The 115,343-nt window shown below is 35.8% G+C and carries 106 protein-coding genes and 3 pseudogenes (1 of these 109 running past the window's edge); 71 read left to right on the top strand and 38 right to left on the bottom strand.

Annotated features, from left to right (window positions below; all coding sequences use genetic code 11):
- The first annotated feature begins 56 nt into the window (after positions 1 to 56).
- Complete coding sequence (gene rplM / locus AC1PU0_RS15900) at positions 57 to 503, top strand: 50S ribosomal protein L13 (protein ID WP_303393681.1); 447 nt, start codon at positions 57 to 59, stop codon at positions 501 to 503.
- Between the two features lie 13 nt (positions 504 to 516).
- Positions 517 to 909, top strand: a complete 393-nt coding sequence (gene rpsI / locus AC1PU0_RS15895) for a 30S ribosomal protein S9 (protein ID WP_010762225.1) — start codon at positions 517 to 519, stop codon at positions 907 to 909.
- Here rpsI and AC1PU0_RS15890 read toward each other — a convergent pair.
- The 9 genes and pseudogenes from AC1PU0_RS15890 to AC1PU0_RS15850 all read right to left on the bottom strand — a co-directional run bounded on the left by AC1PU0_RS15890 (position 889) and on the right by AC1PU0_RS15850 (position 8,324).
- Positions 889 to 2,227: pseudogene (locus AC1PU0_RS15890) on the bottom strand (site-specific integrase). The gene rpsI and the pseudogene AC1PU0_RS15890 sit on opposite strands and share 21 nt — an antisense overlap.
- A 58-nt stretch (positions 2,228 to 2,285) precedes the next feature.
- Positions 2,286 to 2,567 (bottom strand): helix-turn-helix domain-containing protein, encoded by a 282-nt coding sequence (locus tag AC1PU0_RS15885; protein WP_206848865.1) that lies wholly within the window; start codon positions 2,565 to 2,567, stop codon positions 2,286 to 2,288.
- Positions 2,568 to 2,660: 93 nt separating this feature from the next.
- A complete protein-coding gene (locus tag AC1PU0_RS15880; RefSeq protein WP_206848867.1) occupies positions 2,661 to 3,839 on the bottom strand; it encodes a Rep family protein in 1,179 nt (392 codons plus the stop codon).
- A gap of 275 nt (positions 3,840 to 4,114) precedes the next feature.
- Positions 4,115 to 4,633, bottom strand: a complete 519-nt coding sequence (locus tag AC1PU0_RS15875) for a hypothetical protein (protein WP_206848869.1) — start codon at positions 4,631 to 4,633, stop codon at positions 4,115 to 4,117.
- Between the two features lie 92 nt (positions 4,634 to 4,725).
- On the bottom strand, positions 4,726 to 5,796 hold the full coding sequence (locus AC1PU0_RS15870) for an AAA family ATPase (protein WP_206848871.1): 1,071 nt from the start codon (positions 5,794 to 5,796) through the stop codon (positions 4,726 to 4,728).
- Complete coding sequence (locus AC1PU0_RS15865) at positions 5,796 to 6,113, bottom strand: hypothetical protein (protein ID WP_206848872.1); 318 nt, start codon at positions 6,111 to 6,113, stop codon at positions 5,796 to 5,798. The genes AC1PU0_RS15870 and AC1PU0_RS15865 overlap by 1 nt, the downstream gene beginning before the upstream one ends.
- A gap of 280 nt (positions 6,114 to 6,393) precedes the next feature.
- Complete coding sequence (locus AC1PU0_RS15860) at positions 6,394 to 7,626, bottom strand: hypothetical protein (RefSeq protein ID WP_206848873.1); 1,233 nt, start codon at positions 7,624 to 7,626, stop codon at positions 6,394 to 6,396.
- A 174-nt stretch (positions 7,627 to 7,800) separates the two neighbouring features.
- Positions 7,801 to 8,022 (bottom strand): helix-turn-helix domain-containing protein, encoded by a 222-nt coding sequence (locus AC1PU0_RS15855; protein WP_206848874.1) that lies wholly within the window; start codon positions 8,020 to 8,022, stop codon positions 7,801 to 7,803.
- Positions 8,023 to 8,111: 89 nt separating this feature from the next.
- Positions 8,112 to 8,324 carry a helix-turn-helix domain-containing protein gene (locus tag AC1PU0_RS15850; RefSeq protein ID WP_206848875.1) on the bottom strand — a complete coding sequence of 71 codons (213 nt, stop codon included), beginning with the start codon at positions 8,322 to 8,324 and terminating at the stop codon, positions 8,112 to 8,114.
- A gap of 94 nt (positions 8,325 to 8,418) precedes the next feature.
- On the opposite strand from AC1PU0_RS15850, the gene AC1PU0_RS15845 reads away from it, so the two are divergent.
- From AC1PU0_RS15845 to AC1PU0_RS15825, 5 genes are all read left to right on the top strand, one after another.
- A complete protein-coding gene (locus AC1PU0_RS15845) occupies positions 8,419 to 8,733 on the top strand; it encodes a hypothetical protein (RefSeq protein WP_206848876.1) in 315 nt (104 codons plus the stop codon).
- Between the two features lie 400 nt (positions 8,734 to 9,133).
- Positions 9,134 to 10,483 carry a hypothetical protein gene (locus AC1PU0_RS15840; protein ID WP_479998575.1) on the top strand — a complete coding sequence of 450 codons (1,350 nt, stop codon included), beginning with the start codon at positions 9,134 to 9,136 and terminating at the stop codon, positions 10,481 to 10,483.
- The gene (locus AC1PU0_RS15835) at positions 10,471 to 12,720 is read left to right on the top strand and encodes a hypothetical protein (RefSeq protein WP_479998574.1); all 2,250 of its coding nucleotides are present in this window, start codon (positions 10,471 to 10,473) and stop codon (positions 12,718 to 12,720) included. The genes AC1PU0_RS15840 and AC1PU0_RS15835 overlap by 13 nt, the downstream gene beginning before the upstream one ends.
- Positions 12,708 to 13,739: a DUF4238 domain-containing protein gene (locus AC1PU0_RS15830; RefSeq protein WP_206848879.1), complete on the top strand. Its 1,032-nt coding sequence runs from the start codon at positions 12,708 to 12,710 to the stop codon at positions 13,737 to 13,739. The genes AC1PU0_RS15835 and AC1PU0_RS15830 overlap by 13 nt, the downstream gene beginning before the upstream one ends.
- 84 nt (positions 13,740 to 13,823) lie before the next feature.
- Positions 13,824 to 15,419 (top strand): hypothetical protein, encoded by a 1,596-nt coding sequence (locus tag AC1PU0_RS15825; RefSeq protein ID WP_206848881.1) that lies wholly within the window; start codon positions 13,824 to 13,826, stop codon positions 15,417 to 15,419.
- Between the two features lie 867 nt (positions 15,420 to 16,286).
- Here AC1PU0_RS15825 and AC1PU0_RS15820 read toward each other — a convergent pair.
- The 4 genes from AC1PU0_RS15820 to AC1PU0_RS15805 all read right to left on the bottom strand — a co-directional run bounded on the left by AC1PU0_RS15820 (position 16,287) and on the right by AC1PU0_RS15805 (position 20,415).
- Positions 16,287 to 17,120 carry an alpha/beta hydrolase gene (locus AC1PU0_RS15820; protein WP_206848883.1) on the bottom strand — a complete coding sequence of 278 codons (834 nt, stop codon included), beginning with the start codon at positions 17,118 to 17,120 and terminating at the stop codon, positions 16,287 to 16,289.
- Positions 17,120 to 18,340, bottom strand: a complete 1,221-nt coding sequence (locus AC1PU0_RS15815) for an MFS transporter (protein WP_206848886.1) — start codon at positions 18,338 to 18,340, stop codon at positions 17,120 to 17,122. The genes AC1PU0_RS15820 and AC1PU0_RS15815 overlap by 1 nt, the downstream gene beginning before the upstream one ends.
- 93 nt (positions 18,341 to 18,433) lie before the next feature.
- The gene (locus tag AC1PU0_RS15810) at positions 18,434 to 19,303 is read right to left on the bottom strand and encodes an AraC family transcriptional regulator (RefSeq protein ID WP_069640414.1); all 870 of its coding nucleotides are present in this window, start codon (positions 19,301 to 19,303) and stop codon (positions 18,434 to 18,436) included.
- Between the two features lie 11 nt (positions 19,304 to 19,314).
- Positions 19,315 to 20,415 (bottom strand): helix-turn-helix domain-containing protein, encoded by a 1,101-nt coding sequence (locus AC1PU0_RS15805; RefSeq protein WP_069640413.1) that lies wholly within the window; start codon positions 20,413 to 20,415, stop codon positions 19,315 to 19,317.
- 130 nt (positions 20,416 to 20,545) lie between these two features.
- On the opposite strand from AC1PU0_RS15805, the gene AC1PU0_RS15800 reads away from it, so the two are divergent.
- From AC1PU0_RS15800 to AC1PU0_RS15790, 3 genes are all read left to right on the top strand, one after another.
- Entirely contained in the window at positions 20,546 to 21,463 is a 918-nt protein-coding gene (locus tag AC1PU0_RS15800) for an ROK family protein (RefSeq protein WP_206848887.1), read from the top strand.
- A gap of 26 nt (positions 21,464 to 21,489) precedes the next feature.
- Positions 21,490 to 22,599 (top strand): alpha/beta hydrolase, encoded by a 1,110-nt coding sequence (locus tag AC1PU0_RS15795; RefSeq protein WP_206848888.1) that lies wholly within the window; start codon positions 21,490 to 21,492, stop codon positions 22,597 to 22,599.
- A gap of 149 nt (positions 22,600 to 22,748) precedes the next feature.
- Positions 22,749 to 23,477: a DUF6287 domain-containing protein gene (locus AC1PU0_RS15790; RefSeq protein ID WP_206848889.1), complete on the top strand. Its 729-nt coding sequence runs from the start codon at positions 22,749 to 22,751 to the stop codon at positions 23,475 to 23,477.
- Positions 23,478 to 23,639: 162 nt separating this feature from the next.
- Here the strand turns inward: AC1PU0_RS15790 and AC1PU0_RS15785 are convergent, their stop codons facing one another.
- A complete protein-coding gene (locus AC1PU0_RS15785) occupies positions 23,640 to 24,623 on the bottom strand; it encodes a tRNA dihydrouridine synthase (protein ID WP_479998573.1) in 984 nt (327 codons plus the stop codon).
- 223 nt (positions 24,624 to 24,846) lie between these two features.
- On the opposite strand from AC1PU0_RS15785, the gene AC1PU0_RS15780 reads away from it, so the two are divergent.
- The 3 genes from AC1PU0_RS15780 to AC1PU0_RS15770 are packed head-to-tail and all read left to right on the top strand — an operon-like array spanning position 24,847 to position 26,964.
- Positions 24,847 to 25,272, top strand: a complete 426-nt coding sequence (locus AC1PU0_RS15780) for a MarR family winged helix-turn-helix transcriptional regulator (RefSeq protein ID WP_111246815.1) — start codon at positions 24,847 to 24,849, stop codon at positions 25,270 to 25,272.
- Positions 25,273 to 25,306: 34 nt separating this feature from the next.
- Positions 25,307 to 26,386: an LLM class flavin-dependent oxidoreductase gene (locus AC1PU0_RS15775; RefSeq protein WP_479998572.1), complete on the top strand. Its 1,080-nt coding sequence runs from the start codon at positions 25,307 to 25,309 to the stop codon at positions 26,384 to 26,386.
- 11 nt (positions 26,387 to 26,397) lie between these two features.
- On the top strand, positions 26,398 to 26,964 hold the full coding sequence (locus AC1PU0_RS15770) for an NADPH-dependent FMN reductase (protein WP_479998571.1): 567 nt from the start codon (positions 26,398 to 26,400) through the stop codon (positions 26,962 to 26,964).
- A 237-nt stretch (positions 26,965 to 27,201) separates the two neighbouring features.
- Here AC1PU0_RS15770 and AC1PU0_RS15765 read toward each other — a convergent pair whose 3' ends face one another.
- The 5 genes from AC1PU0_RS15765 to AC1PU0_RS15745 form a co-directional block, all read right to left on the bottom strand.
- Positions 27,202 to 27,483 (bottom strand): LPXTG cell wall anchor domain-containing protein, encoded by a 282-nt coding sequence (locus AC1PU0_RS15765; RefSeq protein ID WP_069653447.1) that lies wholly within the window; start codon positions 27,481 to 27,483, stop codon positions 27,202 to 27,204.
- Positions 27,458 to 28,456 carry a WxLIP family cell surface protein gene (locus AC1PU0_RS15760; protein WP_206848893.1) on the bottom strand — a complete coding sequence of 333 codons (999 nt, stop codon included), beginning with the start codon at positions 28,454 to 28,456 and terminating at the stop codon, positions 27,458 to 27,460. Before AC1PU0_RS15760 ends, AC1PU0_RS15765 begins: the two co-directional genes overlap by 26 nt.
- An 84-nt stretch (positions 28,457 to 28,540) precedes the next feature.
- Positions 28,541 to 30,001: a DUF4822 domain-containing protein gene (locus AC1PU0_RS15755; RefSeq protein WP_479998570.1), complete on the bottom strand. Its 1,461-nt coding sequence runs from the start codon at positions 29,999 to 30,001 to the stop codon at positions 28,541 to 28,543.
- A 203-nt stretch (positions 30,002 to 30,204) separates the two neighbouring features.
- Complete coding sequence (locus tag AC1PU0_RS15750) at positions 30,205 to 31,977, bottom strand: oleate hydratase (RefSeq protein WP_069653444.1); 1,773 nt, start codon at positions 31,975 to 31,977, stop codon at positions 30,205 to 30,207.
- Positions 31,978 to 32,167: 190 nt separating this feature from the next.
- Entirely contained in the window at positions 32,168 to 32,974 is an 807-nt protein-coding gene (locus tag AC1PU0_RS15745; RefSeq protein WP_206848898.1) for a hypothetical protein, read from the bottom strand.
- 952 nt (positions 32,975 to 33,926) lie between these two features.
- On the opposite strand from AC1PU0_RS15745, the gene AC1PU0_RS15740 reads away from it, so the two are divergent.
- The 17 genes from AC1PU0_RS15740 (at position 33,927) to AC1PU0_RS15660 (ending at position 51,920) form a co-directional block, all read left to right on the top strand.
- Positions 33,927 to 35,027, top strand: coding sequence for a tyrosine-type recombinase/integrase (locus AC1PU0_RS15740; RefSeq protein WP_479998569.1), 1,101 nt, complete (start codon positions 33,927 to 33,929; stop codon positions 35,025 to 35,027).
- A gap of 321 nt (positions 35,028 to 35,348) precedes the next feature.
- The gene (locus AC1PU0_RS15735; RefSeq protein ID WP_206848901.1) at positions 35,349 to 36,068 is read left to right on the top strand and encodes a response regulator transcription factor; all 720 of its coding nucleotides are present in this window, start codon (positions 35,349 to 35,351) and stop codon (positions 36,066 to 36,068) included.
- A gap of 99 nt (positions 36,069 to 36,167) precedes the next feature.
- A complete protein-coding gene (locus AC1PU0_RS15730) occupies positions 36,168 to 39,974 on the top strand; it encodes a WxL domain-containing protein (protein WP_479998568.1) in 3,807 nt (1,268 codons plus the stop codon).
- Positions 39,975 to 39,992: 18 nt separating this feature from the next.
- Positions 39,993 to 40,346, top strand: a complete 354-nt coding sequence (locus AC1PU0_RS15725; protein ID WP_111246823.1) for an LPXTG cell wall anchor domain-containing protein — start codon at positions 39,993 to 39,995, stop codon at positions 40,344 to 40,346.
- A gap of 4 nt (positions 40,347 to 40,350) precedes the next feature.
- Positions 40,351 to 41,151: a WxL domain-containing protein gene (locus AC1PU0_RS15720; RefSeq protein ID WP_069653439.1), complete on the top strand. Its 801-nt coding sequence runs from the start codon at positions 40,351 to 40,353 to the stop codon at positions 41,149 to 41,151.
- Between the two features lie 29 nt (positions 41,152 to 41,180).
- A complete protein-coding gene (locus tag AC1PU0_RS15715) occupies positions 41,181 to 41,939 on the top strand; it encodes a WxL domain-containing protein (RefSeq protein WP_069653438.1) in 759 nt (252 codons plus the stop codon).
- Between the two features lie 209 nt (positions 41,940 to 42,148).
- Entirely contained in the window at positions 42,149 to 43,252 is a 1,104-nt protein-coding gene (locus AC1PU0_RS15710) for a WxLIP family cell surface protein (RefSeq protein WP_479998567.1), read from the top strand.
- Between the two features lie 25 nt (positions 43,253 to 43,277).
- Positions 43,278 to 43,943 (top strand): hypothetical protein, encoded by a 666-nt coding sequence (locus AC1PU0_RS15705; protein ID WP_479998566.1) that lies wholly within the window; start codon positions 43,278 to 43,280, stop codon positions 43,941 to 43,943.
- 31 nt (positions 43,944 to 43,974) lie between these two features.
- On the top strand, positions 43,975 to 44,673 hold the full coding sequence (lepB, locus tag AC1PU0_RS15700) for a signal peptidase I (RefSeq protein ID WP_111246827.1): 699 nt from the start codon (positions 43,975 to 43,977) through the stop codon (positions 44,671 to 44,673).
- An 18-nt stretch (positions 44,674 to 44,691) separates the two neighbouring features.
- Positions 44,692 to 45,411, top strand: a complete 720-nt coding sequence (gene lepB, locus AC1PU0_RS15695) for a signal peptidase I (protein WP_479998565.1) — start codon at positions 44,692 to 44,694, stop codon at positions 45,409 to 45,411.
- A gap of 19 nt (positions 45,412 to 45,430) precedes the next feature.
- Positions 45,431 to 48,055, top strand: coding sequence for a YfhO family protein (locus AC1PU0_RS15690; RefSeq protein ID WP_479998564.1), 2,625 nt, complete (start codon positions 45,431 to 45,433; stop codon positions 48,053 to 48,055).
- 218 nt (positions 48,056 to 48,273) lie between these two features.
- Positions 48,274 to 48,696 (top strand): Rrf2 family transcriptional regulator, encoded by a 423-nt coding sequence (locus AC1PU0_RS15685; RefSeq protein ID WP_069653433.1) that lies wholly within the window; start codon positions 48,274 to 48,276, stop codon positions 48,694 to 48,696.
- Between the two features lie 67 nt (positions 48,697 to 48,763).
- Complete coding sequence (locus AC1PU0_RS15680; RefSeq protein ID WP_206848910.1) at positions 48,764 to 49,387, top strand: NAD(P)-dependent oxidoreductase; 624 nt, start codon at positions 48,764 to 48,766, stop codon at positions 49,385 to 49,387.
- A 342-nt stretch (positions 49,388 to 49,729) separates the two neighbouring features.
- On the top strand, positions 49,730 to 50,281 hold the full coding sequence (gene amaP, locus AC1PU0_RS15675) for an alkaline shock response membrane anchor protein AmaP (protein ID WP_479998563.1): 552 nt from the start codon (positions 49,730 to 49,732) through the stop codon (positions 50,279 to 50,281).
- 10 nt (positions 50,282 to 50,291) lie between these two features.
- Positions 50,292 to 50,489 (top strand): DUF2273 domain-containing protein, encoded by a 198-nt coding sequence (locus AC1PU0_RS15670; RefSeq protein ID WP_111246830.1) that lies wholly within the window; start codon positions 50,292 to 50,294, stop codon positions 50,487 to 50,489.
- A gap of 39 nt (positions 50,490 to 50,528) precedes the next feature.
- Complete coding sequence (locus AC1PU0_RS15665) at positions 50,529 to 51,065, top strand: Asp23/Gls24 family envelope stress response protein (RefSeq protein WP_069653429.1); 537 nt, start codon at positions 50,529 to 50,531, stop codon at positions 51,063 to 51,065.
- Positions 51,066 to 51,278: 213 nt separating this feature from the next.
- Complete coding sequence (locus AC1PU0_RS15660; RefSeq protein ID WP_206848914.1) at positions 51,279 to 51,920, top strand: DUF421 domain-containing protein; 642 nt, start codon at positions 51,279 to 51,281, stop codon at positions 51,918 to 51,920.
- Positions 51,921 to 52,569: 649 nt separating this feature from the next.
- Here AC1PU0_RS15660 and AC1PU0_RS15655 read toward each other — a convergent pair.
- Positions 52,570 to 53,082, bottom strand: coding sequence for a DUF6933 domain-containing protein (locus tag AC1PU0_RS15655; protein WP_206848916.1), 513 nt, complete (start codon positions 53,080 to 53,082; stop codon positions 52,570 to 52,572).
- Positions 53,083 to 53,438: 356 nt separating this feature from the next.
- Here AC1PU0_RS15655 and AC1PU0_RS15650 point away from each other — a divergent pair, with 356 nt between their 5' ends.
- The 3 genes from AC1PU0_RS15650 to AC1PU0_RS15640 all read left to right on the top strand — a co-directional run bounded on the left by AC1PU0_RS15650 (position 53,439) and on the right by AC1PU0_RS15640 (position 56,008).
- A complete protein-coding gene (locus AC1PU0_RS15650) occupies positions 53,439 to 54,149 on the top strand; it encodes a hypothetical protein (protein WP_111246835.1) in 711 nt (236 codons plus the stop codon).
- 329 nt (positions 54,150 to 54,478) lie between these two features.
- Positions 54,479 to 54,688: a mersacidin family lantibiotic gene (locus AC1PU0_RS15645; RefSeq protein ID WP_206848918.1), complete on the top strand. Its 210-nt coding sequence runs from the start codon at positions 54,479 to 54,481 to the stop codon at positions 54,686 to 54,688.
- Between the two features lie 531 nt (positions 54,689 to 55,219).
- Positions 55,220 to 56,008, top strand: a complete 789-nt coding sequence (locus AC1PU0_RS15640; RefSeq protein ID WP_206848920.1) for a TraX family protein — start codon at positions 55,220 to 55,222, stop codon at positions 56,006 to 56,008.
- A 58-nt stretch (positions 56,009 to 56,066) separates the two neighbouring features.
- Here AC1PU0_RS15640 and AC1PU0_RS15635 read toward each other — a convergent pair whose 3' ends face one another.
- Positions 56,067 to 57,236 carry a hypothetical protein gene (locus AC1PU0_RS15635; protein ID WP_479998562.1) on the bottom strand — a complete coding sequence of 390 codons (1,170 nt, stop codon included), beginning with the start codon at positions 57,234 to 57,236 and terminating at the stop codon, positions 56,067 to 56,069.
- 179 nt (positions 57,237 to 57,415) lie between these two features.
- On the opposite strand from AC1PU0_RS15635, the gene AC1PU0_RS15630 reads away from it, so the two are divergent.
- The 5 genes from AC1PU0_RS15630 to AC1PU0_RS15610 all read left to right on the top strand — a co-directional run bounded on the left by AC1PU0_RS15630 (position 57,416) and on the right by AC1PU0_RS15610 (position 63,758).
- Positions 57,416 to 58,663 (top strand): competence/damage-inducible protein A, encoded by a 1,248-nt coding sequence (locus AC1PU0_RS15630; protein ID WP_479998561.1) that lies wholly within the window; start codon positions 57,416 to 57,418, stop codon positions 58,661 to 58,663.
- Between the two features lie 107 nt (positions 58,664 to 58,770).
- Positions 58,771 to 59,817, top strand: coding sequence for a recombinase RecA (recA, locus tag AC1PU0_RS15625; protein ID WP_069653419.1), 1,047 nt, complete (start codon positions 58,771 to 58,773; stop codon positions 59,815 to 59,817).
- Positions 59,818 to 60,095: 278 nt separating this feature from the next.
- Positions 60,096 to 61,652: a ribonuclease Y gene (gene rny, locus AC1PU0_RS15620; RefSeq protein ID WP_111246840.1), complete on the top strand. Its 1,557-nt coding sequence runs from the start codon at positions 60,096 to 60,098 to the stop codon at positions 61,650 to 61,652.
- A 168-nt stretch (positions 61,653 to 61,820) separates the two neighbouring features.
- Positions 61,821 to 63,473: a peptide ABC transporter substrate-binding protein gene (locus AC1PU0_RS15615; protein WP_206848926.1), complete on the top strand. Its 1,653-nt coding sequence runs from the start codon at positions 61,821 to 61,823 to the stop codon at positions 63,471 to 63,473.
- Between the two features lie 150 nt (positions 63,474 to 63,623).
- Positions 63,624 to 63,758 carry a hypothetical protein gene (locus AC1PU0_RS15610; protein ID WP_479998560.1) on the top strand — a complete coding sequence of 45 codons (135 nt, stop codon included), beginning with the start codon at positions 63,624 to 63,626 and terminating at the stop codon, positions 63,756 to 63,758.
- A 253-nt stretch (positions 63,759 to 64,011) separates the two neighbouring features.
- Here the strand turns inward: AC1PU0_RS15610 and AC1PU0_RS15605 are convergent, their stop codons facing one another.
- On the bottom strand, positions 64,012 to 64,215 hold the full coding sequence (locus tag AC1PU0_RS15605) for a helix-turn-helix transcriptional regulator (protein WP_479998559.1): 204 nt from the start codon (positions 64,213 to 64,215) through the stop codon (positions 64,012 to 64,014).
- Positions 64,216 to 64,772: 557 nt separating this feature from the next.
- Here AC1PU0_RS15605 and AC1PU0_RS15600 point away from each other — a divergent pair.
- From AC1PU0_RS15600 to ruvB, 10 genes are all read left to right on the top strand, one after another.
- Positions 64,773 to 65,570: a TIGR00282 family metallophosphoesterase gene (locus tag AC1PU0_RS15600; protein ID WP_206848928.1), complete on the top strand. Its 798-nt coding sequence runs from the start codon at positions 64,773 to 64,775 to the stop codon at positions 65,568 to 65,570.
- A gap of 272 nt (positions 65,571 to 65,842) precedes the next feature.
- On the top strand, positions 65,843 to 66,211 hold the full coding sequence (locus tag AC1PU0_RS15595) for a YlbF family regulator (RefSeq protein ID WP_206848929.1): 369 nt from the start codon (positions 65,843 to 65,845) through the stop codon (positions 66,209 to 66,211).
- 2 nt (positions 66,212 to 66,213) lie between these two features.
- Positions 66,214 to 68,781, top strand: a complete 2,568-nt coding sequence (gene mutS, locus AC1PU0_RS15590) for a DNA mismatch repair protein MutS (RefSeq protein WP_206848930.1) — start codon at positions 66,214 to 66,216, stop codon at positions 68,779 to 68,781.
- 33 nt (positions 68,782 to 68,814) lie between these two features.
- Positions 68,815 to 70,899, top strand: coding sequence for a DNA mismatch repair endonuclease MutL (gene mutL / locus AC1PU0_RS15585; RefSeq protein WP_206848931.1), 2,085 nt, complete (start codon positions 68,815 to 68,817; stop codon positions 70,897 to 70,899).
- 27 nt (positions 70,900 to 70,926) lie between these two features.
- The gene (locus AC1PU0_RS15580) at positions 70,927 to 71,484 is read left to right on the top strand and encodes a Maf family protein (protein WP_206848933.1); all 558 of its coding nucleotides are present in this window, start codon (positions 70,927 to 70,929) and stop codon (positions 71,482 to 71,484) included.
- Positions 71,485 to 71,511: 27 nt separating this feature from the next.
- On the top strand, positions 71,512 to 72,006 hold the full coding sequence (locus tag AC1PU0_RS15575; protein ID WP_069653410.1) for an acyl-CoA thioesterase: 495 nt from the start codon (positions 71,512 to 71,514) through the stop codon (positions 72,004 to 72,006).
- A 98-nt stretch (positions 72,007 to 72,104) separates the two neighbouring features.
- Positions 72,105 to 72,542: a peptide-methionine (R)-S-oxide reductase MsrB gene (gene msrB / locus AC1PU0_RS15570; protein WP_069653409.1), complete on the top strand. Its 438-nt coding sequence runs from the start codon at positions 72,105 to 72,107 to the stop codon at positions 72,540 to 72,542.
- Between the two features lie 155 nt (positions 72,543 to 72,697).
- Positions 72,698 to 74,365 carry a peptide ABC transporter substrate-binding protein gene (locus tag AC1PU0_RS15565; protein WP_206848935.1) on the top strand — a complete coding sequence of 556 codons (1,668 nt, stop codon included), beginning with the start codon at positions 72,698 to 72,700 and terminating at the stop codon, positions 74,363 to 74,365.
- A gap of 206 nt (positions 74,366 to 74,571) precedes the next feature.
- Entirely contained in the window at positions 74,572 to 75,183 is a 612-nt protein-coding gene (gene ruvA / locus AC1PU0_RS15560) for a Holliday junction branch migration protein RuvA (RefSeq protein WP_206848936.1), read from the top strand.
- A gap of 12 nt (positions 75,184 to 75,195) precedes the next feature.
- Entirely contained in the window at positions 75,196 to 76,206 is a 1,011-nt protein-coding gene (ruvB, locus tag AC1PU0_RS15555) for a Holliday junction branch migration DNA helicase RuvB (RefSeq protein ID WP_111246847.1), read from the top strand.
- 185 nt (positions 76,207 to 76,391) lie between these two features.
- Here ruvB and AC1PU0_RS15550 read toward each other — a convergent pair whose 3' ends face one another.
- Positions 76,392 to 76,745 (bottom strand): Rgg family transcriptional regulator, encoded by a 354-nt coding sequence (locus tag AC1PU0_RS15550; protein WP_242596529.1) that lies wholly within the window; start codon positions 76,743 to 76,745, stop codon positions 76,392 to 76,394.
- Between the two features lie 668 nt (positions 76,746 to 77,413).
- Here AC1PU0_RS15550 and AC1PU0_RS15545 point away from each other — a divergent pair.
- From AC1PU0_RS15545 to lepB (AC1PU0_RS15495), 11 genes are all read left to right on the top strand, one after another.
- Entirely contained in the window at positions 77,414 to 78,091 is a 678-nt protein-coding gene (locus tag AC1PU0_RS15545; RefSeq protein WP_206848937.1) for a CPBP family intramembrane glutamic endopeptidase, read from the top strand.
- A gap of 217 nt (positions 78,092 to 78,308) precedes the next feature.
- Positions 78,309 to 79,367 (top strand): hypothetical protein, encoded by a 1,059-nt coding sequence (locus AC1PU0_RS15540; protein ID WP_206848938.1) that lies wholly within the window; start codon positions 78,309 to 78,311, stop codon positions 79,365 to 79,367.
- A gap of 902 nt (positions 79,368 to 80,269) precedes the next feature.
- Positions 80,270 to 81,379 carry a tyrosine-type recombinase/integrase gene (locus AC1PU0_RS15535; protein ID WP_206850802.1) on the top strand — a complete coding sequence of 370 codons (1,110 nt, stop codon included), beginning with the start codon at positions 80,270 to 80,272 and terminating at the stop codon, positions 81,377 to 81,379.
- 351 nt (positions 81,380 to 81,730) lie between these two features.
- A complete protein-coding gene (locus tag AC1PU0_RS15530) occupies positions 81,731 to 82,402 on the top strand; it encodes a winged helix-turn-helix domain-containing protein (RefSeq protein WP_069640339.1) in 672 nt (223 codons plus the stop codon).
- A 140-nt stretch (positions 82,403 to 82,542) separates the two neighbouring features.
- Positions 82,543 to 86,211, top strand: a complete 3,669-nt coding sequence (locus AC1PU0_RS15525; RefSeq protein WP_479998558.1) for a pectate lyase-like adhesive domain-containing protein — start codon at positions 82,543 to 82,545, stop codon at positions 86,209 to 86,211.
- A 14-nt stretch (positions 86,212 to 86,225) separates the two neighbouring features.
- Positions 86,226 to 86,549 (top strand): LPXTG cell wall anchor domain-containing protein, encoded by a 324-nt coding sequence (locus AC1PU0_RS15520; RefSeq protein ID WP_479998557.1) that lies wholly within the window; start codon positions 86,226 to 86,228, stop codon positions 86,547 to 86,549.
- Positions 86,546 to 87,355 (top strand): WxL domain-containing protein, encoded by an 810-nt coding sequence (locus AC1PU0_RS15515; RefSeq protein ID WP_069640336.1) that lies wholly within the window; start codon positions 86,546 to 86,548, stop codon positions 87,353 to 87,355. The genes AC1PU0_RS15520 and AC1PU0_RS15515 overlap by 4 nt, the downstream gene beginning before the upstream one ends.
- Before the next feature lie 32 nt (positions 87,356 to 87,387).
- Positions 87,388 to 88,197, top strand: a complete 810-nt coding sequence (locus AC1PU0_RS15510) for a WxL domain-containing protein (RefSeq protein ID WP_479998556.1) — start codon at positions 87,388 to 87,390, stop codon at positions 88,195 to 88,197.
- A gap of 88 nt (positions 88,198 to 88,285) precedes the next feature.
- Positions 88,286 to 89,434, top strand: coding sequence for a WxLIP family cell surface protein (locus AC1PU0_RS15505; RefSeq protein ID WP_479998555.1), 1,149 nt, complete (start codon positions 88,286 to 88,288; stop codon positions 89,432 to 89,434).
- 22 nt (positions 89,435 to 89,456) lie between these two features.
- Complete coding sequence (locus tag AC1PU0_RS15500; RefSeq protein ID WP_206850168.1) at positions 89,457 to 90,125, top strand: hypothetical protein; 669 nt, start codon at positions 89,457 to 89,459, stop codon at positions 90,123 to 90,125.
- 15 nt (positions 90,126 to 90,140) lie between these two features.
- The gene (lepB, locus tag AC1PU0_RS15495; protein WP_206850171.1) at positions 90,141 to 90,791 is read left to right on the top strand and encodes a signal peptidase I; all 651 of its coding nucleotides are present in this window, start codon (positions 90,141 to 90,143) and stop codon (positions 90,789 to 90,791) included.
- A 97-nt stretch (positions 90,792 to 90,888) separates the two neighbouring features.
- Here the strand turns inward: lepB (AC1PU0_RS15495) and AC1PU0_RS15490 are convergent, their stop codons facing one another.
- Positions 90,889 to 91,251: a hypothetical protein gene (locus tag AC1PU0_RS15490; RefSeq protein WP_206836921.1), complete on the bottom strand. Its 363-nt coding sequence runs from the start codon at positions 91,249 to 91,251 to the stop codon at positions 90,889 to 90,891.
- Between the two features lie 432 nt (positions 91,252 to 91,683).
- Between AC1PU0_RS15490 and AC1PU0_RS15485 the strand changes: the two genes are divergently transcribed.
- The 3 genes and pseudogenes from AC1PU0_RS15485 (at position 91,684) to AC1PU0_RS15475 (ending at position 94,512) form a co-directional block, all read left to right on the top strand.
- Positions 91,684 to 92,259, top strand: a complete 576-nt coding sequence (locus AC1PU0_RS15485) for a TetR/AcrR family transcriptional regulator (RefSeq protein ID WP_069654936.1) — start codon at positions 91,684 to 91,686, stop codon at positions 92,257 to 92,259.
- A 108-nt stretch (positions 92,260 to 92,367) separates the two neighbouring features.
- A pseudogene (locus tag AC1PU0_RS15480) lies at positions 92,368 to 94,061 on the top strand (oleate hydratase).
- 229 nt (positions 94,062 to 94,290) lie between these two features.
- Entirely contained in the window at positions 94,291 to 94,512 is a 222-nt protein-coding gene (locus AC1PU0_RS15475; RefSeq protein ID WP_069654938.1) for a hypothetical protein, read from the top strand.
- Positions 94,513 to 94,576: 64 nt separating this feature from the next.
- Here the strand turns inward: AC1PU0_RS15475 and AC1PU0_RS15470 are convergent, their stop codons facing one another.
- The gene (locus AC1PU0_RS15470) at positions 94,577 to 95,314 is read right to left on the bottom strand and encodes a class A sortase (protein WP_069654939.1); all 738 of its coding nucleotides are present in this window, start codon (positions 95,312 to 95,314) and stop codon (positions 94,577 to 94,579) included.
- 270 nt (positions 95,315 to 95,584) lie between these two features.
- Between AC1PU0_RS15470 and AC1PU0_RS15465 the strand changes: the two genes are divergently transcribed.
- Positions 95,585 to 96,367 carry a hypothetical protein gene (locus tag AC1PU0_RS15465; RefSeq protein WP_141706577.1) on the top strand — a complete coding sequence of 261 codons (783 nt, stop codon included), beginning with the start codon at positions 95,585 to 95,587 and terminating at the stop codon, positions 96,365 to 96,367.
- 104 nt (positions 96,368 to 96,471) lie between these two features.
- Here AC1PU0_RS15465 and AC1PU0_RS15460 read toward each other — a convergent pair whose 3' ends face one another.
- The 5 genes from AC1PU0_RS15460 to AC1PU0_RS15440 form a co-directional block, all read right to left on the bottom strand.
- Positions 96,472 to 96,870: a DUF1622 domain-containing protein gene (locus tag AC1PU0_RS15460; RefSeq protein WP_069654941.1), complete on the bottom strand. Its 399-nt coding sequence runs from the start codon at positions 96,868 to 96,870 to the stop codon at positions 96,472 to 96,474.
- Positions 96,871 to 96,908: 38 nt separating this feature from the next.
- The gene (locus AC1PU0_RS15455) at positions 96,909 to 97,652 is read right to left on the bottom strand and encodes a class I SAM-dependent methyltransferase (RefSeq protein WP_479998554.1); all 744 of its coding nucleotides are present in this window, start codon (positions 97,650 to 97,652) and stop codon (positions 96,909 to 96,911) included.
- A gap of 128 nt (positions 97,653 to 97,780) precedes the next feature.
- Positions 97,781 to 98,164, bottom strand: a complete 384-nt coding sequence (locus AC1PU0_RS15450) for an ACT domain-containing protein (RefSeq protein WP_479998553.1) — start codon at positions 98,162 to 98,164, stop codon at positions 97,781 to 97,783.
- 27 nt (positions 98,165 to 98,191) lie between these two features.
- Complete coding sequence (locus AC1PU0_RS15445) at positions 98,192 to 98,695, bottom strand: GNAT family N-acetyltransferase (protein WP_479998552.1); 504 nt, start codon at positions 98,693 to 98,695, stop codon at positions 98,192 to 98,194.
- Positions 98,696 to 98,946: 251 nt separating this feature from the next.
- Positions 98,947 to 99,312, bottom strand: a complete 366-nt coding sequence (locus AC1PU0_RS15440) for a hypothetical protein (RefSeq protein ID WP_206850176.1) — start codon at positions 99,310 to 99,312, stop codon at positions 98,947 to 98,949.
- Positions 99,313 to 99,553: 241 nt separating this feature from the next.
- Here AC1PU0_RS15440 and AC1PU0_RS15435 point away from each other — a divergent pair, with 241 nt between their 5' ends.
- The 5 genes from AC1PU0_RS15435 to AC1PU0_RS15415 all read left to right on the top strand — a co-directional run bounded on the left by AC1PU0_RS15435 (position 99,554) and on the right by AC1PU0_RS15415 (position 103,505).
- Positions 99,554 to 100,318, top strand: coding sequence for a C39 family peptidase (locus AC1PU0_RS15435; protein ID WP_479998551.1), 765 nt, complete (start codon positions 99,554 to 99,556; stop codon positions 100,316 to 100,318).
- 198 nt (positions 100,319 to 100,516) lie between these two features.
- On the top strand, positions 100,517 to 101,215 hold the full coding sequence (locus tag AC1PU0_RS15430; protein WP_111248922.1) for a glucosamine-6-phosphate deaminase: 699 nt from the start codon (positions 100,517 to 100,519) through the stop codon (positions 101,213 to 101,215).
- Between the two features lie 112 nt (positions 101,216 to 101,327).
- Entirely contained in the window at positions 101,328 to 101,891 is a 564-nt protein-coding gene (locus tag AC1PU0_RS15425; RefSeq protein WP_069654948.1) for a DNA-3-methyladenine glycosylase I, read from the top strand.
- 476 nt (positions 101,892 to 102,367) lie between these two features.
- On the top strand, positions 102,368 to 102,604 hold the full coding sequence (locus AC1PU0_RS15420; RefSeq protein WP_206836904.1) for a hypothetical protein: 237 nt from the start codon (positions 102,368 to 102,370) through the stop codon (positions 102,602 to 102,604).
- Positions 102,605 to 102,731: 127 nt separating this feature from the next.
- Positions 102,732 to 103,505 carry a MurR/RpiR family transcriptional regulator gene (locus tag AC1PU0_RS15415; protein WP_111248919.1) on the top strand — a complete coding sequence of 258 codons (774 nt, stop codon included), beginning with the start codon at positions 102,732 to 102,734 and terminating at the stop codon, positions 103,503 to 103,505.
- Positions 103,506 to 104,048: 543 nt separating this feature from the next.
- On the opposite strand, the gene AC1PU0_RS15410 is transcribed toward AC1PU0_RS15415, so the two are convergent.
- The 3 genes from AC1PU0_RS15410 to AC1PU0_RS15400 all read right to left on the bottom strand — a co-directional run bounded on the left by AC1PU0_RS15410 (position 104,049) and on the right by AC1PU0_RS15400 (position 108,351).
- Complete coding sequence (locus AC1PU0_RS15410; protein ID WP_479998550.1) at positions 104,049 to 105,212, bottom strand: LTA synthase family protein; 1,164 nt, start codon at positions 105,210 to 105,212, stop codon at positions 104,049 to 104,051.
- Between the two features lie 103 nt (positions 105,213 to 105,315).
- Entirely contained in the window at positions 105,316 to 106,617 is a 1,302-nt protein-coding gene (locus tag AC1PU0_RS15405) for a hypothetical protein (protein WP_479998549.1), read from the bottom strand.
- A gap of 270 nt (positions 106,618 to 106,887) precedes the next feature.
- Positions 106,888 to 108,351: an AcpB/EbpR/MafR family transcriptional regulator gene (locus tag AC1PU0_RS15400; protein WP_069654951.1), complete on the bottom strand. Its 1,464-nt coding sequence runs from the start codon at positions 108,349 to 108,351 to the stop codon at positions 106,888 to 106,890.
- Positions 108,352 to 108,741: 390 nt separating this feature from the next.
- Between AC1PU0_RS15400 and AC1PU0_RS15395 the strand changes: the two genes are divergently transcribed.
- Positions 108,742 to 110,226 (top strand): lytic polysaccharide monooxygenase, encoded by a 1,485-nt coding sequence (locus tag AC1PU0_RS15395; protein ID WP_479998548.1) that lies wholly within the window; start codon positions 108,742 to 108,744, stop codon positions 110,224 to 110,226.
- A 204-nt stretch (positions 110,227 to 110,430) separates the two neighbouring features.
- Here AC1PU0_RS15395 and AC1PU0_RS15390 read toward each other — a convergent pair whose 3' ends face one another.
- From AC1PU0_RS15390 to AC1PU0_RS15370, 5 genes are all read right to left on the bottom strand, one after another.
- Complete coding sequence (locus AC1PU0_RS15390; protein ID WP_479998547.1) at positions 110,431 to 110,700, bottom strand: hypothetical protein; 270 nt, start codon at positions 110,698 to 110,700, stop codon at positions 110,431 to 110,433.
- A gap of 12 nt (positions 110,701 to 110,712) precedes the next feature.
- Positions 110,713 to 111,021: a hypothetical protein gene (locus tag AC1PU0_RS15385; RefSeq protein ID WP_479998546.1), complete on the bottom strand. Its 309-nt coding sequence runs from the start codon at positions 111,019 to 111,021 to the stop codon at positions 110,713 to 110,715.
- Positions 111,022 to 111,035: 14 nt separating this feature from the next.
- Positions 111,036 to 112,250, bottom strand: coding sequence for a hypothetical protein (locus AC1PU0_RS15380; protein ID WP_479998545.1), 1,215 nt, complete (start codon positions 112,248 to 112,250; stop codon positions 111,036 to 111,038).
- Entirely contained in the window at positions 112,250 to 112,639 is a 390-nt protein-coding gene (locus AC1PU0_RS15375) for a hypothetical protein (protein ID WP_479998544.1), read from the bottom strand. Before AC1PU0_RS15375 ends, AC1PU0_RS15380 begins: the two co-directional genes overlap by 1 nt.
- Before the next feature lie 357 nt (positions 112,640 to 112,996).
- Positions 112,997 to 113,632 (bottom strand): NAD-dependent epimerase/dehydratase family protein, encoded by a 636-nt coding sequence (locus AC1PU0_RS15370; RefSeq protein WP_206850753.1) that lies wholly within the window; start codon positions 113,630 to 113,632, stop codon positions 112,997 to 112,999.
- Between the two features lie 281 nt (positions 113,633 to 113,913).
- Between AC1PU0_RS15370 and AC1PU0_RS15365 the strand changes: the two are divergent.
- Positions 113,914 to 114,324 (top strand): annotated as a pseudogene (locus AC1PU0_RS15365) (glycoside hydrolase family 65 protein); the annotation flags it as partial.
- Positions 114,325 to 114,495: 171 nt separating this feature from the next.
- Positions 114,496 to 115,343: the start of a heavy metal translocating P-type ATPase gene (locus AC1PU0_RS15360; RefSeq protein WP_479998543.1), read on the top strand. The gene runs 1,618 nt beyond the window's last position; only the first 848 of its 2,466 coding nucleotides appear in the window; its start codon is at positions 114,496 to 114,498; the stop codon falls past the right edge of the window.

The following is a 115,343-nucleotide window of genomic DNA, read 5'->3' as shown; positions in this document are numbered from 1 at the left end:
TGAGCCCCGGAAACTCAAGTGAATGTCAAACATCGAATAGAAAATTGGAGGAAAGAATCGTGCGTACAACATATATGGCCAAATCTGGCGAAGTAGAACGTAAATGGTATGTAGTCGATGCAACAGATATCCCAATGGGACGTCTTTCAACTGTAGTTGCTTCTATCTTACGTGGAAAAAATAAACCAACATTCACACCACATGTGGATACTGGAGATTTCGTAATTGTAATTAATGCTGATAAAATCAAATTAACTGGTAACAAAGCAAGTGATAAAATTTACTACCGTCACAGCCAATACCCAGGTGGGTTGAAATCTGTTACTGCTGGTGAATTACGCGATAAAAACTCTCGTCGTTTAATCGAAACTTCTGTAAAAGGTATGCTTCCTAAAAACACTTTAGGCCGTAAACAATTTACTAAGTTAAACGTATACGGTGGAGCTGAGCATCCACATGCTGCACAACAACCAGAAGTATTAGATATTACTAACCTAATTTAAGGAGGGAAATTCATTGGCTCAAGTACAATATATCGGCACTGGCCGTCGTAAAAATGCAGTTGCCCGCGTACGTTTAGTACCTGGTACTGGTAAAATTACTGTAAACAAAAAAGATGTTGAAGAATATATTCCACACGCTGACTTGCGTGAAGTTATCAACCAACCATTTGGCGTAACTGAAACTAAAGGCGCTTATGATGTAATGGTAAACGTTAACGGTGGAGGCTACTCTGGTCAATCAGGTGCGATCCGTCACGGAATCGCTCGTGCATTATTAGAAGTAGATCCTGATTTCCGTGCTGCTTTAAAACGCGCTGGACTTCTTACTCGTGATGCCCGTATGGTAGAACGTAAAAAACCAGGTCTTAAAAAAGCCCGTAAAGCTTCACAATTCTCTAAGCGTTAATATTCGCTTTATATCAACAGTCAAGACGTTTCGCAACTTAGTTTGTGAAGCGTCTTTTTTCATTGTTGACACCACTATTGACACCATTCAGGACAGCACCATTTTGAGCTAGTTTGCGATAAGCAATTTCACCAACAGGCATTTTAATGACATTTGGCGTGTTCACATAAACTTTCGTGATAGTTGTATCGCTGTGAGTTAGAGCTTCTGAAATTTGTTCTAAAGAAGTACCAGACTGTCTAGCTAAGGTTACTCCAGTATGTCTCAATTTATGAGGTGTCGCATGTGCTAAGTGTTTATGCCTACGTTCAATTGATTTCATTCGATAGTTTAGGTAGTCAGTATGAAGTGGTTGATTGATATTGCCTTTACGATCATTAAATGTGAAAACAAGCTGTTCTTCTGTTTGCTCGATATCAAACTGAGCTAGTTCTATTTGTTGTTGTGTTTTCCATTCAAGTAATAATTCTTTCAGCTCAATGGGAATATGAAAAATGGTTGTTTTGTTTCCCTTTGTATTTTTCTCGTTACCAAACTTGTCTAGTGCTTTGCCAATAGAAATTTGTGATTTTGAAAAATCAATGTGTTTCCATTTTAAGGCATAAGTTTCAGATTTGCGATCAGATAAGAAAAAGGTCGTCTGGAAAAGAATGTAGTCTTGAAAGGATAGAAGTTCGTTCTGCCAATCTTCGTGAACAGTGATAAGCCATTCCTGTAATTGTTCAAATGACAAATATAAATCTTCTTCTTTCCTAGCTTGCCTTAATTGGTTCTTTTTAGTCGCTTTAATACGTTTTAAAGACTTTTCAAGCTTGTTCCGCTCAATGTATTCTAATTCCTCAGCCCAGTCAAAAATCGAGTTTACATAGCTTCTTAATGTTTTGAAGTTGGCGTATTCAATAGCCTTTTTTGTCATTAGTTGCAAAACTAACACTTTATTTTGGTTGAGGTAATTCAGTGTGTATTTACCGAACATTGGTAGTATGTGCAGTCTGAATACATCTCTTGTATTGCTAACTGTTACAATTGTTGGCGGATTCGTATTTGTTGAAGTAAGTCCTGACGTATAAGCATCTAGCCAAATATCCGTATAAAAATCTTTGAACAGAGCTTCTCCACCTAATTCAAAAGCATTCTTGTCTTTGTTTTCACGTACTTCTTTAATTTTGGCATAGAAATCAATCTCTGCTTCATTTGCCTCCTTTTTTGTTTTAAATGTTTTCGAGTAAAGCTTTTCTACCCCCAATAGGTTTTGAATGTCTTGGGGGTAATAAAGTCTTAAACGATAAGTGTTATTAGTAGTTTTTGTAATTGCCATAGTATTTACCTCCGAAATGCGAGCCGAAATCAAATACTATGACTTGATTATACAAACTCTAAGGTGCTTTTTCTAGTTGTTTTAGCCATTTGTCAATAGAGGTTTTATCGAAACGAGTTGAGCCATTGACTTTGATAACAGGTAATCCTTGCTTAATCCAAGAATCTAGGGTGTTGTTGGATAGTTGTAGATAGTGACAGGTTTGCTTTTTATTCATGTACCTACAATTAAGATTGACCTGATTTCTAGTATTTTCAATTTCAGTAAGAATCAGAGTAGAAATTTGTATTTTTATGTTGCTTAATTGTTCATTACTGAGTAAAATTTCTACTTCATTCAAGCTTGGTACCTTGGATATTGATTGTACTCTTTTAGCGGTTTGTTACTTTGAACAGTGAATTTATTCATAGAGTGATCTCACCTTTCTTCTGAATTAATTTTCATCTAAAAATTGTTTGAACTTATTATATGTTTCTAACCCATGCAGTTGATTTTGCTGTTTCAGTGTATTCACTAAAGTATTTTTCTTTTTTGTGTCTGGAATAGGGACATAGGTTTGTAAAAAAGAATCATATTCCTGTATTTCAAAATAATCTGGTGTCATAAACTGAACAAACGTAATTCTTCGTTGAAGCTGCTTAAAAGAATCGATCGTTTTTTTTCTTCCAAAAATTTCATCATAAAATTGCTTTGGACTATAAGGGGAAGTGATAATGAACAGGTCAACCATAAGAGATTTATCAAAAAATCGACTGGGTGCTTTAGGATTTTCTCCATAAGGATCAAGCATTTTTAATAAATCATCATAAGGAAAAGTCTTCGGTCGTAATTCATCTAAAATAACAATGTGTTCCCCTTCATAATGCTGAAAACTATCATTTGATGAACCTGTAATAAAATAGTGTCCTTGTTCTGCGGTTGCGTATTTCTTTGCTAGAACGGTTTTCCCTGTTTCTGAACGACCATAAATCCATAGTACTGTAATAGGTTCGCCCTTGGCTTTTCGATGAGCAAGCCAGATTTTTGCTTTCTCGGCTTGGACTTGCTGATGAACATCATTGATTTGTTTTTTTGCTTTGGCAAATTGTGACCCTGTTAAACTGGCAATGACATCTTCTTTAGAGAGTTCGCCAGCACCTAATCGGTCGAGCAAATCTTTAATGATCTCGCTATCTTTTGCTGAACCTATTTGTTTTACTTTTTTTGAAATTTCATTTAACAAAGATGGATAATCAAAATTTGCTTTGACTTCTTCAATAGGATAGAGATATTTTTCTTGGGCTTCATTTGTTTGGTGAACCAAATACGAATAGGCATTATTGACATTTCCTCGCCATTGTTGAAAAGCAGATACTTGTGGTTCATTGATAAGCTTTGCGAGTTGTTCCAAACTTCTGGGATTTTTAAACTGCAGAACTATATGGACGTGTTTCTCAATAGGTTCGCCTTTTTCATTTATATCTTTGTCATGAATTATTCCTGCAATCTTCACAGGTTGTAATTGCGTGGTTAAGGTTTTAAAGATACTTGCGAGTGTTTTTCTTTTAATCGATTTGGGTAGATGTCTTAATTGCTGTTCATACATCACATTTACTGCTCTTGGTGTAGCCATGTTGACAAGCTCCTTTCATATCTAATTTAGTTAAACTTCATCAAGACTTTCGCCTAATTTTGACAAATTCCGAATTTAGCTAAAAATACTTGGATCGTTTGGTGTTATTCGATTTTTTTGAACTTTTGACAATGTTACATGCGGTGGTATAACAAGCCCTACCACCGCGTTGATTGTAGGTTTTGATTGAAATTTGGCTATAGAATGTAAAAAATAAGTTGTAGTGGTGTTTGTGGTGCTTTTTTTGCTTTCGTTCCGAGCAAAAGCACCACGAATTAATTTCGTCTTATACCAATTAGCCACAGAGTAAATTTTTTACGCTCAAAGGTTGAGATAATATAGTCCGAATAGAAACTTGCTACATGTTCCTTTATTTGTTCTTCATGCTCTTTCAGTATTTTTTGAGCTTGTGCTTCTTTAGGAACTTTGATAAATAAGGTTAACTGGTCTTGCGTTAAATCAAGTACCGATTTTCTAACTGCTAGATTAAATCGAGTGACTGACTTGTCTTCCGTTTGGAGCTTCTCATTTAACTGGTTATTGGTTTTAGGAAGTTGTTGAGATTGTTTTAAAAAACGTCTAAAACGCAACGTACCAAGATATGATTTCCCTAAATTAAGTAGAGAATCATTTTTCAGTCGTTTGATAATTTCTACTAAAAGTAAAACGAGTAGTAAGATGGACGTGACGATACTAATCCATTGAAGTGAAACCACTAGCTTTTTAAACAGAATAGACTGAAATTGAACTAGTGGAAGTGTACTGGAATCAGATTTCGTGTACACTTGTATCATTTTAAATAACATCAAAAAGATAAATGTGAGAAGGAGTACTGAGCTTAAAAGCTGTATAAAATTGTAGGTTTTAATGAAATACGATTTTTTTATCATAGAATCCCTCTTTCTGTATAAAATGTAGGGGTGAGAAGTGGCAATACTTGATAAGGGTGTTCACTATCGATTACCTGTATCAAACCTGTTCCTTTTCCAATAGGAATAACAATTCCTTCGGGGTCTAAATCAGGAAATAGGAATTGAGTGGTCTTACTGCTGATATTGCCAATCTGAACCAATACATTTGCCTGCTCTCGTACACTTACAGGTACAGCATTAAAATCAAAGCGTTGTGAGACCAAAATTAAATGACAGCTAGTTGCACGACCTAACAAAGCGATTGAGCTAAGTAGAGACATGAAAGAATCTTTGATTTGTTTGTTTACTCCTTCAGAGAGTGCGAGAACTTCATCTATCACGATAGTTAGATGTTCAAATTCATGTGTAGGGTCTTCATATAAACGTTCTTGCCTTTCGTAAATCGTGTTTAGTACAGAACTTAAGGCATCATTAACTTGGCTAACAAAATCACTTTTCGAGCGATTACTTTGTGGATGGATAACAGATAAATTACGACTTTTTGCCCATCTCGAAGGGCTATCAAATTTAGGATCAATAATGATAAGTGTAGATATTGTATTTAAGATTTCCAAAATATAAGTTAGGAAGTAAGATTTCCCACTCCCAGAATTTCCAGCAATCACAATACTTGTGACTTTTCGATAATCAATTGCTAAATTTTTCATGATAGGAAGTTGACTTTCTTTAGTCGTAGAAGCGTATTCTGTTAAATTTGAGATAATCAGTCGTTCGCTAATACCTTTGAACCAAGGAAAGAATAAGGCTCGTTGTGTGTGAATATCTTCTGTATCAAGTGGCATAAAATAGGCTGAATTTTGTTTTAAAAGTGTATACTGTGGATAAAGACTAGCATTTGCAATAATGAAAATTTTTTTATATAGCTCATCATCAATCAAATAACCCGCAGGAGTGCGGGGGACGAATAAAAATCCGTCCTCCTGAACTTCTACATAAAAAGAATTGGTATACGTTGATTCTCCGTTCATAGAGAGTGCCATGTTTAAACTTTGATTCAAATATTTTTCAATAGCTACTCTATCCATTATTTAATTACCTTGAAACCGTCCGCCTTAAAATAGACATTATTTCGAATTTCGATTCCTTGTAAATTATCAAATTCTACAATGGAAAGAAAGGGCGGTAAGTTAGGCTCTTTTTCAAATTTTACACTAAACGGATTCAAGCCCTTTTGTACAAACCAGAGTTTATAGCCTTTGATGTTATCAGTACGTTGCTTGTCTACATACTCATGTTGGGTTTCAATGAATGAAGTGACACATTGAGTGGGTACGTCTGTCACGATAAATTTTCGAGCGGTTGCTTCTGAATATTGGTTTGATTGAGTAAATGATGTTTTCATGGATAAAATCCTCCTAGATTTTTAATGGTTTAGTAGTGAAAGAGAAGAATTCGCAACTTCCTTTCTTTCAAGTTGAATGAGTTGCGACCCATTCGACTGAGCTATCAAAGTGTCATGCACTGATCTTTGATAATTACATTCTACATCTGTTCTTCTATTGAAAATTCTATAGAAAAGGACTTATTTTTAATAGCTGACTAACACCAATTTGAAAACCTAAGAATAAACTAAAAAAGAGCAAACAGAATAGTCGCTCTTTTGGATAGTAATATTAAGAATTCTACTTTGCAAAGTCTTCGAGTTCTTCCCACTTAATGCAGTTGATAAAAATATTTTGATATCTTACTAAATCATTAACCATAGGTTCAATTACTTCACTTATTTTTAGTTGTAATAAATTAGATGCATGACTATTAACAGTTAAAATTCCGGGTATTTTTTGTTCTTTACGATCTAACTCATGAATATTATCAAAAATATCTGGGGTACTCATAACATAGTTTAGAAATAAATCAGCACTAATGATTCTAGTCTCGTTTATAAAAGAACTGCTATTGTCGGTTACCCCCTGTATTTCTTGGTGGAATTTATGGTTACTTAATTCTTTAAAATCTTCAATAGTTAAATTCTTTTTTGATGTTAGCTTTTCGAGTCTAGCCATCTCTTCTGAAAATAAAGAAATGCTTTCATCGTTGAATTCATTTGGTTTAATATAGTAACTCTTTTCAGGTAAATAAAATTCTTCTAGTGGGATATTTTCTAAATGAGATTCAGGTAGATTGTGAGTTAAAAATTTATCGATTAAACTTTTCGCCATAAATCCTATTTTGAATATGCTATTAACCTCTAATTTTTCAATCATTTCTTGAACAATACGGTCTGCAAATTCAGAACGTAACCACTTGTTAAATTTTTCATTGATCCGATTAAAGTGAAATTTGCCATCTGTCTCATTGAAAATATCATAGATTACTTTTTCTTCAAGGGAGCGCATAATTTTTCTTTTGCAAAGTTTCCATAAAATTTTATAGATAGAGATATAGTCAATCATTTCTTTTTCCCACGAGTGCTCGTCTTCCAATGCTTTATCTCTTCGTAAAGCATGCCATCTACCAAAGTCAGCAAAAGAATAAGCTAGATTTATATAAGCTTTTTCCACCGTTAACTCTAGTTGTCCATTATTTACTAGAAAATAGTTGTGCTCTGTAAAATTTTTTAAGACAATTGAAAGGAACATTTCATAAAAGATAAGCTTAGTATCTTTTTCGAACTCGTCTTCTCTTCCGAAAATTAATTCATTCTTTTGCAGATTAAAATACTCAGAATAGCTATTCAATAATGTATCAGAAATAAAGTTCCTGCTGTCTACGTTTTTCCCTTGCTCTATTCTTAAAATGGCAGCCTTTTGTCCATTTGCGATTAAGTCAGGTGAAATTTTTCGATATTTTTGTTCTCTTAGTTCTTTAAAACGAGAAGAAATTCTGATAATCAATAATTTTTCCAAGTCAATCATATATGTACCACTTTTCTGAGTATTTAATACTAATAGTATATACATAAAAGATATCCTTATAAAGTTTTTTCTGGTTTATATACAAGGTGAAAAGTCACGTATGGAAGAAAGCATGAAATATTTAATAATTAACGTAAAAGAAGAATGGAATCTAAGATGATCTCATTCTTCTTTCTATTTGTTTTGGTCATAAGGAGTTTTACGATCTGTCAGATTCAAAAGATAATCGACACTAGTTGAGTAATATTGAGCAAGCTTGATTAACGATTGACTAGGAATATCTAAATTTCCAGTTTCGTAACGAGAATAGGTTGTTTGGCTGACATTTAAAAGCTTTGCTAATTGTTCTTGGGTTAAATCTTTATCCTCACGTAAATCGCGAATTCGATAATACATAAAATCACCTCAAGATAATTTTACGTTATGCGTTTTTTGCATATTGACTTTTATGCGGTATTCGCATAAAATGATAATATAAATCAGAGCTATGGATAAGGTGTCCTTTGATCGGTTAAGTTTAATAGGTAATCAATACTGGTTGAGTAATACTGAGCAAGTTTAATTAAAGATTGGCTAGGAATATCCAAAATCCCCGTTTCGTAACGAGAATAGGTTGTCTGACTGATATTTAAAATTTTTGCCATCTGTTCTTGACTCAGATCAGCATCTTCACGTAGATTACGAATTCGATAGTACATGCAATCACCTCAATTTCATTGTATAATATGCAATTTTCGCATACAGTGTTTTATGCAAAAAACGCATAATAATTAAATATCTAGGAGAATTGTTATGAAAAATAAAAGTAATAAAGTTTTGCTGACAAAAAATAATCAGCCAATCAAGGAAATTACGAAACAAGATATTTCTGATTTGAAAGATCATTTTGAACAATTACTATCATGGAAGGAATCGTTACACTCGATGAAAGAATTCTTTAGTAATCAGGAGATTCCATTGAATAAGAAAAAAATTATGAAAGAATTTCATTCACAATCGAGAATATTCAATGTGTTCTATGAAAATTTTGTATTGAGTGTGGATACTTTGGAAATGAAGATTGAAAGATTGATGGAAAAGGAAACAGTGAAGAAAGAGATTGAATGATTGATTTTTAGGTTATCTATTAATCTAGAATACTTTGATTGCTCAGTCTAACTAAAATTTGTTAACAGCAACGGTAATTGTTGTTAAAATAGAAAAGTTAGTGCGTGAACACTGGCTTTTTAATACTAGGTTGGCATTAGCCTAGTCGATAATGCATGCTCTCGTTTCGAACATTCTTGTTTGAAGCGAGAGTTTTTTTATTATGAGTTAAAGAATTCTATTTGAGAATTACCTTGCTTTTTTTGATATAATCAATTTGTTGGTAGAATTATATATTTAGAAAAAGATAGTTATTAATAATGCATAGTAAATTATTTTAAATATTGTGATACTTTCTTTCGAAAGGCAAGCTTGTAATGGCTTAATAGTTTGAGTTAAATTAAAAAATAAGGAGAAAGACATGAAAATAGATAATTCAAGAATTGAGGAAATTGCTGTAGACACAGTTAATGCATATATTTCTGAAAGAACAAGAAGAGTTTCAGGGAAATTGGAGAAGGCGGATACTGGGATTTCAGTAGATGGTGAACTAATTTTTTATTTGGAAGCTGAAAGGAAAATCAGTACTTTTGGAGGGACAATTCCCGTTCAAGTCAAAGGAAAAAGAGTTAATTCAATTTCTGAAGTTACATCAGTTTTCAGAAAATTTGATATTGAAACATATAGAAATTTTCTGAAACTAGATGGTGTTCTAGTATTTTTAGTTGAGGAGGTGTTTGATAAAGGATTAATTCTTGAAAAACAAATTTTTTTTAAATATTTAGATGTAATTGGATTAGTGGAAATAATAAATGAATTGTCACAATCTGGAAATACTTATAAGTCACTGAGTTTCAATAAATTGGATACAGAAATAGATTTTGATCAAGTTGTGGATGAAATACATATTACTAGAAGAAGCATGCCCGCTAGTTTAGCGGTCTATAAAGCATTCAATGAAAATCAATTTCAATCGAAGGATGCTATTTTACAGAATTTTGAAGAAGTAGTAGAAGAAGTAACAAAAGAGATAAGAGAGAGTGATTTTTATGATGACGATTCAGAATTCTTAAAACAAGCTATTCCTCAAATTGAACAATATATTTCTAAGGATTTTATTTTTGATTTTGAAAGTGCAATAGTGTTGTCGTCATCCTTTATAAAAGATGATCGATATAAATTGCTTCAAAAGAGTACCTTCAATAAGGTCTTGATTTTTTTAGCAAAGTTAGATAATTATCGAAAAGAATTCGAAGCTGCGAAGAAGAAACTAGAAAAGATTTCTGAGCTAGATGATAGATATCAAGTTTATTATGATCGTGAAGTATTTATATCAATGGCTACATCGCTTAACGAAACAGATGCAAAAAGAGAAGTTGATAAGATATCGTGGGAAAATGATTATCAAAAAGAACTGTACATTCTATTTTATGAAATAGAAACACAATCTATTTCTATTGATAAACTTGAAGCCTACGAAATTAACTATAAGTATAATCAAGACTTTCTATATCTATTAGGTATAGGTTTTTCAAATAATTCATTATTTTTGAGAGCTTCTGAAATGTTCAATCAAGTAATGGGGAATAAGAATGTTAAAGTATTGGAAATTATTAATTATTTTAGAGGTTCTGCAAATGATGTTCTGATGACTAAAAATCCTGAAAAAATCAATCAACTTCAAATTTATTATAATGAGCTAGATCAGTATTTAAACTCATTAAAAAAAGAAGGCTCTCTCTACTACAAGGAGAGGATATGCTTAATCTAATTTCATCAATAATAAAACCTGAAGAATTTATAGATAATGAGTTTGGATTAACAGATGAACAGGACGTTGCAATCATTCAGTCTTTGCTAATGGTAGGAGATTATCAAAAAATAATTAAATATTTACGAGGAAAAGAGAAGCAAACAGATTGTACCTTACTATATTTTTTATTTGTAGCTCTTGCTGAGGAAAAGGAATATATTTTAATTCTGACTGAGATTAATAATATAATTGAAACTTTGAATACGATTTCTGAAAAAATGAGGACTCTCCTTAGTGATTTTTTCATTGAAGCTTTGATACAACTAGGTGATCCTAGTAAGTTTGACAGTGTTGATGACCTAACAAAAAAGTATTATATTTTTTCAGAGGTACACTATTTAAGAATCTATATATTCAAGACTGAAAATAATTGCCAGCTTACAGAAGAAGAACTAACTCATGTTAATCAGATTAGTCTAACAATTAAAAATGAGGAGGAAGTTGGAGTTTTATGCAACTTTATATATAAATATGATAATGTAGATTTTGCAAAAAAATTGTGGATAAATCTAAGAGAAACATTCTCTGAAATGGTATCGGAAGTAATTTGTACAAAGTTACTACAAAATGGAGATGAAGATAATTTATTATACATTCTAGAAATAATTAAATGGAATGAACAGCGTGAAACAATAAATGAAAAATTATTTATGATTGAACTCCAAGTGTACTCACTTTTAGAACAGTATAGAGCGATTATTAATAGAGTACGTAAAGAGAAAAATCTGAATGAACAAGTATTAAGTCTACAATTGGCAGCGAAAATTAAGCTAAATGATAATGCAGAAATTGAGAGTTTAATTGAAAGAGGTAGTTTTTCTCAAAATATTGATTTTAGACTGAATGCAGGTTATGGGATGATTGCTTTTGGATTTGATCCAATAAGAGGTAGTAAAATTTTGTTACGTGAGCTGATAGAAACTAATTTTCAAAATAAAGAGGTAGGAAAGAACTATGTTCTTCAAAAATTAGATTCGTTAAAAGATTATGATGATGAAAGAGACTTATCAAAAATATCAGGTTCACGTCATTACTATTACAAATTGATAGATGGAAAGAAAAAACTTGAAATACTTACGCTTCCTTTAGATTGGGATTTTGAAAATCTCGATAAATATAAAATCATAAGGAATAATAGCAAAGAATATCGTCTCCTCCTACTTAAAAATGAGGAAGCAAATGTAATAATTGGAAAAAGAACATATAGAATAGTTCAAAAAATTCCATTAAGTAGATTTGTTTACAATAAAATGTTGCCACTTTGTATGGGGGACAACAATAGTAACAGCCCAATTAAGTCATTTACGATTGACAACGGGGACCTTTCAGAAATTGTCACATTTATGGAAAGAGATAGCGAAGCAAAAAGTGAAATGTTAAAATTAATGGAAAAGTACAGTTATACAGGATGTGTCCAATACTTATGTAATGAAGACGAACTATTTAATTTTATTTATACTTTCTATAATGATAATAATTTTGTTTTTAATTTAGGTCAAATTATTCCACAAGACATAAATAAAAAAATGCAATTAAGTATATCGAGTTTAATTTTTTTGCAGAAATATGAACTAGGAGACATTTTACCCTATTTTACTGAGCTATACATTGATTTAGATATATCAAAACGATTATCAGATATACTCAACAAAGAAGCAGAACAAGGATATGATGTGAAAAAATTATCTGTAATTGAAGGTAGACCGGTAATTATTGAAAGAAGTGAAGAACAATTTCAGCAGCATTTAGATTATTTAGATGAGATACTAGAACTAGTCTCTAAAGTAACGAATTGTAACGAAGCGGGGTTTATACATCCAGATTTTAAAAGATATTTTGGTTATGATGCCAATAGTATTCAAAGTGCTTATGATGCTTCAAACTTATTTATTGTAGAGGATTCTTTTATTCAAGATAGATGTAATGGGGTTAGTGTTCTAGGAATGGCACATGAGTATTTTATCAATATATCTCCAAACATAGACCGATACATCGATTTTCTTTTAGAATTACAAGAGGATAATAACATATATTTTTGCCCTTTTGCTAATAAATTGGAAATTGCAAAAGACGTTATTGAATCTGATGATGCCAATGTCTATAAAAAGTATTGTGAATGGATACTGAAACAAATTAATATCGGTACAACTACATTAAATGAGAGAAAGGTAGGTGCTAGTCTTTGGAAAAGTTGAAAATAAAAAACCATTACGTTCCTAAAGTTTATCTTAAGCAATGGGCAACAGGAAATAAATTATATGAATATAGGCTACTAGTTTCACATGAAAAGGTACCAAAATGGAATAAAGTTTCTATTTCAAATACAGCAACTGTGAATTATCTTTATCTTTACTTAGATGATGGAGAATTGAATGATGAAATGGAAAATTATTTTTCGGAAGAGTTTGAAATGAGATATGGTAGTTTGATAGAAAAAGTGAACAGTTATGAATTTTTAAATAGTGTGGATTTTGAGTATATTTCGAAGTTAGTAGTCGGACAATTTATTAGAACCTTGTCTGGATATTATTGGTCACAAAGTATAATACAAAAAACATTTCCAGAAATTGTTGAAGAACTGAGTAGAAAAATTGATAAGGAATTAACGATGAAAGGCAGTCTACCCAAAAGAGAGGTTGGAAAGATTGACAAATTACTACCCCTAAAATTAGAGATGCTAGAAGATGAAGAAAAAAATAATTTTTTGAAAGTAGAGACTTATGCAGGTAAATCTAGTTGGCTAATGTGTATGAAACATTTATTGGGAACGACTTATAAATCATTGATTACTGTTAGTTGGCGTATCTATGATGCACCTAATAATTTTTACTGGACTACATCGGATGATCCTGTGATCCTTTTAAACTATTATGGTAAAGATGACTATGATTTTAATGGTGGATTTGGAAATATAGGTACAGAAATAATTTTTCCTCTTTCACCAAATAAATTACTCTATACTAAAATTGGAGATGAATTTGAGGAGTTCTACGTAAAAGCAAGTTATTCAACAGCCAATTTGTTTCAAAAAATTATTGTAGAACATGCATTTTCTAAAGTATACTCCTTAGAAAAAAGCAAGATAGTTACTAAAATGAGAAAAAGAATTGTAGATGAGACAAAGTATAGATCAGTTGATCAATCACTAAAAGATTTTCATGAAAACTATATTAATAAAGAAGTTCCCTATTTGATTGAAAATAAAGATTTATAAATATTATTATTAAGAAATTGGATTGATTGGATAGAGTAAGGACTTTGATATTCATTCAAAATTCGAGTAGCGGACATCTATAGAATGAGGGGGATTAAAATAGGTTATTACAGTAAAATATTATTAACAATTGAAAATAGTTCTGATTTTATTGAACTAAACAAAATTTTGACAAGACATTATACAAAAATTTCTGCTAATCTTAGTGCTATATTATTTAATACCTATCAAAGTACAAACTATTTTGATGATTCTTCTTTAAAAATATTATTCGCTTTATCCTATGCTCATATAGGAGGGGACACCAAAGAAAATTGGAAGCAAATAATATTTAGAAAAGTGAAATTTGACTTCTATAAGGAATTGATAATTATTAACGAGAGTTCAAAAAAGATATTTTCTTTGTATTGCGAAGATATCACGGATGAGCCAACAACTCCAGAAGATATCCATTTCAGAGCATTTCTTTCGTATCATTTTGATTTTCCATCAATATCTTTTGGACAATATATAAAAATATTGAAGTTATTTAATCCGGTTTTGTCTAAGGAAATTTCTGGATATAAGAATTTAGATGACTTGTTGAGGTTTATTTTAGATATGGTATTGCTCAAGCGACCAGATAACTATCAAGAGCTTGAAGAGGAAGGAGTCGTGTTCTTTAATAGAGGGATTATACTTAAAGATGATATACTAAGGAGTATTGAAAAAAGTAATCTTACTATAGAATGTATGAAAGATTTATTTTTAGAAAGTGAATCTTTGACTAATTCTTACTTCATTACAAATATTAATAAGGAAATGGTTGGGAAAATAGGTGTAGATTATGGAGAATATTTTTATATACCACAAAGTCCCTTTATTTTAAACAACTTCTTCCAGTTAGTGTTAAAAAGCAAAGTAGTTAATGAAAAGAAAAAAGGTGATATTCTTGAGGAATATGTTCATGAATTGTTAATGAAATTTTTTCCAAAAGAAACTGTATTTCATGAGATCTATGATCAAGAGGGGTTTGAACAAGACTTCATAATAGTTTATAAAGATGTCATATACTCTATTGAATGCAAGGCGAAGAATTTTCATGAAGTTTTTCGAAATAAGGAAAGTGCAATGACTAGACTAACACATAGGTTTAATTCATCAATTAGAGAAGGTTACGAACAGTGTAGAAGAGTAGAAAAAAGATTGCTAATAGAAAAAAGTGACTACTATGATTCTGATAATTCCAAGTCTAGAAAATCTATTTTGTCTATAAGTAAACCTGAAAAATATCATCTGAAAAAAATAATTATTGTATTAGATGATTTCCAAAATCTAGCTGAATCTTCACAGGAAATTTTACAAGACGATGATTGTTGGTGCGTGAACGTTTTTGCTTTTGAAAAGATTCTTTGGTACCTTGATAAAAATGAGAAAAATAAAATTGAGATTTTAGAGAATTACATTGGTTTTAGACTTAAGTCAAGAAAAATTACCACATCTGTTAATAGTGATGAGCTATCCCACTTCGGACTATTTGTAAGTAAAACTTATTGGTTTCCGTCTGGTTTCTTTGATAAAGATATTGGAATGTCACTCCATTTAAAAAATAGTTTCTCGCAGTTTTCCGAGGAATTCGATATCCAAACATTTAAAGAAGAGTTAGATAAATTATTTGATTACTCTATAAAAGTAGTTTAGGCTTAATTTTGAGTTTATTAAAAAATATTAAAGTACATGTTTCGGCTCGCATGTTTTTTACTAAAAAGTTGACACCATTGATTTTAAATTTATTGAAGCCCAATGAAATTTTGAAATGTAGATTACTCTGTATTCGTTACTATTAAAGGATTTTGAAGCTTATTCAAAATCCAAGTAATCGAACCAGGTCTTAAGAAAGCCCGTAAAGCTTCACAATTCTCAAAACGTTAATTATTGGAATCGTTGCGAATTTATTCGCTTACGAGTACCATTCAATTACAATGTTTCAAGACACTTTCCAAATTTTTGGAGAGTGTCTTTTTTTATGCTTTTGGGTATGTTTTTTTCAAGCCAATCATTCTGTGCTATCTTATAAATTAAGCTGTTAGGTAGTGTACATTAATTTTTTCAGATAGTGAAATACCTTAAAATAAGAAAAAATTATGAAAGAATTCCATGCGAATTCAGTTATATTTACAGCTTTTTATCAATAATTTTTTAATTTAGTGTCTAGTGTGGAAAACCAAATTAATAAGTTAACTAGAAAAGAAAAATTGAAAATATAAAATTTCTATTTCTTGGATTCTGGAAATAGGATAGTTGCTTTTTCATTCTATTTTTGGTACTATGATAGTGCATTTTTATCAATGAAGCACAAAAACCACTCTACGGCGAATAGAGTGGTTTTCTTGTACTTCTGTTGCAACTACGAATGAGTGGGGATAGAGGAAACTTGCTTTTAGTTATTGCCTTTCTCACCTAACCATTGAGAAAAACTGTAATCACGATACCTAAGTAAGCTGAAATTCGCTAAAAATTGTTTCCGCCTTTTCTTTCGCAGTGAATGCTACTATTTCATCTTCCTCGTTATTCCGCCACATTCCCACTACTCAAATAATTTCCTTTTTCATCCAAAGGTAACCAATCCAAGAAATTTTTCACATATTTATCCCAAAAATCCCACTCATGTCCACCCTCATCTTCAATATAAGTAAGTGGAATTTCTTTCTCATCCGCAAATGATTTAAAGCCTCGAACACTTTCAAGTAAGAAATCTTTTGTGCCGATTGGAAGATATATCTTAGGAATGTCTTGTTTGTTTTCGATCAATTGATTGATTAAATAGTAATAATCTTTATCACTATCCTTGATCGTATCGATCCCGCCAAAGGCATTGTCATAAAAATCTAAACTCCAACCTGTGACGGATAATAATTCAGAACGTGCAATAATTTGATCGATCATCAAACCTGGTGAAAAAGCACCGATATGGCTAAAGGTTTCATGGTATTTCAATCCGTTGATCATAGCACCGTAGCCACCCATTGAAAGACCAGCGATGAAGGTATCTTCTTTTTTATGAGACAAAGGAAACATGTTTCGCGTAAATTCAACCAGTTCATCTGCCACGTAGGCACCGTAGTTTTCACCACGATTTGGTTTATCGACATAAAATTGATTTTCACCGGATGGCATGATAACAGCTAGGTTATGCTCTTCAGCCCAGCGTTGGATTCGGGTGCCAGATAAATAATCCGTATAATTGCCAAAGGCGCCGTGTAATAAATACAATGTTTTTAGTGGTTTTTGTTGGAGCACTTCTTCTTTTCCAAATGAGATATGATCTAAAGGAATAATTGCGTTAAAGGTTACCGTGCGTGATAACATTTTCGAGATAAAGTTTACTTGTACTAAAGCCATTATGCATCCTCTTTTCTAATTTTTATCGTATCTTCTTGTATAGCAGTTTGTGCATTCTTTTTCTTTTGAACACTTAACAGAATAAAAGAGCATGTACTTAATAGAATGAGACCTATTCCACTCATTAAAAAGCTATCGGAAGCAGTTGTCATCCCAAAGGTTTTACTTAAGAAACTATTGATTGTGGGAGATAAAAAGACGCCTAAGTTGATCCCGACTAATAACACACCTGTCGCTAAGTTAGCGGAATTCTTCGGTGCAATTTGCCCAACTAACATAAACATGAAAGGCGCTGCTAAACTAAAAGCTAAACCTGAAACGATAGCACCAAGGGTTACAATCGCAACTGAGTTGGCGGATAAAATAATGATAAAGCCAAGACCGATACCTAATAGTCCAATTGGTAATACTAGCTGTTTTAACCACTTGAAAATCTGGCCATAGAAAACGCCGACAACAATCCCAACAATTGTAACGGAGCCTAAAATACTTGCGGCAGTTTCTGGTTTGCCAATGCCAGTTTCCACCAGTAAAGTAGCTGTTTTTAACATGATCACAAAAAATAAAGCGTATACAATTAAAGCGAAAAGCATTAAGCCGATGGTCGCTCCGTTGATACTTTCTTTTTCTTTTTTAGTGTTAGCGGTTGGATCGTCTAGTTTTTCCGCTGCAGGTAAGGTCACAAAAAGAGCGAATAATGCTAATGGTAAAACGGTGATTGCGTAAACTAAAAAAGAATTCTGCCAACCAAATTTAGTAAAGTAGCCAACTAATAAGGTCATCACAGTGCTGCCAATCGACCCCATTGCTCCTTGAAGCCCCATTAAACTGGCCTGCTCATCCCCAGAATAAAGTTCAGTAATTAAACTTACGGCAAGGGCATTAAATAAACCGACTCCTGCTCCAAACATAAAGCGTGAGGCTAAGATAACTGTATAATTTTCTATAAAAACAGGAATAAGGCCAGAGATCAACGCAAGGCTGAGCCCTAATAAAACCGTCTTTTTCTTGCCTAGAAATTTAACAAAAATATTGCTTAACAAAACAAAAATTAAAATCCCAAAGTTTGGAACAGTCGCAATGAGTTCAATGGACGAAGTACTTTGATCTGGAAAAGACTGCTGCATCAAAGGGATTAGCGATGATACGGCTGGCCCCGCTACTAAAACTAATGAGATAGACAGTAGTGATGCTTTAAATAAAAAGCTGTTTTTATTCATGATAGGTCCTCCAATATGTTATTGTAATCGATTACAAGCAAAGGATATCATGAATTCACTCATTAAAAGGGGCAGAAGCTATCGGAAAAAAGGTCATTTTCTGCCATTCTGTTTTTTTCGATAGTCTAATTGATATTTTTTGGGTGTTTGCTGGAAAACGTCTTCGAAGGTTCTTCTGAATGATTTTTCGTTGGGGAAACCAACGATATCAGAAATCACATGAATTGGTTTTTCACTATGAAGTAATAGTTCTTGCCCTCGATTGATTCGAACTAGCTGGACATATTTCATGACACTTAATCCAAGACTCTTTTTAAAAAGTTTGCTTAAATAATTCGTTGACATATGAAAGTTGTTCGCTAAAATTCCAACAGATAATTCTTGCTGATAATTTTCTTGGATAAAGGAAATGATCGGCTGCATCTGACCTAAATTTCGATGGTAGACATTTGAATTGATCGGCATTTTTTCACGATGCATCCAATCTTTTGCCATTAGGTAGATTATTTCGTAAGTTAAACGGATTAATTGTAGCTCTAAAAACTCTTCCGGTTCCCGTCTGACTAGATGATAAAACTGACTTAGCGCTTCCCGTAATTGATTGACTTGCGCAAGTTTTCCAGAAGGGAGATTATCAAAACGCATAAACTCAAAGTGAGGAATCAGCTTACTTAAAAAGTCATAAGGTATCTGGATTGTCAATGCTTCAAGATCGGCGCAATAACTGGAAACAGCGCCATGTACCTCAGCTGAATTAATGAACAAAATTGTGCCAGGCTCTGTTTGATAGGTAACGTTGTTGATTGTATAGTTTTCAATTTTTCCAGAATAGGTGTAAGAAATTTCAAATGACGTGTGCCAATGAGGCAGCACAGGACCTGTGGAATGGTCTGCACCATGAACAATCCAATTGATAGGAATCAATTCGTGTGTATATTCAATAAATTCATGTTCAAAAGTCATGTTGAGCCTCCTTAATTTTTTTCGTGCCAGTAACTTTTTGGGGTCATATTTTCATATTTTTTGAATACTTTAATGAAATAACTCGTATCGTTGAAGTGAAGTAATGAGCTGATCGTGTTTAAATCATACTGTTTAAATTCTAATAATCGCTTACTTTCTTCTATTCTTTGCTTCATCACATATTGATTAAGGGAAAGTCCTACTTCTTTTTTAAACAATTTAGATAAATGAGGGACAGAGTAATTGGTGTAAGCTGCGATTATCGGGATAGATAAATTCGAGTAGATATTTTTATGAATGAATTCACACGTTTTTTTGACCGTGGTAGAGTACTTGATATAGTTGTATTTACGTACCTCTTTACAAAATAATAGGAGTATTTCTAAGACGGGTGGTTGCGCGCCCTGAAAGTGATTTTTTCGTTCAATATCTTGAATCAAGTTGTCGCTTAAAGTATACGCTCGTTCATACGGAACGCCGCCTTTAATCGCATATCTTGTGGAAATCGCTACGGCTACAATCAAGATGTTTTTTTGATTCCTCAATTCTGATTCAGTCGAAAGTAGGCCTGTCTGGCTATTTTTTTGAAAAGCGTAATAGTCTCTTTTTAATCCTTCTTCGTTGCCATTCATTACTTCAATAAACATAGCCTCTTCACTTTCGAAGTCGTGATGATAAAGTTGTTGTTCAATTTGCTCACTTAGCACTTTTTCAATGATCGTTTCTCTTAGATAGAGAATGTTTTGATTGAGAGACTGAACTTCTTTAGCTGTGAATTCTTTTTCCTTCATAAATAGATGAATGGTTTCAGAAATCTTCAATAACCGGTCGTTATGAGAAATGAAATTGCCGACTTCATCATCAATGAATAGACAGACCAATTGATTTAATTCATGGATATCATAAGCGAATAATAGCAATTTTTGTTCTTTGAAATAGTAATTATGAATGATACTTGTTTGCGTGATTATTCGTTGAATTTGTTTATCTGTCAACTGATGATTGGTAAGATTCTTTTGGTGACTGATCTGTCCATTTGTTTTATCCACAACAATATAAGAAAAAATAGCGATATCGGATAGATGATTCAAAAATTTTATAAGCGCTATCATCGTTTTCAGCTCCTTTGATATAAAAATACCATTAATCATAAAATTATACTATTATTTCTCTCTGAAATGAGTAGAATACAATTGAAAGCGCTATTAAAATCTTTTCAAGAGATAATAGGAGGAAAGCCATATGACTGAATTAACCACTCACTTTTTAAGTATTGATATTGGAGGCACCTACATTAAGCACGCCTTAATTAATCGTAGTGGCCAAATTATTTTTGTGAAAAAGGAAGAGACACCAAAGAATATTGAAGAGTTCAAAAGCTGTTTAACTGGTATTCTTGATCAATACAAAGGACAAGTTAAAGCGGTAGCTGTTAGTTGTCCGGGTAAAATCGATTCAAAAGAAGGAGTTGTCTATCATGGTGGAGCGTTGGTTTACTTACATCAGTTTCATTTGAAAGAATTTATTGAATCTTATATGAACCTGCGATGTGCCATAATGAACGATGGCAAATCAGCTGCACTTGCTGAATTGTGGTTAGGGCAGTTAAAAGACATCGAAAATGGTGGTGTGATGACACTTGGTACAGGCATTGGTGGCGGTCTTGTTTTAAATAAAGCACTTCACTCAGGCAGTCATTTCCAAGCAGGGGAGTTAAGTTTCATGCTCCTTTCAACGAATCTTCCAATCAGTTTGGAGACTGTGGCGGGAGCGAAAGGTTCGGCAGTAAATTTCATTCGACAAACGTCAAACTTATTGAAGTTAGAGGACCTTTTAGATGGTAAAAAAGTATTCGAAGAATTAGAAAAGAAAAATGAATTGATTTATCCATTATTTGAAGAATTCTGTCGCAATGTGGTCATTGTGATCATGAATGTTCAATCAGTCGTTGATTTACAACGAATCGCTATTGGTGGCGGTATCAGCGCACAACCAATTCTTGTGGAAGAAATAAAGCAACAATATCAACAATTACTTGCCTCTGCTCCAGTGTTAGAGACGATGTTGACGCCAGTAGAAATTGTTCCTTGTCATTTTAGAAATGAAGCTGGATTGTTGGGAGCTTTGTATCATTTACTTGAAGAATTAGAAGAAAATTAATCATTTCACTTTTGGGAGGAATCATAATGGCACGGGAATACGATCTAAAATTAGTAGAAGCGATTAAAAATAATCAATATACAGAAACACGTCGCGATGTGTCGGTCATCGTAAAACCAATTCCAGATTGCGATATTGATGGTGCGATGGATCCACGGGTGTATAAAGGGGCTAAAAAAATGAGTCTACTGATGAAATTTATCCCCAAAAGTATGCTGAAAATGGATGCTAGCCCAAAATCAATCAAACGTTTGCGAAAAATGTTTAATAGCGTAGATTCAACACCAATGGTTGAAGAGGACATTAAAGAAATGACTTTTACGATTAAAGCGGAAGATGGTTTTGATATTCCCGTGACTCGTTTTCAATCGGAAAAACCGATGGCTCATTCACCTGTGCTCTATTTTATTCATGGCGGTGGTTTCTTTGCTGGTAGTACGGATGTTGTGAGAGAAGCCTTGAGGTTATTTGTTAGTCAAACCAATATGATTGCGGTCAGTATCGACTATCGTTTAGCACCTGAAAATCCTTTTCCAATCGGGCATACGGATTGTTACACTGGCTTAAGATGGTTAGCCGACCATGTGGAAGAATGGGGAGCTGATAAGCGGAGTATTTTCGTCGCGGGAGATAGCGCTGGTGGGAACTTAACAGCGTATTGTAGTAACCGAAATATTGAAGAAAATCGTGACGATGTATGTGGTCAAATTTTACTTTACCCAACGCTTAATATGGGTGGGATCAAGGATGAATATACTGAATTTGATATCGATCAGGATGTAGCGATTTACGCGAAACAAGCCAATGTTATTCGTCCCGGTATTGAGATTTTTGGTGAAATGACGACCAGTTTATCCGATATTTTAGGGACAAAAGATATTTTAAATAAATACCTAACACCTTATATGTCAGTCAGTGAAAAAATGCCAACAACGATGATCACCTCAGGAGAGCATGACTTCTTAACCTTTGAAAGCTTAGCTTATGCTAAAAAATTGGTTGATTTAGGGGTGGATACGACCTTTACTTTATACAAAGGCATGGGGCATGCATACATTGATCATGTAGGAAATTATCCACAGGCAGAAGATTGTATGCGAGATATTAGTGAATTTATTAAGAAAAATAGGCGTTAAACCGAGTAAAACCTTTCCTTGAAGCATGTAGAAAGGTTATGCTAGTCTAGTTAGCTATCATTTAAAGATAGACGAGGCGTATAATGTATATTATTATAACAGGGATACGTATAGTTTAAAGGTTATACAAAAGACTTGGAGGATTTGGTGTGAAAAAAATAAAGAGCACTATTTTGTTAGGTTTGAGCCTGGTGTTTCTGGGGGTTTTAGTAGGGTGTAACAATTCTGGTAAATCAAGCGTAGATACGGCTACAACATCATCTAGCAGTAGAGAAACTACAGAGTTGACTACTAGTATGAAAGAAACCAAAGAAACTAAAGAAACCACAGAACGAACAACTACGCAATCTAGCATAGTTCAGGAGACGAAAGAAACAGATGGATCACAGGAACAAGCAAGAGAAGAGCAAGCAAACGAAGCCATTGAATCGATGAATCTCTCTCAAATTCAACAAGGCGATTTCACAAGCCTCAATGGAACTTGGGTAAATGGATTAGGGAATACAATTTTTGTGGCAAACAATACAATGAGTTTGACAGACATTTCTAACCAGAAGCAAGCCGCAGAAATAACTGGGCTAAATGTAGATATTCCCCAACTAAATTCACCAGAGGGGACGCCTGAGTTAGTATCATATATGAGCGATAGTAACAAAGTTAAATCGTATGAACAACAATTGGGGATTGAAGAGAACCGAGGGTTTGTTTCTTTACGAAGTAATCTCCCAAGTGCGGTAATCTACGTGTCCTTCTTACCAAAAGGTATAATGGGTGACATATTAGAGGGGGATATCACCAGAGATAAAATTGTTGCTGTGGGTACACAAAACACCGCGACATCTGTTCGAGCAGAATATGTCTATTATAAAGCTGACTAAGTTGTTAGAGACCTTGATAACAAAACATTGCGATATTTTATATGGAGTACCTACAAAAAGTGGGTGCTTTTTTATACTATTTTTTTCGTACTTACTAAATTTTGGTAGTAAAAAGAAAAAGCGCTCTATTCTAGATGCGCTTAAAATAACTATATAACCATATTATTCTGATAAAGACTCATTTGGTTTCACTTTATAAAATTCCCCTAAAATCTCCCGCACTTCATCTGTCGATTTCGTCCCCATCAATTTAACGCGCAAGTCACTAGCGCCAGGAAATCCCTTCACGTAAATCTTAAAGAAACGGTGCAAACCAACGATCGAGCGTGGAACCATTTCTGCATAATGATCCTGTAAATCAAGCTGCATCTCTAATAATCCAAGCAACTCCTTCGGCGAATGCTCTTTTGGTTCTTTTTCAAACGCATATGGATTCTTAAAAATTCCGCGGCCGATCATAATGCCATCTACACCATATTGTTCTGCCAGCTTTAATCCTGTTTGCCGATCAGGAATATCACCGTTGATCGTAATCAGCGTTTGTGGCGCAATGCGATCCCGGATTTCCATGATTTGAGGAATCAAGTCCCAATGGGCGTCGACTTTACTCATTTCATTCCGTGTTCGTAAATGAACAGAAAGATTGGCAATATCTTGTTTCAATAAGTGTGTGATCCATCCTTCCAGTTCAACGATTTCTGCATAGCCGATCCGTGTTTTTACACTAACAGGTAAACCACCAGCTTTGGCTGCTTCAATCAGTTCAGACGCTACTTCTGGTCGTAAAATAAGACCGCTCCCTTTGCCGCGTCCGGCTACATTAGGGACAGGACACCCCATATTGATGTCGACACCTTTAAAACCCATTTCGGCTAAACCAAGGCTCATCTCTCTAAAGAACTCAGGTTTGTCACCCCAAATATGAGCGACCATCGGCTGTTCATCTTCAGTAAACATCAAACGCCCCTGGACGCTTTCTATACCATCAGGATGGCAATAACTATCGGAATTTGTAAATTCAGTAAAAAAGACATCCGGTGCGCCTGCTTCTTTGACAACATGGCGAAAGACAACATCGGTCACATCTTCCATCGGTGCTAAAATAAAAAAAGGCTTTGGTAGATCTGCCCAAAAATTATTCATCATTCTATACTCTCCACTCTATTGCTTTCGGTTAGATTCTGAAAAACATACTCATTATACTAATAATACTGGAAAGAATCAAAGAGAAGATTTGTATGTCAGCTAAGGTTAGTGTTAATCGTAATACAAGTTAGAGATAAAAAGTAAAAACAGTTTGCTTATTTTTAGTAAGTGTATTATACTAGCGTTATCAGTTTAGTTCTAAACTAAAAGGAGGTTCAGAAAAATGGAAAAACTATCACTTACAGAAAAAGTAAAATTAAGTTGTTGGATGTCCATCTTGCAGTTTGTTCAAAAAAGCAATCTCCAGTCCAATGAGTTTTTAAAACAATATGACCTAAATGCTTCAAAGTTTGATATGCTTCATCAGATTCAGGAAAACCAACCAATCACGCAAAAGGAACTAGGGGAGAAATTACTTATCTCCAAGGGCGGTGTTTCGCAAATGATCAAACAGTTTGAAACGGATGGCTGGATCACACGCCAACAAGAATGGAAGGAAAAATACATTTCCCTGACTGGTAAAGGACAACAGCAACTAGACAATTGCTTTATTGCCCAAAGTAAGCTGCAAGCATCCGCATTTGATAATTTAACGAAGCAAGAAGTCCTTCAACTAGCAAAAATCAGCAAAAAATTGATGAAATCATAACAATAGTTAGAGCATGAAAAAGGAGTGTAGGAAAATGAATAAAAAAATGAACGAAAAATTCGGAATCGATTCTTCAAAAGGCATGGAAATCGGGTTATATTCACTAGGAGATCACGTTAAAAATCCAATGACAGGAAAGCTGATCAGCGAGCAACAACGAATCAATGATATTATCGAAGCAGCAAAGTTTGCTGACGAAGCAGGCATCGACGTGTTTGGTGTTGGTGAAAGCCATCAAAGTCATTTTATCGGGCAAGCAAACCAAGTGATTCTATCAGCAATCGCAGCGCAAACAAAAGACATTAAGATTTCTAGTTCAGTGACAGTTTTAAGTACCAACGATCCAGTCCGAGTGTATGAAGAATATGCCACGTTAGATTTAATTTCAAACGGTCGCGCTGAAATAGTGGCGGGTCGAGGTTCACGTGTTGGTGTTTACGAACTTCTTGGATTTGATTTAAAAGATTATGAAGAACTGTTTGAAGAAAAAATGCACTTGTTAAAATTATTGAATGAAGCGACACCAAATAAACGAATGAACTGGGAAGGCGCATTTCGTGCACCGTTACAGAATGCAGAAATTTTACCTCAACCGCTTCGTGGACATTTACCTGTTTGGCGTGCAGTGGGTGGTCCAGCAGATAGTGCGATCAAGGCTGGATTAGACGGTATTCCAATGATGTTGACGACATTAGCAGGACCTGCACCGATTTTCAAACGAGCAGTGGATGCGTATCGTTTGTCATTGAAAGAAGCAGGCTATGATGAAACAGAATTTCCTCTTGCGACAACAAGTTTATTTTATGTTGCAGAGACTGGTAGCCAAGCGCGTAAAGAAATGTATCCATTTTTAAATGCCGGTTGGTCAGCGATTCGTAGTGGAACATATCCCAAACAACATTTTGCTCAATCACAAGATACTAGAGATACGCTAATGGTCGGCGGCGTCAATGAAATCATCGAGAAGATGCTTTATCAATACGAGTTATACGGACATCAACGTTTTATGGCACAAATCGATTTTGGCGGTGTACCGCTGGATCTAGTGAAGAAAAATATTGAATTGATTGCGACCAAAGTGATGCCAGAAGTTAAAAAGTATACTAAAGAATAGGATGAATAGTGATGAAAATAGTTGCAATAATCGGCTCCGCTTTTGGTAGTAAATCAAGAGTGGCTGTCAATTATACGATCAATAACATAAAAGAAGTGCGTAAAGATGTGGAAATAGACGTGATTGATTTTTCTGAAATCCAATTTCCATTCGCTGATGGACGGGAATACCTTCAGCACGAAGGCGAAGTTGGGGCAGCATTGAAAAAAATCATGGAGGCAGATGGCTTGATTATTGGCACGCCGATTTTCCAAGCATCGATGCCTGGAACGTTGAAGAATTTGTTTGATATGTTGCCAGTCAATGCTTTCCGCAATAAAGTAGCAGGAATGATCGTCACTGCGGGGTCAGAGAAACACTTTTTGATTCCGGAGCAACAAATCCGCCCAGTACTAAGCTATATGAAAGCTAATTTAGTGTCGAATTATGTGTTTATTACAGATCAAGATATCATTCGCCAAGAAATTAAAAATCCCGATATTGAATTTCGATTGGATCGATTCGTGGATGACTTTTTCTTATTACTGGATACGTATCAAACGATGATTCAGCAAAAAGAAGCGGAATATGATTTTTAGCAATCGTTGGTTGAGTGTGTGGGTGTGGACAAAAGTAAAAATCACTTTTGTTTCACACCCTAAATGCGAATAAAAGGTGGATATGAAGTTATATAAAGAAGAATTGGAGCTTCCCATGAGTATTCATCAAGAATTTCAAAGAAAATTGTGTTAAATAAATACAATATGATTGCTACGTCAATTCTATATGCCATTGAATTTCACAGGGTGCTAAATAAGGAGTAATCTGATTTATACTTAGCTGTATTTATTGTGTACAAAATAAAACGAGATCAAAACAACAAATCCTATGAGTAGGAATCCACCGATCCAACTTAAAAAAAGTCCTAGCTCTTCATTTGTTTTTGGAAGAATACCCTGGACAACTTGTTCTAGAGTTGAAGTATCTCTATGAACTTCGACAGTCACTTCGCTTACAATGGTTTCGCTATTTGCAGTGTTAGGATAATAAAATAAACTGATTATCGAGGTTAGAAAGATGGTTATCAAGGCTTTACTTTTTTCTTTTGTAAAACACATACCCAAATCCTCCTAAAATGAGTAAGGCAACAATGCTAGCAAGTATGAGCCAAGCTCTATTGTCTTCATTCAATACGTCCAAACCTTCATTAATCGTACGTGAATCGGATTGTGAAATTGTAAAGTCACTTTCCCAAACTTCATTGATCCCCTCAGATTTTCCAGTGGTTTTTAATACATAATTGCCTGCTTTTAGCTTGGAATTTGTAAGGGATAATTCGGGGGAAAACAGACTATTTGGCGCTATTTCGATACCAGTCATACTGTTTTTAAAAAGAATCTTCGTAGGTTGCCCCTTTTTATAAATTTCAAATGAAAGAGTTAGATCCCGGATGATAGTTGGTACGGGGTTTTGGAAAGACACGTCTATAAATCGTTCAGGTTTGTTATTTACTAAATTTATACCTTTATAGTTCATTTGACTGTTCTTAGTTTCTTTATTTACTCGAATTTTAATGGGGATGTTATAGGCAAAAGTATTATTTATGCCTTCGTTAGGCTGTTCTGTGGTCTTTTCGCTCACATTGACTGCTCCTAAGATTGTCCCGTCAAAGTTCTTCAATTCAGCTTTTAAAACGACGCTTACTAGTTGTGTGCTATTGGCTTCAACGGTTATTTCTTGTTGTTCCACTTTAGCAATTTGTGATAGTTTATATTGTTGGGCTGGATCGTATTTATGATCTACAGCATAGCTGATTGCACCATCTTTTGTGGTCATTCCATCCAAAATGGTTACGTTCATCTCTTTTTCCTCAGCTGACTCGTTTACAATCAATAATTCAAGGGTTTGATCAATTGCGGAGGATGTGGCGATATTAAAATAATCCTCCGTATTTTCTATCTGATTTTCTGGAATCAATGGCTTTAGGTAGTAAGCAGTTTCCTGTGCTGAAGCTGTATTAGGAAACATAAGTAGGATAAATAGACTGGCTAATAAAAATAGTAGGGAATGGGATAGGCTTTTGGCGTTCATTTTCTAGACTCCTTTATAAAAAAATTTGATAAGAGACCAAGGTTCTAACTCAAGGAGTTATGCCTTAGTCTCTAAGTGTTTAGTTTATACTTTTGGTGTCAATGTCCAAGTAATGTTAGCGCCATATACGCCTGATTGTAATAAACTACTTTGTCCAATTATTAATTGAGGATTTAGTGTCAGTGTTTTTCTTTCATTATTGCCTTCTTGATAACCGATTGTAAAGGCTTGATGTTCCTCACTATCATTCATTGTCACCTTAGCATTTGGTGTTAATGTGCTATCTTGTGTTGAAGGTTCTAAACTAACGCCTAGTTTATTTAATAGAAAGCCTTTATTTCCAAAAGGGCCATCTGTTAACTTTGTTTTGACTGTCCAATCATCTTTTTCGCCAGCCCCTTTTCGTGTATCAAGGACACTGATTGAGGCTTTTCCAGCTTCTTTTTCGTTCAAAGTAGATGGATTATCTTTTGTGTTTAGCTTTTCAAAAATAATACTTGCTTCGGTCGCCGCATTTTCACTAAATTTAACGGTACCCGCTGTGGTAAGGTTTTCTACTTCGACAATCGCATTACTTTTCGCAGAACCTTCTGCATCTTCTTCTGTTTTAACCGGAGGCATCACGATCAACTCGTTAGCTGGGTTAAAAGTAAAGTCTAAAGGTAGTGCTCCTGTGTATGGTTCATGCTCAACCGTAATCGTAATATCTTGACCAGTTGCATCTTTTCCATTTCTAGCATAGGTGAATCGTCCGCTGTTTAATTCTGTTAATTCTAATGTTGCGGCATAGTTACTGCCTACAGAAATATGTGTTCTTTCTTTATTATCAAGAATAACATCGTAATAACCGAAATCACCTCTTGATTTACCTTCTGTATCAAAGAATTCGTATCTTCCTGATTTGTTATCGTAACGGGCTAAGCCTAGATACCCTCTATTGTATTCAGAAACATCATTGCCATTCTCATCAAGTGCTTTTGTTCCTTGCCAAAAAGTGGAACTAAGAATATCTATCCCTGGTTGATCTTTGATGATTGTACCTGTTTCTTTAGAGCGGACAGGTGGTTGGGATGTAAAGGTTAATTCCCCACTATAAGGAACATGTTCTACAAAAACGAAGCCATTTGAGCCATCCTTTTGCACACCTTCTCTACGATAAGTAAACATATCTTTGTCTAATCTGACCATATCAACAACTGCTCGATAACCAAGTTCTGAGAGTAAGATTCTTTTTTTACCGTCTGGTGTAACGAAGAATACCCCTTTATCCCCTCTAGAAACATTGGTTTGCTTGTCAAAAAACTCATAGCGATTCGTAGTTGCGTCATATTTTGCTCGTCCGATAAAATTACTATTTTGACTGGTTACGTCATTTCCTTGTGCATCGTAAACGAATGTTCCTTCCCAATTAGTTGAACCGAGAACTTGGTTTGGTTCAAACTCTGATGCAAAGACCTTTGAGCCGTTCGTTACAGCAAGCAATGTAAACAATACTGTAAATAAAACATAAACATAGCTGTCCTTAAATTTTACGTGATTAGCCATTTGTAAAACCTCCATTTTTTATTGTGTAATAGGTATTTCTACTAATTAATCTTACTTCAAGTGAGTAAACGGAGAGTAAATAAACTATAAACAAACTATAAATTTTTTCATAAATCAAAAATAGACTACTCGTATTCTAAAAGTACTAGAAACAAGTAGTCTAACCATTTGTATTCAACTATTTTGTAACAAGAGCTGATGATCTAAATCAAATCAGCATCTTTCAAAATATCCCCAATATACGTATCTTTCGTTTTATCAACAAACTTTTCAACAATTTTGCGTTCTACAAAAGGTAATTCCATTTCAGTTAATTTTTTCTTATCAGATAAATAGTAAACAGAATTTGCCAAAGTCCGTAAATCGTAAGCTGATGCAAAAACTTCTGGGACGCCACGTTCAACGTCTAATAATTGATAGACAGCTTCCATCGCAGTTCTAACAGAGTATTCAGTAGTGAAGACGGTATCTCGCTCTGTTTCTGCGAAGTTTCCGATAAACGCTAAGTTTTTAGAACCGTTAGGAATGACCAACGGCCGGTCTCCTGGTTCACGTAGCATAAAGTAAGAGGTGATAAATGGCATATAAACTGGAATTGCCGTACATGAATGTTGCGCAAATTTGATGATATCTTCCTCCGGAACGCCTAAATGATACATCAACTCTTGTGCAATTTCTTCACCAGAACATTGTTCGATTGGTTTTTTAATATAATTTCCTGGAGTATTTGATAGTAAACCATATACCCAAGTGATCGATTGTTGTTCAGTTTGTTCTTTAAAGTGAGGTTGGCGATGCATCGCAAAACTCATTAACCAGTTGGAGTCTTTGATCGTAATAATTCCACCAGTCACGATTTTTCCTGTTCGCAATTTACGGTGTGTCAGTCTAGAAATGTAAGGCTCGATATCAAAGTTTTCCCATGTTACAGTAGCAGAAACGAACCAGCTTTCTGCTGGTAAATTCTCACAAAAGACATCGGGATTTCCAAATTCTGAAGATTGTTTCGCTAAATTTTTCCAAAGGTTCCAACTACCGCCTAAATCGTGTGTAATCGGTGCGGGTGTATGGTGGTCGCCCTCTGTTGAACTTTCAGTGATTGAACCATTTGTTACGAAAACCAAGTCATTTTCGGTTAAGTGAATTTCTTCTGTTTTGCCAGCTCTGGTTAGTAAGATACTTTTTGCAACTTTTGTTTCTTCGGTGATATCCACTTTGATATCATTGATTTTTGTTTCATATTGGAAATCTACACCATTTTCGTCTAAAAAGGCTAATAATGGTTTGACTAACGATTCAAATTGATTGTAGCGTGTAAATTTTAAAGCAGTGAAATCTGGTAATCCTTTAATATGATGAATAAAACGCATCACGTAGCGTCTCATTTCAATAGCAGAGTGCCATTTTTCAAAAGCGAACATCGTACACCAATATAACCAGAAATTGGAATCAAAAAATTCTTCGGTAAAGACATCTTCGATTCGTTTCCCAATTAGGTTATCTTCTGAGGTCATAAATAAATCAACGAGTTCTTTTTGCGCTTTTTTAGAGAGAGTAAATTCACCATCATCTGAGGCACGTTCGCCTCGATTGTAAATGATACGACAGTTTGAAGAGTTAGGGTCGTCATGATCCAGCCAGTAAAATTCGTCTAATACTGAAGCATCCTCTACTTCTAAAGAAGGAACGGAACGGAAAAGATCCCACAAACATTCAAAATGATTCTCCATTTCACGTCCACCTCGTGTAACAAAACCATCATGGGGAATAAATTTTCCATCCAACGATCCGCCTGATAAGGATAGTTCCTCAAAAATATGGATATGTTCACCTTTCATGTGTCCGTCACGAATCAAAAAGACTGCTGCTGCTAAACCAGCTAAGCCTGCGCCAACGATATAGGCATTTTTACCATCCACACCGTCAGGTTTTCTGCTTCTTGCAAATGCTTCATAGTTCCCACTTACGTACTTCATAAAGATCCCTCCTGGTTTTTGATTTGTTACACTGTTATTGTAGCAAGGAACTTTTTTACCCACAAAGGATAGCTGTACGAAATAAGACAGTTGCGTAATTTTGTCTGAAAAATGCTAAAAAAACTCTTTTGATGTATAAATCACCAAAAGAGTTTTTGTGCTATATCAATCTTAAAAGATAGAACTATACTTACTCAACAGCTGTCCACTCGTTCAATGTTTTCCCAGAAGCATCAACCAGTTCAAGCCAACTATTTGTTCCACCAAAATATAAAAACAACCCTACTTCATTGACACTTTTTAAAATGATATCTTCTGTCGTCACATTGTTTTTAACTTTGTCTTTATGGTCTTCTCGAATTCTTTGCCCCATTTTTGCAGAAAAGCCTAGCGACCCGTCTTTGTTAAGTGGTGGATTTGCCATCATAGTAGCCCCAGATTTTAGAAGCATTTCATTTCTCTTGTGCCAAAGAACGGTTGCTTTACTCTCTCTTGTATCAACAAAAAAGTCGATTTGACTAACCTCTTTGGTCCATTTGTGACGTGCTTTAGTAGGTTTGGCGTTGGCTTTTTTAGGTTCTTCATTGTGTTTTAAAAGATAGCCGAATCTTTTTAAGATGAATAAAACTTCGTCTTTATAAGTAGAGACTGTCTTTTGATAACTTGTAGGGATCTTTGTTTCTAGTTGTGAAGGGATAGTCAACTGGATGCCATTATCTTTGGCTTCTAGAATGAACTGCTGCGCTAAATAATCCAATTCGATATCCCACGACGGAGCGATAGTGATTATTGTGTTATAATCTACCTCGTTTTGGAAAGTGCCAGCTTCTGATTTTCCTATTGAAGTGATTGTATCATCTTTAAATAAAATATAGATAGCTGGTTGATCGAGTACAATTTTATCGCTGTTTTCAATAATCGTAATAATTCCTTGGTTGTTGCTCAGTTCAATGCTTGTTTTGGTTTCTGTGATAAGCACATTTAATTGAATTTCCATAGTTATCTCCTTCAGGGAATAATTCGATTCGTCATGTATCATAATGCTTGTATATCCGCACTTAGAGTCTATCATGAAACTGTAGATAAGTCCTTCAATTAAAATCAATTTTCGTTTCGAATAGTTATTTTGAAATAGGAAAGAGACTGAGAAATAACTCTACGAGTCATATCTTAGTCTCGAGGAATCTGATTAAATGGTTGGAGCAGAAGCAACCATTTATTCGGAAAAAAGCTGATATTTACAAAAGTTTGAGGGTAAATTTCGTGAATTCTTTCTTATTTCTCGGGGTTAAATACTTCTGTCCAATCTTATTGGTTTGTTATATGAGTAGCGTTAAAATCTTAATGTTTAAAAAACTATAAAATAAAAAAATCGAGTGACCCATCATTTATCATATTTTATATAATGTGATTATCTGTTATTTTTATGTGAAATAAAATGTGTTGTTTTATAATTAGAAATAATGTAGAGTAGGCTAAAGTTGGGATTTTATAAAAATACAAAGGTTATATAAAGTGTAATAGAGAGAGTTTAAATAATATATATATGTTTTATAAGATGAAAATAAGTAATAAGAAGTTATTTCTCTAAAAATAAATAACTATAGAAAAGTTTTATGGCTGTCATGAGTTATCAGAAAGTGGAAAAGGGTCCATTTTAATCAAAAAAACATTTCTTATTTTACGCTAAAACAAGAAATGTTTTTGATATTTATTTAAAATTATTTGAACAACAAATTCATTGTATTGGTTTTTTGAAAGAAAATCAATGGGGGTGACGAAAAAAAATACTATTATTTTTTCAATTTTTTAAGGAATAATATAAAAAAATGAGAATAATAGGATAGTTATTTTTTATTTATGTGATATAAGCGAAATGATGAGTTGAATGATCGGTTGTTTTTTTCCGCCGTCAATTCCGCCGTCAGGAAAGAAAGGATTTGATTTTTTTGAGTAAAGGCGAAAATATATATAAAAGAAAAGATGGTCGTTGGGAGGGGAGATATCCGAAAGGTAGAAAAGCAGACGGCTCTATTTACTACGGGTACATTTATGCGCGTTCATACCGAGCAGTCAAGGACCAGATGCTAGACAAAAAAATTCAGTTAAGATTATTTTACACAAAGAATACTAGAGAATTTCAAGGGACATTTGGAGAGTGGACGCAATTTTGGTTATCGGACATCATGGCTCCAACTATCAAAGAAAGTACTTATGCAAGTTACAGCAATAAGCTACAATTACATATTTTACCAATTTTAGCAAAACGTCCATTAAAGAAAATAACAGCAATAGATATCGATCGTTTAGTAAAGAGTTTATCTAAAAATTTGGTGGCAAGTTCTGTACATATTGTTTTTCGTATTGTAAAAAGCTGCTTTGAGGCCGCTAAGGAACGAGGATATCTTATCTTGAACCCTTGTGAACGAACAGTACTGCCTAAAATAGGGAAACAAAAAGTTCGAGCTCTAACACGACAACAGCAAAAAGAGGTAGAAACGGAGAGTTTGAAATCGACAAAAGGATTGCCTATTTTGTTAGCATTAGAAACGGGTATGCGAATTGGTGAAATCTGTGCGCTGAAATGGGAAGATATAGATTTTGAAGCGTCTATCTTAAGAGTTCACCGAACCAAACAACGGATTGCTTTGCCTAGCGGTTCAGGACACCTGACAAAAATCGTAGAAACGGCGCCAAAAACAACGAATGCAGATCGAATAATCCCGCTCTCTAAAAAAATCAAAAGAATCTTATTAAAATGGAAGAACCAGTCAGCTTCTACTTATGTTGTCGCCAATGGTTCAAATTCTATCGAGCCTAGAACTGTTAGTTATCGCTTTGAGCGCATAAAACAGAAGCTAGGTTTATTAAATGTACCTTTTCACGCACTTCGTCATACCTTTGCGACTCGGTGTGTAGAGTTGGGTGCGAATATCGCAGCAATTAGTTCATTACTGGGTCATTCGTCTATAAAGCTAACATTGGATACGTATACAAGTTCTTTTCTTGAAGAACAACGTACGACTATTGATAGATTAGCTTCTATATAATGTACATTCAATTTCTGTCTGCTTCATAAACGAGTAGTAATGCCATTATTTATTTTATTAAAAAGTTAGTCCTTTTTCTGTAGGCTGGCTTTTTTTTGTTTTTTCGCGCCGTCATTTTTACCGTCATAAAGTTCTATAATTCCCATAAATAAAGGCCGAATTCACTTATTTCTTGTTTTAGCGTAAAACAAGAATCTTTTCCTAAGTTTTTAATATCTAGATAAACAGTATAGAAACTATTCTAGATTACTGCAAACATAATGACTAACTTTTGAAAGAATGGACAAAAAAATACATAGAATTAAAGAGGGGCGACAGTGAATGTATAATGTAGGAATTATTTCGGCAGATAATAAAGTAGAAGACTGTACCTATGTAGATGCATTGGAAGAATCAGAATGTACGGTTCATTATCTACAGGACAAACAAAAATGGTTAGTCAGCGTAGAACAGTTAGATGCTCTCATAATTGAAGAGACGGAAATGGATAATCAGATAGGGAAGATTTGCGAATCCATTATAACAATACGGGAACAAAGTTCTGCTTTGATTTGGATAATGTCGAAAAATGCGGACAAATCTACCAGGATTGTCTATATGAAGTTAGGTGCGGACGGTATTATCAACAAGACGATCGATTCGGATGAACTTTCCTTATTTATTCAGAATAACCTAAATAGATATGTTAAAAGCGCAACGGAGAACAATTTTTCTCCTGATCGTTCATTTAAGGGGAAAAATGTAGGGAAAAAGAAAAAAATTGAATTGATTCCATCTAATTTTAGCGTTCTATTATCTGGAAAAATTGAAGTGAGCTTAACACAGTTAGAATTTCGAACGATTGAATTGTTAAGCAATCATCCGAGCCAGGCATTGACTTATGAAGAAATTTATCAATACGTCTGGAATGGGTCGGCCAGAGATAAGAGATACCGAGTTGCTAACATTATTTACCATTTAAGACAAAAAATAGCGAATGGTGATTCTTCTACTCAATATATCAAAACAATTCGTTCGAAAGGGTACATGCTGCTAACATGATTAAACTAGTTTTCAATTTTTTATTATTGAAGAGGATTATATTCAATAATAGAGAATTTGAAATAAATTGCTTTAAATTTACGGGGAAGGAGGAAAAAAATGAAAAGAAAATGGATCATAACAACTGCTTGTATGGTGAGCATTTTAGCTGGGTATCTTTACTTTGAAAAAGCTGAAATAAAAGCGGAAGAAAGCATTTCTACTTACGCAGATGGACCAACTACTCTCGCTAGTGGGTCATTGATCACTTATCCCAACGTCAATTTGGTGGACAGTGCCAATCCAGGAGCTGCTACGCCAATACCAGGAGAATATGCAACATTATTTCGTATTACACCTAGATTGACCTATACAGTTTCAGGAGCGACAAGCGAAGGAGCGAACTACGCGCGCTTTGATAAACGGGATATTACAGGAAATAACTTTGTGCAATTGAATAAAGTAGCGATTTATAAAGGTGGATTTGTAGATTTGCGCGCCACGATCGAATCGTATACATCTTCTACAGCGAATCCAACTGCGTATATCTACTACCCAACTTCCACAAGTAGTAATGCGCAAAAAGAAAACTTTCTAAGAATCGATACACGTGGTACTAATGCGCAAATGAGGGTAAGATATGATTTCTTCAAAAGTGGCACTACAACAAAAATTCCCATGAAAGCAATGTGGAATGTGAAACGATTGAATTATCTCAAGGGATTAACGATTGATTCTGACAGTACCTTTTTACAAGGATTATACACGTATTCAAATAGTGAGATTATCTACAGTGATGTGGGTGCCGGAACGACTAGGTTTGTTGGGACTTCTGGTGGAGAAAAAGCAACGCAGGAGTTTACGTATCTATTTAATTCAGATGGTTCTATGCAACAAACAATTGATTTACCGTCAGGAGCAGTGGGTTATTTGAAATATGAAACGTCAGCTATGACGAGGATTATTCTTCCACCGCCTCAAATTCTGGGAGAAACCAACGAAGATCAAAATAAAATTGATTACACTGTTGTTCAAGATATGCCAGAACAATCAGATGCCTCTTTTTATCCTAAGCAATATACGATGTATATGAATGCTGATGAGATTTTTGATTTGTCTCAGGCGACCGTGAAAGTTACAGATATGAACGGAGCTAATACTACTTCGAAATTTACGATTACAAAAGACATTCCTAATAATCGTTTTGTCGTAACTGTTCCAGCGAGTACGCTAAGTAGCGCATCATTTGTTAATAATTCATATGAATTTCAGATTACGTCTAAACTCACTGCAGGTGTTGATAAGGAAAAATATTATCAAAGTGATGGGTACTTACACATTCCAATGACTGTTTACAATGTTACGGGAGATGGACAAAGTGAGATCAATGAAGGAATAGCTAAGACAAAATTAGGCGGTTCCCCAACAGCTGATCCAGTACCGCAAGAAGTAATGGTCGGATCAAGTACACAAGATTTGGATCCAGCGGATTTGGTATCGAATTTAAAAGGTGTTTTTGCTTCAGAAACAGTTAGTGTAATTGGCTTTGATTCCGAAAAGACATTTTCAACAGTTGGCAACGAGACAGTCATTGTCGTCATTAAAGGAGACAAAAGTGGTTTGACTGAGAAGATTAGTGTACCGATTACAGTAAAGCAATTTAGTAATCCTGAATTTATGACGAAGGTTGTTTCAGAGGTGAAACAGTCAGATGGTTCGTGGAAAAAAAGTGAACAAGCAAAACCGTTGGATGAAGTTCGCTTTACTATAACATCAGAATTAACGAATGATTTAAGTCGATGGCAGCAAGCAAAACTGTATGCGGAATTAGATGCGTTATATAAAAATGTAACGCCCGTTTCAGCAGAGACGATTGATTCAACCGGTAATTCTAAGAATTTAGGGTTACCAGTAGTATCACAAAAAACACCATTTGCTGTTGTTCAAACGGCAGATGATGATTTATTGATAGGAAGCAAAGGCAGTATTTTAAAGCTAGTCTATACAGCTCAAGTTGATGCCTCTGCTAGTTCTAAACTATTAAAAACAAAGGCTACTCCAAAAGGACTGAATCCTGATAATTCAGTAATCGCTGAGTCAAATACTGAACATTTACTGAATGTTTTGGATGTTGAACCCCCAATTGCTACAGCCAAGTTGACGAAGGTCACACTAAATGATGCAGAGGCCATCATTGGATCAAGTGTTGATTTGAAAGGATTTTTCACGACAGTATCCGATAACGTTTCTCCAAAAGAAAAGATTACTGCAAAACTTTTAACAACGGATATTCCGTCGCTTGTTTCAACTGTGGGCAAAAAAACAATCAAGATTCGTTTGACTGATGAAGCAAGGAATTCAGCAGATTACGATACGTTTATTTATGTAGTTGATGATTCTTACAACTGGGGAGAAGACGGTATTATCAAGGGTACTGACTTTAGAATGGATTACAGTGATTGGCCAAGCAAAGATCAACGTCCTTTAGTTGTTACTAAAGGAAAAGTTGAAGCATGGCAGTTCGTCAAAGATAAAGCCGGGAATATCCTCGATGTGACGGATGTAACAGCAGATGAAACATTATTTAGCATCGATATATCTAAAGTAACAAATGCTGAAGAAGTTGCGCATGACATAACATTAAAGTTGAAAGACACAACGAAAGTGATCACTGTTACGTTTAATGATCGAACCAAACCAACTGGGACAGGTAAGCTAACATTTGTTGATTTAGGGGATAATGCGTCTATTGAAAATGCATCCGACTATACAGCTTATTTAACAGACTGGTCGGATAATGTTTCAGCTAAAGATAAAATTGCTGTAACGCTAAAACCAGGTCAAAACCTAGTGAATACTGTTTCAAAAGTAGGACCAGCTAGTTTTGTAGTGATCTTAACTGATGAGGCTGGAAATGCAGAAGAAGTGACTGTTCCAATCTTTGTCAAAAATGATGAGATGGTAACAAGCAATAAGTATGTAGTAGATGGACGAGATTTCAGTATAGCTGCGAAAGATTATCCGACTTCAGAAGAAGCGATTTTAACTATGATTCGTGAAAAAGGGAAACTAGCGCTTTGGGAAATCGATGATGCAACTGTTACTTCGTTGGATGCGTCCAAAATTTCTATTGATAAAGGTACTTTACCGGGACCTTCAGCACCTGGAACCCCAGTTGCTAGTGGAGATTATCAAGTAACGCTAAGTTATGGTGAAGGACCTGCTAAGGTAGAGAAAAACATCAAAGTAACAATCATTAAAAGTGTTTCGACAGTCAATGTAGAATTTGTCGATGATACCGGTAAAAAAATTCACGAAACCGTTCCGGTCAGTGGAAATATTGGTGGGACAGTCGATTTGACAAAGAACTCAGATGTCAAGGCGGTATTGGATACTTTGATTGGTCAAAATTATCAAATTCAAAAAACACCAATACCAGAGGATGCTATTCCTGTGAACGAAACAGAATATGCAGTTCAATACGTTTTTTCAGGTACATTGTTTATCTATTCTGCCCCTCAATCTATTGATTTTGGTTTGCAGGATGCCGGTATTTTTGGTGTTCGTGTAGAGAAACCTGCGTATGATAAAGAGTTGATCATCTGGGATAATCGAACAAAATTAACGAATTGGACTTTAGATGCGAAATTGGAATCTTACTTGACAAGTAATGATGGTGAGGGAGCAAAAATCTTACCGGAAGCCATTCGCTATCGAACGGGTGAAGGAAAAGAAAGTGAGATTATTTTGAATAATGAGAATCAGCCAATTGTTGAAGATGCGCATACGACAACAGGTCAATACGATGTCAGTGACAAATGGAAGACTGGTGAGCGAGGATTTAAATTAGATGTTCCAGCTGGTGCGGTTCGTGAATTAGGGAAATATAAGGCGACGATTGTTTGGACTGTTGGAGCAACACCATAACAGATGGAGGAAAGAATAATGAATCAAAAACATTTATTTTCAGCTTTCTTTGTCTCTGTAGTTGCGGTTGTCCTATTTTTCAGCTATCCATTGTTTGGAATGGCTGAAGAAAACGGCGGAGCGGTTCAGACAAATGGCGGAATTACCTTTTACGAAGAAAGTATATCTAATAGCTCAACCGAACAAAGTACGACACCCTCAACTACGTCAAAACCAACGAGTCAAAAACCTGTAGGGAGATATCCGTCAACAGGAGAATTGGTGAAAGCCAGCCTTGGAATCAGCGGGGCTGTGTTAGTTGCAATCGTTTTGATTCTGTTCTATCTGAAACGTAAGAAAGAGCGCGAAAACACTGAGGAAAAGGGGGCTTAACAGAATGAAAAGAATAAAAATGGGTCCTCTGTTGATGTTGCCGTTTTTCTTAGTTGTGCTCTTGAAAGGATCAGTGCCTGTATATGCAGAAACAACTGGGCACGGAACAGGAAAAATTCAGTTTGAAGGGGAATACGATCAAATACTCAAAGATCCAGAACACCCAGAAAATGAAGTAGATCCAGGAGACAGCCCGTCTACAAAAGGTGATCTGAGAATTGATTTTGTTCCTCAGTTTGAATTTTGGCAAAACGAGAAAACCACAACGGATGCTGTGTATTTAGGAAATGCGCAACTGTTCCATGGAAAACTTGGAGCCAGAGGCAATTTTGTACAAGTGTCTGATTATCGTGGGACTGGTAAAGGGTGGAGTTTACAGGTTCGTCAAGAAACACAATTCAAAAATGACAATACTGAAAACAAAGAATTAAACGGTGCCGTGATTTCCTTAGATCAGTCTTGGGCAAATTCAACCAGAAGTAAAGAAGAAGCACCAATTGTGCAAAAAGATGTGATTCGAATTGACAATATCGGGCAAACATATAATTTAGCTGAAGCTAAGCCTGGTTCTGGAGAAGGTACTTGGTCTATTATATTTGGTGCTTCTGCCGAAAATGATCAGGGGAAAAAGGAGTCACTAACACCACGTTTAGACAAAGAAGGGAATCCAATCATGGACCCGAACTTTGATAATAAACCAATGTATAAAAATGATGCATTAAAGTTGTCCATACCGGGGGCAACGAAAAAAGATCCGGTAACTTATCAAACGGTGATAACTTGGATTTTATCCGAGCTACCATAAATAGTCCAAAATATTAGGAGGAAATACAAATGAAAACTACACACAAATTAGCAAGTGCTGCATTATTAGCAGCAGTCGGCGTAGGTCTTGCAATGCCATCAGCAACAAAAGCAGCACCTGAACAAAAAGGAAAAGGAAATATTGAATTCCAAACAGATTTAACAACAAATCCAACGAACCTACCACCAGGTGAATCATCAGGTGATGAATTAACAGAGCCAACTCAAAATCCTGATCCATCTGCATTGAAAATTGTTTCAGTAACAGATATGGATTTTGATAAGCACGATATTATTGCGAATGACTCTGAAAAGACATACAAAGCGTTACCGTTCACAGATGGTACTCAAACAACAGCTCACTTTGTCCGTTTTAGAGATGTTCGTGCCAACGTTGCTGAGAACTTCTACAGCATTTCCGTTGCACTGACAAAACAATTTACAAGTACAGGAGCAGTTGCTTCTGAATTGACTGGTTCAAAATTAACGTACAACAATGTTTCTTTAGTAACAGGTACAAATAAAGCTACTTTGCCTACTTCAGCAGCTGTAAAAGCAGTTTCCGATTTAGAATTTGCTGAAGATGGTTCAAAAGCACAAACAATTTTGACAAATGATCAAAAAGGTAAAGGGTTTGGTGTGTTTGAATTAATGTTTGACACAAACGAAAAAGCCAAAGCTGGTAAAGATGCTTATGATGGTGTGACATTGAAAGTTCCTGGAGACAACGTTTTGAAAGAAGCTAAATACGAAGCTGAAATCACTTGGGCCATCACTGCTGCACCGTAAAGAACTGTTTTAAAAAAGAGGCTAGAGAGGATAATGTAAAAAATGAGACTGAGGTATAATGCTACGAGTCATAGCTTGATTTCAAGGTTAAACACTTCTGTCTGATCCTCGCTTCACTAGTCTTTTATCAATAGTTAGAGGGTGAAACAAAACGAATCCATCGTTTTGTCCCACCCTCTTATTTTCAAGAATAGAAAGAGGGATTTTTAATGCTAAAAAAAGTAGCGATTAAACTGCTAGGTTTACTATACATAGTTGCAATCATCGTTGTTTCTGCAGAGTCGGTTCAGGCAGAAGCATCGAAAGGAAGTCAAAATTCTGGCGGTTTCTCTTATGAAGTCATACTTCCACAAAACCAACATAATCCCGAAGCAGGGTACTTTGATTTAAGAGTAACACCAGGCCAAAAACAAAAGCTTCAAATTAAAATGAGAAATACAGCAGATAAGGAAACAACTGTTTTAGTTAGCTTAAATGGCGCCAAAACCAATAGTAATGGCGTTATTGAGTATGGAGAAAATAAAATGAAAAACGATGCCTCTTTAAAATATGATTTTAAAGACATCGTAACAGGACCAAAAGAAGTAGTTTTAGCACCGAAAAGTGAAAAAATATTGGATTTAGATCTGAAAGTACCTGACGCTTCTTTTGAAGGGTATATTACAGGAGCGGTCAGTCTGTCAGAAAAAGATCAAGATGGATTAGACTCTAAATCTGATGAAGGAATGATCAAAAATAAATTCGTTTATCAAACAGGTATTCAATTGAGTGAAGGGGATACAGATCAAATAAAACCAGATTTAAAACTGAATAAAGTTTATCCTGAGCTAAATAACTATCGTAATTCCGTATTCATTAATTTTTCAAATATTCAACCAATTTATATTAATGATATGACCGTAGAGGTTCAAATCATGGGGAAGGGCTCAGATGAAGTTTTATACGATACCAAAAAAGCCAAAATGCGGATGGCACCAAATACATTGATCGATTTCCCAGTATCAATGAACGGTGAAAAAATGGTACCAGGAGATTACCGGGCAAAAATCTTAGTAACGACAAAGGCTGGTGATCGTTGGCAGTGGGAGCAAGGATTTAAAATTACTGATGAAGATGCGGATAAATTTAATGAGCAGGATTTAACCTTAGTCCAAGAATCGGGTATTGATTGGGTACTGATCGCAATCGTTGTGGGTGGTATTTTAGTTTTAGTGTTCATTATTTTCATTTTGATCCGTCTGATGAAAAAAAATACTAAAAAGAAAAAAGGCAAAAGAAAAACTTCATCACCAAAGAAGAAAAAGAAGAATTAATGAGTACTAGAGGAGGCCTAGAAGAATGGAAATACTAGATTGGTTATTTATAGGATTACTTTCCTTAGCTATCCTCTGTTTTGTATTGATGCTTCTCTTTTCGGTGGTGACAATGCAAACGGGTAAAAAAATTCGTCGACTGAAAGTCAAGAAGCCAAAACGAAAGCCTAAACTGAAAAAATGGAAGAGAGCCTGCCGTGCTTTGATGAAAAAACGCAAACAACAAATTCGTTGGGTGATAACGTTTTTATTGATAGGAATCATCGGACTAAGTGGAGCGTTTTACAGTCGTTATTATCAAGCAACCAATCTAGGAAAAAAAGATTCAGATGCGTTGGTCCAAGGCTACTTTTTAATTTCAGGTATCGAGGAGCAACTGAATCAAGTACAGGGGACAGATAACCCTAAAAAAGTTCAAGGAACGCTATATGATTTATCGGCGCGACTCGCTAGTTACGGGGCACATTCTGCAAATGGACGGTTATCTGAAGAAGGGCAAAAACAATTGAATCGCCTATATTCAAACATGAAAGAATTAGGAGTGAATATGGGAAGTCAAACGGTAGAGTCATTAAGCGACCAAGAAACATTAGACGGATACAAAGCAGACTTGAAGAAAACCCAAGACAATCAGAAAAAAGTATTAAAGTATTTCCGAATCAACGAAGCATCTTTAAAAGGAAATAAATAGCTATTTTCTCGCACGTTAAGGAGGTTCTTTAATGAGTAGAAATAAGCCAAAAGTTCTTCAACAAAAAAAAGGTAGAAATAGGAAAAGGGGCCATCCACCTCATTCTGCTTCTAAAAAATCTGTGAAACAAAAACACTTTAGAAAGCAATCATTGAAACAAAGAAAAAAAAGGCAGCGAAAAAGAATTAAGAAGCTACTTGTAGAATTGATTTCCAGTCTCACAATAGCTGTGTTGCTCATTTACCTAGTGTCTTTATTGACCTTTGTGATTCCACAAATAGAAGGTTTTGGAATGGCTCCGAATTTGAAAGAACCGAATCGTATTTTCGTTAATCGTTTAGGAGAAATCAAAAGATTTTCCCTTGTTTATTTTCATGTGCCGAAACGTTCAAAAGAAGTTTCTACTCGTAGGGTGATTGGTCTACCAGGAGAAAAAATAACATACAAAGAGGATACTTTGTTGATTAATGGGCAAGAACAAGTGGAGCGTTTTTTAACTGAAGAGTTGCAAAAAGCTAAAAAAGAAGGGTACCAATTAACAGAAGACTTTAGTACAGAAGATATACCAGGAACAGTTCTAGGAAGGATACCCCAAGGGAAATATTTAGTTTTAGGGGATAATCGCACTTTTGCAACCGATAGTCGATATTACGGGCTCGTTGACGAGAAGGATATCATAGGTGTTGCTACAATGAAATTACTCCCACTTCATGAAATGATGAAATTGTAGAAAAGATAGGTAGATGATATGGGTCCGAAAAGATTAAGAAAAAAACAGCAGGAAGAAGCATATAAGGTAAACCGAAAAAGTCCATATCCCCCCAAAAAAAGGAAAAGACGGTCATCTGAGAAGAAAAACCAAATTCAGAGTTCTAAAAAGCAAAAAATAAAAAAAACAATGGGGAAAAATAAACGAGCGAAACGCTCCAATTATTTAGAGACACTCGTATTTCTGATGTTTGCTATTAGTTGTATCAATTTTCTTTTAAACTATCGCGCTCATTTTGTGGATGGTCATTCAATGGATCCTACATTCCAAAATGGAGACCGCTTGCTTGTTCAAAAAAGTAAAAAATTTGAGCGCTATGATATTGTGACTTTTGAACCTAAAGATGAGCTGGGTGAGTCGTATGTCAAACGCGTGATTGGATTACCTGGGGATCGTATCTTTGTCAAGAATGACCAATTGTATCTAGTTGAGCATCTAGATAACGATGTGGATCTTTCCCAATGGATCGATGCCGGAGTTTTACCAGATAGCACTGTAGTAGTGAGGATTGCACAGGAACCTACTTTGAATCTATTACGTAATGTAGAAGAAATTCCGAAGGATCATTATTTTGTTTTAGGGGATAACCGTTCCAATTCTAAAGATAGTCGTTCGATTGGATTTGTTAACAGTGATCAAATTGAAGGGGTGGTTAACTTTAGATTTTATCCATTCAATCGATTTGGATTTGTTCATTAAACTGTAAAGTGAGGTTAGTATGAGAAAGAAAATTCATTTATTTATTAAAGATAATGGCCTTTATATACTATTGAGTCTAGCGTTGCCGGTGTTGATCATGGTCGTTGTATATTCAAAAATCGGTATTTATCCAGGAAGTGAGCATCGAACTATTTTAGCGAGTGATGCTTTTTCTCAATATGTTAATTTTTATGCTAGCTTAAACAACGTATTTAAAGGCGATCAAAGTATTTTTTATACGTGGAATAGTTCAATGGGGTTGAATTATTGGACCTTTATTGCTTATTATTTAGGCGGAATATTTAGTCCGTTGGTTCTATTCTTTTCAAGTCTTCAGCTTCCAGATTTTCTTTATTATCTGACCCTGTTGAAAATCGGTAGTTTGGGCGGAGCATTTTGGATTTTTTCTTATCAGACGTTTCGTTTGCCTAAGTGGAATCATGTTGTATTGAGTGTTTCATATGCGTTGATGTCGTTTGTTATTGCTTATTCTGAAATTCTTATGTGGTTGGATGCTATGCTTTACTTACCTTTGATTGTTTTGGGAATTCACCGTTTAATGGACAAAAAAAAGCCAGTTCTTTTGTTTGTTAGCTACTTTCTTTTATTTGTGTCAAACTTTTATATGGCATTTATGGTGGGGTTGTTTACTTTTGGCTATTTTCTCGCACGCTTGTTGACGAACCGTTCCCAATATTTGCCTCGTTTTCCAATGTATTTGATCACATCACTCTTGGCAGGTGGGGCATCAATGGTCATGATTTTACCGACTTTACTAGATTTGAAAAACAATGGTGAAGCACTTAGTAAAATTGTTAGATTGAAAACAAAAAACACTGGTCCCTGGGATTTAGTGATCAAAAATATGGTAGGGATCTATGATAGTACGAAGGTTAAGTCAACTCCTTTTATTTATATTGGTTTGTTGGCAGTTGTTTTTTGTCTATTCTTTTTTGTGACGAAGAAAGTAGCATTACGCCAAAAAATTTGCTATGGCAGTCTACTGCTTGTCTTAGTGGCGAGTTTCTATTTCGAACCGCTAAATCTCTTTTGGCAAGGGATGCATACGCCAAACATGTTTAATTTTCGATTTAGTTTTTTGTTCTCTTTCTTCGTTTTAGTCCTAGCAGGTTACGGTTTTGAAAAATTTAAGCCTGATGATTTTGATCAGTTGGTAACCATTGTTTTGGGCTTGATAGGCACGTATATGGCGGTAAAATTTATGACGGGTCAAGGTGATTATACCTATATTCAATCAATCAATTTTATTTGGACACTCGTTTTTTTAATTAGTTACTTGTTCCTTTTTGCTTTAGTAAAAAGAAAAAACGGTTTTAGAAAGGGCATTGGGGTCTTTTTTATTCTATTGGTTTGTGTAGAGGCGGGACTTAATAGTTATGGTATCGTTGAGGGAATCCAAACGGAGTGGCATTATCCAGCTCGAAAATACTATGCAGATTCCTATCAACCAATCAAAGAATTAGTGGATCAAACGAAAGATGATAATGACACGTTCTATCGTTTAGAAAATTTGAATCCTGTTTCACCTAATGATGCGTTTAATTATGGATATAGTGGTGTCAGTATGTTCTCCTCCATTCGAAATCGTCATTCGTCGTACTATTTGAACGGATTAGGGTATCGATCGTTAGGAACGAACTTGAATATTCGTTATGCCAACAATACTCTTTTGATGGATTCATTAGTAGGGATAAAATACAATTTAGCGAAAGAGGATGTTCTGAAATTTGGTTATAGTAAAATCTCTGAAAAAGAAGAGTATGCACTTTATGAAAATAAGTATGCATTGCCTTTAGGGATGTGGACAGATGATGCAATCTATGAACCTGGTGCAGTCGAATCTCAAGCAACACTCTTGAATCATTTAGCGAAAACGAACGAAGATTTCTTTACGTTTAGTGACTTAGAGCAAGTGGATATGGTGAACATGCGTGAAGAAAAGGGACGAATCAATCAAACGGATGTTGTGACCTATATTCCTAAAAAACAAAATGAACCGATGGTTTTGGAATGGACAGTAGAGGTGCCAGCTAATAAACAGGCATATGTCAGTATTTTTCCAGTAGATTATAGAACTTTTGGGAGCCCGACGTTGAAGTTAGAAGTAGATGGTGTGGTGTATGACAGTTCCGTTAGTGAGACTGGGCAGTATTACTCGTTAGGTTACCATAAAGAAGCCAAAAAAGTTACATTTAAAATGACTATTTCCAATGTTAAAAAGCAAAATGTTTTTCAAATCGTTCAACCCGATGTTGCGTTATTAGATATTGATAAATTCAGTCAATCTATTGAAGCAATCAAGGATAACGGGGTTGAATTTAAAGTGGAAGGACGTAGAGCGAAGGCGGAAGTATCATTGGATCAAGATCAAGTCCTCTTTACGAGTATCCCATATGATAAGGGATGGAAGGCATATATTGATGGGAAAAAAGTGCCTATTCCTACTTTTAAGCAGGCCCTTTTGACCTTACCAGTAAGTGCTGGAGAACATGAAATTGAATTTGTCTTTTTACCGCAAGGATTTTTGACAGGCGTTGCGTTACTGCTTATATGTATGGGTAGTTTTATTGCATATGTTTGGATAGTGCGTAAGAAAGAGACAGATCCTTTTTATATGGATTAGATCACTGCTTGAAACGATTTTCAACCTAGTACCTTCTAGAATTGAGGTGTGAGGAAGTTGGAAGTCGTTTTTTGCGATCATTCGTTTAGAAATAGGGATTTCGTTGCTAACTATGTGAATAACTTAAAATAATCGAATACTTTTCATTGACAATTACAAGAAAACGCAGTAAGATTTAAATGTAACTTATTTTGTTACTAAGAGTTGGAGTGATAGACATGGCCATGTCGACAAAATTAAGTGTGGCGATCCATATCCTCAGTTTGATCGAAATCGGACCACCCGATCGTGTCAATTCTGAATTGATTGCTGCAAGTGTCAATACAAATCCAGTTGTTGTTAGAAGACTGATGAGTAAGCTAAAAAAAGCTGGACTCATTCATACAAGCAGAGGTGCCACGCAAACGTATTTATTGAAAAAACCGGAAGATATTTCTCTCTACGATATCTATGAAGCAGTTGAATTAGATCATGAAGTATTCAATATTCACCAAAATCCTAATCCAAACTGTCTAGTCGGAGCAACTATCCAAACGGCTTTGGAAGTGCAATATGCAAAGGTTCAGCAAAGCATGGAAGCAGAACTAAAAGAGATTAATTTGTCGGATGTAATCCATCAAATCAAGCAACAAGAGACTTGAACGGTCTCTTCTCTTTTTAAAATAAAATGTAACAAAAAAAGTTTCATTAAAAGGAAGGAAGATCATCATGAAAGTAGCAATTTTAGGAGCAAATGGAAAAGCAGGTTCAGAAATTTTGAAAGTAGCAAAAAAACGAGGATTAGATGTGACAGCTATTGTTCGTGATGCAGCTAAAATCACAGATGGCACGCCTGTAATTGAAAGAGATGTATATGCCTTAACAACAGAGGATGTCAAAGACTTTGATGTCTTAGTCAGTGCCTTGGGGTTCTGGGGTGATGTGAGCGAATTTACAGGGTCAACACAACACTTGATCGATATTTTAACAAATCAAAAAACGCGTTTATTCATTGTTGGTGGAGCTGGAAGCTTATTTGTAAATCCAGAACATACGGTTCGTTTAAGCGAAACACCAGATTTTCCTGAAGCATTTAAACCATTAGCGACTGCAATGGGCAAAGGGTTAGACTTATTGGAAGCATCCAAAGGATTGAATTGGACCTACATTAGCCCAGCAGCAGAATTTGATGCAGAAGGCCCAGTTACAGGCAAATATGTGATAGCAGGAGAAGAACTAGAAGTAGATAAAGACGGCAAGAGCTATATCTCATACGCTGATTATGCAATTGCGATGGTAGATGAAATCGAAAAGAATACACATCCTAACCAACGTTTTAGTGTTCATCAATAGAAAGCCATTCGAGGTGTTCAAACAAAGCTGTGAAAAGTTTTGTTTGAACGCTTTTTTTAGTTTCGAATTGCTGGTTTTAGGTAAAGGATCAGGATTTGATCTAAGCATATTGAATCAGATTTGCTTAGTTAGATGATTCCCTAAAACAGTCGTTTTAGGCATAAAAATATAATCTTAAAGGTAGAAAGCACTTTTATAGTTCTATCATTAAGCGCTGTTTTTGCTTGTTATGTTCATTAATTAACTAGCTACTCCGAAGCATACCTTTTGACAGAAATAGTAAATTATTGTTATTTTTATATATAGATATAAATAAAGACAATAATTGACAGGAGGTTCACTTTGAGTAAACTAAAAAAAACAATTGTTGCTATTTTTCTTTTGTTATTTATGTATTTGTGTTTTTCAGTAATAGTATCTAATCAAACATACGTATCTATACCATTTTACTTCTTAAATCTGGATGAGTATCCATTAGTTGGGGAATGGCTCCCTACAATCACATTCTATCTCGCAGGTAGTATCTTCATCGTTTTATTTATTCTAATGTTTGTTACAATATTATATCCAAAGAAATTTAGTCAATTCAAATTCAAAAAAACAGATGGCGTTTTACGAATTAGCAAAAAGGCGGTTGAAGGAGTTATTTTTGAGGCGTTGACAACAGAGAAATTGATGAAGAATCCAAATGTGAAAGCAACAATGAGTCAAAGAAAGATAAAGATAAAAGTTAAAGGTGATTTTCAAATAGTTTCAGATCTATATGGAAAAACTGATAAATGGAGTGAACAGTTAGAAACTCAACTACACGATTTGATTGGACCTGATGTAAAAATTTCAATCAAAATTAAATTCGAAAAACCTCAACCAGAAAATAATAATCGGGTGAAATAGGAGGAAACATATGAATGAAATATGGGAAACATATCGAGGTCCTATTATTGGTGCACTAGCAGGTTTGTTGATTGCACTATTGATATTGACGTTAGGTTTTTTCAAAACGGTTCTAATTATCGTATTTGTTATTGTTGGTGGTTTTGTGGGATGGTATGCGAGTACACAGAGATGGATAGATATCTTTCTTTCTAACAAAAGAAAGTAAAACTATAAATAAATTAGCTAAAAGAAGGGATTTGAGCATATGGATAACAAAAATGTACAAAAAAAAGAAGAAGTAAATGTAAATGAAATCAAGGGTGAACTTACTTATGATGATAAAGTGATCCAAAAGATAATCGGGATTGCGTTAGAGTCAGTAGATGGATTACTAACAGTAGAAGGCGGTTTTTTCTCAAACGTTGCTAATAAGCTTGTTAATAGGGAAGATGTTACTACTGGAATCGATGTTGAAGTAGGGAAAAAACAAGTTGCAGTTGATTTAGATGTTGTAACCGAATACGGCAGAGATATCGCAGCGTTATATGAAAAAATCAAAGAGGTTATTTCTAGAGAAGTAGAAAAAATGACTTCTCTTAAAGTAGTAGAAGTGAATGTAACTGTAACAGACGTAAAATCAAAAGAGCAATATGAAGAAGATTCAACGACCGTTCAAGACCGTTTAAGTGATGCAACCGAATCAGTAAGCAATTTCACAAGTGAACAAACAGAAAAAGCAAAAAAAATGGCAAGTAACGGTGTAGCGAAAGCAAAAGATGCTACAGAGTCAAGAGTTCAATAAACTATTAAATTTAAGAGGTTGGGACAGAAATGTTTAACTCCGAGAAATAAGAAGGAATTTACGAAAATTGCTCTTCAAATTTTTGTGAATTTCGGCTTATTTCCGAAGGAGTTGCTTCTGCGCCCACCGTTTATTCGGTTACTAAGAGCCTGAAACATAACGTTTTTAGTTATGTCCCAGGCTTTTTATAATACAGTAAAAAGGAGAAATAACATGTTTTATCTAGAAACATTTATAAAATTATTATTAGGTTTGCTAATGGCTACAGCTATTATTAAAGTAACTGGTAAAACGACATTAGCACCTCAATCGCCTATCGATCAAATTCAAAACTATATTTTGGGAGGAATAATAGGGGGAACTATCTATTCTCAAGATATCACAATTGGAATGTTTATCATTGTAATGTTTATATGGGCATTAATATCTATATCATTTTATTATGTAAGAAAACAGTTTCCAAAGATTTCAGAACTGCTCGATGGCAGAACTATTCGAGTTTTGGAAAAGGGGTCGATTGTTAAAAATTCCTTAACAGAAGCCAGTTTAACCATCGATCAATTATATTCAATGTTGAGAACTCAAGGAGTAGGATCTATAACACAAGTTGAAGTAGGGACCATTGAGAAAAATGGAAGCTTGTCAGTTATTTTGAAGGAAGCCACAGAAAAAAACTATTTAATCATTTCTGATGGTAAAGTAAATGAAGATGAGACGAATAGATCGAAACTGACAGAGAATGAGCTAACTAAAATATTGGCAGATAATGGTACTCCGAATATAGAAGACATAATGATATTAGAGTTGGATGAAGAACTTAACGTAAATTTCATTCAATTGGAATCGGACGAGTAATACTAAAATAAAAAAAATTGGTAGATGCAATAGGTTGCAGCTATCAATTTTTTATTTCCAAATTAGTCGTAATGACTTTGAAGATGAGAAAATGTAGTTACTCCTATTTTCTCAAGCGTTGATTATGAGAACTTAAAAGGATCGAGCAAATAAAATCGATCAGTCTGAATCAGGAAAATTGACTGTCAAAAGTTACGGTCATAAGTAATTAAACTCGAATAGGGTATAACCGACATAAAAATGTTATGTCAGTTTTTCGTAAAAGTACCCATATCGCCAATGATTGCAATCTGAACGACAGCTTGAATAGAATCAATTAACCTTTATAAAGCCATAATCTCTCTTATTAACCGAATAATATGCAGGTATTTTCTGTAACGAATATCTAATACTAAACGTTTGTTCGACATGTTTTAATAAATTATAACAATCAGTTATTATTATTTTGTTTCTGATGTTTTTTTTGCATGAAGGATTTCAATAAAAAAAGAAAACAAGAATGTGATAGTAACCTTCTAATTGAAATTTTGTCATGTTCATTGGAGTAAATAGTCCATTATTTTTCATAGCAGCATGCTAAAAAGTTAGGAAGTCTGTAGTGATCCCAAGAAATTAGATTTGTGGTCTAACTTTTTTGCGTCTGTTCAGTCTATAACTTTTCTAACTCATTTTTAACTACTTCAGTACTGAAAGAATATTCAGGGGTCATACTACGGTAAGGAATGTTTGCAAGAAATTCCATTTCAGAAATTTGTAAACGTAAACGTTGGTCAATATTTTCAGGATAAGATTTTAACAGTTGAATCATATTATTGTTGATACTCATAACAGAGCGATTGTAAGCATAAGAAATTTCCATTCTACCAGCTCTCAGAAAATATTTTTTTATTTGATACGATTTGTCTGTACTATAACTAAAGACATGTTCAATACCTTCTTTTATATAGAGAGAAAGATGTGGACTATTTTTAGCGTTAATGTCAGCTAAAACGATTGGAGAAAAAGAAAGATCATTAACTAACACTAAAATTTTCTTTCTATCTAAAGTAAAATAATTAGCATGCCAAGAGAAAAAGGATCGTTCAGTTGAACTTAAGGTATTAGTAGAGACTGGAAATTCATTGAAAAGTGGTAATGATTTTTTTGTAGGGACAATAATCATGAGCAAACTCCTTTGGTGTTTATAATGAGTACAGTATAACATACACAGAGAAAATGATTTAAAGTACAAGGGGTGCTTGTACCAAAAATAGTTATTTTTAGCTCGTAATTCTGATTTTGATCCTTTCTTTGCATGGTCCAGTCTATATTTCTTATCAAATTTTTATGAATAATGTTTGATCCCGACATAAAGAAGTAGTAACGAACGCTTCTTGAAAGTTTCTTACCCTCTACATTCATTATAGTCTACTCCCTCAGTTACAACTCATTAAGTTGTTTATTATTTTCTATTTGTTTATAATTTGTTTATATTTATATGCTATTATAAATTTAACTTATAAATAGGAGGTACAAATGATGAAAAAATTAGTTCTAGTTTCAGTAATTGCTTTAGGTTTGTTTTCGAGTCTATTCATAGGAAAAACAAGCTATGCTACAGAGGTTTCCGAACAGGATAGAGAGACGAGTATTCAAGATCAGATAACTATCGATTCTGTAAAGTCAGGTTTACAACATATTAGTGGTACAGCGATATCTACGCCGTGGACATCCTATTCCGTGTATGTTAACGGTCGATATGTTTCACAAGCGGGAACCCGATATATTGATGGGAAGTTAAAGTATTCTACTAGTTACGTAAATATATCTGGAAAGAATGGTCCAATTGCCTTGTCTGTTGGAGACAAAGTTACAGTTGAAGCTTATTCAGGTGATGGATTCTATGTTGAAAAAAATATTTATTCAACAGTTGAAACAATTGTAGAACAAGGAGTCATTCAGCCAGATAAAATTCCTTCTGAAACATTTAGTGTGAATCCTGTAGCAGCAGATAGCGCTGTTCATATTTCTGGTACAAAACATCCTAATGCTTCTTATTATAGAATATTAGTGAACGGTAAATACGTTGGTCGGGCATCGAATAGAGCAAGTGACTATTCAACAAATTCTCAATTTAATGGTCCAATTAGCTTGAAAAGTGGAGATAGAATAACTGTAGAAGCCGTTTCAGGCGATGGATTCCATATACCGATTAAAATTTATAGTACGGTTGAAACCATAGCTCAATAAAATCATCATATGAAATCAGATGATTTAGCATTTGAGGTTGGGACAGAAGTGTTTATTTCCGAAGGAGTTGCTTCTGCGCCCACCGTTTATTCGGTTACTAAGAGCCTGAAACATAACCTTTTTAGTTATGTCCAGGCTCATTTTTTGTTTCTCTTTATACTTTTTACCCAACCGGACAAGCTTATCCTAAACAACTATCATGATATATATGAAGGTTGCCGGCGTTGATATAAAATCTGTTCAACCTATACGAATCTCAATGTTTTCAACTTTACTTTTCAATTAACAAATAGTAAAATATAATGAACTAAACAAGGAGGTTGAAATCTATGTTAAATAAAACTGCCTTACAAAAGGTTGGAAAATCATTTGAAGAATTAACTATGGAGGAAATGAAAGTCATTCAAGGATTTGGGGTCAATAACCAAGCATATGGAAGTAATAACAGGGCCTGCTATAATTGGAGCGCTAAATGTGGTCAGAATGGGTATAACAATAGCACTCGATTAACTGGCTGTAACAACAACTGGTGGTTCTAAATGAACACAATCTTTTTACGTAAGTAATTATAATGAGCTCAGACTGTAAACAAACTCGTTAATTTTGAGTGTTGTTTACAGTTTTTCATACTAATTAAATAAACTTTTTCGGGAGTCTACATTGCATTAAAAAAATGTAATTAATCATACTTGATCTGCCTAAGCTTAAGAAAACTTGCATCGACTCTTCTTTATTTAACAAAACAACATAACACTCAGATTCTGTAGTTCCATCTTCTTAATCCGAAATTTTATCAATCTCAAAAGCTAGACTTTTGTTAGGTCTAAAAGAAAAAAAATCCTCAATTGATTCTCACTCGCACATGAATTAAGTGTGTTAGGCAACGCTGTTAACATAGTATTTAGTCCTGTAACTATCATGTAAATCCTCTTAATTTGGATCATCAAATATTACCCTTTCTACTCGTTTTCGAATGACAAAATTGAAAGATTCTTGAAAGGTGATTCTAAGGTAGAAAAGAACTATCTAGTTTATAATATTTTAGGTGAATAAGTGAGGAGCGTATCAAAATGAATAGTTTAACAACGAGTAAGTTTAAGGGATTTACGACATTTGATTTAAAAATAATGGGCATTGTTCTGATGTTTATCGATCATATTCATCAAATGTTTGTTCCGATGGGGGCGCCGAATTGGCTTGATTGGTTTGGACGACCTGTTGCGACGCTTTTCTTCTTTGTGAGTGTGGTGGGTTTTAGTCATACAAGAAGCAAAGAAAAATATATAATGCGGTTGTATTTAGGCATGGTACTTATGGCATTAGGCAGTTTTGTAATTCAGAATATTGTTGGATACGAAGAAGTTCAGTTGATAAATAATATTTTTCGCGATCTTTTGGTTGGAACATTAATGATGTATGGAATCGATAAAATTTCTGAAGGTCGTTCAAGTAAAAAAATCGGGAAAATTTTATTAGGCGTTGCTATTATACTATTTCCAGTCATCTCATCGGGTATTTTATTTTCACTCTTGTCAAATCCGAATACGATCATGGCTGCAGTCTGGGGTGTGAATTTTATTCCAGCATTGCTGTTTACAGAAAATAGTTTTATGGTATTGCTAATCCCATTGATGTATTTAGCAAGAAATCAACGTTGGTTGCAATGTCTGTTGATCGCGATAGCAGCTCTATTTTTCTTTTCTCAAGGATCAACACAATGGATGATGATTTTTGCTGTGATTCCGATTTTATTGTTTAATGGTGAAAAAGGAAGAGGGATGAAGAACTTCTTTTATTTCTTCTATCCATTGCATATTTGGATTTTGTATTTGGTTTCTGCTTATCTGTTTACACATTGATTTAACGTTAAAAATAGGCCTTCCTTAGATGGGAAGTGCCTATTTTTTATGATTAGTTTTAAAAACATTTAGAGCAAGGGGTAAGACCTCTTGCTTGTGCCTCTTCTAGCGTTGCTGGAGTATAGGTACCATTGCCGCATTTGCGATTATGATATTTAGAACCAGTTGGTGTAACTAAGACAGTTTGCCCAATCCCTTGTGTATCTGGAGCAGGAGTTTCTGGTGTTTGAGCGGCAGCGGCAGCTTGCGCTTGTTCAGCTGTTTTTTGGGCTTCTTGTTCAGCTCTCCTCTGTGCTTCGGCAACTCTTTTTGCTTCTTCTTTTTGATTTGTAAGTGTTTGTTTTACATTGTTTGCTCGATTAGTTAACTCGGCATTGCCATTTGGCAGTTCTTTGATTCTAGCAATTGCTTGATTGTAATGATCATCTGTCGGTTCCTGCTCTGCTTTTTCTACGGCTTCACGAGCAGTGGCAATTTGTTTTTTTGCCTTTTCTTTTTCAGTAATTTTTTGTTGAACAGTTGTCAAACGTTTTAGCAAAGAGTCTTTATTTAAGGTTGCTTTTGCAACTAAGGCAGTTGCAGAATCGACATGTTCTTTTGTTTGGTTTGTTTCTGCTAGTTCAACAGCTTCGTAAATCGGGACATTGTCTTTTACGATGGCTAACCGTCGGGTAAAATCTTTTTGTTCATTAGTTAATGAAGTAATACGTGTTGCGGCTTCATTATAATTTTTTTGCGTAGGTTTATTTTCAGCTAAAACTAGGGCAGTTTCAGCTTTTTTTACTGTTTCCTGATCTTGTTTTGCTTCATTTAAAAAAGCAACAAATGCTTTGGAAGGTTTGACTTCGATAGTTTCAGCTTTGTCTTTATCGCCGATTGAAGCAACAAAGGTTAGCTTTTGTGATTGATCATCTTTTAATGTAATTTTATAAGAGAAAGTACCGTTTTTTGTTTCGACTTTTTCGCCACCAAGAGTGATCTCGCTTTCATCATTCGTTTTTCCTTCAATTGTCGCGGTTCCTTGATCGTTTGTTTCTATTGATTTGTCCGCAATATCAATGCTTGGAGATGCGGGTAGTGCAAATCCAGCGCCGATCATTACGATAAAACTAGCACCTGTTAAAAGTAATGCCTTCTGTTTTGGTTGTTTTTTGAAAAGTGCTTTTAATGAAAGAAAGCCTCCAATTAGTATTCCTAAAAAGCTTATAAGTGCAATAAATACTGCCATATTCTCCTTTTCCTCCTTTAACTCACTATACAAATTGTACCATAATATTATATAAATGATAGTGATACCATTGTTTTAGATTATAAAGCAGATAAAGGCGTTTGGTAGTAATAAAAAAAATTCCTGTGATAAAATGAAATAAGAATCATTTACGTATCTTATCAGAGAAGAGGAGAAAAATGAAAGCAGAGATCATTGCAGTTGGTACAGAGTTATTATTAGGACAAGTTGTCAATACAAATGCGACGTTTCTATCAGAAGAATTAGCAGATTTGGGAATTGAGGTGTACTATCATACCGTTGTAGGAGATAATCCGAAGCGACTAGAACAATTATTGGTTGAAGCTGATGGCCGCAGTGATCTAATCGTTCTATGCGGTGGATTAGGACCGACAGACGATGATTTGACTAAAGATACTGTAGCCGAACATATTCATCGTTCTTTAGTTCAAGATGAGCAGGCACTTACTCGTCTTCATGAATTTTTCAAGTTTTCAAAGAATAAAATGACCGAAAACAATTTGAGACAGACCTTGATGATCGAGGGTGGGATTGCGGTTCAAAATCCTACAGGACTAGCAGTAGGAACATTGATCACGGAAAACGAGACGACCTATCTGTTATTGCCAGGGCCACCGAATGAGTTAAACCCGATGTTTAAACAAAATGCCCGGCCGCTATTGGAAGACCTATTTCCGCAAGCAGAACAGCTAATATCAAGAGTGTTAAGGTTTTACGGTATTGGCGAATCACAACTAGTGACAGAATTAAAAGAGTTGATCGACAGCCAAACCAACCCGACGATTGCCCCCTATGCCAAACCAAATGAAGTGACATTACGCTTAACAGCTAAAATTGCTGATGAATTAACTGGTCAGCAGTTGTTAGATGATTTAGAAGCAAAAGTGATGAATAAAGTTGGCGAGTATTTCTATGGATATGGTGATGACAATAGCCTAGTAAAAGTCACAGTAGACGAATTAAAAAAATCTGGAAAAACGATCACAGCTGCGGAGAGTCTAACGGCAGGTCTGTTCCAGAGTACCTTAGGAGATATACCAGGTGTTTCAGAAATTTTCCAAGGTGGTTTTGTTACGTATTCTATAGGGACAAAAGAACGTTTTCTAGGGATTGATCCGGCATTACTTGAAAAAGAAGGAACCGTTAGCGAAGCTTGTGCAATCGCTATGGCAGAACAAGCAAGAAAGGTTGCAGAGGCAGATTTAGCTGTCTCATTTACAGGTGTAGCAGGTCCAGATGAATTAGAAGGCCAGCCAGCAGGAACTGTTTGGATTGGTTTAGCCCAAAAAGGTCAACCGACAATAGCTGTACTTCAACAGTTTAATCGTGATCGAAAGTATATTCGTCAAAGTGCCGTGATGAAAGGCTTAGACCTGGTTCGAAGAGCGGTAGTTAAGAAAAATTAAAAAGGCGAATGTTTGTTCGTTTTTCTCTTGCTTTTTTTAAGTAAACCAGTTATGATATATGTATTGAAAAGGAACTTAAATCGTTTATATATAAGGAGGATTATCGATTGGCAGATGATCGTAAAGTGGCCTTAGATGCCGCATTAAAAAAAATCGAAAAGAATTTTGGTAAAGGCTCAGTAATGAAATTAGGGGAAAAGATCGATCAACAAATTTCGACTATTCCTAGTGGCTCACTAGCATTAGATGTTGCATTAGGTGTTGGCGGTTATCCTCGTGGACGAATCGTTGAAGTCTATGGACCAGAAAGTTCTGGTAAAACGACTGTTGCATTACATGCGATCGCATCTGTACAACAGCAAGGCGGAACAGCTGCATTTATCGATGCAGAGCACGCGTTAGATCCTCAATATGCGCAAGCTTTGGGTGTGAATATCGATGAGTTACTTCTTTCACAACCAGATACTGGTGAACAAGGTCTAGAAATCGCAGATGCATTGGTTTCCAGTGGCGCAATCGACATCGTTGTAATTGACTCTGTAGCGGCTTTAGTACCGCGTGCAGAGATCGATGGAGAGATGGGAGCAAGTCATGTTGGTTTGCAAGCACGTTTGATGTCACAGGCTTTACGTAAGCTTTCAGGTTCAATTAACAAGACAAAAACAATCGCCATTTTCATTAACCAAATTCGTGAAAAAGTTGGTGTCATGTTTGGTAATCCTGAAACGACACCTGGTGGTCGTGCTTTGAAATTCTACGCAACTGTTCGATTAGAAGTAAGACGTGCAGAACAATTGAAGCAAGGGACAGATATTATCGGTAACCGCACAAAAATCAAAGTTGTTAAAAATAAGGTGGCACCGCCATTTAAAGTAGCTGAAGTAGATATCATGTACGGCCAAGGGATTTCTCAAGAAGGAGAATTACTTGATATGGCGGTCGAAAAAGATATTGTTGATAAGAGTGGTGCGTGGTACAGTTATAAAGAAGAACGAATCGGTCAAGGACGTGAAAACGTCAAAGTTTACATGACTGAACATCCAGAAATGGTAGAAGAAGTCTCTAAACGTGTCCGTGATGCATTCGGCATCGGTGATGGTACAGCTTTTGTTGAAGAAGAACAAGCGCAAGAAGAACTTCCTCTTGATGAATAATAATACAGATTTAGAAACAAACCACTAAAGGCTATCAAAAGCTTTTTGTTGGTTTGTTTTTTTTGTAGTAGAAATTCTTTTCACTACCAGAGCTCTTTCGATAGGAAAGGGCTTTTTTAAGTTGACACACTGGTGCACAAACATTAGAATAAAGTTGTATACAAATATTAGTATATAACTTTTACCTGTATGCAAGTAGACATATTGATAATTGATTATAGTTTATCAGAAAACTACATGAATATTGAAAATTTGAAGATAGTACGGAGGTGGAAACAATGGGTTTAGAAATTCTCCTCGCTATCATCGGTGTAATTGTCGGTCTTGGTTTAGGGTTAGTCGTTGCAAAATCACGTCATGAAAAGGCTATAGATGGTGCAAAGTCCTCTGCAGAAGGTATAATCGAAAGTGCTACGAAAGAAGCAGAGACTCTGAAAAAAGAAGCTTTATTAAAAGCTATGGAAGAAAACCAGAAGTATCGATCAGAAATTGAAAGTGAGTTGAAAGAAAGCAAAGTAGAACTTAAATCTCAAGAAAATCGTTTATTACAAAGAGAACAAACGTTAGATCGTAAAGATGATTCTCTTGAAAAACGTGAAAACTCACTGGAAGAAAAAGAAGAGAAACTTGGTGCTAGACAGCAATTAATTGATGAGCGAGAAAAAGATGTAGAAGAACTAGTTGAAAAGCAACATCAAGAAATAGAACGTATTGCTTCACTATCTAAAGACGAAGCAAGAGATATCATCATGAAATCAACAGAAGAAGAATTAAGTCACGAGTTAACTGTAATGGTCAAAGAATCTGAGCAACGTGCAAAAGAAGAATCGGATCGTAAAGCTAAAAATTTACTTTCACTAGCGATTCAACGTTGTGCAGCTGATTCAGTTTCTGAAACAACTGTCTCTGTTGTTAGTTTACCAAACGACGAGATGAAAGGAAGAATCATTGGCCGTGAAGGACGTAACATTCGTACGCTAGAAACCTTAACAGGAATCGATTTGATTATTGATGATACGCCGGAAGCTGTTGTACTTTCTGGATTCGATCCAATTCGCAGAGAAATCGCACGTATGACGCTTGAAAAATTGATACAAGATGGTCGAATTCATCCAGCGCGTATTGAAGAAATGGTTGAAAAATCTCGTAAAGAAATGGATGAACGCATTCGTGAATATGGTGAACAAGCTGCCTTTGAAGTTGGCGCTCACACATTACATCCAGATTTGATTAAGATTTTGGGTCGCTTACGTTTCCGTACAAGTTATGGTCAAAACGTATTGAATCACTCAATCGAAGTGGCGAAATTAACAGGTGTCCTAGCCGCAGAAATTGGTGAAGACATCCAATTAGCAAAACGTGCTGGTCTATTACATGATATTGGTAAAGCGCTAGATCATGAAATCGAAGGCTCCCATGTTGAGATTGGTGCCGAATTAGCCGCGAAATACAAAGAAAATTCAACAGTGATTAATGCAATAGCATCACATCATGGAGATGTAGAAGCAACTTCTGTTATTTCAGTATTAGTTGCAGCAGCAGATGCTTTATCAGCTGCTAGACCGGGTGCCCGTAGCGAGTCAATGGAGAATTACATTCGTCGCTTAGAAAATTTAGAAAATATTTCTAATGGATTTGAAGGCGTTGAATCTAGTTTTGCAGTACAAGCTGGTCGTGAGGTTCGTGTAATGGTCAAACCAGATGAGATCACAGATTTAGAAGCTGTTCGTTTAGTTAGAGATATTCGTAAGAAAATCGAAGACGACCTAGATTATCCAGGACACATCAAAGTGACCGTTATCCGGGAAACACGTGCAGTAGATTACGCTAAATAAGTAAAGTCAAAAGAAGCAACTCCCTTGGAGAGGTTGCTTCTTTTTTATCATAAAAATTAGAAAAAATTCAGAATATTTTTACTAAACCCATCGTAGTGTTTTAATTGTGACGAGCCTAAAACTTTGATATATTCTTGGTAGCTTTTATTAAAATTGGGGGTTTTTTAGATGAAATTAAAGAAAAGTGCCTTACTAGGTTTAATTACAGTATCGAGCATCGCCCTAGTTGCATGTGGGGGAAACGCTAAAAATGCCGATAGCGGTTCAGGTAGTGATGAAAAAGTATTTAGATTTATTGAAAGACAAGAAATGCCAAGTGCAGACCCTTCACTTGCAACGGATGAAGTAAGTTTTGTTGCATTGAATAATGTGTACGAAGGGATTTACCGCTTAGACAAAGAAAGTAAACCTCAACCAGCTGGTGCAGCTGAAATGGCAGAAGTTAGTGAAGATGGTCTGACGTATAAAATCAAATTAAGAGAAGATGCGAAATGGACAGATGACAAGCCTGTAACTGCAGCAGATTATGTTTATGGCTGGCAAAGAACGGTTGATCCTGCAACCGGATCAGAATATGCTTATATGTTTAATTCTGTAAAAAATGCTGAAAAGATCTCTAAAGGTGAAATGAAAAAAGAAGAGCTTGGAATCAAAGCAATTGGGGATTATGAACTAGAAATCAATTTAGAAAAAGCAACGCCATACTTTGATTATCTATTAGCGTTCCCTTCATTTTTACCACAAAGACAAGATATTGCTGAAAAATATGGTAAAGACTATACAACAGCAAGCGATAAAGCAGTTTATAATGGTCCATTTACATTAACTGATTTTGATGGTCCTGGGACAGATACAAGCTGGTCTTACACAAAAAATGACAAATATTGGGACAAAGACACTGTTAAATTAGACAAAGTCGCAATTGATGTAGTAAAAGAAGCACCAACTTCATTAAACTTATTCCAAGATGGTCAAGCAGATGAAGTACCGCTATCTGGCGAACTAGCACAACAAATGAAAAACGAACCGGATTATATCGTTTTAAAAGGTGCCTCAACTTTCTATCTTGAACCAAACCAAAGAGAAGAAAGCTCACCTTACCGCAATGTGAATTTACGTAAAGCAATCTCATATGCGATCGATCGCAAAGCGTTAGTGGATCAAATCTTGGCAAATGGTTCTGCTGTTCCGATTGGTCTTGTTCCAGAAGGTTTAGCTGTTAATCCAAAAACAGATGAAGACTTCGCGAAAGAATCAGGTGACGAAGTTGTATATGATGTTGATAAAGCAAAAGAGTCATGGAAGAAAGCCAAAGATGAATTAGGTATTTCTACGTTATCAGTTGATTTATTGATTGATGACACTGACAATGCTAAGAAGATGGCTGAATATCTTCAAGGCTCATTGTCTGACACACTAGATGGATTAAAAGTATCCGTTAGTCCAGTACCATTCTCTGTTCGTTTAGATCGCTCAAATAAAGGTGACTTCCAAATCGCAGTTAGTGCTTGGGGAGCAGATTACGCTGATCCAAGTAGTTTCCTAGATTTATTTACGACAAACAATTCTTATAACAGAGGACACTATTCAAATCCAGAATATGACAAATTAGTAGATGCTGCTTCAACAACAAATGCAAATAATCCAGAAGCACGCTGGCAAGATATGTTAGATGCAGAAAAAGTGATTATGGGCGATATGGGCGTTATCCCATTGTATCAAAAAGCTGAAGCACATCTTCGTTCTGAAAAAGTCAAAGACGTTGTTTACCACTCAACAGGCGCAAAATATGACTTTAAATGGACATATATCGAAGATTAAGAAACAAGACAAAAAGACTTTTCCAGTCAACTAGCTGGAAGAGTCTTTTTGTCTAGCGAAACGATTCAAAACTATGTATCAGAAATTTTAACTAAATATGGATCATAGATACGCAAAGCTAGAAAATTTGGTATTGAGGGATCCTTGAAAATGAAAGGATATCCGCTAACTTTGACTAAGAAAAATGTGAATATGAAAGAAACCGTAAGCGAAGAAACACCTGAAGAACGTAATTGCATCAAAGAGCCCAAAAAAGACGAGCGGACCATCCACAGCTTCCGATAAATTTATGGATGTATGAAAAAGAAATTAAACGGGGAAAGCCCTATCCAATGTCGAAAATTAGTACAACAAGTAGTTTCATATATAATTTCATCGCAGAAAAAACGGAGTAGATTTTTCTACTCCGAAAAAGTTAAACTTTTTTGGTTCACTTGATTATGAGCGTAGTCTGTATTTTTGATGATTCACATATTTTAAGAATAAGTTAGACAAGGTATCAAGCTAATGTACCATTATTTTCTTGATCCTTAAAGACCTAAGAAAAAATATCTGATACTTCTTTATTTAATGAATTGGCGATATTTAACGCTAAAGAATCAGAAGGTTTGTATTTTCCTTTTTCTATACTTTGGATTGTTTGGATAGAGACATCTACTTTCTGTGCTAACTCTTCTTGTGTGATATTCGTGCTACTTCGTATTTCTTGTAAATTATTTTTGATCAATTTTTTCATGGTCATAAGGCCTTCTTTCTTTTATTTTTATGCTAGTAAAAAAATCGGATAATGAAGTCTTTACTAACAATTTTAACTAAAAAATGGTTTGATTTTCCTTTTTGGTTCTATTCAATAAAGAACGCTAAACTACTGGTAAAAAAACGTATTACAGTTACCGATGATTGCTAGCGTGATTAACTTTCACACAGGTTCTGAATGCTAGAAGTTCATTTATTTGCCTATTAAAAATGGGTATTGATACTATGCGCATATGTCTGATTTTTTTTCGAAATATATTAAATATATACTCTCTAATCATAATGATACCAAATATTAAATGATTTATATACACAATATTAAACTAATTGTTAGATTTTTTAAATTAATAAGTTTTGGTATTAGAAAATGGATGAGTATTGAATAACTGTTTCCTTGTATGAGGGAAAATAAAGGTGGCGAACCTTCTCAACTGTGTTTACTAAAAATAAAGCCATGACAACTGTCACAAACTAACAGCCCTTTCTTTCCGCTCAAAAAACCTCTATAATAATAGTAGAAATTAAAAGAGAAGAGGAAGTTTTTTGCGTATATTATTTATAGGAGACGTAGTAGGATCATTAGGTCGAGAGACAATCACGACCTATTTACCAAAATTAAAGAAAAAATACCGTCCACAAGTCACGATTCTTAATGGTGAAAATGCGGCGGCAGGTCGTGGAATCACAGGTAAGATCTATAAGAAGTTCTTGCAAGATGGTGCAGATGTTGTCACATTAGGAAACCATACTTGGGATAACAAAGAGATTTTCGAATTTATCGACGATGCTAAAAAAATGATTCGTCCGGCTAACTTTCCTCAAGGGACACCTGGACAAGGGATGGTTTTTGTCAAAGTCAATCAACTTGAATTAGCAGTTATCAACATGCAGGCGCGTGTTTTTATGGCGGATATTGATGATCCGTTTCGTAAAGCAGAAGAATTAATCACAGAAGCTCGCAAGCGGACACCATTGATTTTTGTTGATTTTCATGGTGAAACGACGAGCGAGAAGCAAGCAATGGGCTGGTTTTTAGATGGACATGTGAGTGCCGTTGTAGGGACACATACCCATGTGCAGACCAATGACGCTAGGATTTTACCAGCTGGGACAGCATTTTTAAGCGATGTCGGCATGACAGGCCCTTATGATGGGATCTTAGGCATGAAGCGCGGACCGATTATTGAAAAATTTAGGACAGCATTACCAAAACGTTTTGAAGTCATCGAAGAAGGACGGGGTTTATTATCGGCTTGTGTCATTGATATCGACGATCAGACAGGACAAGCGAAGAAAATCGAACCGATTCAGATCAGTGAAGATCGTCCGTTTGTAGAATAGAGTTAGTGGGGATTATCCAAACATAGGATAAGATGAATTTTACGTAGTAGCATGTTATGTTCTCAAAACATTCTTAAAGGGCAGAGTAACCAAAATAAAAGGGTGCTCTGTTCTTTTTATCGACCATTTCAGCTTTTGACGCTATCTTATAAAATAACTTATACTGCTTAGGTGCTATTTTTTTTCGCAAACTGTTGATTCTGCTGGAATTATGTTAAAATAAGTAGACCTATTTTACAATAAAATCTTACCCAGAATAAAGGTGTGAAATCATGGAGCCATCCATTACAGATAAAGAAATAAATGAAGAATTAACCAAATTATTGACCTTGCTTGGCGAGGACGAATTGATCCAGCGTTATAAAGAATTAGAAGAAAAAGTCCAAAATAACGAGAAACTGACCGGATTAGTAGAACAAATCAAAGCCGCTCAAAAAGATGCTGTTCAATTTGCTCATTATGATAAACCAGAAGCAGAAAAAGAAGCAATCAAGCGTGCGGACGAATTAACGAAAGAATTCGATGAACATCCCTTAGTTGTGGCCTATCGCGAGCAATTGATGGAAGCCAACGACCTCTTGCAGCACGTCACAGATATGATCCAATATAGAATCAATGAAGAACTAGAGAAGGAAGGGTAACAATGCCACAAAAAACAAAACACACACCCATGATGGAACAATATTTAGCAATCAAAGACCAATACCAAGACGCTTTTCTGTTTTACCGTTTAGGTGACTTTTACGAAATGTTTTACGAAGATGCGGTTAATGCTTCACAGTTATTGGAATTAACTTTGACTAGTCGGAATCGCAATGCAGATGACCCAATCCCAATGTGTGGAATTCCTCATCACGCTGCACAAGGCTATATCGATACATTGATTGAAAAAGGCTATAAAGTAGCAATCTGCGAACAAGTAGAAGACCCTAAAACCACCAAAGGCATGGTCAAACGAGAAGTTGTTCAGCTCATTACGCCAGGCACTGTGATGACGAGTAAAGGCTTAGGAGCGAAAGACAATAACTATTTAACAGCTATCGTCGAAAAGGAGGGTACATTTGGTTTAGCGTATGTTGATTTAAGTACTGGAGAACTAAAAACAGCTGTTTTAAGTGATGAAGATGCGGTGATTAATGAAGCATCGGCGTTGCAAACGAAAGAAATCGTATTAGGTAGCGAATTATCAGAAACATTGCAACAAACATTAAAAGATCGCTTAAACATTATTTTCTCTGAACAAAACCAAGCAGAAGAAAATGCTGAATTCAGTTTTTTAACAAGTGAACTGACACATCCGCTAGAAGTTGATGTAACAGGCAAATTATTAACATATTTAACTGTGACGCAAAAACGTGGATTGTCACATATTCAAAAAGCAGTAGAATATCAGCCAGATCATTTCTTGAAAATGGATCACTATTCTAAATTCAACTTAGAATTGACCCAATCGATTCGAACTGGACTGAAAAAAGGCACCCTATTATGGCTGCTGGACGAGACAAAAACTGCAATGGGTGGCCGTTTATTAAAACAATGGCTAGATCGTCCCTTAATCCAAGAAAAACAAATTCAAACAAGACAAGAAATGGTTCAATCCTTACTAAATGCTTATTTCGAACGTGTTGATTTACAATCTACATTGACCAAAGTCTATGATTTGGAGCGTTTAGCTGGTCGTGTAGCATTTGGGAATGTGAATGGTCGTGACTTGATCCAGCTGAAAACCTCGTTAGAACAAGTACCATTGGTTCGTGAATTGATTGTAGGAATCAATCAAGGGGAATGGAATGATTTATTATTAGAGTTAAATCCTGCTGAAGACATCGTTGAACTGATCAGTAATGCGATCAACGAAGAAGCACCACTTGCCATTACAGAAGGAAATATCATCAAAGATCATTACAACGAAAAACTAGATGAATACCGTGATGCGATGCGCCATGGCAAACAATGGTTAGCTGAACTAGAAGCCAAAGAACGACAGGAAACAGGCATCAAAACCTTAAAAGTCGGGTTTAATCGCGTTTTTGGGTATTACATCGAAGTCACAAAATCCAACTTAGCAAATCTAGCAGAAGGAAAATACGAACGCAAACAAACTCTGGCGAACGCGGAGCGTTTTATTACGCCGGAACTCAAAGAGATGGAAACCTTGATTTTAGAAGCGGAAGAAAAATCGGTCGATTTAGAGTATCAATTATTCTTAGAAGTTCGCGAACAAGTTAAAGCCAACATCGAGCGTCTGCAAAAACTAGCAAAAACAATTAGTGCAGTGGATGTCTTACAAGCTTTTGCAACAGTCAGTGAACGATACCAATATGTTCGCCCGACCCTAAAAAGCAATAGTAAAGAGCTACATATTGTTGAAGGACGTCATCCAGTTGTGGAAAAAGTGTTAGGGCATCAAGAATATATCCCAAATAGTGTTCATATGAGTAAAGAAAATATTATTTTGTTGATTACAGGACCAAATATGTCGGGTAAAAGTACCTACATGCGCCAGCTAGCACTAACGGTAGTTATGGCTCAAATCGGCTGTTTTGTCCCAGCTGAATCGGCTGAATTACCGATTTTTGATCAGATTTTCACACGAATCGGTGCATCAGATGATCTGATTGCAGGTCAAAGTACGTTTATGGTGGAAATGATGGAAGCCAATCAAGCCTTACGTCATGCCACACCAAACAGTTTGATTTTATTCGATGAACTTGGTAGAGGAACTGCTACTTATGATGGGATGGCGTTAGCACAAGCAATTATCGAATATATCCACAGAGAAGTTAAAGCGAAAACATTGTTCTCAACCCATTATCATGAATTGACCGTCTTAGATGAAAAGTTGAGTGGAGTGAAAAATATTCACGTCGGTGCAGTAGAAAAAAATGGCGAAGTTGTCTTTTTGCATAAAATGATGGATGGTCCAGCAGATAAAAGTTATGGGATCCATGTAGCTAAAATCGCTGGATTACCAAGTGCATTACTAGAGCGCGCTGCGACGATTCTTTCGGCTTTAGAATCAGATGAGCAACCGCTTAAAACAGTTGAATACAAAGATGAGATTAAAGAAGATACGGAACAATTATCATTATTTAAAGAAGTATCGACGGATGAGTTAGGTGTGATTGATACCTTGAAGAAAATCAATTTATTAGAAATAACACCAATGGATGCTTTGAATAAATTGCATGAACTGCAAAAAAGAATTTAAACTAAAAAACTGAGCAAGGAAAGGATCGTATAGATGGGAAAAATCCAAGAATTATCAGAACAACTTGCCAATCAGATCGCTGCTGGTGAAGTAGTAGAACGTCCTGCATCAGTTGTCAAAGAACTTGTAGAAAATGCGATCGATGCTGGAAGTACACAAATCGATATTTTTATTGAAGAAGCAGGACTGAAAACGATCCAAATTATCGACAATGGTGAAGGAATCGCAAAAGATGATATTCTTAGTGCATTTAAACGCCATGCGACAAGTAAAATCCATACAAGAGATGATTTATTTCGCATCCGCAGTTTGGGATTCCGTGGAGAAGCTTTGCCCAGTATCGCGTCCGTTTCAGAAATTGTTATAGAAACAGCTGTGTCTGAAGAAGAGGAAGGTAGTTATGTTCAAATGAAAGGCGGTAAGGTCGAAGAACATCGCCCAGCCGCTTTAAGAAAAGGAACAAAAATCACCGTCTCAAACTTATTTTTCAATACACCAGCTCGCTTAAAATATGTTAAAACGATCCAAACTGAACTTGCCAATGTCGGGGATATCGTCAACCGCTTAGCTTTAAGTCATCCTAATATTGCGTTTCGTTTAGTTCATGATGGCAATAAAATGATGAATACTACGGGAAATGGGGATTTGAAGCAAACGATTGCTGGAATATACGGTATTAGTACGGCGAAAAAAATGCTAAAGATCGAAGCAGAAGATTTGGATTTTAAATTAACAGGCTATGTTTCATTACCAGAAGTTACTAGGGCTAGTCGTAATTATTTGTCAATGATCATTAATGGTCGTTATATCAAGAACTTTGCGTTGAACAAAGCAGTCGTCGACGGTTATGGCTCCAAATTGATGGTTGGCCGTTTTCCTTTGGCTGTATTAGAAATTGAGATGGATCCGTTGTTAGTTGACGTCAATGTTCATCCCACCAAGCAAGAAGTCCGTTTAAGTAAGGAAAAAGAATTGATGGTCTTGATTAGTGATGCGATTCGTGAAGTGTTAAGCCAAGAGCAATTGATCCCAAATGCTGCAGATAACCTTCGCTTTAAAAAGAAAGTCGAACCACAGCCGAAAGTGGAGCAAATGGAAATTCCTTTAACAGAACAAGAGGAAGTAACAAAACCTATTCGCACATCGGGTAGCCTAGGCTATGATTCAACGAGTGGCAACTTTTTTGTTAAAGAAACGACAGCAGAATATGTCCCCCGATCGTCTACGGACAGTGGGGCAAAAGAATCGGAATCTCTGAGTAAAGAGGAGCTTGAAAAAGAAGCGTTGATGGCCCATGCTTTCAGTTCACCTTATGAACCTGAGGCGCATCAGCCATCTGATAATATCCAAACGGCAGAACCAACTAAACTTGCGGAAATACCTCCGCAAAATGAAGAACCCTCGGTTGACGAACAAGTCTATGAAGAAGAATTAAGTCATCATCCAGAATTTGATTTTTCCGCAACTGGAGCTCAAAATGACTTAAATAAAGTGTTGAATAAGTTGTCGGATGAACGTCCGAAAGAACGGTTTCCAGAACTAGAATATTTTGGTCAGATGCATGGCACTTATCTGTTTGCTCAAAGTAAAGATGGTTTATATATCATCGATCAACACGCAGCTCAAGAACGTATCAAATATGAGTATTTTAGAGAAAAAATCGGTGAAGTCACGAACAATCTACAGGAGCTATTAGTGCCAATCGTGATCGATTATCCAAATAGTGACGCGCTAAAAATCAAAGAACAAAAAGAAACTTTAGCAGAAGTTGGCATTCATTTAGAAGATTTTGGTCAAAATAGTTTTATTGTTCGGGCTCATCCAACGTGGTATCCAGCGGGTGAAGAAGAAACAATCATCCGTGAGATGATCGATATGCTTTTGACAACAGGGTCTGTTAGTGTAAAAAAATTCCGTGAAGCCACAGCGATCATGATGAGTTGTAAACGGTCGATCAAAGCGAATCATTATTTAAATGAACAACAAGCGCGTGTCTTATTGAAGGATCTTGAGACTTGTGAGAATCCATTTAATTGTCCTCATGGTCGTCCTGTTTTGATTCATTTTACAAATTCAGACATGGAAAAAATGTTTAAACGTATTCAAGACCCACACTAAAAAACATAGGAAGAAGGTTTTATCCTAATGGCAGTTATTTTAGCCTCTCAATCGCCTCGCAGACGTGAGTTGTTGAGCCGAATTATCCCTAATTTTGATATTGTGCCAGCTGATATCAATGAAGAAGTCAAAGGGTATTTTACCCCAATGGACTACGTTTTAACGATGGCGGCGCAAAAAGCAGCACATATTGCCAAACAATATCCAAATGATTTAGTGATCGGTTCCGATACAATCGTCACAATTGATAATGACATATTAGGAAAACCCACTTCCAGAGAGGATGCTTTTCGGATGCTGCGTCAACTAAGTGGCAGAACACATAAAGTTTATACAAGTGTCGTATTAATGAAAGATGATCAAGAATCTTCGGCTACAGTTCCTGCTACAGTAGAATTTTACGATTTGACGGACGAAGAAATCAATCGCTACCTAGATACAAAAGAATACACAGATAAAGCTGGAGCCTACGGGATTCAAGAGCAAGGTGCTTTATTGGTTAAAAGTATTCAAGGTGACTACTATTCGATCATGGGCTTGCCTATTGCGACTCTGTACCGAATGCTACCAGCCTTTGACGTGTAACTGAACGATGAAAGAAGGAAACAACAAATGAAATGTTCACAAACAAGAGCCATTCAAACACATATGATCACGTATCCTCATTTAAATTTTCATAAAACCTTATTTGGTGGTCAACTAATGGCATGGCTGGATGAAACGGCTGGGATCTCAGCTGTTCGAATATCTAGAGCGGCAATCGTAACGGCATCTGTCGATCATTTAGACTTTTTAGCCCCTTTAAAAGCAGACCATTCAGTCTGTATCGATGCATACGTATCAGGAGTAGGTACGCGCTCGATGGAGATATTTGCCAAAGTGATCGGGGAAGATTTATTCACGGGAGAACGCTATCTAGCTGGAACTTGTTTTATGACCTTTGTCGTACCTAAAGGAGCGAGCTTGCCAAAAACAATCGAGCCAGAGACCAAAGAAGAACGTTTTATCTGTCAAGGATATGAAGCCAGAAAACAATTCAGACAAGCCAAGCGACAAGAAAGTATTGATTTAGCCGAAAATGTCGATCTGGATATTCCTTGGAACTAAAAGTCGACTTGAACACTTATTTTCTAAACAGAAAATGAGTGTTTTTTTCTTAATAATGCTATGATAGGACTAACTAAAAAGTAAGGGTGTGATTTGTCATGGAAAAACCATCAAAAGAAGAGTTGAAAGAAAAGCTATCCGATATCGAATATGCCGTAACGCAGGAAAATGCAACTGAACGACCTTTTACTGGTAAATATGATGACTTTTACCAAGAGGGGATTTATGTTGATGTGGTCAGTGGCGAACCACTTTTCAGTTCAACAGATAAATATGATGCAGGCTGCGGTTGGCCAGCTTTTACTAAGCCAATTGAAAAACAAGGTGTCAAAGAAAATTCAGATTTTTCTTTAGGAATGCGTCGTGTTGAAGTACGGAGTAAAGAAGCCGATTCCCATTTAGGCCATGTTTTTACAGATGGGCCACAAGAGCAAGGTGGTTTACGCTATTGTATCAATGCAGCAGCTTTACGGTTTATTCCGGTAGACGAGCTAGAAAAGGCAGGCTACGGGGACTATCAAACCTTATTTAAATAATAGGAAAGCCTATCTAAGCAGATTAAAATTGCTTAAATAGGCTTTTTTTATTTCCTTCATAAAACAATTGCTATTTGCCTTAATTTCTAGTATTATGAAAACATTCCGAAAATTAGAATTAGGAAAGAAAATAATTATTTATTGAGGAGAATAAAATGAAAAAAGTAAATATGAGGAAATTAATCAGTGTGATGATGCTGTCTACTCTAGTTTTGGCAGCTTGCGGTGGTAAGACTGATTCTGCAGATAGTAGTAACGATAGTAAAAAAGCGAGTGGGGAACAGCTTTTTAAATTAGTAGTCCAACAAGAAATGCCAAGTGCAGATTTATCAGTTGCAACCAATACAATTAGTTTTTCAGCTTTGAACAATGTTTATGAAGGGTTATATCGTTTAGATGATAAAAGTAAACCACAGCCAGCTGGTGCAGTTGAGTTGGCAAAGAAAAGTGATGATGGATTGACCTATACATTTAAACTTAGAGAAGACGCTAAATGGTCAAATGGTGATCCTGTGGTAGCGGCAGATTATGTCTATGGTTGGCAACGAACAGCAGATCCTAAAACAGCAGCAGAATATGCTTATATGTTTGAATTAGTTAAAAACGGTACCGATGTTTCTGCTGGTAAGAAAAGCTTGGATGAGTTAGGGATCAAAGCAATTGGGGATCATGAATTAGAAGTAACGTTAGAACAAGAAACGCCATACTTTGATTATTTATTGGCCTTCCCATCCTTTTTCCCACAAAATAAAAAAATCGTCGAAGAAAAAGGCAAAGACTATGCAACAACTAGCGACGCATCCGTTTATAACGGCCCATTTACGTTAACTGATTTTGACGGACCTGGAACAGACACCGAATGGTCGTATACAAAAAATGATCAATATTGGGATAAAGACGCAGTTAAGTTAGATAAAATTGAAGTAACAGTGGTTAAAGAAGCACCTACATCATTAAATCTATTCCAAGATGGTCAAGCAGACGATGTCATTTTAAGTGGAGAATTAGCAAAACAAATGGCGGATGATCCAGAACTTGTGATTGAAAAAGATGCTAGAACGTCTTATCTTGAATTCAATCAAAGAGATGCGAATTCACCGTACCACAATGAAAACTTACGTAAAGCAATTTCTTATTCAATCGACCGCGATGCATTAGTTGACCGAATCTTAGGAGATGGTTCGATTGCTTCTACTGGTCTTGTACCAGCTGGAATGTCATTCTCACCCACAAGCAATAAAGACTTTGCGGATGAAAATAAAAATGTGTTGACACATGACACCAAAAAAGCCAAAGAATACTGGGAAAAAGCAAAACAAGAATTAGGCATTGATTCATTCAAATTTGATATCGTGGGTGATGATACTGATTCTACCAAAAAAGTACTAGAATATATCCAAGGCGCAGTGAAAGAAACACTTGATGGTGTAGACGTGACCGTTACAAATGTGCCCTTTACCGTTCGATTAGATCGCGGTAAAAATGGTGACTTTGAAGTGATCATGGGCGGTTGGGGAGCTGATTATGCAGACCCAAGCAGTTTCACTGATTTATTTGTAACAGGTGGTTCATATAACAGAGGGCGCTACTCAAATGAAACATACGATGAATTAGTCAAAGCTTCAGGTAGTAAAGACGCCTCTGATCCAGAAAAACGCTGGACAGATATGGTAGAGGCCGAAAAACTATTGATGAACGAGATGGGCGTTGCACCAGTCTATCAAAAAGCAGAAGCACACATGCGTAGTAAAAAAGTCCAAGGCGTAGTAGCTCACGGAGCTGGTGCGCGATACGATTATAAATGGACTTACATTTCTGAATAAAAAGTAAAAGAGGGCGAAGGTGTAACTCGTAGAGATATACCCCTACCTCATCATATGACCAGTACGAATGGAAGCATAGTTCGTATTGGTTTTTTTATAGTTAAATAAGATGCTTTTTTTCAAGCTACTGATTTCCTTTAATCTGTGCTAAAATAGAAACATATGTGCGTGTGATGCGCAAGCAAGGTTTCAAGAAAGGTGAAATTATGTACGAGTATATTATTGGTAAAGTGACGTTTATCAGTCCATATTATATTGTAGTAGAAACAAATGGAATTGGCTATCAAATTTCTGTAGGAAATCCCTATCTTTATTCTGGAAAAACGGATCAGCAAACTAAAATTTATGTCCATCAAGTCATTCGTGAAGATGCCCACTCTTTATATGGGTTCAGTGATTTAGATGAAAAACAACTCTTTTTAAAGTTGATTAGTGTCTCAGGAATCGGACCTAAAAGTGGTTTAGCAATCATGGCTTCAGAAGATCACGGTGGGTTGATCAATGCGATCGAGAGTGAAGATGCTGCTTATCTAACAAAATTTCCTGGTGTGGGTAAAAAGACTGCACAACAAATGGTACTTGATCTTAAAGGGAAATTAGGAGAGCTAGAAACGTCAGATGCTGCTGTTGAAGCGATGGCTAAAACACCAAATACGCCATCAGCAAATCAGTCGCTGACAGAAGCATTAGAAGCGTTGAGTGCGTTAGGTTATAGTGAAAAAGAAATCAAACGTATCACGCCGAAATTGGAAGAATTAGGTACACAAGCGACAGATGAATACTTGCGCAATGCATTGAAATTTATGATGAAACGCTAAGGAGGAATCGTTATGACAGAAGATGAAAGACTACTTTCCGCTCAAACAAGTGAAGGGGAAGAGTCCTTGGAAAAGTCGCTACGTCCGCAATTTCTCGAACAATACATTGGGCAAGACAAAGTCAAGCAAGAGCTTACGATTTATATCGAAGCTGCTCGCAATCGGGAAGAAGCCTTAGACCATACGCTTTTATACGGTCCACCTGGGCTGGGTAAGACGACGATGGCAATGGTGATCGCCAACGAAATGCATGTTAATATCCGAACGACGAGTGGACCAGCAATTGAGCGAGCAGGGGACTTAGTCGCGATATTAAACGAATTAGAACCAGGAGACGTTTTATTTATTGATGAAATCCATCGCTTACCTCGTGTAGTAGAAGAAATGTTGTATTCTGCAATGGAAGATTTTTATGTAGATATCATGGTGGGACAAGGAACAACAGCTCATCCAGTTCATTTTCCATTACCTCCGTTTACCTTGATAGGAGCCACGACAAGAGCTGGGATGTTATCTGCGCCACTTCGTGATCGCTTTGGCATTATTTCACATATGGAATATTATGAAACACAAGATTTAAAAGAAATCGTATTACGTTCAGCTGATATTTTCCGAACGGAGATCGTAGAAGAAGGCGCTTTTGAAATTGCACGACGTTCTCGTGGCACACCGCGAATCGCGAATCGCTTACTAAAACGTGTCCGTGATTTTGCCCAAGTACAGTCGAATGGCACGATCAACCGTGAAATTGCAGACCAAGCATTGACCTTATTGCAAGTTGATCATCAAGGATTGGATTATGTCGATCAAAAATTATTAAAAACAATGATTGAATTATACGGCGGTGGTCCTGTCGGATTAAGCACAATAGCGGTCAATATCAGTGAAGAAACTGAAACGGTAGAGGATATGTATGAACCGTATTTAATTCAAAAAGGATTTATCAAGCGTACGCCAAGAGGTCGAATCGCAACCGTATTAGCCTATGAACATTTTGGTTATGAATCGTATTATCAAGAATAATGAGGGGGAACAGAGGTGCTTGTTACTTTTGTTCCTCCCTCATTTTTTTAGTTTTTATTATAAGAGTAACTAAACTTTGTGAGTAGACTTGATTCCACGATGTTCTTTCTCCTATCTTTTTAGGGTCATAAAGAAAGCTTCTAGTTCGGCTGCAATATTTGCTTGGTCAAGTATCTTCAATGTATTCAATGCCCAAAGAACTTTTTTTCTCCAGCGATAGTGTCTCCCTGACAAATAGCAAAGAGTCCACTGTAATAGAGAAAGACGATTCGAAAAAAGCTGCTGGTAAATTCTTTACTCAGTTCTTCCAACCAACCTAATGCCTGTGAAATGTCAGCCCATTCTTGTTTACGAAACAATGTTGGCAATAGGTTCGCGAGTAGAGACGCGTAGACTGGGACTGCTCGATCGTATGATTGGTAGTGAGGGAGGGATTTTAGTAGTAGCTTAAAAAAGAAAAGTTGCTGTTCTTGGTTAAACATATCAGCATTGTTGCTAAATAAGAGAATTTCTTGTAATGACCAACTTTGAACATTCATCAAATAATGACTAAGGATTTGGATATCTTCAGGATTGCCCTGCCAATTCTAAAAATTTTTATGGCTCTCAAAATAGCTGAGAGACTGGATTCTTAAACGTAGTTCTGCCTGACGTACAAGGGTCAAAGCAGTAGGGTCGGTGAGGTGCAATTGGGTTTGGTACATTTTTTCTAAAGCTTGAATATCATGGCGATTGGCCGCGTGAGAAAAATTGTTGATATATTCATTTTCTTCCCGTAATTGATACTCATTATGAATATAAAAAAATTCGTCGCTATCTACCATTAAGCGGTCTAAAATCTGCATAAATAAAAAGAGTGATATATCATGCTTTCCTTGTTCAAATTCAATAGCATAGGATTTTGTTATGATCTCGTTATATACTTCTTTTTGACTATATCCTTTATTTAAACGAATTTGTCTGACAGTTAGCCCATAATTTTTCCTTTATTCAGCACCTCCTAAAGCTAGTTTAGCTTGTTTTTCTACAGGTATCAAAAGGTTGGATTCCGTCAGGTCTTATATATGAGACTAAATCAATTAAAAACATGAAAAGTGATTATTATCTAAACAGCGGAAGTGATTTGCTTGTAAACTAGGCGAATCATTTGTTTGCTACAAAGATAAAAACTATACTAAAAGAAAATAACCTTAAGGGCGTGGAGAAAATGCAAGAATTATTTGATCGAAAAGTAAAATTAGTTCCAGCAATTGTTTCGTTATTATTATTAGGAGGTGCGTTTTATTCATTATTGAACACGGCATTTATTTTGAATTTTTGTATGATTCTCGTTGCAGGATTAGTAGGAATGTACTTGATGTATGGTGTGGAAGGCATTAAACAACTTTATTCCCCACTAAAAAAAGGATCAGTTAAAATTATAATGATTGCATACGTTTTAAGTTGGGTAACGGCTCTCTTGGCAAACGTTTTAGCCGGAGCGATTGGACAGCCGACTGCTGCTAATCCAATCGTAGATGAATTTAGTCATGGCTTGGTACCGGCGCTTACTTTATTAGGTAAAACGTTATTCATGCTTGCAGGAGAGGAAATCATTACGACGATTCCACTGATTTTACTAGTTCATATAGCACTGCAGTATAAAGTTGAACGAAAAACAGCTATCATTGGTTCAGTTATTTTAACAAGTCTTATGTTTGGGTCACTACATTTATCAACGTATGATTGGAATTGGTTCCAATGCTTGGTTGTGATTGGGTTGACTCGCATCCCTTTTACATGGGCGACATTAAAAACAAATTCAATCTGGGCGGGTACAATCATTCATATCGCTTTTGACTGGTTGATTTTTATAGGTGTTATTTTGGGGACTTTAGCACACTAACATACTATTATTATCATCGAACATATCATGTTAGAGCTATACCAATAGTTGGTATGGCCTAACATTTTTTTGCATTAGATGCAAATGATATACCTTGTCACAGAAGAAGTGAGTGTTTGATTAGAAAAAAAATCATATCATTTGCACAAAATATTTTAAGCTTTTATAGTTGATAGTGTACCAATTAGTAAAAATAATAAACGAAAGGATGGAAATTATGGAAAAGAATACGAGAAAAAAAGGGTTTGTATCGTACTTAACGACACAAGATGAAGCAGGGGTAAATATCTCTTGGGGGGCAATCATAGCAGGTCTAGTTTCCTTCTTTGCGATTTTCTTTACCTTAAGTTTAATTGGTTCAGCAATTGGTTTTGGTATTGTTAAGCCAACAGCGGATAATCCGTTAGATGGTGTAGGAATGGGCCTTATTATTTGGACAGTGGTGACATTTGTTCTTTCATTATTTTGTAGTGGATTTATTGCAGGGGTAGCAGCACGCAGAGTAGGCTTAGTTCATGGTTTTCTAACATGGGCAACAAGTGTCTTGGTATTATTGGCTATCCTATCTTATACAGCAATCGGAGCATTTTCAGCAATAGGTTCTCTATTTGGGAATATCGCTTCAGCAACTGGCAGCACTGTGGAAACTGTAGCTTCAGGCACATCTGATGCGATCAGTAAAGGATTTGATAAAGTGACAGATGGGGTTCAATCAGTGGATACGACAGAACTTCAAGGACAAGTTAAAAAAGTCTTATCTGATACTGACGTAAAAGAAATACAACCAGATTATTTGAAAGATCAAATGAAAGAAGCGACAGATGAAATCACGGATGCTGGAAAAGAAATCATCAAAAATCCTGATAACTCTGATAAAATCTTCAAAGATACTGCAGATTCTTTAGAAGCAAAAGCGAAAAAAATCGGTGATTCAGTTGATCGCCCAGCAATCGCAAACGCAGTAGCAAAAAATACAGATTTATCGCAAGAAGAAGCCGAACAAGCAACAGATAATATCTATAATGAACTACAAAAAGCGTCTAAAGAAACACAAACACAAATCGAAAATGCTAAAACAAGTCTAGAAGATGCAAAAGAAGACTTGGATAAAAATATCAAAGAAGCTAGACAAACTGCGGAAGATGCTTCAAATACAGTAGCAAAAGCGTCTATCTGGGGCTTTGTAGCTATGGTTCTTGGGATGATCATCACTTCCCTAGCTGGTTTATGGGGATCTAATTTAGTGAAAGACCCTGTAACTGAAAGTAAATTGTAAAAGTATTCGTTAATAGAACTCTATAAAAAATAGGCTGGACAGAAGAGATTGCTTCTGCCCACACCGTTTATTCGCATTTAGGGTGTGAAACAAAAGTGATTTACTTTCGTCCCACACCCTTCAGACTGTAGACAGACTCCTACATTAGGAGTTTATCTACAGTTTTTTTATACTAATTTATATAAACTATTTTGGAAGTGATTCTAATGATGAAAAAACAATTTGTTGAAGGAAGAAACCAATCCGCTAGGTTAACGCTTGATGATCTTGGACTAAAAGATTGACGCTACAATTTAGTTTGATTTCATTCACCTCATTGTAGAATCTATGTATTCGGCTTGTTCTTGTCCCAGTGTTGATACAGTGAACATGATCAATCAATACTTGTTTAGTATTCGTTCTATGAGACAGAGAATCAAAGAAATTAACGAAAATAGTGCTTATTGTTGGCTTTTCGTCTGTTCTTCGAAGGAGCCTGAAACATAACCTTTTTAGTTATGTCCCAGGCTCCTTCGAAGATTTAGAAAAACTACTTAATTTAAAGCTTGTTTTCTTACGGAAGACAACGTTATCTACAGCCTGATAACCAACTCCCTTTTTGTTGAGTATGTACGATTGATATGTTCTTCGTTTTTTTTATACTACGTAAATAAGTGTAAATACTATGCATTGGAACCCACAAAAGAGTTTTTATTTGTTTTAAATCAAAAAAAAGGATAATGGATACTCTTTATAAGAGGAAACTATTTATTTTCTATTATTATTATATCTGTTAAATGATTAAAAACAACCCTTTTTTTAATTTTCTTCTTACTTTTTTCAAAAAAGAAGAGTTTTTAACTAGATAATTACACTTTTTATTGAACGTCAAATAAGCCGTCAATTTAGAAAGGATGAATATTATGGCACGTAAAGGTGAAAATATTTATAAGCGAAAAGATGGACGCTGGGAAGGGCGTTATAAAAAAGGACGAAAAAAGAATGGTCAATTGAAGTATGGCTATATTTATGGGCAAACATATGCAGATGTTAAATACCGTCTCTATACCTACAAATTGCATTATCATGCGCTCATTCAGCAACAAGGAGAAAGTGGCTTTTCTTATGAAGAATGGACTCTTATCTGGCTTTCCCAACAACAATCTACCGTTAAAGTATCTACCTATACAACCTATCTCTATAAGTTAAAGAAATACATACTCCCGTCAATCGGAAACTGTCCATTGAATCAATTAACGCACGAAACTGTTCAAAATCTTGTGAATAGTTGGCTTCAGTACGGTCTCAAAGCTTCAACCATCCATGTTTTGTACCAACTAGTAAAAAAAACATTAAAAGATGCGACAGAACAAAACTATTTAAAGCAAACGCCCTGTACAAAAATTCGATTACCAAAAAAAAGACAAGTACGTGTACGTGCTATGACAAAAAAGGAACAACATGTGCTAGAAAGTTGTGCGAAGGGGCTTCCCTTATACAAAGGATTATCTGTTTTATTGGCTCTGAATACAGGACTAAGAATAGGGGAAATTGCAGCATTACGTTGGACTGATATAGATTTGAAGCAGCGAATGATTCATATAACTCAAACCTTTCAACGCGTATCGTTAGAAGGTGGAATAAAAAAAACGCAACTGCTCATGGATAGTTCAAAAACAGAAAGTTCTAATCGAGTGATCCCTATTAGCACAACGTTATATAAATACCTAAAAAAGTGGAAAAAGAAGGCGCCTGGGAGTTATGTATGCTCCAATAGTGAACTGCCGAGTGAACCTCGCTTACTGACCTACTATTTCCATAAAATACGAAAACAATGCGGATTTGAGCATCTTCATTTTCATCAGTTAAGACATACGTTTGCGACACGTTGTATAGAAACAAGCTCAGATATTGTGTCGCTGAGCCGTTTGTTGGGTCATACGTCTACAAAAACAACATTGGATATTTACGCCGATTCTATGGTCGAAAGTCGAATAAAAGTTATCACAAATATGAGTAAAGCATTGCAATAAAAAGTAAAAAATACTAATCATTTATAAATAAGTAAAACAAACGAATGTAAACGCTTTCTTCAAGTGTGGAATTTTTAAATAGATAATGAAAGATACTAGACTCTACTCGAATAGAGTCTAGTTAGTTGTCGTCACTTTTATTTATACGCCGTCAATCATCGTCACAAGTAGGCACAAAGTAGTATATCTGGAGGGCTTAATGGTTATTTACGTAGTATAAAAAAAACGAGGAAATCTTTTTCAAACGTCTCTTCTATATAACTATAATTTAGTTGAAATTGGAATTAAAAGGACTTGTTTGTTTACCAACAAATAATTAAAAAGATGACATATAGAAAGGAAGAGGAAGACATGCTTCATTTAGGCATTGTAGGCCAAACAAATTTAACTGATAAATGGACACATGAGTGTAAGAATAACCTCTATGATCTTATTGAAGTGAAAGACAAAGAACAGCTCGCTTACTTAGATGGCGTAGTGATTCCAATGGGAACGACAGAGCAATTAAGTCAAGTTATTGACTGGATAATTGCTTGTCGAATCAATCCAGCGGTTTTCATTTGGGTGTTCTCCGAAGTACCACTTGAAACAGAGAAAAAAATTATGATGAGTATAGGTGCGACAAATGTGATAGCTATGCCAGAAACCTTTACGTATCTATCAATGAGTATAGAGAATACGTTCGTTCGATTAGGAAATAAATATAAGGAGAAGTCAAAAAAAGAGAAAGAGACATCACGAGTAATTCAACTGAATGAACTAAATCAGTCTGTAGTTGTAAATGAAGTAGAGAAAGAGTTGACTCGAAACGAGTACAAGGTGTTGTCATTACTCTATGAAAAACCAAATACTACTGTATTATACAGCACCCTAGCAAAATCGTTGTGGCCGGGAAAGGAATTTAACATTTCACGTATAGCCAATATTGTATGCCATATAAGGAATAAAATAGGAAAGAACGATACCTGTTCTATTGCGACAATCCGATCAAAAGGATATATGTTTCGCTTGAATAACTCTTGATAAAACAGATATTGAACGTCTATGTGTTCCGGGAATTTGATTAAATAGAGAGTATTTCAGGAGACATGTTTTTTTATGTAAGGGGGGTGATACTATTTTTTTAGAAGAAACCATGTCGTACATAAGAGAGGAGGAATAAAATGAAAAGAAAAAAAACTATTTTTTTTCTAGTGGGTTTGATTACATCATTATGTGTGTATCTATATTTAGGTGCGCCACTGATTAAAGCAGATGAAATGACTCAGTCAACTACAGAAATGTCTGCAGCTATAAAATCATCTGAAACAAGTATGTCTAAGGAAAACGATACAACGATAGATTCCGAACAGAGTATGAAAGAACCAATTCAACCAAGAATGGAAAATATTGAAGCCTATGAACTTACTGCGAATGGTACGGGAATTGTTGCTAAAAATATAGCAAAAACGATGACAGATATCCAAGGTTACAATGGCGATATTGCCGCAATCAAACAAATGATTCTCAAAGAGACAGGTGCCAAAGCATATGGGTTATCCGGGGGATCTGTAGTGGATGTCACAGACAGTATCCAAGTATCTGACTTAAAGGGACTAGAGACCGTTTCATCGAATGATTTGCAAGAATTTCATTTAACGCTAACAGTACCGGAGACTCAGTCAGGAACAGGTAGTGCGTTGAGTAGTGACGTCATCGTATACATTGGAAATGTTGCAAAGGTAAGTAATTGGAGTCAATTAGATGCTGCTCTAATGAGCAATACGGTAACAATCGTTGATGTGCAAAGTTCTATGACAAATACGGCGACTGGTAGAGCAGACCGCAATCTTTCAGACAATCGGCCCAATTATGTATTACTAGGGAATGGCTATTCGCTCGATTTTATAGGCTATTCCTATAGATGGGGCACGAATACATCCATCGTGCACAAAGCAGTGGTCGATAACGTTGACCTATATGGCGGACACTACTATGGACCAGTGACAATGTGGGATCGAAATGCCTATGGTTCAAGTATTACGTACCGCAATGTAAATTATACTGGATCACAATTGACCGCTTCTTTCCAAGCTGTTCTGCGCTTTGAAGGGAAAAATGTGATTAAATCGAAAGCTACTCAGTATACATCCTATAATGGGACAGTCCGAAATATGGCTGATACAAACCAATCTGGTTTGGAGTCACACACCCTAGTGTTTGCCTCTAATACAGATACGACTATTGAAGCAGAAAACGGAGACGGTGTGATTTTAGGTAGTTGGTATTCTGACTGGGATACGGTCGCTACTATTCAACCGTCATTAACACTTGAAGAGAATGCCACCGCCACGATTCGTACATTAGGCAATACAGGGGAAACCAACTCTTGGCAAACAAATGGAGGAAGTATTCCGTCCGTCATCAGTGTACAAAGAAATGGAAAAATCGACGTTGGGAAAAATGCTAATCTAAATGTTGAAACGGCTGATGGAACGACACGTGTACCAGTTCGTTTGGGTTATCAGGCAGCAACATCGCAATGGACGACGAGTATCAATCTTGAAGACAGTAGTAACTTCAATGTAACGATCAATGGACCAATCAGTAACACTAATTCTCGTGCAGGATTCATGCTTCAACAAAATTCAGCAATCAATGTGGGAGATAATGCAGAGATGGTCATCAATGCCAATCAAATGACCACTGGAGCACCGGTTATCTCGATGGGGCAAAATGCCAAATTTGATGTCGCCCAAAAAGGGAGTCTCGTCTTGAACAAAAACGGAGGAACTGGTCGTCTTTTGGATCTTTCAACGGGATCGAAATTCCAAGTAAAAGACCAAGGTGTGACGAAATTCATCTCTACTAATGAAGGGGCCTCTACCAGTTCAATGATTTATGGTGGAAGTGGGTCATCCTTTATCATTGGTGATAAAGGAACATTTGAGTCTGTGATAAAAGAGGGTACAGGCGTAAGGAATATGTTGGATTTTGGTAGTAACACGACATTCCAGTTTTCAAACGCACAAAAAATCGATTTGGACTCACGTGGCAATACTAACGTAAATCTGATTAATATGACAAATCCAGGTACGTTTACTGCGGATATCCAAGAGGTTTCTGCTTGGAGTAAAGCAGATGCTAGCCAAGCAACGCCAACTTTCCATTGGACACCAATGTATGGTATGTCAATCAAGTACAATGGTACTACTACAACAAGTGTAGTAGGAAATAGTATTACTAACGCTATTCAGAAAAGCTTTGTAGATAATTATCGGACAGAGAACTTTTCTAGAATCGTATACGACTATATTCCAGATGTTCTTGTAGGATTTGACCAACCAAGCGACAATAAGACACTGGAAAGTGGACAAAAACTAACGGGAACGGTCAATAATAATGCATTGATGCTCTTTTATCTTGTAACGGACGAAAGTGATCCAAGTACAGATGTACTATTGACAACACCTACTGTTACCTCTCCTATAGAAGGAGATACCCGTAAATTTAATACGATCGCCGATAATAATGGGAAATTTACATTTGATTTACCAAGTAGTGTAACGTTAAAAGCAGGCCAAAAAATCAAAGCATACGCTTGGTTAGATGGTAAAGACAGCTATGCACTTCAAACGGTCGCAGATAAAACACCGCCCGAAGGAGAATCTGTCAACTATCAGGTTGCGTTGAACGGCCCAACACCAACAGCAGATAAATTCGTAAAAAATCCGACTGATTCCAATCCAACGCCACAAAACTTCACGTATGCATTTAATGCTGAAACACCACAATCAATGGTCGATGGCTTTATGAGTCAAATTGGCGAACATACAGTGAAAGTGGATTTATTCGATGAAGCAGGCAATGAGACGACCATCGTATCAAAACTTACAGTGAATAAAGTGATAGACGGTTCTGATTTTAATGCACCGTATAAGGACATTCGTGACTTATCCGATGATCAATTAAAAAGCTATATCCTTGAGCATAGTCAATCAACGGCGTATAAAATTAGTGATGGGCAGAAAACAGATATCAGTTCTTTAATAAAAGTAACTGATTTTGGTGGATTGAATGAGACTGAAAATCTTCGACCTAAAGCATATCCGGTAACATTGACGGTGAAAGCAGCAGATTCAGGATTAGCAACAGATATCTCAATAACGATCAATGTGACGGTTGTTGACATGGATGCTGTATTACGTGTTGAATTTGTGAATGAAGCGAATCAAGTGCTTTCAGGTTACACAGTAACTATCAATACGATAGTAGGCAATACCGTAGACTTAACGACAAATGATGCCGTTCAAACCCAAGTAGAAAATGTCACCGCTGCAGGGTATGACATCGCGGAACGTCCAGCCAACGAGAACGCAATCACAATCGATAATACGGCAGTTACTGTACAGTACAAGCTGCAAGGAGTCTTAAGTCTGACATCCGTGCCCAATGCCCTTGATTTTGGAACCTTGACATACGATGCAAGGACTAAACGCGTGGAAGATCCGTCTTTTGACGAGCAATTAGTCGTAACGGATACACGAGCAGATTCTAAAAATGGTTGGCGTATGACCGCATCTTTATCTACACCAATGCGCAATAGTGAAGGACAAGAATTGATTAATGCCTTGCGCTATATGAATCAAGGCAAAGAAACAATATTATCTCAGGATGCACAGGTGATTTACACTAATACTAAAGGTACAGCGGGTAGTTATGCCATCAGCGATGGTTGGGGTAAAACATCTGATACAGACGGGATAAAACTTCAAATCAATTCCTCTGATACGGTATATACGGGAGATTATGTCGGCGTCATTACATGGAAAGTGATGGCTGGACAACCATAAAAGGAGAGAGGGAAATGAACTATTCACGCATTATCTTGTTCGGCTGTTCTCTGCTTCTATGGGTGGGTACAATAGTTTCTGGACCCATTGTCCAAGCTAAAGAGGGGACTGGCGGTCAAGTCAGTACGACAGGTAAGATTTCTTTTTATGAAGAAGTGACTGAACCCAGCAGCTCTGCTCCAGTGGAATCAAGCACAGCGAAGCCGATTAAACCCATTGGGAACTTTCCTAGTACTGGGGAACAAATTCGAACGTACAGTTTGATTTTAGGCGGTATGATCCTTTTATTCCTTCTCTTACTCTTTTTACGGAAGCGTAGGAAGGAGGAGCGGGAATGAGCGTAACAAAACAAACTTTTTTACTCAGTATGGTACTAATTATCGTGCTTTTCAGCAGTACGTTCAATTTGACTGCTAACGCAACACCTGCATCGTTAAATCAATCTGGAACTGTTTCAGTTGAAGGGAGCGTAGTGACGAATCCAATCGACCCTGAAAATCCAGGAGTACCTATTGATCCAGGACCAGGTCCGTCTACAGAAGGACCACTACGTATCGACTATGCATCATCTCTGGATTTTGGCGAAAGCAAAATCAGTAAAGGTACGCGTAAGTACAATGCATTAGCACAACAGTTTTTTGGAGAAACTGGACCTAGAGGTAGTTATATCCAAATTACGGATCAACAAGCGGATTCCTCTGGTTGGACACTACAAGTTAAACAAGAAACACAGTTTACCAATCAGATTATTCAAAATAAAAAGGAACAAGAACTCAAAGGAGCCGTTCTTTCCTTAGATAAAGGATGGGCGAATTCTAGCGGCACTAGCGAAGCACCAACGGTGACGCGTGAAACGATTGCGTTGAATTCTATCGGTTCAGCCTATGAAGTAGCGACAGCGCGAGCTGGCAGCGGAAAAGGGGTTTGGACCATCGCATTTGGAGCGTCAGATACCAATACGAATAATCAACCACATACCTTGAGCCCTGTAGTGGATGCTTCAGGTAAACCAGTAATAGACCGTACTTACAACAAACCGGTCTATCATAATTCAGCAATCACTTTAACTGTACCAGAGTCGACGGTTATTTATCCGGTCGAATATCAAACGGAGTTAACTTGGATATTAGCCAAGTTGCCTTAATAGATTACACACATTTTAGGAGGAAAAACAATATGAAAGCAAGAAGTCTTTGTACAACAACATTAGCAGCAATCTTAGGAGTAGCGGTGGTAGGAACGGCATCCCCTGCTTTGGCGGCACCAACAGAATTAAGTTCAACAGGAAATGTAACTGTAGAAGAAGGAACAGCCGGTGGTGGTGACCAAGGAACGGTCGATCCAGAAAATCCTGATCAAACATTACCAACTCCAGATCCAGACTCTCCAGGAGAAAATACAAACCCAGATACTGGTTCCCTAGTGATTGAAAAAACAACAAATTTAGACTTTGGAACAATTAAAACATCAGCGAATACTGTAACAAGTTTTGCGAAACCAATGAGTTTTGAAAGTGGTGCGAAAAAGCGTGGCGCATACGTACAATGGGCAGATGTTCGTGCGGGAGGAACATACGGTTATACAGTGACCGCTCAATTATCAAGCCAATTCAAAGATAGTACAGGAACAAACGTATTGACAGGGTCAACAATTGATTTCAGTAACGGATTACTTGCGGCACAAGGCGACAATACAAATACAGTACCATCAAGCGCACAAACTGCTTTTCAACTAACGGAAACAGCGAACGATGCAAAAACAATCGTAACGGCAAGCAAAGATAAAAAAGAAGGTAAAGGTCGTTATGCAATGGAATTTGGTCAAAGTGAAAATTCAACTGCGGGTGTCGCAGGTACTGATGCGAATTCAGTGAAATTAACTGTCCCAGCAGCTACAGCTTCAAACATGGCAGCAACAAATTATACTGCAACAGTCACTTGGAAAATTACTGCTGCACCAGCTGAAGAAGAAACACCAGAAGCATAAGCAGGCTCTTCGATTTTTGTAGAGGAACAAGTGTAACTTGTTCCTCTGCGTACATAGAAAAAATACTTTAGAATAAACGAGGTTAGTTATGAAATCACATATAGTATCTACAAAACATTGGGTAAGTATTTTCTTGAGTGTCGTGGTTATTGGGCTCTTTTTTTTAAAAGCAGTTCCTAGTTATTCCGCTGCTGAGAATCCAGCAGGTGCTACAGGTTTTACTTACAGTATCACTTTTCCTGACAATCAAGTAGATAAAGAATTAGGCTATTATCAATTAAAAATGACGCCAGGACAGCACCAAAAATTAGCAATTGCCTTAAGCAATCCCAGTGATGAAAAAGTGACCATTGATGTGAAAGTCAATGGAGCAAAAACCAATCAAAATGGGGTCATTGAATATGGGGAATCTACAATCAAAAATGATCCGTCTCTAAAATTTGACTTTACAGATCTAGTAAAAGCACCAGAATCTGTCGATCTAGCGCCAGGAGAAACCAAAAACTTAGAATTGACGGTGGCTATGCCAGAAACCGGCTATGATGGCGTTATAGCTGGGGGTGTTCAGTTGATGCGTGCTGGCCAAACAAATGCCGCAACAGGCGGTGGGGGCTCGAAAATCATCAATCAATATGCCTATGTTATTGGGATGGTTTTACAAGAAACTGAGACCAAGATAGATCCTGATTTGACTCTAAACAACGTCAAAGCTGGGCAAAGCAATTATCGTAATGCAATTTTCGTCAATTTTTCTAATGTGATGGCCACGTATTTAAATAATATGACTGTTGAAGTACAAATTACAGAAAAAGGAAAGGAAACGGTATTATACGAACGCAAACAAACAGCGATGCGGATGGCACCAAACTCATTTATTGATTTTCCAGTCAGTATGAATGGAGAGCGAATGGTTCCAGGCGATTATGAAGCGGATATCCTAGTTACTTCAGGGAAAAAAAAATGGACATGGAAAAAAGAGTTTAAGATTACAGATGAGGATGCCAACAAATTTAATGAACGCGATGTAGGTCTGGTTCAAGAAAAAGGATTAGACTGGAAATTGATTCTACTAATCGTTGCAGCCTTTCTAATATTGATCATTCTGCTCTTTATTCTTCTACGTTTTCTTCGAAAAAAGAAACAAACCAAAGAGGACATAGCCAAAAAAGCACGTAAAAAAAAGAAAAAACAAGTAACTGAACCGACAAGCAACAAACGAAAGAAGCCAAAGAATTAATGGAGTATAGGAGCTGAAGAGAGTGTCTATCGTAGATTGGATTTTCGTTACAGGTATCGCACTAACGATCGTTGCACTCCTAGGATCCGCCTATTTTTTGGTACAGATCTTACGAACATCGCAGCAGATTCGCCGGCTACCAGTCAGACGAATAAAAAATAAGAAAAAACGACGTTTTATAGCGCGCAAACGTCAAAAGTTGATAAATAAGAGGAAACGAAGCCTTAGATATTATCTTGTTCTATTGGTAGTAACGGTTCTATTTGGTGGAGCATCTGGCTATCTTTCCTACTATCAATCAATGAATTTGACAACAGATGATTCGGATTCTGTCGTTAAAGGGTATTATCTCTTGCGTGATTTTGAAGAACAGATCACGATTGCTAAAGAAAAGGGCGATGACGAAGAAAAAATGCAAAAAAATATTCGGTATCTTGCTACCGCAATGGCAAGTTACGGATCGAAAACGGCAAGTACGTCTAATTCACAAGAAGGGCAGTTGACATTGAATCGCTATTATAATGCCGTCAAACAATTAGGGATGAATGCCAGTACTCAAACCAAAAATTTTTATGGCAATGCCGCTGTTGTCAACGATTTTTTAGAAGACATCAAAAAGGTAGAGACGTATGAAAAAGCAGCATTCGCTTATTATAATGTGGATGAGTCTGCCTTCTCACAAGAGAAATAAATGGAGTGAGAAACGATGAAACAACGTCCGATACCTAAAAGAAAGAACACGACCAAAGTTAGTCGTAACACCCATATACCATCTAGTGGGAAAAGACGTAGTCCTTCAAGAGACAAGCGAGTCTCTAAGAAAAAGCGGCGCAGACGCGGGTGGCAGATAAAAGAATTCTTTCTAGCAGTGACTTTAGTTAGCGTAATAGCTATAGGGGTAAGTGTCTTCTTCATCAGCATCCTAACAGTTCGCGGCTATAGTATGGTTCCGACATTGCGTGAAGGAGACAAGGTATTAATTCAAAAAAAAACAACGTTTCGCCGATTTGACTTAGTCGCATACACAGTCGGCGAAGGAGACCCGCAGATTCGACGAATCATCGGATTACCAGGAGAGACAATCCGATATACTCAGGATACGTTGTTTGTGAATGAGCAACCAGTGGACGAAAAATTTTTGGTAGACGAAATCAATGAAAGTCAAAAAAATGGACGTGATTATACGGAAGATCTTGAGCAACAACCGATTGTGATTCCAGAGGGGTATTATTTCGTATTGGGGGATAACCGACCCTATGCGACGGATAGCCGACATTACGGATTGGTTGCGGAAAAGCGTTTCCTTGGTAAAGTGACCACGCAGTTGTTTCCGTTCAATGAAATCAAAGCATTTTAAACTATGGTGAGGTCAGCAAATAAGCTCCGTTAACAAAAATAGCCGGTTGAAAATTGAGAAAATTTTCAACCGGCTATTTTTTTCTTAAAAGGATCGATTATGGTAAAAATTTCTTTTTTAGTTTTTTGACGAATATGATCAAAATTTTCGATACAATAAAACTGACAGCTATTGTTGAAAAAATAACTATGGCAACCTTAATTCCGTCATTCTGCCATTCTCCGTTTAAAATAGATAAATTAATCAAGCCGTAATAAGCTATTATAGAAAAGAAAATACCTAAGAAGTAAAAAGTCATAATCTCACTACTACTTTGAGTCCCTTTTCTTGCTTCATATTCGGAATAACCACTTTGAAAGGGGATTGGACTGCCATTTTGCGAAGGGTCAGGTTTCATTGTATTTCTAACTAAATCAGTGGTATCTATTTTAGTAGCATTTTTAAAGTCATGTTCAGTCATAGTTTTCTCCTTAATTTTAATAAAACATAGTGAGATTTGGTCCCATTTCTTCATTAGCAGCCACTTTATCAGAATAAATATATAACTGAACTGATTGTATAGTAGTTTCCTTCAAATTGGTACAGAAACGAATAGATGGGTTAAAAAGCTTGTGTATGGCAGGAACTGTTGGACCGTTTGCTTTCAATCTTTTGAAATGGGTCATTGTACACATATCCCCACAGCCAGTATAGAAAGTATATTGATTAAAAACTCTGTATGAGTATGAACCATTTCTGAACAGCTCTCTTAGAAAAAACGAAATACCATCCATTAAAAGCCATTTTCTACGAGGACCAACCATTAACAATCCATAAAAATCCCTCAAAACCTTATATTTTCCTTTCATTTTTTGGTATGATGAAGCTATCTAAAAAAAGTGAGGAAAAAAACATGAGTGAATCACAAATAACCAAAAAAGCTATTTCATCGGCATTGATTGAATTATGCGATAGAAAGTTATTCAATAAAATCAGCGTTCAAGATATCACCAAAGAAGTTGGCTTAAATCGTCAAACGTTTTATTATCATTTTACCGACAAACAAGATCTTTTGCGCTGGATTTACACACACGATGCATTGATTTATCTAGATTCACCAGATGTGTCTATCGACAATTGGGAAGAGCAAGCTTTGAAAATGCTAAAAGCGATTCAAGCCAAAAGTGATTTTTACTATAATACGGTCAGTTCTGATTCAGATATCTTAAGAACATGCTTTTCAGCGATAACGAATAAACTGTTCATTAATTTATTTGATCAAATGGATAAAGAAAACCAATTGCTGCCAGAAGACAAAGTATTTTATGCCCGATTCTTTTCATATGGCTGTAGCGGTGTCTTGATTGATTGGATTCTCGGTAGTTACAAAGAATCACCACTAGAAATCGCGACACAGTTATTCCGTTTGGCTAAAGATACTGAATTTTTCTCTTACCGTCTCTATGCCCAGGAAAATGAACTGTTGTGACAAATTGTCCATAGTGTCTAAAAAGAAGACGGAATGGAAAGGCTATCACAAGACATTTACATGAAAGCATTGTACGCTAGGTTCATAAATTGAATCGGGGGGATTTTCATGAAAAAAAGACATATTGGATTAGCTGCCGCAAGTGCATTAGGTGCGGCTTACCTTGCTAAAAAAGTATCTGCTGAAAAAAAAGCAACAACTGCTGCTGAAGTAGAAGAAGAAATCAATAGCCGTTATTACGGAGACAAACAGGTTTATCTGATTGGCGGTGGTATTGCAACTATGGCGGCAGCGGTTTACTTAATACGAGATGCTAATTTTAGTGGAAAGAACATCCATGTGATCGAAGGCATGAAAATTCTTGGTGGAAGTAATGACGGGATCGGTACGAATGACAAAGGCTTCGTCGCGCGTGGTGGTCGGATGCTAAATGAAGAAACTTATGAAAATTTCTGGGAATTGTTCGACAGTATTCCTTCACTTGAATGGCCCAATCATAGTGTGACAGAAGAGATTTTGAATTTTGATCATTTACATCCGACGCATGCACAAGCTCGTTTAGTGACAAAAAATCAAGAAATCCTTGATGCTCATACAATGGGCTTTGATAACGAAGATCGTCTAGCGATGACAAAACTATTAGCGGCATCTGAGGAAAGCTTAGATGACGTAACGATTGAAGAGTGGTTTGGTCCGCATTTCTTTGAAACAAATTTCTGGTATATGTGGCAAACAACATTCGCGTTCCAAAAATGGAGCAGTGCGTTTGAATTACGTCGTTACATGAATCGAATGATTTTAGAATTTTCTCGTATTGATACCTTAGAAGGGGTTACTCGAACACCGCTAAACCAATACGATAGCGTGATTTTACCATTGAAAGCATTTTTAGAAAAACATGGGGTAGACTTTACGCTAAATGAAGATGTGGTTGATTTAGAATTTGAACCAGGCGCTGAAATTACCGTAACGGCGTTGAAACTTGGCGATGGAGAAACAATCGAACTAAACGCAGAAGACGTGGTAATCATGACTAACGGAACGATGACAGATAGTTCGACAGAAGGGGATTGGAGCACACCAGCGCCAGTTGTTACAGAAGAATCTCGTTCTGCACGTCTATGGCGCAATATTGCGAAGAAAAAAGCTGGCTTAGGGAATCCTGAACCATTCTTTGGAAACGAAGCTGAAACAAATTGGGAAAGCTTTACTGTCACTTGTCGTGGGGACAAATTATTAAAACGAATTGAAGAATTTTCTGGCAACATTCCTGGATCAGGTGCTTTAATGACGTTAAAAGATTCAAGTTGGTTGATGAGTACCGTTGTGGCGGCGCAACCTCATTTTAAAAATCAAGACCCTGATACGACTATTTTCTGGGGCTATGGTATTTACACAGATAAAGTCGGTGATTACGTGAAAAAACCAATGCGTGATTGTACTGGGGAAGAGATTTTATACGAATGGATTTGCCAAATGGGGTGGCAAGCGGATTGGGATGAAATCATCAAAGATGTAGTGAATGTGATTCCAGCTTACATGCCTTATATTGACGCACAGTTCCAACCACGTAAAATGACAGATCGTCCGCAAGTTGTTCCAGAAAATAGTACGAATTTTGCGATGGTCAGTCAATTTGTGGAAATTCCGAAAGATATGGTCTTTACAGAAGAATATTCTGTACGAGCTGCGAGAATAGCTGTCTATACGTTATTTGATATTGATAAGGAAATCATTCCGGTGACACCTTACAATCGTGATCCAAAAGTGTTAGCAAAAGCTCTCAGACGATGTTTAGATAATAAGTGATAGGTACTAAAAGAGTGAGGCTGGATGTGACGCGTAGTGTGATGTCCTAGCCTTACTCTTTTAGGATAACTCTAATCAATAGAGTTATAGGAAGAATGACCTAGAAAAATCTCGGACTTTAGATGGATGTTTCTCTCAAGACAAAAACGTATAATAGAGAAGTAGGGAAATAAAGAAGAGAAAAAATAACAGATAAAGTCAAAAGGAATAGGGGAATGGTTCATGAAACGAGTATTTAAAACAGTAGTATTTGAGATGAGTTTGTATTATGGGTTGTTGGCCATTGTGTTGCCATTGATTTATGCAGTTACATATCATGTTTCATTTATGTCTGTTTTTAGCGTTGAGTGGCTTGCGGTGACACTATTCATCTATCCAATCGTACTTATTTTATCCACTATTCGTTATGGATATGGTCGAATGAGGAAAACGACTCATCTGTAAATAGAATAAAACAGCTAAATTAAAAGCATGCAACTTTTAGTTTAGCTGTTTTATTTTTGAGAACCTATAATGTTAATTGTTCCATATTGAATGCGTCTGTCATTGCTTGTGTAGCCTTTTCCATTGGTGTGACTGATTCTAATTCACCTTGCACAGCGATTCGTGTTGTCGCATACATATCGCCACAGGTGATCAATGTGATCATCTTCTTGCCTGGGACGTCATCGATCAACTCTACTCTGGAAGGATCGATTTTTTCAACATAAGTGATTTTATATGTATAAACATTGTTCAAATCTGTCGTATAAATCAGTTCTCCTGGTTTTGAATATTCCAGTGGTGAAAACAAAGAAATCATGTCCTGTACACGATGACTAGCAAGAGCATAATTGCCTTTCCCCATCTCTTGATCCGGCTTCATCGTTCCAGCACCCGTTAGTAAAACAACATTGTCTAATCCTCTGAAAATCGGCAAGTTGATTTTTACATCAGGCAGTGCAACGGCACCAACAACAGGCAGGTTTTTATTTGACAGCTGGGCTTTTAGAACAGCTTCTGTACTAAGAGATTCAACTGCAGCAAAGTCAAAAGAAGTATCGGTCTGATTATTTTTTTGAACGATTTCAGGCGTTAACTTCTCTACAGCATATTCTTTTCCATTTTGTTGAATCAACCAATTTCTGATTTGTGTATTGAAAACTAAGGCTAAACCAACAATGAGTAATAAGAATAGGAAGATATTAATCAGCCAATTACTTTTTCTTGATTTTTTCTTTTTAGGGCGTACTTTTTTCGAGGCCATAAGCATCCTCCTTTTTTCTTTTAAGTGTATCATAAATCAATTTGAAACCCTAGTTAAAATTCTTATTTTTTTTATAAATAGATATATTAAAAAGGAACCTTAAAAGTACGGAAATTGCACATTATTTTTTAGTGGATATCCTTTATCTGATATAGAAAGTGGGCACTTTTTAACTCTTTGTAACTTAATCTTAAAATAAAAGACACAAGCTTTTCTTTCAGAAATATTGTAGAATGGAATAGAAGACAAACGATGGGGGTGATAGAACAAATGTTGGATTTGATTTATGTACATATTGATATGACGAGTAATGCAGTATTATCAAAAGGGATCACACATACAGACTTTACGCGCTCCATTGTTCATCACCCTAAGAACCTGCTATTACTGAATCCTTCTGTTGAAGAAGGGGAGTACGATATGCACAGCGGATTAAAAATTATTCGCGGACAAGAGAATGTAGAGTACTATTTTTCTACTGCTCATCGGCGCAAAATGAACGAAGAGATTAAATGGATCGATTTTTCAGATGTTACAATGCTCAAAGAATTGACACCTTTGGAAATTTCAGAGCTGCTTTACTTTGGTCATATGAAAACGAGTCTTCATTCGCCATTTTTTTATAAATTACAAAATGATTTCGTTTTTTTTGAATTTGTCGATCACATGACAAGGGTTTATTATCGTTATATCGACGAGTTTTATCGGATTTTGGCGGATAAGATCACTCGGGTGATTTTGGAAAAAGTCAATGATCGAAAAACATTCTTTAAACGAGGCATTTCAGTTGAGAAGCTGGATGTAGAATTATTGAAAGAAATGAAGACAATTTTACAAGAAGGCGTTGTTTTTTGTTTCGATCAGATGGATATCAAAGGCAAAGAATACCATATCCCTATTCATGTAGTGGAGGATTCTTTATGGAAAACAAAAAACTTTGCGTATCGCAACGAACCAGTAATAGCAATACTGATTTACAATACAGCCAAACGAAGATGGCGTTTAATGCAAGAAGATGAGTTTGGATTCACCGATTTGCCCAGACAGGCATAAGGACATTATAGAATAAAATGAGCAAGCAGAAGAAAGTGAAAACTAAACCGACCTACAAACGTTAGATCAAAATCTAATGCTTTTAGGTCGGTTTAGTTTTTAATTCAGCTTGTCTTTTTTTCGTCTAGTTCATTTTCCTTATCTTTCAACGCATCTTCAATTTCTTTATGCAAGAAGTACGAAATCACTGTTCGGATCACGACCAAAATGGCTAATTTTAAGATATCTTGAAAGGTTGGTTTGATGATCGATTCAATAATATCTGCAGCAATCAGTATTTCCAAACTAAGCAAAATATAACTACCTAGAAAACTTTTAATGAAATTATTTTGTCGGGCCATCACAATACGATTTCGGTCTAAGCGTTCACTTTTTAGAAAATCGATTCCAGCCATGATAACACCCCAAATCAAGACAATGATTGAAAAAATATTCAACGCTAAAATAAATAGATCAAAAAATGGAATCAAGTTATCCATAATATTTTGAGCTAAATCGTGCATTCGGTATCCCTCCTTTTTGGTAAGACCATCGAAATGATTTAGTCTTGTTGGATGCCTTTTTTAGCAGAAACCAGCAACATCATCGGTCTACGCAACTCATTACGCATTTCAGTACTAGCTTCTAACATTTCAGGAGCAGGCATTGGCTCGACAATTCGGGTAAGCTGAAAGCCGTTCGTTAATAAGCCATCTAGATAAGTTGTTAAAGTCTTATGGTATTTCAGGACTGATTCACCTAAAAAGGTTGTTTCGCGAATACTCTCATCAAAATAGCGGTCAACTGGCCAATAAAGGGGTTGCTTATCCTGGTCGTAAACCCAATCTTCTGTTCCTTGTGCGGTAAAAATTGGATGTTCTGCGGAAAAGACAAAATCGCCACCAGCGGTTAAACAGTGATTGACCTTCTTTGCAATCTCATGGAATGAAGGCACATAGTGAAGTGCCAACGAGCTGATGACAATATCGAATGTTTCGTTCAACCCGTCGATTTCTTCCATACCCATTAAGTGATAACTGATTTTTGAGGAATTTGTCATTTCCTTCGCTTTTTCAATCATTCGTTCAGATAAATCAATGCCAATGACTTTTTTAGCACCGTTCTCAACGGCATATCGGCAATGCCAGCCGTAACCGCAGCCAAGATCCAGAACCGCTTTTCCAGTAAAATCAGGGAGTAGTTTTTTCAGCTCATGCCATTCGCCGGCACCTTCCAGCCCTTTTTTTGATCGATCCATTTCGCTGTACGCTGCAAAAAAGATAGGGTTGTCATACTCATTTTTCATTGTATAGCTCCTTTTAAAAAGTGTATGTTCTATAGTCTATATTGTATCAGATTGCTAAAATAATACCCATAAAAGAGAATGGAACAAGAAGTTGAGCTTTTATAAGGTGCAACTTGATGCTTACCGTTTTAGTGAAAAGTATGACCGCAATCACACAATACACGAATTGCGTTGTCTTTATCCTTGTTTTTCATTAAAAGGTAATCTGTATTATAAGTAGAGAGGGCGAAAATCGAGATATGATTTTCGGCTAAAGGGTTGGCTAATTGTGTTAAAATACCGATTAAAGAAAAGTCTAATTCACCGACGATCTGGATAATAAACCAATCATTATCGACAGAAAGAGCTTGATCCGTTTCAAGTGAGCCACAAGGAACAACAATTGAACATTCATCTTCTGTATAAGTGATACTTTTGAAGTCATTTATCTCATGAAAAGACATAGGGATTTTGGTATGGGTAGGAAATTTCATGATTGTATAGTTTAGTTTATCTAATAATTTTAGTTGCATTGTGTTTCCTCCATATACCTTTTTTATTTAAACAGGAAGCTGTAACCGTACTTGTGAACCATAAATAGGCGGGACCAGCTGACAGGTGTCTTTAAAGCCTGCATCCACACATAATGCTTGGGTGAAGGCTTTGTCCTCATTGACAACAATCATAAGTTGGTCGATCGTTGAAAAGTGTTGACGAATGAATGATGGAAGCAATTGAATGGCTTGTCGAACATACCCATTATTTAAATGGCGAAAGTCAGTTGAAATATCTTGCACAATTAAACAGTTTTTATTATCAGAGTAAGGACTACTGCCCTTTGCTTCAAACAGGGTCAAAAAAGCAACCAAATGCTTGTCTTCGAAAATAAGAACAGCGTGCCGTCGTGGGTCTTTTTGTGTTAATGCAATAGCAATTCTAGGCTCACGAACATAGCGTAACTTTATGTCTGATAAGCAGTAATGATCGATAAGTGATTGATGTGTATCATTATACATTTTCAAATACATGATTGTCCCTCCTGCCAGATAAGATACTTTCTTCATCTTTAGTATACCCCGTTTACTTGCTTTTGTGCAGTGATCTTATACTATTTTTTCTCTCGGAACAAAAAACAGCCCATCTATTTCTTGCTAAGGTTCTGTAGACGTAAAATCGAGATGTTTAAAAAAGTCAAAAGCATAAGGAGAAGTGTTTAGCGTTAGTTTTTTAGTGTTATAAGTTGGCGAGTAATCTCTTGTTTTTAGATAAAAAAACAGCCAGAGAGAAATAGTATCTTTCCCTCTAACTGCTTTGTTTATTTGATTAGACGTTTGTCATTTTTAGACAAAGTACTTACTTTTTTTATATGTTCAACAGTAATCATCCGAATTTGTTGACTATCTTCTTGTAAGCGTAGCATGATCGAATCACCAATTTTTTTAGAAACGATCCAACCGGAAGCTGTTTCAAACTTTTGAGAAGTCGGCACTTCCTTTAATTGTAAAACAACTAAACTTTTTTGAGCAGAAGCAACTTGTAATTTCTTAAGAATTTCTTCACGCTCTTTATTTTTGCTCTGCTTATCTTTAGAGTCGTCTAAAAACGCCGAAAAGAAACTTTGGGAAGACTGGCTGATCAATTTTGAAATGCTTTTCATTGTTGATTTATGGTTATTGTCCATTCTTCTACCTCCTTTACGAATTTACTGCTACTGTCAGACTCTGAATAATCAGGTACTATCATTCTACCTAAAAAAGACAAAAAATTCAAGAAAATATGTTCGTAATAATTTCGTCAATGATTATTCCTACTTGCTTTTTTCAATATATTCAGTAATATTAGAAGTACTGATTACTGTATATGTAATTCGTTTGAAAGTGAGTGATCGGCTAAGACTTTCAACTGAAAAGAAGGAGATACCAATGAACCAAAAAGAGACGAAGAATTCAAAAGTTTATATCATAGGATTATTAGTAGCAACTGCATTTGCAGGAGCGATTTTAGCAAAAGTAGCACCGATGGAAGAAGGACACGGATTTTCAGCTTTATTTAATGATAGTAAGGCGGACGAGATAGAAGTAACGGAGACAAGTGAAACTAAAAAAGAACCAGAAAAAGTCAAAAAACTAACGTATACTGAACAAATCAATCAAGATTTAAGTGATGGGAAATTTGCGAACCGGATGCCAATCAACTTATTATTGCAAACAGATGATAAATGGAAGACAACGCCATATGGCATGGGAAATCCTGATGGGAATACCTTAGAAATTAATGGTTGTGCGATTTTGTCTTTAGCAATGGTATCATCTTATTTAGATAACAAACCATATACACCTCAAGATATTTTAGACTGGTCCAAAAATGATTATTTTGTTGAAGGGGAAGGTACGGCTTGGTCGGCGTTCTCTGATTTTGCAATGGTAAAAGGGTATCAATTTCAAGATCTTGAAACAGATATTGCCTCTGTAGAAGAGCACTTGAAACAGAAACATCCTGTAATCATATCTGTAAAGCCAGGTTTATTTACAAAAACAGGTCATATCATGGTGCTTAGTGGGACAAATAACGGAAAGTTTTGGCTGAATGATCCAAATGATTCAGAAGCAAAAGGACATTCGAAAAAAGAGTTTACAGCGGATGAATTGATGAATGAAGCCTTGAATTTTTGGGTAATCTACAAATAGAGAGTTGAAAGATTTTAATTGTACATTATCGCAACAAGATAAAGCTGATATTTCATAGTGCTACTTAATTTAAAGTGTGGAGCAAAACGGCGTTTTTCGTTTGGGCTACACTCTTTTCTGTTTTTCGGAAAAACCGTTGACATGGGATGGTTCCCACATTATACAATGGACGTATAAAAAGGAAATGGAGTGAGCCACATGAAAATTATGATTGAGAAAGACTTTGAAGCAATGAGCGAAACAACTAAAAATATTTTATTTGGTCATATGAGCCAAGATAAACGGGTTAACTTATCAATAACAGCAGGGAATACCCCAGTTCATGTTTATAAAAAAATGGTAGAAATTGTAAAAGATTCCCCCAATTATGCCAATGTTCACTATTATAACTTTGATGAAGTTCCTGTCGCTGGTCAAAAGGAAGGAATAACGATAACAGATTTACGAAAACTATATTTTACTCCTGCCACTATCGATGAAGCCAATATTCATCCTTTAACCGTTGAAAATTATGCTGAACAAGACAAACGTTTGGCAATGGACGGCGGATTAGATGCCATGTTGATCGGTTTAGGTGGAGATGGCCATTTCTGTGGGAATATGCCGACAACGACAAGTTTTGAAAATTTGACTTATAAGATAAAGGTCACTGGTGAAGAACCTTGGTTTGTACCAGACATGATGGAAAAAGACATGGAGTTCGTTACTATGGGACCTGTTAGTGTCATGCGGGTAAAACACTTGATTTTGATCGTGAACGGCGAAAAAAAAGCTGAGATGGTAAAGAACGTCTTACAAGGCCCCGTCACCGAAGAGTTCCCTGCATCTATTTTACAATTACATCCGAATCTTACTGTTATCTTAGATGAAGCAGCAGCAAGTAAATTAGATAGATAAATAGCTTTTAAAGATTAAGGGAGTAAACGGCCTTGATCTTTTTTAAAACTCAATTTACAAACGTACGTTCTCGTGTTATTCTTGATTAAACGCTATAAGAATGGAGTCGAATATGGAAAAAATCAGGTGTGATTGGGCACAGGGCAAAGAATTAGAAGAAACATATCACGATGAGGAATGGGGAACCGCTGAGCATAGTGATCAAAAACTTTTTGAAATGCTGATTTTAGAAAGTATGCAAGCTGGGTTGAGCTGGTCAACGATTCTAAAGAAAAGAGGGACACTCACCAGTGCATACGATCAGTTTGATTATACAAAAATTGCCGAGTATACCCAAGAGAAGATCGATTCTTTATTGAAAGATCCAGGAATCATCAGAAATAAGCTAAAAATCAATGCAACAATCAATAATGCGCAAGTCTTTATGAGGATTCAAGAGGAATATGGTAGTTTTGATCAATTTATTTGGGCGTATGTGGATGGAACACCGATTAAAAATAGGTGGAAAGAAGTTGGAGAAGTTCCAGCATCAACGGAATTATCAGATAAAATCAGCAAAGATTTGAAGAAAAAGGGATTTAAATTTTTAGGTACAACGACAGTCTATGCATTTATGCAAGCAACAGGCATGGTAGATGATCATTTAGCACATTGTTTTAAGCGACAAGAAGAGTAAAAATGCATAGGATAGGGTTATTTCTAATGTGTAAAAATAGAAAGGATTTCAAAAAGAACTACTTTCTTTTGAATTCGTTTTTCAGTTTACATACTAAAGGCAACAGTTTGCTATGTATCTGGATTGTAGAGGATATATTTCAGGGAACGTTGCATGTTTTACCAACCTAAAACGGGAATAATAGTATCATACAATTTTTTATCAATAAATAGATTGACCCCGTCAGAACTGTCTCATACATACAATCTGGAGTATAAAGTAGAAATTTCCTCTTGTACTTTTTTTGAAATAAGATAAGCTTTAAAGAGTAGATCTTGAAAATTATTTGTATAGGCACCATTTTCTTCGACTCATGATAGTTTGAAAATAAAAGAAGGCAGCAATTACGTATCTAACAGTGCGCTATTTATTAAAAAACGGGTCGATTAGAAGAAATAGATGGAACAAAAGAACTAGACATACAGAGTACAAACAAAGTGAGTTTATTCACGTATAATGTTTTACTTGATAAAACAGTTGGCTATCTGCAACAGGGGAACCTGTTTAGCCAAGATAAAGGATGTCTATATAGAAAGATGATGCTGTCTTTAATCAATCCGCAGACATGTAAAATGGTCGAAGTTGACTCTATTTACTTGATGATCGAGCTAATGAATAAAGGAGAAGGCCGATCGGTTTTACCTAAGCGTTTCTTTCTGGAGAAACAGGATTAATCGTTGTAGTTCACTAAAACAGAACAGCAAGTTCCTATCAATATCGTTGGAAATACTTGGAACTACCACCATGTTCGTTCGTTTTCAGAGAATAGTAACGCTTTGAGATAGAGAGGATTTGATTTGTGTGAGTGATATTTATAAGGATATCAATTCAAACTATGAGAGATTGTCAGAAGCCGAACGGGAAGTTATTCATTTTATTTTAAAATTTGAAGAAATCGAAGGGTTAAAATTGAAAGACATCAAAGATGCGCTGTATATATCGAATACTACAGTCATTCGGGCATGTAAAAAATTAAATTACGCGACATTTAACGAACTGAAAGCTGCATTCATCCAATCGAGAGAGAAAAAGAAACAGATTTACCCAAAACAATCCAATTTTTTACATGTATTAGATAGTATAAAGAAAGAGACGTTAACGACTTTAGAATTAGTGGACGAAAAAAATATCGATAAAATATGTAACTGTCTAATCAATGCAAGAAGAATTTTTTGTATAGGAACGGAATCAAGTGCTCAAGTCGCATCTGAATTTAATGATAAGCTAAAATCAATCGATTTTTGGACGAATGATTTTTCAGATAAACGACTGATTGAACGCATTCCTAAAATCAGCACGTTTCAAGATGTGGTTGTTGTATTTTCGTTAAGTGGTCGACACGAAGAGCTCGATGAGATCATGATCGAAGCTAAATGCAATAGAACAACCATCATTTCAGTGACAAATATAGCAGCGACTAAATTAAAATCGATTAGCACATACTGCGTACTGACCAGTAACACTGGTAACCAGAAAAAATTTTGCTCACGATTGATGCTCCATATGATGAGTAATCTAATTTATGAAAAATTAATAACAAAAGTACCTATTTTTGATGGAACATCACGTAACTAAATTTTTGTGACCAAGTAGGTACTGTGCAACATCAACTCGTTCCTCGTTGTGTTTTACAGCAATTTCAACTTATTTCCGAAGGGATTGCTTCTGCTCCCAACGTTTATGCGCATTTAGGGTGTGATACAAAATGATTATTACTTTTGTATCACACCCTTTTTAATTATTTAACTTTTTGTTCTGCTCATTCAGCAGAATATTATTCACCTGCAACCAAGTCATATTGAATGTACTTATAATCCTCTAGTATTTCTTTTTGTTCCTCCGTTAAATCTTTTTCTAAAATGATTTTATTTTTTTCTGTAACAAATACTTGTTTCCCGTTATAACGGTTTGAGACACTTTCTACTGGATCAATCGTGGATGCCGGAAGTTTATTTGTTACCTGAGTTAATAATGCATAGAAAGGAGTTACCTTGATATTGGCTTGCTCAAATGCTAAGGCATTAAAATTAAAGGGTGATACAACGTTTTTATTTAATTTTTTTATTTGATCTCTGCTAAAAGTATTGCTGTAAATAAAATAATCTGTCTCATGGTGCTCTAAACCATATTTTTTTGATCATTACCACTATAAAGAGAAGGCAAGTGGTCACCATAGAAGACAAAGGTGATCGGTTTTTGGATTTTATCTAATTCCTTTATGAACTCTTTAACAGCTTCATCTGTATAATGAAGTCCTTGCATGAAGGTCGATAGTTCCCCTTTTCTGCTCTCTAAAACAGCTTTTCCTTCAGCACTGTAATCGAGTTTATCATAATAATCTTGGTAAGGCATATGATTTTGCATGGTTGATAATTGAATAAATTGAGTAGTCTCTGTATTACTTTGTAACGCTTTTAATGTTTCTTTGTACGCTGACTCGTCAGAAATTCGTGGACTTCTTTCGATTTTATCTGTATAAGTCAATTTGTCTGGGCTGTCTACATAATAAAATTTATCAAACCCAAATTTTTCAAAGACACTTTTTCTTTGATACAGCGATGCAGTAAAAGGGTGAATTGCAATTTTTTCGTCGAACAGGTTTGTAATATTAGGACTTACATGTTGCACTCCGACTAACTGGGTATAGGGTGTAACTAATGAGGCGGATAGACTACTGATATCCAAACCAGTCAAACTTTGCCATTCCATATTAGCGGTACCGCCACCATAACCTACGGATAGCATTGTGCCACCCGTATTTTTTTTCATGAGCTCTTTAATTGTTGGGATTGGGTCATTCAATACATTAAGGTTAGGAACTCTAGCAGGATCACTAAAGGTTTCACTTAAATTTAAAATAAGAGTTTGATTTTCCAACCAATCGTTTCTTGTTTGATTGATTTTTTCAGCTTCGGCATCATATTTTTTCATTAATTCTTCAATTTTATTTTTTGAATAGTTTTCTGGTTTATCCATTATCTTGATATCGATATTATTCAGAAATTGAATAATCGGACCATTTTCTAAAACTGTTTCACCTTGGTTGATAAAGAGTTTATTGACTCTAAATAAATTAAACAATAAGAAAGAAGGTGAATTTTTATGATTTATAAAAAAGACACTTGAAAATAGAACGGACAACGTAATGATGCCAATAATTCTTTTTTTCCAATTGAATTTTAGCACATATTGATGCTGTAGCTTTCTTTGCACCACGATACTAGAAATGGTCAACACGAGGATTAAAATCGCACCAGCCATAACCAAAACAGGACTAACCATGGAAAGTAATTCCGAAATACTATTTAACATCTTCAAGTCTGAAGGAAAAACAGGCTCGTCTCTTAAATTGACTTTGATCACACTGGAGACAGTTAAGAGTAAGTCAATCAAAAAGGTTAACGAAAAAAACGTACCAAAAGCGATTCGTAAGTAATAAAAGTAATAGGAAAAAGCCCATGATAATCATAGTCGTTAATATCAAAATAGATTGACGTTGCGTAAAAATTTTAAGGATTACTTGGAAAGTCTGCGACCAACCGTCTGTTTTATCAAGTAAAAAGAGTTGTACGCATGTGAAAAAGTAAAAGAAGATTGCAACGAAAAAGAGCGCTTTTCTTCTGTAAATCCACGATTTTATGCTGCGTAGCTTTTGATAAAATTGAGTAGGAGAATCGAAACTTAAGTCGTTTATTCGCGTTTTATATAAGGATGATTTTTGAAGCAGTAAGCAAATCGTAATCAAACTAATCGCTATAAGCAAGTATATACCAGTATACTTAAGGATATTTAATAGCCAATTTAAGCCGGAACTAGAGAGCTTTATCTTCCAAAAAGTGGAAACTCTATAATTAGTCAATGGCCAGCTAGTGAGTACTTGTGTGACAATCAAACTGGTAGCGATAAAAGTACCAGTAGCTTTTAAGCTGATTTTTTGTGCTATAGATTCTGAAAAAAGAAATAAGCTTAAAGCATAGTAGACCGAAAATAAAGAATAGGGTACTGAAAATCGATTAGCTGTAGATGCATCGCCTCGAATAAATAAAGAAACTTGCGTCATCAGTAAAATCAAACCAAAAAGAAGCCCTAAACTAAAACCTAGATGCAAAAATTTAAATTTTATTTTTTTTTCTAGATTTAACTGTTTGACGACATAACCAATGAAAAATAAATAGAAAATCCAGACCACATTTTTCCCTTCTTGAAAGCCCCAAATGTCTTTATTAAATAAAGTAGGCAATAGGACGAAGGCAATGGTCAAACCAATGGTTATTCTTTTTAAACGGTCTGTCGATAAGGTATTGAGTCTCTTTGTTAATAGTGGAATACTGCAGAATAAAAGAAAACAAGACACAGCATAAATGAAGTAGTTTTGGCTAATTGGAAATAGTATTATCCAATAATCGCGAAGATTCAATGCGGAAGACTTAATATAAAAAAAGACATTGTTTGTAAGTGCTATAACCATGTATAGTAGGAAAAAACTACTTAGATAGCGCAATACTTTTATATTAGCTATTTTCTGATAATGATAGCCCATATATAAGGGAACCAAACTAAGACCAGCTCCTACTGCCACCTTCATAAAGGAATAGATGTAAAACTTCCCAGGATACAACGTGTAGGTTGGTACAGTAGTTGCAGAAAGTAATACTCGTTGCATGATGATTAGAAAACATGCAATCAAAATTGTTAAAAATTCATAATTTTTAGATTCATTTTTTTCAAAGAAACAAACCAGCTATATACATATTTAACGATACCTTATTCGCATAATACCGAATAGGTATCGTTATTCTACAATATATAGTAGTGTAAAATGGCTGGTATTACAATCCTTCTTGGAGAAAGATTATAATGTTATATTCACTATTCGCTTATAGGACAAATTTCTCTCGTTTGAATAAATATAATTCCGCTATTTTTTATGTAATAAAGTTTAAATAAAATAAAAAAATCAATTTTTTTCAAAATAATCTTCATAAACCAACATTAATTTATCAAAACTCTTAGCATCTGGGATTAGTGGCATAACAATGATCGGAATCGTATCAATATAGATTTCAGGAATATTTGTAATAATGCAATCATAAGCAGAAGCTTCTTTTTCCAGCTCATCTAATGACCTAACCTGTAGCGGTGTACAGGAAAAGCGACCTCGTAAATAATAATTAATTCGTTCAGAGAGCATGTTCATGTAATCCAAACCAGAATTAAATAAAAGGCAGGCTTTCAAGGTAGGAGTGGAATATTCTAATCGGTCAAGTAAGTTTGGCCAATGGGTAAACAAAATCGAAATCGCTTCGTAAACCATATATTCTTTATAAGGATTCGCATAAAAAATTGCTTGCAAAGAGTGGATCAGTTCCATTGGAAAATGACCATATAAGTTTTTGATACTTGTAAGAAATTCTTTGTTTTTATCATGCAAAATATAGGTTCGTCCATGAATTTGATAGTCTAGGTTATAGAGCCGCATAAAAATATCATCAAAATTGTCACAGTGACAATCCATTTTTTTCTCGATTTCTTGTAGAAGATGTTCAATTTTTTGATACTTTAAAAGAGCATTGCGGTCGCTTTTTACCAGTTCTCGTAGCGTTTCTATCGAATCAATATATTGATCACTAAAAATTAAATAGAAAAAAATACTTAAATTACTTGCGGATAAAGGTAGCTGAAATTGGCTATAAAATTCAGCGCAAGCATAGGAATCGTTAAGAATATCAAATTCTTTTTCTGATAAATCGTGAAGTTGATTGTCACTATTATGTTTTAGCAGATTGATAATGGTATACGTGTAAAAACGTAGACGATTCAATAAAGAAAAATCTAAGTTGCGCAATGATTCATCTGGAATGGCTTGACTAATAATCTGAAGGTCAACTTGATCTAAAATAGCTAACTGAGCGGGTGTCAACAAACTTTCAGCTACTCCGTACTTCTCATGAAAATAATGTTGCATAAAATTACAAATACTATGTGGATCGCCGACAAGCTGCATTTTTTTTAAGTTGATCGTAAAACCTTCTATTTGAAGAAGTTGATTGACGCGAAGGACGATTCGCTTGATTGTCGAGACACTGATGTAAAGATCGTTAGCTAAATCAACGATAGTAGAGAAATTATGTAAGAAAATCTTTTCAATTAACTGGAATTCAACACTATTTTTTATGAACTTTTGATAAATAATGGTTTTGCAGAATCCAAAATTTGTGGCTAAACGAATACCATATATTTTTGACGATTCAATCGTGGCAGGTGAAAGTACTGTTTCTAATTCAACAATATCTGATTTCAACGTTTTTACAGGAACATTTAGAGATTCGGATGCTCTCGTAAAAGAGAGCCAATCGTTATCAGCTAATAGCTCTACTAACTCTAATTGACGTTTTGATCGAGAGGAAAGAATTTCTTTCAATAGTATCAACACTTTCTGTTTTTATGTTATTTTTTTATTTATTCTGCTTATAATGAAGTAAATATCAAGTTGCACCCTATTTTAACTTGAAACAGTCTATTTTGTCTATATAACCTAGATAATAATGTATTATTTTTTACAAAAGCTCGAAATATATAGACCATTTTTTTCTTTTAAGTAGAAAAAAATGACCTTTATAATCGCCATTTTGGGATAACATTTGTAATATTTAGCGTATTTTGTTTGATTGTTATGATTATTTTAATAGAAAAGACTGATTTAACCAAGTATTCCTTTTTTTATGACGATAAATGACCTCTTTTTTTCTTACAAAACGTTTAAACTAGTGTTAAGCCAATTGAAGGTGAAACAAATAGATGGGAGACAATTATGAAGAAAAAGTTATTAGGGTTAGCGTTGATGTCAACAATTATTTTAGGTGGAGCAGGTTTGTTAAATGCAGATGAAGTGAATGCTCACGGCTATGTAGAAACGCCAGCTGCTCGTGGTTACCAAGGGTCATTAGACAAAAATACTCTGGGCTGGACAGCAGCGATGGAAAAATATGGGAATGTTATTACAAACCCGCAATCGTTAGAAGCGCCAAAAGGCTTTCCGCAAGCGGGTCCAGAAGATGGCCGTATTGCTTCTGCAAACGGTGGATTAGGACAAATTTCTGACTTCGTATTAGATGAAACTGGAGCTGACCGTTGGGTGAAGCAAACGGTTAAGACAGGTCAGAATACATTCTCTTGGTATTACACTGCGCCTCATAGCACAACGAAATGGCATTACTATATCACTAAAAATGGTTGGAATCCAGAAAAACCAATCGCTAGAAAAGATTTACAATTGATTGGTGAATTAAAACATGATGGTTCAACTGCATCAAATAATAAATCACATCAAGTAAATATTCCAGCAGACCACTCTGGCTACCATGTTGTTTTAGCTGTTTGGGATGTAGCAGATACACCAAATGCCTTTTATAATGTCATTGATGTAAATGTAAAAGGGAATGGAGAAATTACACCGCCAGTTGAAGAGATACCAGCAGCCCCAACGAATGTCAAAGTATCAGATGTGACGGTTTCCTCCCTGAAATTAACATGGGATACTGTTTCAAATGTAAAAGAATATAATGTATACCGCGATGGAAAAAAAGTTGCGACAGTTGGTGGAACGCAATTTAATGATACGAATTTAGTTGAAAATACAAGCTACGCTTATCAAGTAGAAGCAGTTGGAACAACTGGTAAAATTTCTGAAAAAAGTACAGTTGTTAAAGCAACAACACAAAAATCAGAAGCAGAAGACAATCAAAAACCGACAGCACCAACCAACGTTCATTCTATGGGAACAACTGAACATTCAGTTGACTTGATGTGGACAAAATCGGCACATTTCTTAGGGGTCAAACAGTATGAAGTGTACCGCGATGGAAAAAAAGTTGCCACGACAGAAAAAACAAGCTTTAAAGATACTGGGTTAAATGCTGAGACAACGTATAAATACTCAGTGAAAGCCATCAGCGTTGGCGGAAACGTATCAGATACTAGTGATGTATTTTCTGTAAAAACAAAAGAAAAACCAAGTGGTCATTCTACTTGGAAGGCCGACAACGTTTATAATACAGGCGATAAAGTATTCTTCAATGATTTAGAGTATGAAGCAAAATGGTGGAACAAAGGTGATCGTCCAGACAAATCAGATGCGTGGAGATTACTTTCAGATAAAGTTCTGGAATGGGAAACAAGCAAAGCGTACAGTGGTGGCGATACCGTAACGTTCCAAGGTCAAACATACAAAGCAAAATGGTGGACAAAAGGCGACCAGCCAGGAACTGTAATAGTTTGGGAATCTATTAAGCAATAGAGGATATAGAAAAAAAGTGTTAGATAAGATGTACCGACCCTCAAAAAATAGAGCTAAACATCTAACTTTTTGGGGTCTTTTTATATGGCAAAATATAGAATGGAATTTAAAATGTAAATTATACAAGAGATGATTTTACACTACTTTAAGCGATTTAAAACAAGTACAGTTTTAGTAGAGTGTTATCAATTTAATCATTGAATGCTAAGAAGATAGCTTATCTAAAGTTTGTTGTTGCTTCTCAAAAGCTTCTGTTACTTTTTTTCCAAACTGACCTTTAACTGCTCCTTCTAAAGTTTGAGAGGAAGAAGACAATGCCTTTTTAGCACTTTCTATTGCTGTTTCACTTTGTTTCTTAGATTCTTGTTTCATGTTATGAGATTTCTGTATCTTGGCTGAACCAATTGCTTGTACACGTATTTTTTCTAAATTCTTTTTTAACTCTTTCAATAATTTTTTTGCTAATTCTTCCAATAGAACAACTCCTTATTCTTTATTTGCTTTTTGGAGGTCATTTCGATAGTCTTGTTCAAGTTTTTCTTGTTGTTGATATAGCTGTTTTTTTGCTCTTGATAGCTCTTCGTGATAGTCATTTTCTATTTGCATAATTGACTGTTTTGCCCGATCAAAAGGCTCGCTATCTACAGCTGATTGTTGAACAATTCGATAAATATCTGATAACGTTTCTTGTATCAATTGTTCTCCTGTTCGTTGTGTATTTTTGAGAATATCTTCATCCTCTTCAAGTTCACGGCGTTTTCGCTGATAATCGGCTGTAATCTGTCCCTCTTTCATCTATTAGCTCCTTTTTAAGGCTTTAATTGTTGCGCTAGTTGTTGATCTGTTTGAACCATTTCGTTGATTTTACTTTTGATTTCTTTAGATAACGATTCGAATTTTTCATCCATCGTTTTTGCTTTATTGATTTTTTGCTGGAAAAATTCTGTTGGTTCACCAACTATTCGTTGTTCAGTAGCTCCTATCGCTGATAAGCTATCCTTCATTTCATTATCAGAGAGTACTTCTATTTGAGAACGGGCTTCCCGGAATGTTTCTTGCCAGATATCTTCTGCATCTGTAATTGCCTGTTGATATACTTTTATAGCATTAGCCATCGCATTTTGATAAGCTGCTCGCCCTGTATTAACGGCTAGTAACGCCTGTTGATCATCTAAATAAATTTTTTCATTCTTTGATAGTCCGCCACCACTGGCAGTTAGTTTGGCTTTTAGTTGATCTAACATAGTCAATTGAGTTAAAAATCCACGCATCAGAAAATGACTGGCTTGTATCATAGCTCCTTCGGAATTGCCCAAACTATCTGATATCTTTAGCTGTCCTGTTTTTTTATCAAATTCCCAGCTAGTTAATTTATGACTATTACCATCTAACCATACAATTGTTCCAAAATCATCACTATTTCCCCATTTAGAATTGAAATCATTCCATTTCGTCACATCGTCATTTTTTTGACGGTAATTTAAAAATAAATGAGGATTCTCTTTCATAAACTTTTCTTCCTCTTTTGACAACGAACGGTATTGAAACCACCCACTAAACACTGTAGCCGGGATTTGAAAATGGGCTCCTACCTTTAGCATATATGCTGATTGAGAATAGCCTGACAACTGATTAATCGTCCAATTTGGATTATTATCAATAAGTTCCCCCACATACTGTAAAGCAACGTCAGCTTGAGGAGAACCGTTCGGAGCCATTCCTTTTACAGCAGCCCAGTTGTCATCCCAATCGTCTGGGTATGTTCCCGCTGCAACGACTGTTACTTGAGATATATCTGGTGTACCATTCACTATGGGAGCTACTGCCATCCCTTGAAACCCGTAGTCACCATCTTTGACTGAAAGTACTTTGAATTTCTGATCCCCAGCTTTGATTATATTCCTCTCGTTACTTTTTAGTTGATTGTCAGCTTTATCAGTATATTTAATTTCACTGTCCTTATAGTCAGGATCAACTTGATAAACTCTATTGTTTAAATCCTTTAATTCTTCTTCTGTCGCCATTATAAGCTCCTTTCTGTATTATTAGAAAAAATAACTTTGACTTCATTTTTTGTTGTACCTTCTAAAAGGTTAGGATCTACGCCATAAGAGCCTAATTTTTTAGATCTATCATTCAGAGTCATACTGACATCAAGTAATGAGGTCACCCCGTAGCTAGTGGTTACTGTAACATCTACTGTTGTATAGCCAGTTAATTTATTTTCACCATATTCCTCATCGAATTCAATTTTTGTCACATTCGCAAAGGTATTTTTAATTTGTTTTGCTGTTATTGTTTCCATTTCTATCATTTGTTGCTCTTTTCTTTCCTTCGCATTTTGATTAAAAGTAAACAAGCTGACACCTCCAATTAGTACAAGTAAAACAATAAACCATTTTTTCTTTTTCAAAGGCTCATTCTCCTTTAATTATCAGGATCTTAGTGCAAGAATAGATATGTAAAAATAATATTACTATAAACTAATTATCACAACTAAATTAAAAAGAGTCAATGTTTTAATTGTGATAAATCATCTTCATTAGTTGTTAGTATGTCAAAGTGAGCGCCGGCTTTTAGCATATAAGCAGATTGGGAATAGCCAGATAATTGATTAATCGTCCAAGTGGGATTATTGTCAATAAGATCTCTTACATATGTACAGTTTGCATTTTGAATTTCATACTATATTTTTCCATATAAAAAAACTCAAAAAAGTAGATGTTTAAGTCTAACTTTTTGAGGTCGGTACAATTTGAAAATCCTTTTTTTATATTCGTCTATGTGTGTAAACAGAAGGTTTTCCTTCGAGAACATTGGCAATTTCGACAGCTAATTGTTCTCTTGAAATGGGGTCATATCTTTTGGTAAGTTTTTTGATCCCAGGTATTTTTTTTAGAAAATTGATCGCTGCCGCGCTTATCACGGAAGAAAAACGCTCTTTATCCACGACAAGACTAGGGTAAATAATTACCGGTTCACTTGCTTGTTCTTTGATTAATTGTTCAGCTTGGAGTTTGGTATTCATATAGTTTCTTAACGGGAATGGTGCGCTGTTTGCTGATAGAAATAGAAACTTAGCAGGAGTTGCTTGTGTGTTCAGATACGTTAAAATAAGTCGAACGGGTTCTAGAATAAAGCGGTCGTAAGTAACATTTTTAGTCGGTTGCTCTCTTAAAATTCCGATTGCGTCAATGACCCAATCTGCTTTTTGAACAGCTGAATGCCAATGGGTGTCTGTTAAAATGTCAGAGCGAACCCAATGGACTTTTCGTGCCCAATCTGTTGTTAAGTTACTTGGTTTTCCGTTACGGGAAATGCATAGTACGTTGTGTCCGCGGTCAATCAATTCTTCGGAAAGTTTTTGTCCAATAAAGCCACTGCCGCCAAAAATAGTTATCTGCATTTGCTCTTCCTACTCTCTTCTTGTTATCATGCTAAAACTGTCTTATCGTTAGTTTATCATTATCAATTAAAATGAGACAAAAAAACGTACGCAAAAGGAATTGACTTCACCTTATTGCATGTAAGATTAGTATTGTATACTAACTGAAACACCAAAATGATCGCTGATTATAGGCGTATTTTTCTATCAAAAACGATTTTGTAGGTAGAAGCCGTTAATTCTTTTGACGTGAAACTATAGTCAATTCTCAACTTTATGAAAAGTTAGGCGCTTTCGTATAGCATGATACTTTCTTAGATAAGGATTTTATGCCGAAAACAGCATTATCATTAGATGATTTACTATTGAATCAACATTGGTCTTGGGATTGTATTTTAGGTTCTTGCTTTATCAAACAAGCAGATATGTTACAAGGGATTTATTACTTTGGTGAACGTTTTTCTTGAGCGGAAAGAGAGCGAAATTTCTTATTCTATGAGCCGATGACTGTTTATGAGTCATCTTTATCGGCAAGTGTTGATGCGATTTTAGCAGCAGAATTAGGAATGGAAGAAAAAGCGGTAGAAATGTATCAGCGCACAGCTCTCTTGGATTTAGATAATTATAATAATGATACTGAAGATGGAGTGCATATCATCTCAATGACAGGGTACTGGCTTACAATCGTGCAAGGCTTTGCCCAAATGAAGAGTTAAAATACGATTTATAATTGAAAGGAATAGTAAATTTGATCGTGAGTATAGGTCTGCTTTTTGTATTGACAATTCTATTATCCTACCTTAAAATAAAGAAGAAATAGATTGACTACAATTATAGTCGTTTAGTTTATAAAGCCAAAAATAAAACAAAGGAGATGGAGAGAAATGGAAGCAAAAACCTTTGATATAGAAGGAATGACCTGTGCGTCATGCGCACAAACAGTAGAAAAAGCCACTGCTAAACTCGCTGGTGTGTCAAAAGCAAGTGTCAATCTAGCCACAGAAAAGTTAAATGTTGAATACGATGAAAGTAAACTATCAGAACAAGACATTCAAAAAGCAGTGTCAGATGCGGGGTATGAAGCGTTAAGGAATGTTCAACAACGAACATTTGATATTGTTGGAATGACGTGTGCCTCATGTGCGCAAACGGTTGAAAAAGCAATAAGTAAATTAAGAGGAGTCACAAAAGCTTCTGTCAATTTAGCCACAGAAAAAATGGTGGTCGACTTTGATCCCGCTGTTTTAAATAGCGCAGATATTACCAAAGCCGTATCAGATGCAGGCTATGAGGCAATTGAGCAAGTAGATTCTGCAGATACTGTAGACAAAGACCGCGAGAAAAAGCAAAAGCATATCAAGGATATGTGGCAACGTTTTTGGTTATCAGCAGTTTTTACGGTGCCATTATTATACGTCGCAATGGGGCATATGATTGGGTTACCACTACCCGCATTTTTAGATCCAATGATGCATCCGGCCACATTTGCGATGGTGCAATTGATTTTAACGATTCCAGTATTGTATCTAGGGAGAAGCTTCTTTACGGTTGGGTTTAAAGCATTCGTCAAAGGTCATCCTAATATGGACTCTTTAGTTGCTTTAGGAACAAGTGCGGCTGTAGCATACAGTTTGTATGGAACAGCGATGATTTTTGCTGGTGATCCACAATTTACAATGGCCCTTTACTATGAATCAGCTGGCGTGATTTTAACCTTGATCACATTGGGAAA

Source organism: Enterococcus sp. XAF26B05_ASV22, assembly GCF_056727285.1.
The sequence above is the reverse complement of the archived record's forward strand: the minus strand, read 5'-3'. Positions and strand labels throughout refer to the sequence as shown.

Coding starts and splice junctions, on each gene's coding strand:
- AC1PU0_RS15880 (WP_206848867.1), bottom strand. CDS start 3,839: ATGGCTACACCAAGAGCAGTAAATGTGATGTATGAACAGCAATTAAGA.
- AC1PU0_RS15875 (WP_206848869.1), bottom strand. CDS start 4,633: ATGATACAAGTGTACACGAAATCTGATTCCAGTACACTTCCACTAGTT.
- AC1PU0_RS15870 (WP_206848871.1), bottom strand. CDS start 5,796: ATGGATAGAGTAGCTATTGAAAAATATTTGAATCAAAGTTTAAACATG.
- AC1PU0_RS15865 (WP_206848872.1), bottom strand. CDS start 6,113: ATGAAAACATCATTTACTCAATCAAACCAATATTCAGAAGCAACCGCT.
- AC1PU0_RS15860 (WP_206848873.1), bottom strand. CDS start 7,626: ATGATTGACTTGGAAAAATTATTGATTATCAGAATTTCTTCTCGTTTT.
- AC1PU0_RS15855 (WP_206848874.1), bottom strand. CDS start 8,022: ATGTATTATCGAATTCGCGATTTACGTGAGGATAAAGATTTAACCCAA.
- AC1PU0_RS15850 (WP_206848875.1), bottom strand. CDS start 8,324: ATGTACTATCGAATTCGTAATCTACGTGAAGATGCTGATCTGAGTCAA.
- AC1PU0_RS15845 (WP_206848876.1), top strand. CDS start 8,419: ATGAAAAATAAAAGTAATAAAGTTTTGCTGACAAAAAATAATCAGCCA.
- AC1PU0_RS15840 (WP_479998575.1), top strand. CDS start 9,134: ATGAAAATAGATAATTCAAGAATTGAGGAAATTGCTGTAGACACAGTT.
- AC1PU0_RS15835 (WP_479998574.1), top strand. CDS start 10,471: ATGCTTAATCTAATTTCATCAATAATAAAACCTGAAGAATTTATAGAT.
- AC1PU0_RS15825 (WP_206848881.1), top strand. CDS start 13,824: ATGAGGGGGATTAAAATAGGTTATTACAGTAAAATATTATTAACAATT.
- AC1PU0_RS15820 (WP_206848883.1), bottom strand. CDS start 17,120: ATGGCTTTAGTACAAGTAAACTTTATCTCGAAAATGTTATCACGCACG.
- AC1PU0_RS15815 (WP_206848886.1), bottom strand. CDS start 18,340: ATGAATAAAAACAGCTTTTTATTTAAAGCATCACTACTGTCTATCTCA.
- AC1PU0_RS15810 (WP_069640414.1), bottom strand. CDS start 19,303: ATGACTTTTGAACATGAATTTATTGAATATACACACGAATTGATTCCT.
- AC1PU0_RS15805 (WP_069640413.1), bottom strand. CDS start 20,415: ATGATAGCGCTTATAAAATTTTTGAATCATCTATCCGATATCGCTATT.
- AC1PU0_RS15800 (WP_206848887.1), top strand. CDS start 20,546: ATGACTGAATTAACCACTCACTTTTTAAGTATTGATATTGGAGGCACC.
- AC1PU0_RS15795 (WP_206848888.1), top strand. CDS start 21,490: ATGGCACGGGAATACGATCTAAAATTAGTAGAAGCGATTAAAAATAAT.
- AC1PU0_RS15785 (WP_479998573.1), bottom strand. CDS start 24,623: ATGATGAATAATTTTTGGGCAGATCTACCAAAGCCTTTTTTTATTTTA.
- AC1PU0_RS15780 (WP_111246815.1), top strand. CDS start 24,847: ATGGAAAAACTATCACTTACAGAAAAAGTAAAATTAAGTTGTTGGATG.
- AC1PU0_RS15775 (WP_479998572.1), top strand. CDS start 25,307: ATGAATAAAAAAATGAACGAAAAATTCGGAATCGATTCTTCAAAAGGC.
- AC1PU0_RS15770 (WP_479998571.1), top strand. CDS start 26,398: ATGAAAATAGTTGCAATAATCGGCTCCGCTTTTGGTAGTAAATCAAGA.
- AC1PU0_RS15765 (WP_069653447.1), bottom strand. CDS start 27,483: ATGTGTTTTACAAAAGAAAAAAGTAAAGCCTTGATAACCATCTTTCTA.
- AC1PU0_RS15760 (WP_206848893.1), bottom strand. CDS start 28,456: ATGAACGCCAAAAGCCTATCCCATTCCCTACTATTTTTATTAGCCAGT.
- AC1PU0_RS15755 (WP_479998570.1), bottom strand. CDS start 30,001: ATGGCTAATCACGTAAAATTTAAGGACAGCTATGTTTATGTTTTATTT.
- AC1PU0_RS15750 (WP_069653444.1), bottom strand. CDS start 31,977: ATGAAGTACGTAAGTGGGAACTATGAAGCATTTGCAAGAAGCAGAAAA.
- AC1PU0_RS15745 (WP_206848898.1), bottom strand. CDS start 32,974: ATGGAAATTCAATTAAATGTGCTTATCACAGAAACCAAAACAAGCATT.
- AC1PU0_RS15735 (WP_206848901.1), top strand. CDS start 35,349: ATGTATAATGTAGGAATTATTTCGGCAGATAATAAAGTAGAAGACTGT.
- AC1PU0_RS15730 (WP_479998568.1), top strand. CDS start 36,168: ATGAAAAGAAAATGGATCATAACAACTGCTTGTATGGTGAGCATTTTA.
- AC1PU0_RS15725 (WP_111246823.1), top strand. CDS start 39,993: ATGAATCAAAAACATTTATTTTCAGCTTTCTTTGTCTCTGTAGTTGCG.
- AC1PU0_RS15720 (WP_069653439.1), top strand. CDS start 40,351: ATGAAAAGAATAAAAATGGGTCCTCTGTTGATGTTGCCGTTTTTCTTA.
- AC1PU0_RS15715 (WP_069653438.1), top strand. CDS start 41,181: ATGAAAACTACACACAAATTAGCAAGTGCTGCATTATTAGCAGCAGTC.
- AC1PU0_RS15710 (WP_479998567.1), top strand. CDS start 42,149: ATGCTAAAAAAAGTAGCGATTAAACTGCTAGGTTTACTATACATAGTT.
- AC1PU0_RS15705 (WP_479998566.1), top strand. CDS start 43,278: ATGGAAATACTAGATTGGTTATTTATAGGATTACTTTCCTTAGCTATC.
- lepB (WP_111246827.1), top strand. CDS start 43,975: ATGAGTAGAAATAAGCCAAAAGTTCTTCAACAAAAAAAAGGTAGAAAT.
- lepB (WP_479998565.1), top strand. CDS start 44,692: ATGGGTCCGAAAAGATTAAGAAAAAAACAGCAGGAAGAAGCATATAAG.
- AC1PU0_RS15690 (WP_479998564.1), top strand. CDS start 45,431: ATGAGAAAGAAAATTCATTTATTTATTAAAGATAATGGCCTTTATATA.
- AC1PU0_RS15685 (WP_069653433.1), top strand. CDS start 48,274: ATGGCCATGTCGACAAAATTAAGTGTGGCGATCCATATCCTCAGTTTG.
- AC1PU0_RS15680 (WP_206848910.1), top strand. CDS start 48,764: ATGAAAGTAGCAATTTTAGGAGCAAATGGAAAAGCAGGTTCAGAAATT.
- AC1PU0_RS15670 (WP_111246830.1), top strand. CDS start 50,292: ATGAATGAAATATGGGAAACATATCGAGGTCCTATTATTGGTGCACTA.
- AC1PU0_RS15665 (WP_069653429.1), top strand. CDS start 50,529: ATGGATAACAAAAATGTACAAAAAAAAGAAGAAGTAAATGTAAATGAA.
- AC1PU0_RS15660 (WP_206848914.1), top strand. CDS start 51,279: ATGTTTTATCTAGAAACATTTATAAAATTATTATTAGGTTTGCTAATG.
- AC1PU0_RS15655 (WP_206848916.1), bottom strand. CDS start 53,082: ATGATTATTGTCCCTACAAAAAAATCATTACCACTTTTCAATGAATTT.
- AC1PU0_RS15650 (WP_111246835.1), top strand. CDS start 53,439: ATGAAAAAATTAGTTCTAGTTTCAGTAATTGCTTTAGGTTTGTTTTCG.
- AC1PU0_RS15645 (WP_206848918.1), top strand. CDS start 54,479: ATGTTAAATAAAACTGCCTTACAAAAGGTTGGAAAATCATTTGAAGAA.
- AC1PU0_RS15640 (WP_206848920.1), top strand. CDS start 55,220: ATGAATAGTTTAACAACGAGTAAGTTTAAGGGATTTACGACATTTGAT.
- AC1PU0_RS15635 (WP_479998562.1), bottom strand. CDS start 57,236: ATGGCAGTATTTATTGCACTTATAAGCTTTTTAGGAATACTAATTGGA.
- AC1PU0_RS15630 (WP_479998561.1), top strand. CDS start 57,416: ATGAAAGCAGAGATCATTGCAGTTGGTACAGAGTTATTATTAGGACAA.
- rny (WP_111246840.1), top strand. CDS start 60,096: ATGGGTTTAGAAATTCTCCTCGCTATCATCGGTGTAATTGTCGGTCTT.
- AC1PU0_RS15615 (WP_206848926.1), top strand. CDS start 61,821: ATGAAATTAAAGAAAAGTGCCTTACTAGGTTTAATTACAGTATCGAGC.
- AC1PU0_RS15610 (WP_479998560.1), top strand. CDS start 63,624: ATGAAAGGATATCCGCTAACTTTGACTAAGAAAAATGTGAATATGAAA.
- AC1PU0_RS15605 (WP_479998559.1), bottom strand. CDS start 64,215: ATGACCATGAAAAAATTGATCAAAAATAATTTACAAGAAATACGAAGT.
- AC1PU0_RS15595 (WP_206848929.1), top strand. CDS start 65,843: ATGGAGCCATCCATTACAGATAAAGAAATAAATGAAGAATTAACCAAA.
- mutS (WP_206848930.1), top strand. CDS start 66,214: ATGCCACAAAAAACAAAACACACACCCATGATGGAACAATATTTAGCA.
- mutL (WP_206848931.1), top strand. CDS start 68,815: ATGGGAAAAATCCAAGAATTATCAGAACAACTTGCCAATCAGATCGCT.
- AC1PU0_RS15580 (WP_206848933.1), top strand. CDS start 70,927: ATGGCAGTTATTTTAGCCTCTCAATCGCCTCGCAGACGTGAGTTGTTG.
- AC1PU0_RS15575 (WP_069653410.1), top strand. CDS start 71,512: ATGAAATGTTCACAAACAAGAGCCATTCAAACACATATGATCACGTAT.
- msrB (WP_069653409.1), top strand. CDS start 72,105: ATGGAAAAACCATCAAAAGAAGAGTTGAAAGAAAAGCTATCCGATATC.
- AC1PU0_RS15565 (WP_206848935.1), top strand. CDS start 72,698: ATGAAAAAAGTAAATATGAGGAAATTAATCAGTGTGATGATGCTGTCT.
- ruvA (WP_206848936.1), top strand. CDS start 74,572: ATGTACGAGTATATTATTGGTAAAGTGACGTTTATCAGTCCATATTAT.
- ruvB (WP_111246847.1), top strand. CDS start 75,196: ATGACAGAAGATGAAAGACTACTTTCCGCTCAAACAAGTGAAGGGGAA.
- AC1PU0_RS15550 (WP_242596529.1), bottom strand. CDS start 76,745: ATGAATGTTCAAAGTTGGTCATTACAAGAAATTCTCTTATTTAGCAAC.
- AC1PU0_RS15545 (WP_206848937.1), top strand. CDS start 77,414: ATGCAAGAATTATTTGATCGAAAAGTAAAATTAGTTCCAGCAATTGTT.
- AC1PU0_RS15540 (WP_206848938.1), top strand. CDS start 78,309: ATGGAAAAGAATACGAGAAAAAAAGGGTTTGTATCGTACTTAACGACA.
- AC1PU0_RS15535 (WP_206850802.1), top strand. CDS start 80,270: ATGGCACGTAAAGGTGAAAATATTTATAAGCGAAAAGATGGACGCTGG.
- AC1PU0_RS15530 (WP_069640339.1), top strand. CDS start 81,731: ATGCTTCATTTAGGCATTGTAGGCCAAACAAATTTAACTGATAAATGG.
- AC1PU0_RS15525 (WP_479998558.1), top strand. CDS start 82,543: ATGAAAAGAAAAAAAACTATTTTTTTTCTAGTGGGTTTGATTACATCA.
- AC1PU0_RS15520 (WP_479998557.1), top strand. CDS start 86,226: ATGAACTATTCACGCATTATCTTGTTCGGCTGTTCTCTGCTTCTATGG.
- AC1PU0_RS15515 (WP_069640336.1), top strand. CDS start 86,546: ATGAGCGTAACAAAACAAACTTTTTTACTCAGTATGGTACTAATTATC.
- AC1PU0_RS15510 (WP_479998556.1), top strand. CDS start 87,388: ATGAAAGCAAGAAGTCTTTGTACAACAACATTAGCAGCAATCTTAGGA.
- AC1PU0_RS15505 (WP_479998555.1), top strand. CDS start 88,286: ATGAAATCACATATAGTATCTACAAAACATTGGGTAAGTATTTTCTTG.
- lepB (WP_206850171.1), top strand. CDS start 90,141: ATGAAACAACGTCCGATACCTAAAAGAAAGAACACGACCAAAGTTAGT.
- AC1PU0_RS15490 (WP_206836921.1), bottom strand. CDS start 91,251: ATGACTGAACATGACTTTAAAAATGCTACTAAAATAGATACCACTGAT.
- AC1PU0_RS15485 (WP_069654936.1), top strand. CDS start 91,684: ATGAGTGAATCACAAATAACCAAAAAAGCTATTTCATCGGCATTGATT.
- AC1PU0_RS15475 (WP_069654938.1), top strand. CDS start 94,291: ATGAAACGAGTATTTAAAACAGTAGTATTTGAGATGAGTTTGTATTAT.
- AC1PU0_RS15470 (WP_069654939.1), bottom strand. CDS start 95,314: ATGGCCTCGAAAAAAGTACGCCCTAAAAAGAAAAAATCAAGAAAAAGT.
- AC1PU0_RS15465 (WP_141706577.1), top strand. CDS start 95,585: ATGTTGGATTTGATTTATGTACATATTGATATGACGAGTAATGCAGTA.
- AC1PU0_RS15460 (WP_069654941.1), bottom strand. CDS start 96,870: ATGCACGATTTAGCTCAAAATATTATGGATAACTTGATTCCATTTTTT.
- AC1PU0_RS15455 (WP_479998554.1), bottom strand. CDS start 97,652: ATGAAAAATGAGTATGACAACCCTATCTTTTTTGCAGCGTACAGCGAA.
- AC1PU0_RS15450 (WP_479998553.1), bottom strand. CDS start 98,164: ATGCAACTAAAATTATTAGATAAACTAAACTATACAATCATGAAATTT.
- AC1PU0_RS15445 (WP_479998552.1), bottom strand. CDS start 98,695: ATGAAGAAAGTATCTTATCTGGCAGGAGGGACAATCATGTATTTGAAA.
- AC1PU0_RS15440 (WP_206850176.1), bottom strand. CDS start 99,312: ATGGACAATAACCATAAATCAACAATGAAAAGCATTTCAAAATTGATC.
- AC1PU0_RS15435 (WP_479998551.1), top strand. CDS start 99,554: ATGAACCAAAAAGAGACGAAGAATTCAAAAGTTTATATCATAGGATTA.
- AC1PU0_RS15430 (WP_111248922.1), top strand. CDS start 100,517: ATGAAAATTATGATTGAGAAAGACTTTGAAGCAATGAGCGAAACAACT.
- AC1PU0_RS15425 (WP_069654948.1), top strand. CDS start 101,328: ATGGAAAAAATCAGGTGTGATTGGGCACAGGGCAAAGAATTAGAAGAA.
- AC1PU0_RS15410 (WP_479998550.1), bottom strand. CDS start 105,212: ATGGTTAGTCCTGTTTTGGTTATGGCTGGTGCGATTTTAATCCTCGTG.
- AC1PU0_RS15395 (WP_479998548.1), top strand. CDS start 108,742: ATGAAGAAAAAGTTATTAGGGTTAGCGTTGATGTCAACAATTATTTTA.
- AC1PU0_RS15385 (WP_479998546.1), bottom strand. CDS start 111,021: ATGAAAGAGGGACAGATTACAGCCGATTATCAGCGAAAACGCCGTGAA.
- AC1PU0_RS15380 (WP_479998545.1), bottom strand. CDS start 112,250: ATGGCGACAGAAGAAGAATTAAAGGATTTAAACAATAGAGTTTATCAA.
- AC1PU0_RS15370 (WP_206850753.1), bottom strand. CDS start 113,632: ATGCAGATAACTATTTTTGGCGGCAGTGGCTTTATTGGACAAAAACTT.